The sequence below is a fragment of the Chryseobacterium sp. OSA05B genome, from assembly GCF_019970065.1.
Classification (GTDB): Bacteria; Bacteroidota; Bacteroidia; order Flavobacteriales; family Weeksellaceae; genus Chryseobacterium.
In genome coordinates this window covers 403700-519042 of sequence record NZ_JAHXYH010000003.1, presented here as the reverse complement: position 1 = coordinate 519042, position 115343 = coordinate 403700, and the positions used below count along the sequence as shown (strand labels likewise).

Here is a 115343-nt window from a genome sequence, read left to right as displayed (position 1 = left end):
GGTGATAATTTGATCGATGATGCTGAAAAGTTCCGGCTGCTGGGATCTTGTAATCTCTACCAGATGCCGGGTGGTAGAGGTGCTTTTTTTAAAAATGAATTTAATCATGAAATAAAAGACAAAAATACCGATGCTGGCAAGTCCTGCGGCAGCTATAAGCGTGTAGTAGCTAATTTTGAATGCAAGAATAGAAACTGCTCCATATCCTAAAAGCACAATCAGAAAGAGTGAAATGGCGATAAGGATAAGATAGACGATGAAAAATATGGAAATGGATATAATGGCAGAAGTCAGCTTAGATCTGTAAGCTGCCGACATTTTAGGAAGGTTATTCATTTTTGTGTTTTTTATACTTTTAATATTTTTCTATCAGATAATGATATGCTTTCAGGTATTTGTTGAATCTTTTAATATCCTTGGGAGTAAGCTCTCTGTTGACTCTTCTGAGATCCATATTGTCACGGAGATCGTTTAGTTTTACAGCGACAGCCAAAGGAGACCTTTCCGTTCTTTTAACGAATTCATCGTAGTCTTCCTCGGGATCAAATTTGGTAAGGCAGCTGATGGCAAAAATAATGTATTCGGGAAAGCCTTCAGTTCTTAAATACTCAAGGCTGAACTCTTCCGGGTGGTCTTCCACTACGTCATGAAGGACCCCAACGATCTTTTCGTCCAGTGTTTTGCCGTATTCCATGACACGCATCACATGAGCGATGTAGGGAGCGTGGTATTTGTCGGTTTGTCCTTTGTGTGCTTTATCAGCTATCTTTATGGCTCTGTTGAGCATTTCTTCTTTTGTCATTTCAAATAGAAAATAGAATACAAAAATAAAAAATGCCTTAAAAAATAAGACATTTTTATTGAGATTATTTTAAGGAATATTAAATAAGGGTTTCATCCTCTACAGAAGCGCCTGGAGCGTTGTTTTTTACGGATTCTATCCCGTTTTCCATTCCGTTTTCAGATTCGTACATCTGGCTGGTTCCTATGATCTGTCCGTTGCCGGCTTTTAAATTGAAGTAGCACCGGTCATCTTTTGCTGTATTTCTTTCAAATTTAGAATCGTCCTGCGAGTTGGTACGTACGGATTCTATTCCTTTTTCACATGATGATTTTGAGCCGTATCCCTGGCTGGTTAAGATCACTTGTCCGTTTCCGGCTTTCAGATTGAATTTGAAGTCACTGTCTGTTCTCTGCGAGATAATGAATTTTCCCATAGTAATTGGTTTTGTGGTTTGATTAGTTTTTTTAATTATTTGGAAGGCTGTGCCTTTGTAGTGTCTGGTATTGTTTTTTCAGGTGGGGTATTGTTGAATATTCTGTATTTCGAGTCATCCCTTTTGGCTTCTTTTAAAGCGATATATAATGAGGTGTCTTTTGGGATGGAAACAAGCATTTTATATTGTTGTTTCTGATCGGTATTGATCTTTGCCTGCATTTCTTCTTTAGAGCCTTTAAAATTTAGGATCTTAGCAGTATCTACCTTTGGGAAGATTTGTTTTCTGTTTTCTTTCTGCTGGGCGAAAGCCATTGTGCAAAACAGCAATAATGAGCATGACAATAATAACTTCATTTCTATGTCTTTTTTTACCATATTGAAAAAAGTACTGATCTCTGATCAAGTTTAATTATTAAAAATAGTAAAAAAAATGAAAAACGGCAAAAAAACCTACGCGAAGTCGAAGACTTCGCGTAGATTCTGAACATATATTAAAGAATATTGAATGGGTGTATTTGCAGTCTTTATATTTTCACTGAATGTACTAAGATAGCTGATACACTTTAATGATTAGTTTTTCAGGGAACGAAATATTTAGTTGTGCCGAATAAAAATAAAAAATGTTTGAGAATCTGAAAAAAATCTTTACTTTTGGCTGCTATTAAAAAAAACTAAAACTATGAAATGGTACTTAAAAGTATTGAGACAGTATGCTGATTTTTCAGGGAGAGCCAGAAGAACCGAATACTGGATGTACATATTGTTTAATATGATCTTCGCAATTGTAGCGGCAGTATTAGACAATCTGTTAGGATTGAAATTTAACCAGGAAATCCCTTACGGATTTATTTACCTGATGTACGGATTGGCTACTTTTATTCCTGGATTAGCGGTTATGGTGAGAAGATTACATGACGTTGATAAAAGCGGGTGGTGGTTCTTTATCTCTTTGATCCCAATTGTTGGAACGATTTGGTTACTTGTACTTTTGGCAACAGACGGAACTCCGGGAGCTAATCAGTATGGCGTAAACCCTAAAGAAAATTTCAATGAAATCAATGAAATCGGACAAAAACAGATGTAATTCCAAAAAAAATTACAATTTATATTAATATAATAAACGCTCCAAAATCTTGGAGCGTTTACTATTATATTCAAAATAATATTTAGTAATTACCTTTAGCGATATAATGGGCTGCCACTTTTTCAGTTAAAGCCACTATATTCGGATGGTTCGTATACTTCGTGAATCTTCTCAGGCCAGAAAGCATCATCCTCTGCTCATCCCCTTCTGCAAAAGAGATAATCCCTTCTTTAGCAGCTGCGATAACCTTTTCAACGGCTTTATAAAGGTTAAGCTGTGCCATTGCTGCTTCTACAGAATCAGGGGAGAAATGCTTTTCAGCTCTTAGTACAGCAGATTCTGCCATATAAAGCTGGTTAAGGATCTCAGATGCATTTAACAGTAAGTGTTGTTGTTTTTCAATATCCATCATGAATTTTTGAAGAGCGGCTCCGGAAACCATAAGGAATACTTTCTTAAGGTTAGCGATAATCGCCTTTTCTTCACTCATGAATGCTGAATAATCAGGAACATCAAATGATGGAATTCCCATTAATTCTTTGCTGATCGCCATTGCAGGAGAAAGCAAGTCTAATTCTCCTTTCATCGCTCTCTTAATTAACATTCCTACTGCTAATAATCTGTTGATCTCATTGGTTCCTTCATAGATTCTTGCGATTCTTGAATCTCTCCATGCAGCTTCCATTGGCATATCTTCAGAGAATCCCATTCCTCCGTATACCTGGATTCCTTCGTCAGCAGTATGTTGTGTCAAATCTGAAACGAAAACCTTCAAAATAGAAGCTTCCACAGCAAATTCTTCAACGCCTTTCAATTCAGCCTGCTGATGATTCATTCCACCGGCAACCAATTCATTGATTTTATCTTCAACGTCTTTTGCAGCTCTGTAAGAACCGGCCTCAGCAACGAAAATTCCTGTTGCCATTTCTGCAAGCTTCTTTCTGATCGCTCCGAAAGTTGAAATCGAAACACCAAACTGTTTTCTTTCGTTAGAATATTGAATAGAGTGGTTTAAAATTCTTCTCTGTCCGTCAAGGTTGGCAGCTGCCAGTTTAATTCTTCCTACATTCAAAGCATTCAGAGCGATTTTGAAACCGTTGTTTCTTTCGCCCAAAAGGTTCTCAGCAGGAACTTTCATATCATTAAAGAAAACCTGTCTTGTAGAAGACGAACGGATTCCTAATTTATGCTCTTCTTCACCGAAAGTAAGTCCTTCAGTTCCTTCTTTTTCTACGATGAAACCGGTGATGTTTTTATCATCGTCAATTTTAGCAAACACAATGAAGATTTCTGCAAAACCTGCATTGGAGATCCACATTTTTTGTCCGTTGATCACATAATGTTTTCCATCTTCAGAAAGTTTAGCTCTTGTTTTTCCTGAGTTGGCATCAGAACCTGCATCAGGCTCAGTCAGACAGTATGCTCCGAATTTGGTCCCTGTAGCAAGATCCGGAAGGTATTTTTTCTTTTGCTCTTCTGTACCATATAAAAGGATAGGAAGGGTTCCGATTCCCGTGTGCGCGCCATAAGCTGTAGCCAATGAACCATTCGCTCCCGAGCAGTAGTCACAAGCCAGCATGGTATTCACGAAGCCCATTCCAAGACCACCGTATTCTTCAGGAACAGCCACTCCTAAAAGTCCCATTTCACCCAACTGGCGCATCTTTTCTTCAGTTAAAGCATAATCTTTTTTCTCAAATCTTTCTTTTTGAGGAATTACTTCTCTGTCGATAAATTCTTTCGCAGAATCGCGAAGCATTTTTTGTTCTTCACTCAGTTCTTCAAGAGTGAAAATATCATTTGCAGGAATTTCCTTGATCAGGAATTCACCTCCTTTTAATGTAGCCATATGTTTTTTTGTTTTTTAAGATTAGGAGAATAAAGAGAAAAGAATAAAGACTTTACAGCTGTAAGTTTTTCTGAAAGCCCGAAATCATTCTCTGTAATTCTGTGATTTTATTTTCTATAATTTCATTTTTAGATGACTCAAAATACTGTCTGTTATTTGAAATTATTACCTGAGTCTGTAATTCATAAAGAGAACCAAGACTTATTTCTAAAAAACGATTAAAATCTTTATTAGAACTTCTGCTTGAGCCTTCTGCAATATTTGAAGCAACAGAAACTGCACATCTTCTAAGCTGGGACTTCAATCCGAATTCTTCGCTTTTGGGAAAACTGTCAGTAACTGTATAAATTTCATCGGCCAGTTCAATAGATAGTTTCCAAATATTGAGGTTTTTGAAATTATGCTTCATCCTGGTCTTTTCTCTTTATTCTTTACTCTTTTATTTAGTCTATTTAACTAAAGAAGCTCGAATATACTTGCCGCTCCCTGTCCCGTTCCAACGCACATCGAAACCATTCCGTATTTGTTTCCGCGTCTTCTCATTTCGTCAAGAAGCTGAACGGTTAATTTGGTTCCGGTACAGCCAAGCGGGTGGCCAAGAGCGATCGCACCTCCGTTGACGTTAAGGATATCAGGGTTTAATCCTAATTCCTTTTTGATCGCCACAGACTGTGAGGCAAAGGCTTCGTTCAATTCAATTAATTCAATATCTTTTAATTCAAGACCGGCTTGCTTTAAAGCTTTTGGAATCGCGTAAATTGGTCCCATACCCATAATTCTAGGCTCTAGACCTGCTGCAGCATAAGCTACCAATCTCGCTTCCGGCTCTAGACCTAATTCTTTCACCATTTCTTCACTCATCACCATTACGAAAGCAGCTCCGTCACTCATCTGAGATGAATTTCCGGCTGTTACACTTCCTCCGTTGGCGAATACAGGTCTCAATTTCGCAAGACCTTCCAGAGAAGTATCTTTTCTAGGACCTTCATCGATAGAGAAGTCGAATTTTTTAGACTGCATTTTCTGGTTTTCATCCAGGAAATTATATTCTACGGGAATAGAAACGATCTGACTGGCAAATTTTCCTTCAGCATTAGCTTTTAAAGCTTTCATATGCGATTCAAAAGCAAACTGATCCTGTTCTTCTCTTGTGATATTATATTGTTTGGCTACTTCTTCAGCGGTGTAACCCATTCCCCAGTAATAATCAGGGTTTGTTTTTGCGATATCCGTTTCCGGAACCGGCTTGTAACCACCCATCGGGATATAAGACATAGATTCTGTACCTCCTGCGATGATACAGTCTGCCATTCCTGCCTGAATTTTTGCAGAAGCAATAGCAATCGCTTCACTTCCTGATGCACAATATCTGTTTACGGTAACTCCCGGAACTTTATCGGTATTCAATCCCATTAAAGAGATCAAACGAGCAACGTTTAAGCCTTGTTCTGCTTCCGGCATGGCGTTTCCTACGATAAGGTCGTCAATTCTGTTCTTATCTAATTGTGGTAGCTCAGCCATTAATTTTTCAATCACTGTAGCGGCCATTACGTCGGGACGAGTAAAGCGAAGGGAGCCTTTAGGTGCTTTTCCTACAGCTGTTCTAAATCCTTTTACTATATATGCTTGTTTCATATTTTTTATTTAATTTATTTTTTTGAGAATTTGCCTCGTAGAGGTAAACTGCTCATAGCATGTTTTTTTTTGATTGGTTATTTACAGAGCTCCGTAGGAGCGACCTGTTAATTTTCAATCCATTCAAATAAATATTTTGAATCATATTCAATTTCAAATTTTTCCATGAAATTCAAATATTCTTCTTTAAATGTTTTCTTTTTATGATGTTCTTCCTGATTTAAAATATATTTTACAACCGGATTAACACTGCTTTTAGAATAAGAGAAAGCTCCATATCCTTCCTGCCAATTGAATTTTCCATTGATCCATCTTTTTTCATTAATGAATTTTGACGATCCGGCTTTAATGTCTCTTACTAAGTCTGAAATGGAAATAGAAGGACTGATACTTATCAGAATATGAACATGATCAGGCATTGCAAATACAGCTAATAATTTTTGATTTCTGTTGCTAACAATACCTGTAATAAATTTGTGAAGCTCCTCTCTGTTTTCTTTTGAAATCAGGTTTTGTCGTCCTTGAACTGCAAAAACAATTTGAATATAAATTTGTGTATATGTGTTTGCCATAACATGAACAGTTCGCTCCTACGGAGCTTCTATTAATTTCTCAACGGTTTCCCATTCTGCAACATATACTGAATTCTCTCCAGGGTTTTTCTTTCCCCACAAAGCTGTAAGAATGTTTCTCTTTCAAGATTCAATAAATATTGTTCGGTAACTACGGTTGGTTCAGAAAGATTTCCACCGACCATTACGTTGGCTAGTTTGTCAGCAATTTTTTTGTCGTGTGCAGAGATGAAATTTCCGGTAAGCATCTGGTCTGTTCCTACGTAGAACATTCCTAAAGCATCTTTTCCTAAAACTTTTACACTTTGTTCGATAGGTTGAGTATATCCCTGTTCGGCCAATAATTTTGCCACTTTTTTAGCTTCAGCGATCTGTCTGTTTTTGCTTACGGATACAATGTCTTTTCCTTTTTCAAGAATTCCCATATCGTAGGCTTCATAAGCAGAAGTTGCTACTTTACCCATGGCGATATTCATGAATGCTTCACGAAGTCTGTTGTTTTTAACATCATCACTATGGAATTCTCTGGAAGTCCTTAAAGTAAGTTCTTTGGTACCACCACCGCCAGGAATTACCCCAACTCCGGTTTCTACCAATCCGATGTAAGTTTCTGCCGCTGCAACAACTCGGTCTGCGTGCATGGTCATTTCGCAACCACCACCAAGTGTCATTCCGTGAGGAGCAACGACTACAGGAATAGAAGAGTAACGTACTCTCATCATGGATTTTTGGAAATAAGCGATGGCCATATTCAGATCATCCCAGTCCTGTTCGATAGCCATCATCAGGATCATGGCAAGGTTGGCACCTACAGAGAAATTGGTTCCCTGGTTTCCAACAACCAATCCGTCGTATTCTTTTTCTGCTAAATCGATAGCTCTGTTTAATCCGTCAAGAACTTCGCCTCCGAGAGAATTCATTTTTGAGCGGATCTCAAAGTTGATGATACCGTCACCTAGATATTCAATGGCTGCCCCTGAATTGCTCCAAAGTGTTTTGTTCTTTCTGATATTGTCTAAGATAATAAACGCATCCTGTCCAGGAATTTTGTTATATTCTCCTGAATTTTTATCCACGAAGATACTTTGACCTTCATCATTTACTTTATAGAAAGCTTCTACATTTTTTACCCAGTCTGAAACTTCGTAACCTGCATCTTTAGCTAATTCAATACCTTTTTGAACTCCTACGGCATCCCAGATTTCAAACGGACCGTTCTCCCATCCGAAACCAGCTCTCATAGCGTCGTCTATTTTGTAAACTTCATCTGAGATTTCAGGAACTTTATGAGAAACGTAAGCGAACAGAGCTCCTAAAGATTTTCTGTATAATTCGCCGGCTTTATCTTTTCCACCAATTAAAACTTTAAATCTGTCAATTGGCTTGTCTATATTTTTCGTTAATTCTAACGTTGGGAAAGAAGATTTTCCCTGTAGTTCATATTCTAATGTATCAAGGTTCAATCCGTGGATTTCAGATTTTCCTTCTGCACTTTTTACTTTTTTGTAGAAACCTTGCTCAGTCTTAGAACCTAACCACTTATTATCCATCATTTTCTGGATATAGCCAGGAAGGGCAAAAACATCATTAAAGTTATTGGCTTCAGCACCGCTCTGACGAACGCCGTTGGCTACCATAACCAAGGTATCAAGACCTACCACATCAGCCGTTCTGAATGTTGCTGATTTTGGACGTCCGATAACAGGACCTGTTAATTTATCAACTTCAGAAACAGTCAATCCTAATTTCTGTACGTTGTGAAGAAGATCCATCATAGAGAAAACCCCAATTCTGTTGGCGATAAAGGCTGGAGTATCTTTGGCTAAAACAGTAGTTTTCCCTAAGAATTTCGCCCCATAGTTCATATAGAAATCTACCACTTCCGGAAGGGTTTCAGGGGTAGGGATGATCTCTAAAAGAGGAAGGTATCTTACCGGGTTGAAGAAGTGTGTTCCCGCAAAGTACTGTTTGAAATCATCGCTTCTTCCTTCAATTAGAAAATGAATAGGAATTCCCGATGTATTAGAAGAAATTAATGTTCCCGGTTTTCTGAACTGTTCAATTTTTTCATAAACAGATTTCTTAATATCAAGTCTTTCAACGACTACTTCAATGATCCAGTCTGTATTTTTGATCTTAGGAAGATCATCATCGAAGTTTCCTACTTTTATTCTATCCGCAAATTTTGGAGAATAGAGAAGGGAAGGACTTGCTTTTTTCAGTTTTTCAAAGTTTTCAGAAGCAATTCTGTTTCTTACCACTTTGTCATCTTTGGTCAAACCTTTTTTCTGCTCAGCTTCTGTCAGTTCAAAAGGAACGATATCTAAAAGGGACACTTCCACGCCGATGTTGGCGAAATGTGCCGCAATACCGCTACCCATAATTCCTGAACCAAGAACCGTGACATGTTTGATTCTTCTTTTCATATGTAAATTTTTATTATTTGCTAAAACCATAGGTTACCATATGGATTTCCTACAATTTATTTTCTGTTATTTAGTAATTCGTTTGCAATTTTCATGATTTCGGACATGACCTCCTTGAAGGTTTCAATTTTCTCAGGGGCAATCTTCTCCATCACTTTCTTGTTAAAATTGACAACCACTTCTTTTGACATATTCCTTGAATTCAAACCTTTATCCGTAAGTTTAATAATCACTTCCCTTTTATCGGCAGTGGTCTTTTCCTTATAGATGTATCCGTTGTCTTCAAGAAGCTTGATGATTCTTGTCAGCGAGGTGGGCTCGATCGCCATTTTAGGACCTAAGTTGGTACTTCGGGTGCCTTCCTTGGGATCAATTTTAAGAAGAGTGAGGGCCTGTACAGCGGTAGAATCATGCTCTTGAGCAAGTTCTGTGTACATTTTAGAAACAGCCAGCCAGGTCTGTTTTAAAACTAAATCTACGTTTTCTATTTTTTCTTTATTATTATCCATCATTTATGTACGAATGGTGTTACCCAAATTTAGTAAATATTATGCATGCATAGTATTTATTAACGTTAAATTTTGTTAATAAGCTGATAGTAAACGGGTTAAATTGTATGATTAGCATAATACTATGCATGCATAGTATGTGAAATATTTAACGGAAACGTAGTATTAGTGAATGTTTTTAACGGAATTCACTATTTCTTCGAAAGATTCATATTGCTGCTTGGTGGTGTTGGTGAGAATATCCCAAAAACCGTCCTTATACTCAAAATGCAGGCCTGAAAGGTCTTTTTCGAAATTTTTCTGCAACAGAGAATAGAGCATTTCTTTGTGAACCTGCGGGGCCTGAATGGAAGGCGGAACAAAATGATCATTCACCTGAAATAATGATACATTGGTCAATTCGTCATGCTGAAGCAATACATCTTCTACAAGTCCTGTGAAAAGCTGGTTATCCTTTACATACCAGATTTTGTCAGCAAACTCTTTGGCCAGTCGCCAGTCGTGGGAAGAAAACAAGATGATTTTATCCTGTTCTTTAGCCAGCCTGCGGAGTGTTTTTAAGATGATAAGCTTGTTTTTCTCATCCAGATGGGTGGTGGGCTCATCCAGAATAATAACCGGAGAATTCTGGGTAATAGCACGTCCGATGAATGCTTTCTGAAGATTTCCGTCCGACAGGTTTTTAAGAAGAGTATATTTGTGTTGTCTGAGGTCCAACTCATCGATGATGTCAGAAACTTCTTCTCGGTCTTCTTTCTTAAGTTCAAAATAAAAAGGATAATAAATGTATTTCCCTAATGAAATCAGGTCTTCAACGGTATAATGCTGTGGAACATTTGATTTAGAAAAAACAACGGCAATATTTTCAGCAATTTCTTTTACGGAAAGATCTTTTATATTTTTCTGATGAATTAAAATGTCTCCGCTTAGAAGAGATATCTGATGCAAAATAGATTTGATCAGCGTAGTTTTTCCAACCCCATTATTTCCAATCAGAAGGCATACGTCACCCAGTTTCAGATCTGCATGAGCATTTGAAATTAAGGTTTTGTCGTAGCCTATGTTGGCTTGTCTGATTTCTAGATGCATATTAAGTGACAAAAAAGATAATTATTAAATACAGTAAAAGAGGAAAAAGACTGAAAAACAGGTATGGGATTTTATTTGTTTTAATTTTCCATAGGGTGTAGCCTCCTAAAATGAGTGATCCCCAAAAGAATGAGGGTAAAGATGCCATCAGGTACCAGCAGTGTCCAAATGTATAAATCCAGTGGAGGTCTTTATCCAAACGAAATATGTCAGAAAGTCTCATGAATGCAAAGCTTATTACAAACTGGAGTATATTTGCAATAATTAACTGTTTCTGGTTTATCTTAATATTCGTTATATTCATTCAATCACAAATTTAGAACAGTCTATTTGATCAAGCATATAAATTATAAATTTTCTCTAAATCTGCTTCATCAGCAAAATCAGCGAACAAATAAAAAATTCCCGCAGATTTTTTTAGATTACACAGATCTTATTTGCGGTTTAAAAAATACACCATTCACTATTCACTCATTCACCTTTTACACCTTATTCTGCTTCAAAAGCATCAACAAAATCACCGGGATTCCAAATACAGAGCTTATCACATTTAAAGGAATCTGTGTTTTTTCTGCAACTACCGAGAAGAGCATCATCATGAGCATGCCAAGAAACATATTCAGAATCCATTGCTGCCATAGTTTGGACGGATTGTAGATCAATCTGCAAAAATGCGGAACAATGATCCCAATAAATAGAATAGGCCCCAAAAATGCCGTAATGGAAGCCGAAAGCAGGGAAGAGGCTGCGATAATCAGGATCTTCAGCTGATTGAGATTAACTCCCAAACTCTGTGCGTAGGATGTTCCCAGTGAATTTCCGATCAATGGTTTTATGGTTTTAAAACAGAAAAACATTCCGACAAAAACCAGGATAGATAATACATAAATCTGGTTTCTGGTCACCATATTATTAGCCCCGAAAGACCATAAAATATAATTCTTAAGACTTTGATTCTCTGCATAGAACTGTAATAAAGAAACTACGGCTCCGGCAAATGCAGAAACAAGAAATCCGAATATAATGAGATAAGACTTGTCCTGAAATTTATTCGACATGGAAAGAAGAACCAGCATCAGTACAAGACTTCCTGAGATGGCTGAAAGACTGAGGAAGCTGTTCTGCAGAAATTCCGGAATCAGAAAATCCTGGGAAAAGAAAATGTAAAAGGCTACGGATAAACTGGCTACAGAGGTAATTCCAAGAATATCCGGACCGGCCAGCGGATTTTGAAAATATTCCTGCATCAGAAAACCTGAAGTTGGAATTGAAATTCCGGCTAGCAACATAACCAAAACCCGGTTGATACGGATCTCAGCAATCTGGCTTTGGTCAGAATCCTGAAAAAAATCCTGAAGGTTTAAACTTAAAAATCCTGTGTTCAGATTGATGACCGCAGCAAGAATAATGGCGGTCGTCAGCAGTAAACACAGGATCTTAAATTTTTTTGACATTATTCAGAAAGCATCTGGATGTTTTATTTTAAAAGTGCTTCGACTTTGGAATTCAATACTTCTTCGGTCATCATACCCAGATATTCATCGGTTTTATCACCTTTTCTCAAGTAGGTAAAAGGAATTGAACCGCCGTCCCACTGCTTGAAATTCGTGGTAAAGAAGGTCTGATCCAGTTTCTGGCCATCTAAAAGAATAATATGGGGCGCAAGGTTATTTTCCATGGCAAATCTTTTTACAGAGCTGTTCCACTCAGATTTGTCATCAAGGTTAATGAACGTAAATTTTACCGGCTTTCCTTTTAACTCCTCCATTTTGTTTTTAAAATGAGGAATTTCTCTCATACACGGTCCACACCAGGTTGCAAAGAAGTTGGTAACGTATAAAGTGTCATTTTTTTGAGCTAAATATTTTCCAAGATTCTCAGGAGATAGTTCTTTTGATGTATATGAGGCATCCCCTGCAGAAGCCGTATGGTCTGTTATGGAAACTGAATCTGCCACAGCTGTATCCTCCATTTTCTGGCCTTCTTTTTTGCAACTGTAAAGAGCAGTAAGAATAAGCGTGGATAAAATTATCTTCTTCATAAATTATTTTTTGACTATTTTTGAATTGAAGTATGGAACAACAAATCTATAAAGGGAAACTGATACAGTTTCATCCGTTAAAAATAGCGAAAAAGGTACAACTTACCAAAAATACTTTTTCTCTGGAATTCGATATTACAGAGAATTTACAGGAGAATTTCAAGTTTGAAGCGGGGCAGTTTGTCAGTATCAAATTTATGGCCCGTGGAGAGGAAGTGATTAACGATTATTCCATGACATCAGCGCCATATGAAAAGAAAATCTGTCTTGGAATCAAGGTGAATTCTTCTGAAGGAGCTACTTCAGAGCTGTTCAGGAATTATAATGTCGGAGATAAACTGATGGTAGGAGAGCCTTCCGGAAGATTTACGCTGGTCTCCAAACCAAGCGAGTTCAGGACGATTGTCGCATTTGCTGCGGGTATTGGAATTACTCCGGTCCTGAGCCATTTTAAAAACATTCTCCATACAGAACCGCGCACCAGATTATTTTTGTTTTTTGGAAACAAAAGCTCGGAAGAAGTTATTTACAGAGAACAATTGGATCATCTTGCCAGAATGCATGGTGACAGACTTCAGATTTTTTACTTTTTTTCAAAGGAGAAAACAGCCGACCAGTTTTTCTATGGAAGACTGGATGAAAAAAAGCTGAATTTAATCATCAATCAGATTCTCCATCTGGATGATACAGACGAAGAATCTACCATCTGGGATGCAGTAGATGAAGTACTTATTTGTGGTAAAGGAGAAATGATAAAATCGCTGGCTAATGCGTGCTATCACCATGGAATTCCAAAAAAGAATATCCATTTTGAGCTTTTTGAAGAATATAATGACGATATTTATCCTTTAGAAAAGGAGTTTCCTCTGATTGAAAACGTGGAAGTAGCGTTCAAAATGCTTGGAAAAGAGTATGAAACTCATCTTCCGGACAACAAAGAGAAGATTCTTCAACAGCTTTTAATTCAGAATTTTCCGGTGCCTTATTCATGTAAGTCCGGGATCTGTGGAAGCTGTGAATGCTACCTTGAAGAAGGGGAAGTGGAACTTCTTGAAAATGAATATCTGACGGAAAAAGAAGAGGCCCAGGGAAAAATATTAGCGTGTATGTCTATTATAAAAAGTAAGAAAATAAAGCTTAACTTTGACCTTAGTTGAGAGTTATCAGGAACATATTTAACTTAAGTTTTATATCAGTAGAAATAGGAATTCTGGTGATATGTCTGTGTAATGCCTGGGTTTTCGGGCTTACCAATGGCCGTACCTATACCAAAATCTCAAAAATTCCGCCTCGTGAAATCGCTTTGGTGCTGGGAACTTCTCCCAAGATGAGATCCGGTCTTTCCAATCCGTATTTTACAAAAAGAATGGATGCTGCCGCACTTTTATATCATCATGGAAAAATCAAAAAGATCATTGTAAGCGGCGAAAAAAGTAAAGGGTATAATGAGCCGGCTGCCATGAAGAACTATCTGGTCAATCAGGAAGGGGTTCCGGGAGATATTATTGTCGAAGATCCGAAAGGATTTAATACCTATAAAAGCATTCTGCGCTGTAAAGACGTCTATAAAAAGAAAGACGTGATCATTGTATCACAGGGATTTCATAATCTTCGGGCCTTATTTTTTGCAAGGAATAATAATATGAATGCACTGGGATTTGATGCTCAGGATGTTTCCAAGCCTGAAAGCTACTACAGAAATCAGTTCCGTGAGATCCTCGCCAGAGTGATTGCTGTAGTCTATTTCATATTGGGAATTTCTCCGGATTAGAAAGGGTATCCGAATGCGATATTCAGGGTAGGTTTGAAGGGTTGGAAATTATTAAATCTCCATCGTTCTCCTTCAGGTTTATTCGGATCATAGATTTTGTAGGCAAGATCAACTCTGAGTGTGATATAAGCCACATTTACCCTTAATCCAAATCCACTTCCTATTCCCATCTGTCCTAAGAATTTATTGAATTTAAACTCATCTCCATAACTATTATCCCCGCCGGGTTTTCTAATGCTCCAGGTGTTTCCTATATCGGTAAATACAGCACCTTCATACATTTCATTAAACGGAACCCTGTATTCAATATTCGTTGTTAGTTTTAGGTTATTGGTCATGTAGGTACGCACTCTTTCGTCAACCTGAGAGTCTGATGGGCCCAGTCCTCCAAATGCAACCCACGCTCTGATGTCATTGGATCCACCGTTGAAATAAGACTTGATAACAGGCATGTCCTTAGAATTCCCATAAGGAACACCCACACCCACAAACTGACGTAAAACCAGCGTCTGGTTCCCATTGAATTTAAAGTATTTTCTGGTATCGATATCAAATTTTACAAACTGAGCATAAGGAATTCCGAAGATTGTTCTCTGAGGACTTGCCACAACACCTCCTGCATCTCTTTTTTGGTTGAATATGCTTAAGATATTTCCGGCAAGTTCTACTTTTCCGTTAAAATAAAAGGCGTTCGGATAATCTTTCTTACCAATCTCACTATATACGAAATTATAGATCATAGAAGAAATGATGATATCCTGTGTCTGTCTGTCTTTATTTACAACAGTTCCCTTGAATGCGGTCAGAAGGTCCAGTCCTTTCTGATCAAGTGTCCCCGGATAACTGGTATCATTAATGATTTGTCTCGAAATATAATCGATGGTTAACTGACCGGAATTATACTGGTCTTCAAGTTGTGATGATGGCTGAGTGTCAAAGTAGCTTCTGAATACATCTTTTCTTATAATTTCATCATTGGCAAAATAATCGTAATAGGCATCTTTGTTTTTTGTAAGACTGATCTGGGTATTGAAAAGGGTCAATCTGTGTGATACCTGATCATTGACATTGGCCTGATAATTCAGTCCCGTATTAAAGTTCACCCTTCCTAAACCGATATTATTCTGTACCGATGCTCCCAAAAGAATAGAAGAAGTAGGTGTATATCTTTTCGGAAGAAGCTTATAATAATCGAACGGAAGAAGAAGTCTCGGGAAATTAAGGGAAGCCTGCGCTGAAATTTCGTAAGCGAGCTCTTTTTTATCAATGTTTTTCGTACTTCTTATGGAACCGAATGTCCCGGAAATGCTGGTCGAAAGGTTTTCTGCTCCTTTGAAAACATTTCTGGTTGTAAGATCCACAGAAGGAGATATCCCAAGATTTAAAAGCTGAGAGTAGTTGATATCCGTTCCCACTTTGAGTTCATATTTCGGAAGGGGTTTCAATAAATAAAGAACGTCTACAATACTGTCATTAGGAGAAGTTCCTCCGCCTCTTCTTAAAGAATCTCTGGCCTTCAGAATACTGAAGTTGTTCATCGCAATGAAATTTCTTTTCGTAAGGTCAAGATTTTTCTGGTCGTAGACTTTCTTGCTGTCCACGATCACTGCTCTCCAAAGGGAAGACGTTTTATAGCTGTTGTCCATCTTATGGAACCTGATTCTTCTTAAACTGTCCTTAATGGTATGTTTGGGAAAATCACTCGCCTCATTCACAATGGCAACATCTATATTGCCTATGGTGGCCACTTTATAAGGATGATCTGCAGAATCTTTATGAATCTCCAGCGTAAGAGGAACCTGTTTTCTGCTTTTCAGAGAATCTGCCACGAAATAAACCTCTTCATTGGAACTGTTAAATCTGTAATATCCGTTTTCACGCATCAGATCAGTAATTCTTGTTACTTCTTTCTCAAGGACGGTCTGATCAAGTCTCTGTCCGGATCTTACCAGACTCTTATCCAGTTTTTGCCAGTAAAGACCTTTTACGGTAGGATCGGTAATATTATAGTAGTAATCCTTGATAAAGGTAGGATCATTATGTTTGACGAAATAATTAACGGCTGCTTTTTTTGACGCTGAATCAATAGAATGTTTAACGTGCACGTCAGCATCCCAAAAACCTCTGTATACAAGCCTTTTTTCAATAGATTCCGTACTTTTTTCACTTCTGGTCTGATCCAGAATCACCGGTGGCGTTCCCCAGCTGTGAAGCAGACGGTCCAGAAACAGCGTTTTTCCTACACTGCTTTTCATATTGTATTTAAGGAAAAGTGAATCTCGCAGTTTCTGATTTCTCATTTCATCAGGATACGTCATGTATTCGTTTAGTAGCGTATCATATTTAGGATTGGCCATATTATAAAACCCCAGAGTCAGCGGAACGAACAGAAGCTGCTTTTTATTGGGCTTCTGCTGAACATAATCCTTCAGTTCTTCATCGATGGATTCTTTCTTGTCTTCAAACTCAAAAGTGTTCTTAGTAAGCAGATATTCACCGTCCGGAACTTTTTTTGTTGTACTGCAGGCATAAAGGAGACCAACAAATGTTGCAAATGAGATAATTTTATAATATTTTTGAGGAGAATTCTTATAATGCTTACAGCTCATACAATAAAAATTTTACAGTCTTTAGATAAAAAGAAGTTCAGACAAAAATACAATTTGTTTTTGGTTGAAGGTAATAAAATCATTTGTGAACTTCCTCAATCTAATTTTAAAGTTAAAGAAATATTTTCTACCGATCCGCAAAAACTGGACCGTACTGATGTGCCCATTATTCAGATCACTGAAAATGAGCTGAAAAAAATCAGCTTCCTTAAAACGCCTAAAGATTCTGTAGCAGTCTGTTATCTGCCTGAAGATGAAAAAATGGAAGATAGGGATGTTCAATTGGTACTGGACGGTATTCAGGATCCCGGTAATCTGGGAACCATTATCCGACTGGCCGACTGGTTTGGAATAGAACAGATTATCTGCAGCGAAGATACAGTGGCTGTTTATAATCCCAAAGTGATTCAGGCCACGATGGGCTCTTTTATAAGGGTAAATGTCATGTATACAGATCTTGTTGAATATCTTTCGAAAACGGAGAATATGAATATCGGAACCGATATGGAAGGAGAAAATATTTATACTTTCGAAAAACCGAAAAAATTGAATCTTATTCTCGGAAATGAAGGAAACGGAATGCGGCCGGAAACAGAGAAGCTCCTTAACCAATGCATCACCATTCCAAGATTCGGAAAATCTCAGTCCACAGAAAGCTTAAATGTTTCTATGGCGGCGGGAATTATTTTGGGGCAGTTGTTTTCTAAATAGATATCAGATTTCAGACTTTAAATATTATGTGATATATTGATTACTGACTTATATATCTGAAATCTGGTATCTGAAATGTGATATCTTATTGATTTCTATATCAACTGTTCCAGACTCGAAACACTTTTATTCTTTTGATAGACTTCCAGTTTCTTTCTGACATATTTCAGGGCAATAGGTGCGAGATAGATCATGGCGGCGCCGAGAAGTTTTTTCTTCCAGTTTGGGCTTTTCATGTTTTTTTTGGCATAGTTTCCTACAACAGCGGTAATGCCCAGCTTGATCAGGCTGTCTGTCACATTACCGCCTAAGGCTGTACTCGCAATGCCTACTGCCGTATTCTTATTGATGAACATATCTTTGACTTCTGAAGTCAGCTGTCTGGCAATAACATCTTTTCGCAGAACTACTTTTTCATCACCGTCTTCGTCTACTTTCTCTTGTAAATACTGGTCTGTAAGGCCATTGGTGAATGCACTCAGGCTCTCTTTTGTGTTTTTAAAGGTGAGTAAGTTTTCAAGATCACTGATTTCACCCTGGAGCAGTTTTTTCTTTCTTCTCAGTTCTTCGATGCTTTCGTATTTTCTGCCCATAGCTTAATGATTTAAAAATTTAATAACCTGATCTGCGACCATATTGACAAGCTTATTTTTAAAAGCAATAATAAATGCCATTACTATAACATAGAATCCAGCAACAATCAGGAATCCGTAAGATGTATTATCCAACGCTTTACCGATAAGAAATGCAATTCCGAAATTAAAAAGGATAATAAAAAAAGTAAAAGCAACTAGCAGCACTACAAAGTAGGTAATGAGCCCTGCAGAAAGAGATGATTTTTCAGTAGCTTCAATTTTCAGAAGATCTATTCTCTTTGATGCATATTCTTTAATAGTCTCTATCATTGTTTTTTTTTAAAGTTACAAAAAAAGGAACTTTCACACAAAAAGTTCCTTCCCATAATTTACTCAAAAAATAAACTATTTATTTTTTAAGATCATTCAGTTCTGCTTCTACATCCTTTACTACATCTGCAGTTTTTGAAACAATCTGATCTTTGTATTTATCATATCCGTCTTTTACCGTATGGGCTACACTGTTAGCTGTTTCTTTGAAAGTAGAAGAGATATTGCTATACTGATCTTTTACTTTTTCAGAAACCTCGCCGTATTTGTTTTTAGCCTGGTCCTTTAGGTCACCTGCTTTATCTTTGATTTTTTTTCTTGTTTCTTTGCCTTCTTCAGGCGCATAAAGCATTCCTAAGATTACACCTGCTGCAGCACCTGCTAGAAGTCCTGCCAATATACCTGCTGTATTTTTTCCGTTTTTAGACATTTTTAAGCTTTTTTAATAGTTAATAAATATTAGTTTTTACTGGGTCAAAATGTACAATTTGTATACCAAAGGGGGTAGGGTGCCTATTAAAAATTGTTAAATCTTTTTAATGTGAGATAGAATCAGATCTATGGTTTCCTCTTTTGTAAGCGCTGTATTGTCGATAACGATGGCATCTTCAGCCTGCTTTAATGGGGCGATTTCCCTTTCACTGTCGATCTTGTCGCGATCTATAAGGTTTTGTTTTACCTGCTCTCTGTCCGCCTGAATTCCCAAGCCTGCCAATTCAAAATACCTTCTGTTGGTTCTTTCGTCGATACTGGCAGTAAGAAAGAATTTATAGTCCGCATTTGGCAGAACTACTGTCCCTATGTCACGTCCGTCCATAATAATGCCGCCTTTTTCTGCCAGGGAGCGTTGTGAATGGAGCAGGAAATCTCTTACTTCCTTCTGTTTGGCCACAATACTTACATTGTCGGAAACTTCGTTGGTACGGATCTGCTTGGAAATATCAATATGGTTGAGATAAAGAATCAGTTCGCCGTCATCGTTCCTGAATTCAAGTTCGATCTGGTCTAAGGAAGAGAAGAGTTCCTGAAGATTTATGGAGTCACTTCCGTGCATACAGTTCTGTAGGGCAAACCACGTAACTCCCCTGTAAAGCGCGCCGGTATCCAGATGTATAAGACCCAGTTTATCGGCAATAACTTTAGAGATTGAACTTTTTCCGGTAGACGAGTACCCATCGATAGCTATTACAGGTTTTTTCATACCGCAAATTTCAAGAATTTTTTTAAAAAATCAAGAGAACGCAGAAAAAAATTCTTTATTATTCTTAAAGATTCTTTTTGGAATTACTCTCCTGCATGGCTGCTAAGGTCCATAGAAACTCCTATCTGGTTCACATTGGAAGAGTTGTGGTAACGGATATGAGCGTAGTCTATACGGAATCTTCTTAATTTAATTCCGAATCCTCCTGAAAGCCCTGAAAAGTTTCTCTGATCTGCCACGGCAAGTTCATTTCCTCTTTTCGCATTATATCCGAGCCTTATATTAAAGCCTTTTTCAGGGAAAAGTTCTGCTCCCACCGAAAAGTGGTCTGCCAGTTTTCTTCCGAAGCCTACTTCCTGCCCGTTTACGTTATATTCCTGCGAAATGTCAAACTGCTGAAGATCATGAGCGGTAATGGTAATGGCAAGCGGTATGGCTTTTAGAATTCTGGTATAGCCCATATCTACCCTGAACGGAAGATTTTCTCTGGTTCCGTTAAAAGATTTCAGCTGAAAACCGAAATTTCTCAGGACAAGGGAAAGAACTTCTTTGTTCTTTTTGTTATGGTAGGTGATTCCTGCGGTTCCGGAGACTGCAGAAGAAGTATAGTTGTCAATTTTTGAAGTGATGAAATTGATGCCTCCACCAATGGTCCAGTCTTCTTCAAACTGGTATGCATAGCCTGCACCGATAGCGACGTCAGAAGCTTTGAAATCCCCGTTTTGCTCACCGCTTTCGTCGGTTCTGGGAATACTTCCGTAGGTCATATATCTGGCATTCACAGTGGCCATGTGCCCGTTGTCGAAATCTCTGGCATAGCCAATGGTACCATATTTAGAGTCGGCAAGATAAGTGGCGGCATTCACTGAAAGCTGCTTGTCTGAATCTCTGTTTAAGAGGGACGGGTTTGCAATAGCAAAGGAAACATCATGGTCTCTGATGGAAATTGCATCGCCACCTAAGGCAGCCTGTCGGGCAGATACAGGAATGTTTAAGAAAGTATAAACATTTGTTCCTGTTTGCGCATAAGAAACAATTCCTGACAGAAATAATGAAAAAATGACAATTTTCTTCAATTCAATTTATAATTAATGCAAAAATAATCCTTTTTCGTACTTATCAAAATATTTCTGACATTATTTCTACGTAAATATTTTTCTTTTTTCAATATTTTTAATGATTATATTTGCAAAATCAAATTTCGGAGAAAATTACTCCGGTAAAGCTTATTAAAAATTAAAGATGAAATATAAAAGAATCCTTCTGAAACTGAGTGGTGAGGCCTTAATGGGGAACAGACAATATGGTATAGACAATGAAAGACTGCAGGAATATGCAGCTGAAATCAAAACCGTTGTAGAAAAAGGCTGCGAAGTAGCAATCGTTATTGGAGGAGGAAACATTTTCCGTGGAGTAGCAGGGGCTGCAAAAGGAATGGACAGAGTGCAGGGAGATTATATGGGAATGCTGGCAACAGTAATCAACGGAATGGCGCTTCAGGGAGCCCTTGAAGATGCTGGAATCAAAACCAGACTCCAGTCTGCCATTGAAATGGATAAGGTAGCTGAGCCTTTCATCAAAAGAAGAGCTGTAAGACACCTTGAAAAAGGAAGAGTAGTAATCTTTGGGGCCGGAACCGGAAACCCATATTTTACAACGGATACGGCAGCTACTTTGAGAGCTATAGAAATCGGGGCAGATGTGATCTTAAAAGGAACCAGAGTAGACGGAATCTACGACAGCGATCCTGAAAAAAATGCAGATGCTGTAAAATACAACTCATTATCATTCGACGAGGTATATGCTAAAAACCTTAAAGTAATGGATATGACTGCCTTTACATTAAGCCACGAAAATAAATTGCCGATCATCGTATTCGACATGAATAAAGACGGAAATTTACTGAAGATTGTGGAAGGAGAAAATGTAGGCACTTTAGTGGATTTATAGGGAGCAGGTAGTAGATTTTAAGTGTAGTAATCTGAAGATTTAAAGATTCAGAGATTACTCATTGCTTATTATTCATTACCCATTATTTATCAATCATCATTTATAAAAATGTGTAACTTATCAAATTTTAAATATATAATGGAAGAATTAGATCTTATATTAGAATCTGTAAAGCAGGACATGGATGGCGCTATAAAGCACTTGGATCATGCGTTTCAAAGAATTAGAGCAGGGCGTGCTTCTGCGTCAATGGTTCAGGATGTAATGGTAGAATATTACGGAGCAGCCACTCCTATTAACCAGGTTGCGAATGTTTCTGTACCGGATGCCATGACCATCTCTATTCAACCTTGGGACAGAACGGCTATCGGTGCTATTGAAAAAGCGATCATCAATTCAAACCTTGGTTTTGCACCTTCTAATAACGGGGAAAATATCATTCTTAACGTTCCGCCTTTAACAGAGGAGAGAAGAAGGGAATTGGCGAAACAGGCTAAAGTAGAAGCTGAAAATACAAAAATAACAGTAAGAAATGCAAGACAGGACGGTTTGAAAGAGCTTAAAAAACTGGAAGGTGTTTCTGAAGATGTAGTAAAAGGCGTGGAAGATGAAATCCAGGGCTTTACTGACAAATATGTAAAGCTTTGCGATGAGCACCTTAAGACGAAAGAGGCTGAAATTATGAAAGTATAATTTTCAGATTTAAATATAAAAAAGAGGTTTCACAGGAAACCTCTTTTTGTTTTACAGACATTTTATTTCTCCCTTTTTATCCTCGTTTCTCAGCAAAGACTCGTAGGTTTTCATCAGTTCATTCGTATTGCATTGGGTTTCCTTACTTGAAATTTTGTCAGGAGAAGGTTTCTCAGTCGCATTGGACCTTATGGAATACTGTTTTTCAAGACACTTGATAGGTTTGTTATTTTGGAAATAGATGCGGCTTTCCGTGATATCGTCTTTTGTGATGGGTTTTTCCGGGGTACCTCCGTCAAAATTCCATCCTGTATCTTCTTTGAAAATGAAGAAAATATTTCCATCTTTGATAAAAAACTGTTCCGTTGAGCCGAAATGACTGTATTCATCGTAGGAATGCTCAATGATTCTGATTTCTTTCTGATCAGAATAGTAAGTCACTTTCCCCGATCTTTCGTCGTTGCAGTTGTAGGTAAAACCTTTGGATGTCAGTTTTTTAGATTCAAGCTGTTTCCGGAGACTGCTGTATTCACTTTTAATCTCTTCTATAGGATCCTTTGTGGCTTTAAGCTGTCCGGAATCCTTTTTTGCGATAAGGGTGTCTTTGGGAACCGGCGTCTGAAGAGTCGTTTTGTCCTTGTCATTTTTACATGAAACAATCAAAGCCAGTCCGGCGGCGAGGAACACGGTTCTCATATCATAGTTTTTGGTGAGCTATAAAATTACAAAATTATCTGCACAATCTTTTTTTGAATACCATTCTCTGTCCGAGATTTGAATAAAGCGACAGATAACAGATTGGTGTTTTCCTATGATACAATATAAAATTATTTGGTGTTAAATACAAAAAAGATCCAGAAACTCTGAACCTTTTTGTATCGTATAAATGGAGATTTTATTTACAGTTTTCGTTGTAATCCGTGATCACCTCTTCTACAATTTGCGGAACATTGGACATCACATCATCGATCTGGCTTTTGATCAGTCTTCCAAGTCCTGATCTTTTCTTTTCGTCATTTTTAAGAGAAGCGTAAGAACCGCTGGTCAGCTTACCCTTTGCATAGCTGCAGTCTGCAATGATGATTTTTGCTTTGGCCAAAGTAAGTTCCTCTATTTTTCCTCCTTTTTTGGAATAAATATAAGATGGAGAATTTCTCATTCTTTCCGTTTCCTTTTCAGCCACCGCGATCTGACCGCCGGCAGAGAAAGTAGTAGGGTAGCCGTACAGTTTGTAAACCTTGATCTTGCCATCCGTTACCACCTCTGCAAACTGGGTGCTTTTGGTAAGGTTGTTAAAGGCTTTGATATTACCGCTTAAACCTCCGGTTGCTGTGTTGAAACCTTCTTTGGTATTGGTGTATTTGATCATCTCAAAACGTCTTTCCTCATTGTTCTCATCAATGGCTACATATTCCTTGATGTCATCCGGATCAAGAGTTTTGAATTTCTGTTTCTTTTTAGATTTGTCTATGTCAGCTACGGCAACGAATTTTACCTTTTTCTGGTTGCTCCATGGGTTCATGGCATCTCCGTTCAGTCGTACGATTCCTTCGATCTTTTTTCCGCCTTTGTCAATGATATAACCGTATTTTTCATCGGTTCTCAATTCGTAATCAGTGTTGTCTTCCTGTGCATAAGCGTTGAAAGAAATCAATGTGAACAAGCTCAATAGTAATACTTTCTTCATGTAATTATCGTTTTTAACAATTTTTTGTAAATATAGCTTTTTATCACTGAGTACAAAACGCCATAACATACCACAACTTCAAATAAAAAGACCCGGAAAACTCCGGGTCTGATCATCTTTAAATCTTTAAATACAAGAATTACTGATATCTCTTATGTTCCTTATTCTTTGAGAACCTCTTAACGATTGGTTTAAACAAAGCTTTGTACTTCTCAGCATCAAACAGCTGTGAGTCGGTAAGGGCTTTATACGTCATCCATATTCCAAACGGAAGAAGGATCAGGTTCGGAAGCCATGCCGCTAAATAAGGACTCATTCCGCCTCCCCATGCAACATTCTCAATACCCAGATTCATCACGTAGAAAACAATGAAAATGATAATCGCAATGATCACCGGAAGTCCCATTCCTCCTTTTCTGATGATGGATCCCAAACTAGCCCCAATCAGGAAGAAGATGATACACGTTACAGAATATGATATAATTCTCTGCTGGTAAATCACTACTTTACTGAAGTATTTTATATTGGAGCTGAATTCATTCTTTTTTCCTTCGGCCGTTGTTTTCAGATTTTCCAGTCTACTATAGGAGTTATAGATGATCTGCAGTTTCTTTTCCCCTTTTACCGTATCCAGTTTTACCTGCTGTTTGGCCACTGCCTTAGATTTGTTCTTGTCCATATAGGTCACCACAGAATTGGTCTGGCTTAGTACATCGGAGCTTATGGAGGTGAAAAAGTCATTATTGTCTTTCTTACTTTTAGCAACGGTGGCATTAAGCTGACCATATGTTTGAAAACGGTAGTCATCCGTGATCTGTTCCTTTTCAATAGCTTTGTTGATGATCTCACTGATGTCAAAGTGTGAAACCAAAGTGTCAAATTTGATGGCCTGATCCGGCTGTTTCAGCCTTACATTTTCATTTTTACCGGCGAAATTGTCTTCAAATACATACCCATTATACAACTCCAGCTTCAGGAAGTTCTTGTTGGCGGCAGGAACGAATTTTCCTTTTTCCGCTACAATAGACTGCTGGTTTTCATAAGTGCTGGCTTTTCTGTGTACAAAAACCCCTTCGATACTTTCTCCATTCTCTCCGTAAATCTTGTCAAATTTCACCATATAACCCGGAATCTGGTCGATGAACTGTCCCGGCGTAAAATTTAGGGCAGGCTTGGTCTGTGCAATATTGAAAAGCATATTCTTGGCTTTTTTCTGGAAATCCGGAATGATGTTATTGGAGAAAAAGAAGAGCATGACTGCCAGTACGGTAGCTACTCCCATCAAAGGTGCCATGACTCTTGTTAGAGAAATTCCTGCCGCCTTCATCGCTGCGAGCTCATACCGTTCTCCGAATTCACCGAAGGACATGATACTCGCCAAAAGAATCGTAAGCGGAAGTACCATACTGATCACACTTACCCCAAGGTAAAAAAGAAGTTTCAGGATCTGCCAGTAGCTTAATCCTTTTCCCATGAACTGCCCCAGCTGAACCCAGATAATGTTTACAATAAAGATGAAAAACAAAACGCTGAATATAAAGAAAAACGGTCCAAAGAAGGTTTTTATGATATATCGGTCTAGTATTTTTAACATGCGCCAAAATTAATCAAAAAGCCACAAAGTTTACTTGTGGCTTGTATAATTTTTATTACTTTTTATTTAACAGCAAAAAGATGAAAGGTGAATATGCGAATTTGTCCATCAACCCTTTCTCTATTTCACTTTTTTAAAGTTCGGTGATTACGTAATTTTTGAACTTATTTTTGTCAAAAACAAACATATTAGGGTCCAGTTCCTGGTTTTCCTTATATTCTTTGATGGCAATTACGGCTACATCTTTGTTGTTTCCGTGCTGCTCAAGTTTTACCATTTGTTTCTTGGCTGAATCTACAAAAATGTATACGTATTGAATTCCATTGGATTTTACAGGAGTCAGTTTAATGAAATCTGCATTCACGCCGTTTACATTTTTCTTTCCGTTGTAGGTTACATTGTAATCATTTCTGTATGTAGAAAGATAGTTGATAGGGGAGAACATGCTGCTGCTTCCGTTAGGTTTTGCAACGGTTACTTCCATATCATCTGCATTGATGTTGTAGATTTTGCTTCCGTCGAAGATCTGTTCTGTATCCATAATCTTCAGTTTATATTTATCTCCTGCAGAATAATAAATACCCGGTTCTGTTTTCGTCACCTGTCCGTTCAGGCCGGTCCCGAAAGAAAACTTGAAATAAGAATTCTTTTTAGACTTGTAGTTGGCCGTGATGTCATCCAGAATCTTTTTAGCTTTCGCATCAATTTTCTGTGCCGGGACGAATCCTACAGCTCCGATAACAAAACTTCCGACTATAACTTTTGAAATAATATTTTTCATTTTTTTATTTAATATACTTTAAACATTCTAATGCTTCGCGATTCACTCTGTAAAGCATTTTTCCCTTTGACTCTGCAAATCTTCCAAAAACTGTTCCATTAATAAAGTTCGGTTCCCAACCTTTCTTTTGTTACTATGTACAGACCACAGTTTTTCAATTATTTTCTGTCCGCTCGGTAGACATACTTTTCGAAGTTGTTCGGAAGGGTATTCGTAACGGTTAATCTATTTGAAGTGATGGTAGGTTCAATATTGATTACTTTTGTATTTTCGTCAATTTCCACCTGATGTTTGCTTCTCATATTCACCATGTCTATATGCAGTGCTGTGAATTCATATTTTCCTTTGGCTAAATCAATGATCAGATACTCTTTGGGTCTGATCTGTCCCAGTGATTTATTGTCGATCCATATGTTCAGCCTTGCCGTATTGTCTATTGAATGCAGAATTCCCGCACCATTATAAATAAGTACTTTACCGTTTCCAAGAGTGCTGGTGTCCACAGTCTCTAATTTTACAGTGCTGTAATCACTGGGAATTGATTTTAAGGCACATGAGGATAAGGTAAGTACTGAGGCAAAAAGACCTATTTTAATGATGTTTTTTGTAGTTATTTTCATGGTGGTATTTGTTTTTGTGATGTATTAGTTTCTTAAATCTTCTAAGAATTGCTCCAGAGAATGAAGATCACTGATGATTACTTCTCTAGCTTTTGCTCCGTTAAATCCACCTACAATACCGGTTGCCTCAAGTTGGTCCATGATTCTCCCTGCTCTGTTGTAACCTAATTTCAGCTGTCTCTGTAGCATCGAAGTAGAACCCTGTTGTGTAGAAACGATAATTCTTGCCGCTTCTTCAAATAAGGCATCTTTTTCATTCGGGTCAAAAGCACCCACTGTACTTGTGGAATCTTCAGAAACAAATTCAGGAAGTAAGAATGCAGATGAATATCCTTTTTGTTCACCGATATATTCTGCCAGTCTTTCCACTTCCGGTGTATCTACGAAAGCACATTGAAGTCTTAAAATCTCGTTTCCATTGAAATAAAGCATATCTCCTTTACCAATCAACTGATCTGCACCCGGAGAATCCAGGATCGTTCTTGAATCCACGCTGGAAATTACTCTGAAGGCAGCCCTTGCCGGGAAGTTGGCTTTGATCATCCCTGTAATTACATTGACGGAAGGTCTCTGTGTAGCCACAATCAGGTGAATTCCTACGGCTCTTGCAAGCTGTGCAAGTCTGGCGATTGGAAGTTCAACCTCTTTTCCTGCCGTCATGATAAGGTCTGCAAACTCGTCTACAACCAATACGATATAAGGAAGAAAACGGTGTCCGTTCTCAGGATTTAGTTTTCGCTCTGTGAATTTCTTGTTGTATTCTTTTAAGTTTTTACAGAATGCATTTTTAAGAAGATCATATCTCGTGTCCATCTCTATACAAAGAGAGTTCAGGGTATTGATCACTTTATTGGTATCTGTGATGATGGCCTCTTCGGCATCCGGAAGTTTAGCCAGATAATGCCTTTCAATTTTTGAATACAGTGATAGTTCTACCTTCTTAGGATCCACCATGACGAATTTCAGTTCGCTCGGATGTTTTTTGTAAAGAAGGGAAGTAAGAATTGCATTGATCCCGACAGATTTACCCTGTCCCGTAGCACCAGCCATCAGTAAGTGAGGCATTTTCGCAAGATCGGCCATAAAGACTTCGTTGGAAATCGTTTTTCCGAAAACCACCGGAAGATCCATATCCGTATTCTGAAACTTATGAGAAGCGATCACAGAACGCATAGAAACCATGGTGGGATTTTTTCTCGGAACCTCAATCCCGATGGTTCCTTTTCCAGGCATCGGGGCGATAATTCTGATCCCAAGAGCAGACAGATTCAGCGCGATGTCATCCTGAAGCTTTTTAATGGCAGATACCCTGATTCCAGCTTCCGGAACAATTTCGTATAGAGTAACGGTTGGCCCTATCGTGGCTTTGATCTCGGAAATACCTACGTTGAAGTTCTTTAAAAGGCCTACAATTTTATTTTTGTTTTCTTCTAATTCCTCTTTATTGATCGAGATTTCTTCATTACCATAATCCTTCAGTAGTTCTACGGTTGGCATCTGGAATCCGGCCAGATCAAGCTTGTGATCATACAGACCGTGTTTTTCTATCAGTTCCTGTGATTTTTTATCCGAATCATCAAGCACATCAATGACTGGAGCTACTTCTACATTGAATTTAATATTATCCTGAGCAGGCATTGAAGCAGGAGGAACCGGACTGATAGCCGGACTTACCGGTGTTATATCAAATGCCTGTTCCGGAGTTGATGTTGGAACAGAAGGTTTGGTGTTCAGATTTAAACTGACAGGTTTTTCCTCTTCCTCAAAAGAAGTATGGTTAGGCGTTACAATAGTTTCTATATCCGTTGAAGGCTGAACTTCAGGAAATCCTTTCGGGACACTTACGGGTTCCTGTTCTTTCGCTTTCGTTTTATTGGAAAGATCTGTAACGGTAACATTGGAAACGGTCTCCGGAGCTTCCTCTTCAAGTTCTTCATCAGCCTCAAAGTTTTCCTCCGAGCTTGGCATCATAGATTTTACTCTGCCGATTGTATTGTCATTGATCTTGTCCAGTTTAGATTTAATAGAGCTTGGACGAAGATTGAATTCCAGAATAAAATATAAAAGAATGCTGGCAGCCAAAACTACCCAAAGTCCTACAGATCCGATAATGGCGTTAAGATAATCCATAATCTGGTATCCGTACACACCTCCCAAAACGCCCTGTCCTTTAGTGACTGCTCCCATAAAGATAGGCAGCCAGCAGATAAAAAACAGAGAATGGCCGATGGTTTTCCATGGTTTGAAGGTTCTTTTTTTAAGAATTAAAGTACCCACCACCAAAAATAAGAAGGCGATAATAAATGAGGCTATTCCTATGCTTTCGAATATAAAAATATTCCCCAGCCAGTCGCCTACTTTCCCAAAGACATTTGAAGATTGTATTGTTTTGTCTGTCATAGTTCCTGCCTGGCTCTGGTCCGCTTTCCAGTTCATCAGATAAGAGACGAACGAAAGGGTCAGAACGACGGAAAAAAGGATGAAGGTAAGCCCGAAAAATATGCGGGGTTTAGATAAGATTTTGCCTTTATCAGGCGATTCAGTCGGTTTTGTCTGTGTCTTTTTATCCATAATATCAATGTGGGCAAATTTAATGTTTTTTCAACATTAATAGAATCTTTTTTTGTTCAAAAGATAGCGTAATTTAGGTTTATTTTTTAAAATTACACAGCGTTTTTGAGATATTTTTTTTCATTAAAATCTAATACCTCAGGTGTTTTTTGAACTAGTTCAAATGCCAGCAATTACAGCTCAACTAATTTTGTTCCATAAATTTTTAAAACAACAAAAACATGAAAAATTTGTTCAAAAGTACGCTGGCATTATGTCTTACTTTATTTTCATTATTATCTATTAATGCTCAACAAAAAAGAAACATGGAAAACACAGCCTTATTAATCATCGATATACAGAATGATTATTTCCCGGCAGGAAAAATGGAACTGGCCGGAGCAGCACCGGCTGCAAACAATGCAAAGAAGATATTGGACTATTTCAGAAAAAACAATCTTCCGGTCATTCACATCAAACATATAGCAACGAATGACGGTGCCGGATTTTTTCTTCCAGATACTTCAGGTGCTGAAATTAATTCACTGGTTTCCCCTAAAAGCAATGAGAAAATAATCATCAAACATTTTCCAAATAGCTTCAGAGAGACAGGTCTTTCAGAGTATTTAGAGAAAAGCGGAATCAAAAACCTTGTCATCACTGGAATGATGACAGATGTCTGTGTGGATTCTACTGTCAGAGCAGCCTTTGATTTTGGTTTGAAGAATACCGTTATCGGAGATGCGACGGCCACCAGAGACAGAGAACTGAACGGTGAGGTCATAAAAGCACCTGAAGTACAAAAATCTTTTCTTGCCGGAATGTCGGCATTAGGAAATCTATACGCTGAGATTGTTAATACCGCAGCCTTTTTGAGTGGGAAATAATTGTAAATCCATACATCTATTCATAAAGATATCTGTAAATATGGGTATCTTTATGTTGAATAAGAATAACAGAGCATGTTGCATCTCCTTTTAGAAAATATCAGCAGACATATTCATCTCTCAGATGAAGAATTTGAGCAGTTCAGCAGACCGTTCGTGCTTCAGAAGTTTAAAAGAAAAGAAACGGTTCTCAAAGAAGGGGATTGTTGTCTTTTTGAGGGGTTTGTCTTGAAGGGATGTTTTAAAGTGTATTATCTGAATGAAAGCGGATCTGAGCAGACCCTTTATTTTGCAGTAGAAGGGTGGTGGATCACGGATATAGACAGTCTTATCAATCATGTTCCGAGCATTCTGAATATAGAAGCTCTTGAAGACAGTGAAGTTTTAATGATTTCAAAGAAGGATAAAGAAAGGCTTTATGAAGATATGCCTCAGATAGAAAAACTTTTCAGGATCATGAACCAGCAGTCGTCAGTAGCTTTGCAGAGAAGAATTCTTTCTTTAACCGGAAAGACTGCAGATAAGCGGTATCTTGAATTTCTAGAAAAATATCCCGGTCTGGAGCAGAGGCTAACCCAGCAACAGGTTGCTTCTTACCTGGGAATAACGCATGAGTTTTTAAGTAAGATTAGAAAGAAAACCTCTTTGAAAAAGTAGTTTATTGATTGCCATTGGTTTAAGTCAAAAATGGGCGTTGTTGGGAATAGAAGATTTCAATAACATATATAGGTTTAATATATCCGGAATTTTATGATATTAAAAATTGAATTTTCCTTAATAAATTTCACCTTATTAAGAATGGTTCAAAATAACCGAAATAGGCTTCAAAGTGACAAAAAACAGCTTTTTTTAGCCCCTTTGTTGTTTATCATTCTTATTTTTGCATGTCAAGTAAAATAAATCATGAAGAAGCTCCAAGATATTCTTATCTCAACCAGAACAATGGCTGTGCTGTTACTGGTGTATGCATTTGCGATGGCTTATGCAACGTTCTTAGAAAACGACTACGGAACTCCTACAGCCAAGGCTCTAATTTATGAAGCAAAATGGTTTGAATTAATCATGTTTCTGCTCATTCTTAACTTCGTAGGAAATATCGCCAGATACCGACTGTGGAGAAGAGAAAAATGGCCGGTTCTGGTCTTTCACCTTGCCTTTATTCTTATTTTTATAGGGGGGGCTATCACAAGATACATCAGTTTTGAAGGCACCATGCACATCAGAGAAGGTGAAACTTCTAACGAGATTGTGACCGACAAAAATTTCTTTAAAATCCAGATCGAGGATAAAGGAGATGTTCTGAATTACCAGGATGTTCCTTACCTGATGTCTCCTCTGCACAAAGACTTTAAAGCAACCTACGATTTTCACGGAAAAGAAGTAAAAGTTTTTACAAAAGACTATATCCAGAGAAAAAAAGACAGCTTAATTGCTGAACCCAATGGTACAGAATATCTTCACCTGGTTTCTACAGGAACTACCGGAAGACAGAATATCTATATCAAACCGGGAGAAACAAAATCGATTAACGGAACTTTGGTAACGTTCAACAGAGCGATCGAAGGGGCTGTAGAATTTAAAAAAGAAGACGGAAAAATATTCATCAAAACTCCTGTTGATGCAGCCTTTATGACCATGGCAACGCAGGCTACGGGAAGCACCAAGAAAGATGAATTCCAGCCTTTGGTATTGAGAAGTTTATATACCATTAACGAATTGAAATTGGTTGTTCCTGAAGGTCTTAAAAAAGGAAGACTGATGGCTTTTGAAGGGGATAAAAAGAAAGATGCCATGGTACCTGATGTGCTTAGAATAGAGCTTCAGGGGCCAAAAACAAAACAATTGGTTGATCTTTCTGTGGAAAAAGGAAATCCAAATGCATTCAAGCAGGTGACTATGGACGGGCTTAATATTATGGTAGGTTTCGGGCCTAAAGTTTATAATACGCCTTTCGCACTGAAACTGGATGATTTCGTGATGGAAACTTACCCGGGAAGTACATCTCCAAGTGCTTATGAAAGTCACGTAAAGATCATTGATGAAGGAAAAGAAACCCCTTATAAAATCTACATGAACCACGTTCTGAATCATAAAGGATACCGTTTCTTCCAGTCAAGCTTTGACCCGGACAGAATGGGAACCGTACTTTCTGTGAACCACGATTTCTGGGGAACCATTATCTCTTACATCGGATACGGACTTCTGTTCTTAGGAATGTTTGTGATCTTCTTCTGGAAAGGAACTCACTTCTGGAAACTGAACAAAATGCTGACTGATATCAACAAAAAGAAAAGCGCTGCAGTTCTTTTAGTGTTGTTAAGTTTTGGCTTAAATGCACAAAAAATTGAAACACACGGTACCACTGATGGAAGCAGGGAACATGTACATGTAGAAGGGGATAATCATTCTCACGCTCCGGCTCCGGGTGCTCAACCGCTTGATGGTGCTGCTCCAAAACAGAACTCTCTGGCAGCTCCTCTTAGCAGAATGAAGAGAATATCTCCGGATGAAATCATTGCAAGAAACAGAATCAGCAAAGAACACGCAGATAAATTCGGATACCTTTTGGTTCAGAATTTCGACGGAAGAATTGTTCCAATCAATACAGAAGCGCTGGATGTTTTAAGAAAACTATACAAGAAAGACGAATTCAAGGGAACAGATGGAAAGTCTCTTACGGCTAACCAATGGTTCCTGTCAATCAATACAGACACTCCAAGCTGGACTATGGTTCCTATGATCAAAGTAGGAACAAAAGGAGGCGATGAGTTGAAAAATAAAACAAAGGCTGACGAAGAAGGATACACTTCACTGATGAACCTTTTCCCAGCAGATGCCAACGGTAACCTGACCTACATCCTGGAACATGATTACAATACAGCATTCCGTAAAAAACCTGCTGATCAAACCAATTATGATAAAGAAGTAATTTCTGTAAACGAAAGAGTACAGATCTTCAACGAGTTTTTCAGTGGCCAGTTTATGAGAATTGTTCCTGTAAAAAATGATGCAAACCACACTTGGCATTCATGGCTTGACCAGAAATTCGAACCGGATATGGAATCGCAGCAGGTAATGGGACCTTATTTTGCAGAAGCTCTTACCGCTCAGAAAACAGGAAACTGGAGCAAGGCAGATACTGAATTGGCAAAACTTTCAGACTATCAGCAGAAATGGGGTAAGGCAGTAGTTCCTGCAAAATCAAAAGTAGATCTTGAGGTTTTCATGAACGAAGTGAATATCAACTTTAAATTATTAATTTTCTATACCATAATAGGTGGTTTATTGTTGATTTTTGGTTTTGTTGAATTGTTTAAATCAAGTAAAGTTCTAAATAGAATTATCAGAATAATTATCTATGTGGGACTTGTAGGATATATTCTCCATTTCCTTGGTCTTGTTGCGAGATGGTATATTTCCGGACACGCACCTTGGAGTAACGGTTACGAAGCCATTATCTTTATTTCTTGGGTAGGTATTTCCGCAGGATTAATGTTCTATTTTGGTTTCGGAAGACTTTCTTTGGCAGATAAAGCTATATTAGCTGCAAAGCAATTAATCACTAAAAATAAATCTAACGCATTAATTCCTGCATCAGGATTTATGGTGGCCGTTATCATGATGGGATTTGCGCACGGTGGTTCAGCACTTGATCCGCAGATCACACCGCTTGTTCCGGTATTGAAATCTTACTGGCTGATTGTTCACGTAGCAATCATTACCTCAAGTTACGGTTTCTTTGCCCTGTCTATGATTATTGCTGTGATTTCTCTTGTATTTTATATCATTTCAAATAAAGATACCTATAAACTTCACCACGATACGACGTTGAAAGAACTGGTTATTGTTTCTGAAATGTCTCTTACTATTGGTCTTTTCGCCTTAACGGTAGGGAACTTCTTAGGAGGGATCTGGGCGAATGAATCATGGGGAAGATACTGGAGCTGGGACCCTAAAGAAACATGGGCTTTCATCTCCATCATGGTATATGCTTTTGTATTACACATGAGATTGGTTCCCGGATTGAGAAGCAGATGGGCATTCCACGTAGCAACGATGTTTGCATTCTGTTCTATGGTAATGACTTACTTCGGAGTTAATTATTACCTGAGCGGGCTACACTCTTACGCAGCGGGAGATCCGGTTCCGGTTCCAGCCTGGGTATACATCGGATTAGGAACGATGCTACTTCTATCAGTAGTTTCTTACTTCAAATTTAAAACTTTAACGAAGAAATAAAACTTTAACAATATAACAATTGAAATCCTGGAATTTATTTTCCGGGATTTTTTTTGTGTGGGTTTCGGGTTGGAGTTATAAATGATATGTTATGAGTTTGTTCCTAGATTTAAGTTAATAGGGTAAAAGGATGTTATCTGCAATTTATTTTATAGAACCACCAATTGATCTTGACCCAAAAGATGGGGTAGTTTAAAACATTACAAAACCAATCACAGCTTTCAGACCCCTCCACCAATCAACCCCAGACCTCGCATCCCGCATCAAAAAAACTCATCACTCATCACTCAAAACTCAAAACTATTCCATATCTTTATGATATCAAAATAATATCAAATTAAAAATTGCAATCATGGAAAAAGTATTAAAGCCCATGTCGGGTTATCTGGCATTAGTCTTCTGTTTAATTTTATTCGCAGGAGCAGTCTATTTTTTTATTTCCGGAGTTGAGCAGAGCATCACCTATGTGATCATTGCCATGCTTTGTTTTTTGCTGTTCTGTTTCTTTTTGAAAGGACTGATGATCATTCAGCCGAACCATTCAAGAGTATTGAACTTCTTTGGAAAGTATGTGGGAACGGTAAAAGACAACGGATTATTTTTTATCAATCCTTTGTATTCTTCACAGAAAATGTCTTTGCGTTCGGAAAACCTGCAGGGGCAGACTTTGAAAGTAAACGACAAAATGGGTAACCCTATTGAAATCGGGGTAGTGATGGTTTGGAAAGTAGGAGATACGTATAAAGCGGCGTTCGATGTTGAGCGGTATTCAGACTTTGTCAAAATGCAGAGCGAAGCGGCGGTACGTCATTTGGCGATGAGTTTTCCTTATGATAATTTAGAGGATGATCATGCACCGATTACTTTGAGAGAAGGAGGAGATAAGATCAATTCTATTTTGGAGCAGGAGCTTACAGACCGTCTTTCAAAAGCGGGAATCATCATTCAGGAGGCTAGAATTTCTCATCTTGCGTATGCGTCAGAAATTGCAGGCGCGATGCTTCAGAGACAGCAGGCGACAGCCATTGTAGCAGCAAGAACCAAGATTGTGGAAGGTGCCGTAGGAATGGTAGATCTGGCATTGAAAAAACTTTCAGAAGAAAATATCGTAGAGCTTGATGATGAAAGAAAAGCAGCCATGGTAAGCAATTTAATGGTGGTACTTTGCGGTGAAAAAGCTGCGCAGCCAATTTTAAATGCAGGAACTCTTTACTAAATAAAAATGTAAAGCGAAGAATGAAAAATGAATTTTTAGATTGTATGACATCTCAGGCATAAAGTTTATGTAAACGATGTCTTTGCACCTTATACATTCTTGAAAAGAACTATTAAACAGGCAAAGAGAAAAAATGAAACCGGAAAAAACTTCAAAACCTTCAGAATCCAAAGGCAAGAAATCCTTCGTCATAAGAATCGATGAATCTACCTATAAAATGGTGGAGAAGTGGGCGAATGACGAGTTCAGAAGTGTGAACGGGCAGATCGAGTATCTGCTTCATCAAAGCCTGGTGAATTCGGGAAGGAAAAAGAAAGATGAGGAAGGTTAAACCTACGGATGTAATTTCCATAAATCACATTAATAATCCAATTAACCTTATACCATAAAAAAGCAGAGAAATTTTCTCTGCTTTTTTTATTTTTAATAGATCGAATTTATTCAAATAAAGTACTGAAATAATTGCTGATCACAGTCCAGAAATTTTTACCCAGAAAATAGATCAGGGTAGAAGTGATAATTCCTTTTACCGTGAAGAATATAATCCCGCCTATCCCAAATTTTTTCACCAGACTTTTCCATTTGGAAGTCTTCTTTTCCTCTGCTGTATGAGTATCCTCTACGGTCTTATTATTTTCCATTCCTGAAATTCAAAAGATTACGCTGCAAAGATAAGCATGTTTATAATTAGTCCAAATAAAAAGCGGCCTAAAAATTAAAATTTTGAGGTTCGCATAATATTTCTATCTTTAGAGGAAACGAAAAGTAAACATTTTATGTCTAAAAAAGTAAAGGATTTCGGAATCGAAAAAACACTCAAAAACCTTGGTATTAAAGAAGAAAATAAGGGGACTTCAGTGGGCGGAAAATATTTTGCTTCGGGGAAAACGATAGAAAGTTTTTCTCCCGTAGACGGCAGATTAATCGCCAAAATTAAGACTTCCGGAGAAAGTGATTATGACAAAGTAATTGAGACGGCTCAGAAGGCGTATCAGGAGTTTAGATCCATCCCTGCTCCTAAAAGAGGTGAGATCGTTAGGCAGCTTGGCCAGAAATTAAGAACATATAAAGACGACCTTGGAAAACTGGTTTCTTATGAAATGGGTAAATCCCTTCAGGAAGGTCTTGGAGAAGTTCAGGAAATGATTGATATCTGTGACTTCGCAGTTGGGGTTTCAAGACAGCTTCACGGTTATACGATGCATTCGGAAAGACCAGGTCACAGAATGTACGAGCAGTATCATCCACTAGGTGTGGTGGGAATTATCACCGCATTCAACTTTCCGGTTGCTGTATGGGCGTGGAATACCGCTCTAGCATGGATCTGCGGAAACGTGACGATCTGGAAACCATCAGAAAAAACACCATTGTGTGCCATCGCATGTCAGAACATTATGGCTGAAGTCGTAAAGGAGAACAATCTTCCTGAAGGTATTTCAAGCGTATTGGTAGCTGACCATGAGATCGGGCAGAAACTGGTAGACGATAAAAGAGTTTCATTGGTATCTTTCACAGGTTCTACAAGAGTAGGAAGAATGGTTTCTTCCAAAGTAGCTGAAAGATTCGGGAAATCTATCCTTGAATTAGGTGGAAACAACGCGATTATCATCACCAAAGATGCAGATATTGACATGTCTATCATCGGAGCTGTTTTCGGAGCTGTTGGTACGGCCGGACAGAGATGTACGTCTACAAGAAGACTGATTATCCACGAAAACGTATACAACGAAGTAAAAACCAGATTGGTAAAAGCTTATGGACAGCTGAAAATCGGTAATCCGTTGGATGAAAATAACCATGTAGGGCCACTTATCGATGTAGATGCTGTCAATCAATACGAAGAGGCGATCAAAAAATGTAAAAAAGAAGGCGGGAAATTCGCGGTTGAAGGTGGAGTACTAAGCGGAAAAGAATACGAATCAGGATGCTATGTAAAACCATGTATCGCAGAAGTTAAAAACTCTTATGAGATCGTTCAGCACGAAACTTTCGCGCCGATCTTATATCTGATCAAATACAAAACATTGGAGGAAGCTATTGCGATCCAGAACGATGTTCCTCAGGGATTGTCATCTGCTATCATGACTCAGAATCTTAGAGAAGCAGAATTATTCCTTTCTCATGCAGGTTCAGACTGCGGTATTGCGAATGTAAACATCGGAACTTCAGGTGCTGAAATCGGAGGTGCTTTTGGTGGTGAAAAAGAAACCGGAGGCGGAAGAGAATCCGGATCTGACGTTTGGAAATACTATATGAGAAGACAAACCAACACAATAAACTATACAGCTCAGCTTCCTTTAGCACAAGGGATTAAATTTGACCTGTAACCATTCTAATTTAAATCATTTAACGATTTAAAAATTTAAAAATTAATAACCTGGAATGTTTAATCTTTTTAAGCATTCAATTTTTAAATCAAACACAGTTAATTATGGAACAAACAATTGATATAAAAGCAAATAAAGTAAAAGAAACAGTAGGAAGACACGTTTTGGCAGATGGCTTTGATTTTGTGATGGATATTGAAAAATCCCACGGTTCATGGCTATATGACAAGCTTACAGACAAAGAGTATCTGGATATGTTCTCAATGTTTGCATCAGCTTCTGTAGGGTACAATCACCCGTATCTTGTAGAAAGATCAGAATGGCTGGGAAGAATGGCGGTTAACAAGCCTACTTTGGCAGACGTGTACTCAGAAGAATATGCTCACTTTCTGGAAGTTTTTGAAAGAGTAGTGATTCCTGAGGAACTGCAGTATGCTTTCTTTATTGAAGGTGGAAGTTTAGGGGTAGAAAATGCAATGAAGGCGTGCTTCGACTGGAAAACGCGTAAGAATTTTGAAAAAGGACTTCAGACGGAAGCCGGGATCTGTATTCATTTCAGACAGGCATTCCACGGAAGAAGCGGCTATACATTGAGCTTAACCAATACTTCTGACCCAAGAAAATATCAGTATTTCCCGATGTTTGAATGGCCAAGAATCTTAAATCCTAAATTATCTTTCCCTATCACGGAAGAGAATTTAGAGGAAACGATTAAGAATGAAAGATTAGCTCTTCTTCAGATTGAGGAAGCTATTCTGATGAATCCTGATAAAGTGGCATGTATCATTATTGAGCCTATCCAGGCTGAAGGTGGTGACAATCACTTCAGAGATGAGTTCTTAATGGGATTGAGAAAACTGTGTGATCAGAATGAGATCTTACTGATCTTTGATGAAGTTCAGACAGGTATTGCCATTACAGGGAAAATGTGGGCGTTCCAGCATTTCACAGCAAAACCGGATATTATTTCTTTCGGGAAAAAAGCTCAGGTTTGTGGGGTTTTAGCAAATAAAGAAAAATTTGATCAGATCCCGAACAATGTGTTCAGAGAAAGTTCAAGAATTAACTCTACTTTCGGAGGGAACTTTATCGACATGCTTCGTTTCCAGCTGGTGATGGAAGTGATCGAAAAAGAAAACCTTGTGGAAAACGCAAGAGTGGTTGGAGATTATCTGTTGGAAAGATTAAAAGAACTGGCTCAGAAATATCCTTCGAAAATTTCAAATGCAAGAGGAAGAGGCCTGATGTGTGCTATAGATCTTCCTTCAGCAGAAGACCGAAATCATCTGATGAACGAGCTTTTCAAGGATGGATTGATCATTCTTCCATGTGGAGATCAGTCACTTCGTTTCAGACCACATCTTAATGTTACACAGGAAGAAATTCAGTTGGCTTTAGATAAAATCGAGAACAATCTTAACAAAATTTAAAATCAAAGATTTGTAATTTTAAAAAAAACATTGTACATTTAGATACTCAAACGATATAGAATATGGAAAGAAGTACGAGAGTATCGGTTTTTGAAAGTGATAAGCCTTCAGAAATCCAGTTAATAAAGTCTAAATTGGATGATGCAAAAATTACAAACAGCGTCGAAAACAGTTATCTTACATTCACGACTACGCCTACCGCAACGTCGCTGAAAGTGATGGTAGATCTGGAAGACGAGAAGAATGCATTCGAAATTATAGATGCTTATCTTCAACAAAGTGAAAATCAATAAAACAATTTCATAATTTTAAATTTTACTACTTCGAACCGAAAATTAATTTTAATTAGTTTTCGGTTTTTTGATTCAAATAATGACAGCATTTAAAAATTCAAATATTTAAGAATTTAATCATTTAAAAAGATTAAAGGATTAAGGAATTTTGGACTTTTTATTTTGTGAATAGAATTTCAATAGAGGTGGGCTTTAAACCCGCCTGCCTTCACCATAAAACTACTAAAATCCGATTTTAACCAAAATATAAAACAACGAATCTCTTAATTCTCAATATAAAATAAACAACAATGAATGTAGAAACTAAGCTGAGAAAAGCTGAAATTGAAGACAGAAATGCCATTTGGGCTATTATCCAGCAATCCATTGAAAGAAGAAAGCAGGACGGAAGTACCCAATGGCAGAATGGTTATCCTAATATGGGAACGGTAGAAAGTGACATCGCAAAAGGCTTTGGATATGTGATGACAGTAGACGGAGAAATTGCTGTATATGCAGCTTTAATCTTAAATGATGAACCGGCTTACAGTACTATTGAAGGAGCTTGGCTGAGTGATGGAGAGTTCGTTGTGGTACATAGAGTCGCTGTTGATGGAAAATTTGCCGGTCAGGGAATGGTGAAGAAATTATTTGACCATATTGAAGATTTTACAAGATCCCATGAAATCCAGAGTATAAAAGTAGATACAAATTATGATAATATTGCCATGCTGAAGATCCTTGAAAGCAAGGGATATTCCTATTGTGGTGAAGTAGTTTTGGCTGACGGACTGAGAAAGGCCTATGAGAAGATTATAATTTAAGCCAAAAGTTAAATCAACTTTCATTGAATTTTTAAAAGAAGTTGTATTTATAAACTCTATCATGTTTGTTCGTTTAGTTCTGAACTAATTTCTACTTTTGTCAAAATTTTTATATTATGCACCAAAGTATAGAAATTGATGAAAAAATTTTTCAAGATGCCGTAAAGTTTTATGGCACCGTTTTCAACCTACCGCCTTTAGCGTCAAAAATCTATGCCTACCTGCTTTTCGATTACGAGAAAGTAGGTATTACTTTTGACGAATTTGTCGAAGTGCTTTCTGCAAGCAAAAGCTCTGTTTCCACCAGTATTTCACTACTGCTGAATGCACAGCTCATCATCGACCATAATAAAATGGATGAGCGAAAACGGTATTTTTTCATCAATGATGAATACAAGAAGATCAGATTTGAAAAAATTGTTCAAAAAATGGAGGACGAACTCAAACTGCTGGATGACCTAAACAACTTTAAAAAAAATCATGACAATGAATACAACGAACGTGTAGAAGCCTACAAAGCACTCTTACATAAAAACATAGAAAATATTCAGGAATCTCTTAATAAACTTTAAAATGAATAATAAGCTAGTTATACTTTCTATTGCAGCGTTTTCACTGACAGCCTGCAAAAAAGAAGCTCCGAAACAGGACGGCCCAAAACCTTATCCTGTGATCAATGTGGAGTCCAAAAATATAGTGGGCTATCAGACCTTCCCGGCTACCATCCAGGGAAGGGTCAACAATGATGTCCGCGCAAAAATACAGGGATACATCACTCAGGTTTTAGTAGACGAAGGACAGTATGTTACAAAAGGACAGCCGTTGTTCCGTCTGGAAACCAATATCCTGACTGAAAATGCTGCTGCTTCCAAAGCCGGTATCGGTGCAGCCGAATCTACCATTGCAGCGGCACAGGCTTCTGTAAATGCGGCCCAGGTAGAAGTCAACAAACTGAAACCTCTTGTTCAGAAAAATATCATCAGCAATGTACAGCTGCAGACGGCTCAGGCAAATCTTGCTCAGGCTCAGGCTCAGTTACAGCAAGCTAATGCAGCCAAAAGACAGGCCGTTGCCAATTATAAAGGAGTAGAAGCCAATATCGAGTATTCCGTTATTCGCGCACCTATTTCAGGAGTTATTGGAAGACTTCCTTTAAAAGTGGGAAGTTTAGTAGGTCCGACAGATCAGACGGCCTTAACGACTATTTCGGATACTTCTGAATTGTTTGCTTATTTTTCTATGAATGAAAAAGAATACTTTGATTTCCTTGAAAAATCTCCGGGCTCCAGTATGTCAGAGAAGATCAAAAATCTTCCGATGGTTGAGCTACAATTGGCGAACGGAAGTATTTATTCTGAAAAAGGTAGAATTGAAGCGATTACTGGACAAATAGATGCAACTACAGGGACTATTCAGTTCAGGGTTGCCTTTGCCAATCCACAGAAATTGCTGAGCAATGGAAACAGTGGATCTATCAGACTTCCAAAAGCATATGATAATGTATTGGTCGTTCCTGAAAGTGCAACTTACGAACAGCAGGGTATCGTTTACGTTTATAAAATTGATAAAGGAGATACTGCAAGAAATGTGGTGATCAATGTGATCGACAGAATCGACAATATGGCCTTAATAAAATCAGGCATCAATAAAGGTGAAATGATTGTTGCTGCAGGTATCGGAGGACTGAAAACAGGAACTGCCGTGAAGCCGAAACCCGTAAAAATGGATAGCCTTGTACAATCTATAAAACCGAAATTCTAAAATGATTAAAAATTTTATAAACCGACCGGTTTTATCCACCGTAATCTCAATCCTGATTGTGATTCTCGGGGTTTTGGGGTTGATTGCCCTACCAGTCACACAGTATCCGGATATTGCACCTCCCACAGTAAGCGTTTCAGCAAACTATACGGGAGCCAATGCGGAAACTGTCATGAAAAGTGTTGTAGTACCTCTGGAAGAACAGATCAACGGGGTGGAAGGAATGGATTACATTACTTCCAGTGCCGGAAATGATGGTTCAGCACAAATTCAGGTATTCTTTAAACAGGGAATTGATCCGGATATTGCTGCGGTAAACGTACAGAACCGTGTGACCAGAGCAACACCATTACTTCCAAGTGAAGTGACCCGTTCAGGAGTTGTCACGCAGAAGCAGCAGACCAGTGCATTGATGTATATGTCTTTTTATTCTGAAAATAAGGATCTGGATGATGTATATCTTCAGAACTTTTTGAATATCAACATTATTCCAAACTTAAAAAGAATTAACGGAGTAGGTGATGCTAACGTTTTCGGAGGTAAGAATTATTCCATGAGAGTTTGGCTTGATCCTTCAAAAATGGCAGCTTACGGATTAACTCCTGATGATGTTACGGCTGCAATTAATGAGCAGAGTAGAGAAGCAGCTGCGGGTTCCATTGGACAAAACAGTGGTAGCTCTTTTGAATATATCATTAAATATGTCGGGAAATTCAACGAAAAGGACCAATATGACAACATCATCATTAAAGCGCTTCCGAGTGGACAGAACTTAATGCTGAAAGATGTGGCTAAAGTTGAATTGGCAGGCCAGTCTTATACGGGAGTCGGAGAAAACGGAAACAACCCGTCCATCAGTATGGGGATCTTCCAGACACCGGGTTCCAATGCCCAGGAAATTATTAAAAATATCAAAACCTATCTGAAATCAGCAGAAGGAAGCTTTCCACAAGGGGTAAAATATACGTTTAACTTTGATACCAACGAATTCCTTGAGGCATCGATTGAAAAGGTGGTTCATACCTTAATTGAAGCCTTTATTCTGGTATTTATCGTGGTATATATTTTCTTACAGGACTTCAGATCTACACTAATTCCGGCCATTGCGGTTCCGGTATCAATTGTAGGTGCATTTTTCTTCCTGAACTTATTCGGATATTCATTAAACCTTTTAACCTTATTCGCATTGGTTCTTGCGATTGGTATCGTGGTGGATGACGCTATTGTCGTCGTCGAGGCCGTTCACGCCAAAATGGAACACGGTATTGCCGATGCTAAAAAGGCAACCGTAGAGGCGATGGATGAAATCACAGGAGCTATTATTTCCATTACTTTGGTGATGGCAGCGGTATTCGTTCCGGTGACGTTTATTACAGGTCCAACGGGGGTTTTCTATCAGCAGTTTGGTATTACACTGATCATAGCGATTATCATTTCTGCGATTAATGCATTAACGCTGAGTCCGGTTCTATGTTCATTATTCTTAAAACCTCACTCAGAGCATCACTCAGAATATAAAAACTTAAACCTGTTACAGAAATTTTTCTACAAGTTCAATATTGCTTTCAAAACGGCAACCGATCGTTACGGAAGAGGATTTGTGTTCTTATTAAGACATAAATGGGTTACATTGGTCATCTTTGCGGTTACCGGTGGTATTTTATTCTGGGCAAGCAGCAGCATGAAGAAAGGTTTCGTGCCTACAGAAGACAGAGGGATCATTTTTACAGACGTACAGCTTCCTCCGGGTGCTTCCATGGAAAGAACATACAATGCTTTGAAAACCCTTCAGGCTAATGCTTTAAAAGTTCCCGGGGTACAAAACGTAACGATTTCCACCGGTAGAGGTTTCTTATCCGGAAACGGTAGTAATAACGGTCTTGCGTTTGTTAAGCTGAAACCATTTGACGAAAGGAAAAAAGACGGGCAGACCTCTGAAGATATTACTAAAAAACTTTTTGGTATTTCAGGAAAAGTTCCGGATGCGAAAATTGTATTCTTCCAGCCGCCGAGTGTACCCGGTTTTGGTAACAGTGCCGGTTTTGAAATGGTATTGTTAGACAAATCAGGAGGAGATTATGCTGATCTTGATAACAAAACCAACGAGTTCATCGGAAAGCTGATGCAGAGACCTGAGATTGAATTTGCCCAATCTTCATTTAACACAAAATACCCTCAGTATCAAATGGACATCAATGTTCCTTTGGCCAAGCAGATGGGCGTTTCTGTAAACACTATTTTAAGTACGATGCAGGGATATATCGGAGGAGTTTACACCGCCGACTTTACAAAATACGGAAAACAGTTCAGAGTAATGGTTCAGGCACTTCCTGAAAACAGACAGAACATCAGTAATCTAAATGAACTGTATGTGAGAACAGCTTCCGGAGTGATGTCGCCAATTTCTCAGTTTGTAACGCTGAAAAAAGCATACGGACCACAGTCTGTAAGCCGATATAACCTGTTTACTTCAGTGAAGATTACAGGAGCCAACTCTGCAGGATTCAGTTCTGGAGATGCGATTACCGCTGTACAGGACGTTGCCAAAGAAACTTTAAATCAAAATTACGATGTAGAGTTTACGGGGTTAACAAGAGAAGAATTAAATTCAGGATCTCAGACTCTTTTGATCTTTGGATTAAGTTTAATTTTCGTTTACTTTATTCTTTCTGCTCAGTATGAGAGTTATATTCTCCCGTTGGTGGTGGTGATTTCTCTTCCTCTCGGGGTAATGGGAGCGTATTTCGGACAAAAAATAATGGGATTAGAAAACAATATTTATTTCCAGATCGCTTTGATTATGTTAGTCGGATTGCTCGCGAAAAACGCCATTTTGATCATCGAATTCGCTGTTCAGAGAAGGCATCATGGGGAAACTATTGTCATGTCCGCTATCAATGCAGCAAAAGCCAGATTGAGACCGATCCTGATGACCTCATTTGCATTTATCTTCGGATTACTGCCATTGGTTCTTGCGAGTGGAATCGGAGCGGTAGGTAACCGGTCTATTGCAACAGGTGCAGCGATAGGATTATTAATAGGTACCATTTTAGGACTTTTTGTAATTCCTGTTTTGTATGTAATTTTCCAGACTTTACAAGAAAAAGTGAAGCCGATTAAAAGAGAAGATATCAATTTAGCAGAATAAAATTAATTAGAGAAGTTAGAAGCTAGATATTAGAAATTAGTCTAAAATCCTGTCTAGCTTCTAGCCTCTACCATCTAATTTCTAATTAACAAAAATGAAGAGTTTATTAAACATCATAAAAGGAATAACTTTTTCAGCTGTCATACTGGGAACCATCACGTCATGTATGGCCAGAAAAGAGTATGAGAGACCGAAAAACGTTGTAGACGAAAAGCTTTTCCGTACAGATATGCTTCCTTCGGACAGTGTAAGTGTAGGAACCGTCTCGTGGAAGGAAATTTTTACGGATCCTGTATTGCAGGGGCATATTTCCAAAGCTTTGGAAAACAACCTGGATATCAGGATTGCACTGCAGAGCATTGGTTCGGCAGAAGCTTACCTGAAACAGAGTAAAGCAGCTTATCAGCCAACCCTTTCTGTAGGACCAAACTATACGTTCCAGACTCAGTCTATCAATACACAGTTTGGACAGATCATCGGAGAAAGACGGTATGTCAACCAGTTTGATATTACGGCAACTATCGGATGGGAAGCGGATCTTTGGGGAAAATTAAAAGCTCAGGAAAAAGCACAGCTGGCTACCTATCTGGGAACTGTTGCTGCTCACAAAGCGGTTAAAAGTGATTTGGTAGCTTCTATTGCTTCGGCTTATTACCAGCTTCTGACCTTTGATGCTCAAAAAAGAATCATCAATGAAACCATAGCAGTAAGAGAAAAGAATCTGGAAACTACCAAAGCCTTAAAAATCTCAGGAAATGTTACAGAAGTAGCTGTACAGCAGAGTGAAGCGCTTGTTTTCAATGCCAAGTCACTATTGATCGATATTGAAACACAGACCCAGCTGCTTGAAAATACAATGAGCCTTCTGTTGGGAGAATCTTCGCATTCGATTGCAAGATCCACACTGGAAACACAAAAGCTTCCGATAGATCTTAAATTGGGGTATCCTGCACAGTTACTCGCTAACCGTCCGGATGTGATGAGAGCAGAATATAGTCTGATGAATGCTTTCGAGCTTACAAAATCGGCAAAAGCTCAGTTTTATCCTACGTTAAAACTTACGGGAAGTGGTGGATTGCAGTCAGTGGACCTTGACCATTTGTTCAGTGTGAATTCACTCTTTGCGAATGTGGTAGCCGGTCTGGCTCAGCCGATCTTAAATAAAAGACAGATTCAGACAAACTATGATGTAAGTCTTGCGAATCAGGAAACGGCTTATCTGAACTTCAGAAAAACCGTTCTTACAGCAGGAAAAGAGGTTTCAGACGCAATCAGAGTATTTTCAGTTCAGGATTCATTTATTGAATTAAAACAAAAAGAACTGGATGCGTACAAAAAATCTGTTGATTATTCTCAGGAACTGGTTACCTACGGGATGGCTAATTACCTTGAAGTATTGAATGCAAGTGTGAATTCATTAAACGCAGAGTTGAATATCTCCAATGCGGAATACAATAAAATGAAAGCTGCTGTAGAGCTGTACCAGGCTCTTGGTGGTGGATGGAAATAACCATTTTCATTCAAACAGTAATAAAAACGTACATCAGAAATGATGTACGTTTTTTGTTGTTTATTTTTTGGAAAGACTAAGGCATAAATTTTTTATCTGCGATAAAATTGATGAACACCTGCATTACGAGGAGTATAACGACGAAGCAATCTCACTATCCTCCCTTAGCTGAAAATCTTTGATTTTCTTGCGCCTTTGCTATTTTCCAACAACAAAAATATCCTTATTAAAGGACAATATGGTAGTCTATTAAACTTTAAAAACAATATAAAGAGTAATTTTATTTGTATATATGTAGTAAACTACGTAGTTTTGTATTGTAAAATAATAGAGACATGAAAGTACATATTCAACAACTAGATAATACTTATTCCGATCAGCTTATCGATATGATTCTGAATATCCAGCAAAAAGAATTTAACGTACCAATTACCATTGAAGACCAACCGGACCTTAAGCAGATCGAAAGCTTTTATACGGAAGCGGGTGGAAACTTCTGGGGTGCTTTTATTGACGGCCAACTTGTCGGTTCCATAGCATTGGTTAAATTTGATGAAAGGGCTGGGGCCGTAAGAAAAATGTTTGTCAAAAAAGAATTCAGAGGAAAAGAACTGAATATTGCCCAGGAACTTCTGGAAGTTTTAATTGCTTTCTGCCGCGAAAGAAAAATAGATGCCATCTACCTGGGAACAGTGAATATACTGAAAGCGGCCATACGTTTTTATGAGCGAAACCATTTTTTACAGGTCGAAAAAGAAAATCTGCCGATGCATTTTCCATTGATGAATGCAGATAATGTTTTTTATGCTTTAACGATAAACCAAACGATATGAATATAATAGATGAATCGGGGATTCTTGCAATATCCACCAGACTTCAGCGTCTCAGTGAACAGCTAAGAAAAGATGGAGCTTTGATCTACAAATCCTTCGGGATTGATTTTGAACCAAAATGGTTTCCGGTCATCTTTACATTGCATCACAAAAAGATGCTGAGTGTAGTGGAGATCGCAAACGAGATAGGGTACACCCATCCTTCAACTATAAGTTTACTCAAAGAACTCGAAAAACAGAAACTTATTCAGTCAAAAAAAGATAAGCAGGATGAGCGGAGAAGACTGATTGTACTTTCTCCAAAAGGAATTGAACTGATTGAGAAAATGCAACCGGTTTGGGAATTGGTCTCAAAAGTATTGGGTGAGATTGCCGACAATCAAAATCACCTTCTGAAGGCTATTGATGAAGCTGAAGCGAAAATTGCTGAGCAGTCTTTTTATCAGAGGGCCTTGCAATTAAAGAATTCAAAGTAAAAAGGATCACACTATTTCAGTGTGATCCTTTGTCTTAGTGGAGAATACGGGATTCGAACCCGTGACCTTTTGACTGCCAGTCAAACGCGCTAGCCAACTGCGCCAATCCCCCATTCTTTCTTTAATTTTAAAGCGCTACAAAAGTAAGTATTTAAATGATATGTGCAAATTTTTTGTTGGTTTTTTTCTCTAGAATAAAGGGTTTTTTATAAAAGCATCTGGAAAATAGAGCTATATTAAAAAATGAAGCTTTAAAATCTCTTAAAAAATGTGGCAACGCTTTCCCCTAATATAACATTTACTTTTGAAAATCCTTCAATCCTGTCGTTCGTAATGCTCAGTCAATCATGAAGTACTGAATCTGTTTTTTCGTTGTTCAATAGAAAGAAAAAGTATAGTTTTACGTATTCCTGATTTATGAAAAAAATATATCTCTTTTTTTCTCTCTTGTATAGTACCGCTTTATTTTCTCAAAAGGAAGATTCGGCAACCCTTGTGTCAGAAGTTAAAATTGATGCATACAAGAAACCGTCAGGATTTATGTCTTCGACAAAATCAGTGTCTGTGGTCTCTGAAAATATCCTCAATCAAAATACCCCAGAAAGAATGCTAGAATCCATCAATCAGACGGCTGGTGTCAGGATGGAAGAACGCTCTCCCGGAAGTTACAGGCTTTCTGTTCGCGGAAGCACTTTGAGATCTCCTTTTGGTGTTCGTAATGTAAAAGTGTATCTGGATGACTTTATTCTATCCGATGCTTCCGGAAACACGTATTTGAATGTGATTTCTCCTGAGCTGATCGACAGGATGGAAATTTACAAAGGACCGGAAAGTGGAGACTATGGAGCCGTTACGGGAGGTACAGTTCTTCTTAAAACCAAAGATTCGGAAAATCTTTCTGCCGGTCTTTCCATTGGAAGTTATGGAACTTTTAATGAGAGTTTTAATCTGTCAAAACAACTGCGAAAACATTTTGTTGAAATTTTTCAGAATCATTACCAGACAGATGGGTACAGACAGCAATCGGAAATGATGAGGAAGCAGATTTTCATTAAAGATCATGTTCAGTATTCAGAAAAAGGATGGCTCCGGGCCATGCTTATGTATACTGATCTGGATTACCAGACTCCCGGGGGATTAACGCTTGGACAAATGCAGGTTGATAGAAAACTGGCAAGGCCTGCAACTCCTGCACTACCTGGTGCTGTGGAGCAAAATGCAGGAATCCGCAACAAAATGATTTTGGCAGGTCTCTCAAATGAATATAATTTTGCCCCTGCCTTTTCTCATTTTATTTTAGTTCAGGGATCATATGTTGATTTTAAAAATCCATTTATTACCAATTTTGAGAATCGTTTTGAAAAGAATTTTGCTTTACGGACCCATTTGAATTATGAGAAAAACTGGACAAAAATTTCATTAGCATGGCGATTCGGCTTTGAAGGAGGCATCAACGATATTCTGGTGAAAAACTATGATAATAATAAGGGATATGAAGGCAGTCCTCAAAATTTTGACCGGATCAGAAATACTTCAGGTTTTTATTTCCTATCTCAGAAACTCAATTTTAATTCCAAACTTTTTACTGATATTTCTTTGAGCCTTAATTCAAATTTCTATAAAGGAGAGAGACTTTATCTCCAGCCACAGAGCATCAGGACGCATTTTAAAGACCAATGGCTTCCCAATTTTGGGCTCACCTATATGCTGGCAAAAGGTTTTTCAGTGCGGGGAAAGATAGGTAAGGGAAATTCTGCCCCCACCAATGAAGAAATACGGTCATCTACTCAGGAGTTTAATCTTACCCTAAGCCCTGAATTTGGATGGAATAAAGAGGTTGGCATCAGAAAGCAGTTTGGAAATTCTATTTTTATTGAAGGAAGTTATTTTGACTTCCGCATGAAAGATGCGATTGTGAGAAGACAAAATGAAGCTGGTCAGGAATATTTTGTCAATGCAGGAGAAACGGTTCAGAAAGGTTGGGAAGTTCTTTTGGAAACTAATGATTTTGATTTGAAAAATGATTTTTTCAGTAAAATAAAATTCCGTTTTTCAGGCGCGTTTTACCACTTTAAATTTAAAAATTACATTCAGAATGAAAATGATTTTTCAGGGAATGATCTGACAGGAGTTCCGGGAACGACACTTAACAGCTTACTTAATTTTACTTTTTTCAAAAAACTGTCTATCGATTATTCTCATTTTTACACTTCAAAAATACCGTTGAATGATGCTAATTCTGCGTGGTCAGAGCCGAGTTTAATAGGAAATGTACAATTGAGGTTTCCGTTCAGTTTTGATAAGACAAGATTAAATCTGTCCTTGCAGATTCAGAATATTTACAATGAGAACTATGTCTCCGGTTTTGATAGTAATGCTTTTGGAAACCGGTATTTTAATCCAGCTGCTAAAAGAAATTTTGTACTGGGTGTTAAAGCCAATTTTTAATCTCCAGCACTTAAAAAGGATCTAATATATTCATCAAGATGAACATGTTCGTTACCATTTTTTCAGCAATAGATTTCCTCTAAAGGAGAGAATTAGATACAGTAGCCCAATTTTTGCTAGAATCACTATAGCTTATATTACTTTACTGTTTATATAATATAAAAAAGAGTGATCTGCCAATAAACTATTAAACCACATAGCGAAAAAAACATATATGAAAAAAATTCTTATTCTGCTGTTATCATTTGGATACTTCAGCATTTTTTCACAGTCAAAAGTCATGGTCAGAACTTCCGGAGACCAGTCACCCATTTCTAATGCAACCGTTTCCTGTAACAACAAAATAATAGGCAGAACAGATGCATCAGGCATATCTGTTTTTACAACAAAATGTAAAAAAGTAGAAATTTCTGCAAGCGGATTCCAGAGTGATGATATTGTTGTTGATAAAGTGATGGAAGTCTTTTTAGCTAAGACCGATCCCAATGTCAAAAATATTCAGACTATAGTTTTGGAAAATAAAAGTGATCCCAGGGCATTGGAAATTCTCAGGAAAGTCAACGAAAATTACCAACAGAATTCTCCTAAGAGTTTAGATTCCTATTCATTCAAGTCCTATGAGAAAATTTCGCTGGATTTTGATGAAGACAGTATCAATGCTTATAATGCTTATATCACCAACCGTATTGATTCGCTTAAGAAGCTGCCGCAACGTTCCATGAAAGCAGCGGAGAGAAAAGATTCTCTGGAGTCTGTTAATCTGATGAAGCTGGTAGGCGGAAGTAAAATGTTTTTATGGGAAAGAGCCTCTCAAAATCTGTACTCAAAAAAGTACGGGGAGAAAATTAATATTTTGGATAACAAAGTGGCTGGTCTAAAAGAGCCTATATATGAATTGATGGCTTTCCGCTCCAACAGAAATCAGATCCCAAAGGAAGTGCGTGAGGAAAATAGAAATCTTTATCGTTTCTTTCTGACAGATTCTATCGAAATAGAGGGCCGCGAAAATTATGTTATCCGCTTTCGTCAGGTTGATGACAAACAGTCTGCAAAACAAAGAAAATTCAATGGGTATCTCTATGTGGATAAAGAAACGTATGCGCTGAAAAAAATAGAAAGTAATAGTAAAATTAAGAGTGAAGGCAGTATTACGAGCATCTGGAAACCTGTTGAAAACAAATGGTTCCTGGTCAAAGAAAACTACAAGCTGAAAATGGGTTCTGCCTCTTTTGACAATGAGGATAGTAAGGATAAAGATAAAACCAAAGACGAAAAAGAATCCGCTAAAAAGAACAGAAAAAAGTTTGGTAGTTATGCTTTTGTCACGGCTGATTATTTTGATTTCAAAACCTCTATTGAAGAAAAGCCTGAAGATTTTAAAGGCTATACCATGAGCGTTAAAAATTCAGACGGAAATACCATTGATCAATACCGTACGGAAAATCTGACCAGCCGGGAAGCTGCAACTTATACCAAAATCGATAGCTTAAGCGCCAAATATAAACTCAACCAAAGAGCAAAAGCGCTAACCGGTTTGCTCAAAGGAAAAGTAAGATTGGGAATGTTTGATTTTGACCTGGCTCGCGTAATTGGTTACAATAAATATGAGCACATCCGTCTGGGTGCCGGTGCCAAACTGAATGAAAAGTTCAGCAGGTTTATTTCTCCGGATGCTTATTTTGCGTACGGTATTTATGATCAGGATTTTAAATACGGAGTGGGAGTAGACGTACGGACAACATTGCAGAAAAACTCCTTTTTCCGGGCTGAATATTTTGATGATGTGATGGCAGCCGGCCGTTTTTCTGAAAATTTATGGAATTTCAGAATGAAAATAATGAACTCAGGGGTTGCTCTGAATAATAACGTTTTTTTTGGGTATAAAGGTTTTAAAGTGAGTTACGAAAATGACATTACCAATGCCTTAACGATCAATATTGCAACTAAAAGGACCCAGGAAGAATCGAAATTTAACTATAATTTTAAAGAACTGGGAAGCCGTTTCGATATTGCATCATCAACCATCACACTAAAGTATTCTCCTAATTCTAAAAATATTATGACTCCTACCGGAAAATATACGTACGAACAGAATCTTCCGGAATTCTATCTGAATTATGAGCAGGCCTATAAAGCATTGGGTGGTGATGTTCAGTTCAGTAGATTTGACGCACTATTTGTTCATAATTTTAAGACTAAGCTTGGTTTAACGGGGGTTAGACTGTATGGAGGACTAGTGACCGGTGATGCACCAATATGGAAGAATTTTACGTTGAACGGATTGGGTAACGGAAACGGAGGATTGAATTTCAACCTGACTTCCTATCTGGGTTTTGCAACAATGGAAGGCGGAAAATACTACAATGATAAATTTGTAGGAGCATATCTGACACATAGACTGCCTTGGTATTTTAAAAGTTTTGGAAAAAACGTTTCAAGCTTCGATGTAATTTATAGAGGAACAATCGGCGATATGAAAAATCCGGAATTTCACCAGTTTGAAATTAAAAAATTAGATCACTTGTATAATGAGCTGGGACTGGAGTGGAATAATTTCTTATCCTCTCAATTTAATTTAGGGTTTTTCTACAGGGTAGGGCATTACAATACTCCAAAATTTAAAGACAATTTTGCCATTCAATTTAAGCTTAAACTTTTGGGATTCTAAAAGTTATCTGAAATGCTGTGGTTGTGAAAAATGACGATTAGGATTTAAATCTGGAGAAGATTTATCATCTCCAATTACTTAATGACTCCAGATCGGTTATTATTTCGTTAAAAATAGAAGTAAATAAAGAGTTACATCAACAGGCTAGGACCACCTGTTTTATCTGTTAGAACGTTGCTGGGAGACTGTAACGGTTCTGGTTTTGTCTTATTAAAAATTTATTAAATAGATCGTTTAAGAATATAATACATTAAAAACTAGTGTATTTGATTAATTTTATATATTTTCGAAAAAAAATCACGGTTAATAGAATAATGGGAATGTTATCATTTTAGTCAGATTAAGATTTCATCTGTCAGTCTGAAAAAAAGATAAGATTGCTATAATTTTTTTGATACACACCAAAAACTTTTTAAAAAAATATTATGAAAAAAAAACTATTATTTTGTATGTCTTTACTGGCGACCACGTTGGTATATGCCCAAAATGATGATTGTTCAGGAGCAACATCATTAACTGTAGGTGCCGATTTTGCATCAGCTGCCATTACTTCCACCAATACCAATGCTACTACTGACGGTTCTGTTCCATCGTGTAATTCAGATGCATTGGAGAATGTCTGGTTCAGCGTAGTTGTTCCGGCAAGTGGAAACGTTAAGATAGAAACCCAGGAAGTTTCCGGGTCTTTATTTGATGATTCAGTCCTTACTGTATACAGTGGAACCTGCGGATCTTTAACAGAGATTGACTGTAATGACGATGCTGGGGGACTTTTTTCGCTGATTTCATTAACCGGACAGACCCCGGGAACAACACTTTATGTAAGTGTTTGGAAATATGATTCCGATATAGATAACGGAGAGTTCCAGATTTCGGCGTATGATCCTTTACCACCTTCTAATGACAATTGCTCAGGGGCTACACCATTAACGGTAGGAACCGATTTCGCGTCAGGAACAACCACTTCTAACAATTCAGGAGCTACAACAGATGGGGCTGTGCCTTCGTGTAATTCTGATGCTGTGGAGAATATCTGGTTCAGTGTAGTGGTTCCACAGAGTGGTAATCTTACCATAGAAACCAAAGAAGCTTCCGGGTCTTCATTTGGAGACTCAACCGTTTCTGTTTATAGCGGAACCTGTGGTTCTTTAACAGAAGTGGGCTGTAATGATGATGGGGGTGATGGTCTTTTTTCTCTGATCTCATTAACCGGACAGACTCCTGGAGCTACTTTGTATATAAGTGCATGGAAATATGATGCTGGTGAAGGTAATGGAGAATTCCAGATTTCAGCATACGACAGTACAGCGCTGTCTACCCAGGAAGTAGCTGAAAACACAAAAAAGATCAGCGTATCACCCAATCCGTTCAGTGATCTGCTTATGATTTCAGATGTATCCGATGTAAAATCAGTTAACGTTACAGATGCTTTAGGAAGATGGGTTAAAACTATTGAAAAACCATCTGCATCTATTCATCTTGGCGACTTAAAAGAGGGTATTTATTTTATTACCTTAAAAATGAATGATGGCAGTATCAAAACTTTGAAAACGATCAAAAAATAATCAATTTTTTAGTATTAATAACAACAAAGGCTGCCATTGGCTGCCTTTGTTGTTTACCTCCCTCAGCAATTAGTCAACTCAATTTTATTACCTTTAAAATAAATAGTATTACAATGGATAATAACGATAGCATCAATTTTCCCAATCAAAGAAAGCGCAATACTGTATTGCGTTTCCTGCACTTGTATGTTATTTCTTATGTGTATCTTTTTATATTGACGTCACAGGTTTCGCCTTTACAGGGAATCAATAAAAGCGGAGTGCTGTGGTTGTGTAAAAATATTTTTCAGCAGCAGCAGGTGGAGTATATTAAGATGACCGGCAGCGGCGATACAACATTAGATTATTGGGTAGTGTTGGCCAATATGTGCTTGGCTGCAGTGGCTGCACTCGTTGTACTTCTTACAGATAAAAAGCAGCGTACATTTAAAGATCTTTATTGGTTTACGGTAGTGGTAGCGCGCTATTATGTAGCCATGATCATGCTTTCGTATGGTTTTGCAAAATTGTATAACGGGCAGTTTCCCGCCAACTCAATTGGGCGTCTGGAAGAAAAAGTGGGCGATATGTCTCCTATGGGTATGATATGGTCCATGATGGGAGCATCTGCAGGGTATACATTTGTTTCCGGACTGCTGGAATCTATGGGTGGGGTTTTGCTTCTTTTCAGACGAACCAAAACTTTTGGTGCACTTTTTTCCATGACAGTGATGATCAATGTGGCCCTGCTGAATTTTTTCTATGATGTACCGGTAAAAATATTTTCCTGCCATATTGTTTTGCTTTGCGTATTTATTGCAAGTGGTGATGCCATTGCGCTGTATCGTTTTTTTGTTTTGCATCAGCCATCGCAGTTACGTTTTCAAAAACGGACATCCGACAAAAGATGGAAACGTATTGCCCTAATTGGCGTGAAGTGCCTCGTCATAGCTTTTTTTATATTCAGTTCTTCGTCAATGCTATTCTATACACCTCCAACTGTACAGATGGAGGGCGCATATAGTGTTGAAAAATTAATAATAAACAATCAGGAAGTACCTTCCTGCAGCAAAGATTCTGTTGGCTGGAAAAAACTATTAATCAGTTACTCTGACCGGACAAGCGTAATTCTTAACAATGACAGTACTAAGGCGTTTAAGAGTATTATAGATACAGGAAAAAAGACACTTACGCTTCGTAAAAAGGAACAGGAAAATATATACGCTTATCTGCATTACGATGTTCAAAAAGATAGCATTATGTTTACAGGAACTATTGGCCGCGACTCTGTGAGGATGAAAACAATAAGAAAGAAAAAGGAAGATTATAAGTTAAACAAGCGTGGCTTTCACTGGATCAATGAATATCCGTTTAACAGGTAAGTTTTAAATCATGACGTATACTCATTTTAAGTAATATTTAAAACATTTAAATTATGGCAAAAAGTAAATTACTGCGAATGGACAATGTGGGTATTGTCGTAGAATCATTGGATGAAGCCATTGCTTTTTTCGAAGAAATCGGACTGAAACTGGAAGGACGCGCAACCATTGAGGGAGAATGGGCCGGCCGCGTTACCGGGCTTGGATCGCAAAACGTAGAGATTGCAATGATGGTTACTCCCGATGGGCACAGTAGACTGGAGATTTCTAAATTTATACATCCACCTGTGATTTCAGACCATCGTACTGCTCCTGTGAATTCGCTTGGCTATCTTCGGGTTATGTTTACGGTGGTGGATATTGATGAACTGGTATCGAGACTTCTGAAACATGGTGCGACGTTGGTAGGTGAGTTGGTTCAGTATGAAAATTCTTACAGGTTATGCTATATTCGTGCTAAGGACGGACTGCTGATTGGTTTGGCTGAACAGTTAAATAATAGCTCAAATGATTGATCTTCTTTATTAAGAGAAAATAAATGTTTCTTGCGATGTTAATAAAAAGAAAGAAGATTAATTATTAATCTTCTTTCACTTTTTTAGAATCATATATTAGCTATTGATTGTAATTCCAACTTATCAAAATTACCACTAAAGACTACCTCTCTTATAGGGCCATCCAGCTCTTCATACACTTCCGTATCGAAGACTCTGCTTGATGTGATATAGATATGATCAAAATCTATATGGCCGCTCGGATCGTTCGGTGATGATGATTTTTTAGCTGAACCACCGCCGCCAAAAGATTTTTTAGTGGTTACCGTTGTGGTTGTTTTTCCATCAGGTCCGGTTGTTACGGTAGTTGTTTTCTCGTAATCAATGGCTGAAATTACAGCGGTTGCTACAGAGGCTACCAGGCTTAACACCAATCCGATCCAGTTTGTATGTTGTGAGTTGGGTTGGTTGATTACCGTATATTGATGAACTTCCTGCCCATTCTTGAAGAACTGGACTAAAATTTCTTTTCCTTCCAACAAACTGTTGACTGCCAAAACAGAGTAGTCTTTTCCGGGTTCATAATGATAAGCCCATTGAGCTACTGTTTTTACACGCTTATATTTGTCAAGGATATTCATTGAAGCTCCAAATACAAGTCCGGCATTAATATTAACCGGCTGTAATGAAAGTTCAAATTTATTTTCCCCGTTGGTATCGATGGTAACCCCATCGGTACTTTTTGATAATTCTGTAACCAGGATTTCTCCTGAGTCTTTTTTAGAAATCTTAGCATTTCCTTTTGGATATACTTTGTTTGCGTTGAGTTCGATGTAGTTTAACATAACTTAAAAATTTAGAATGTTTTGATTGATATGAATTGAAGGCTCTTTTTAATAGAGTGTCTTCTGTTGAGCCTTATTTTTTAAGGTGGTTTCTGACTAAAGATGTCCACCCTGATATCTAATGTTCCTTTCCATCTTGATTAATTTTATTAAACAAATATCTATCGGGGGAACGACAGAACTTGACGTGTAATAAAATTTTTGCAATAACAAATGAGAAATCCAATAATCAGATGATGGATATCAAATATTAACAGAAGAGTCTACTTTGCCTGACCTTATATCAATACGAAAAAATTAAACGTATTAAAACTTATATGCATGGTCTGTTTTGAAATTATTTAGTATATAAATATTTTAATTAATCATAAAATAGTATATTTGTATACTATAATAACGATTATAATGAACTATCCCATGATAAAACACCTGCTTACTTTACCGGAAGAATTGATCATGACCGATTTTAATAAATATTCATTTGAAAAAAACTGAAGATGAAAAAGAAAATTGCAGTTATAGGATCAGGTTTTTCAGGACTTTCAGCAGCGGCTTACGCTTCGAAAGACGGACATGAAGTTCATGTTTTCGAAAAAAACAGCAGCGTGGGCGGAAGGGCAAGAGCATTCAGAACCGAAAGTGGTTATACATTTGATATGGGACCAAGCTGGTATTGGATGCCGGATATTATAGAAGCATTCTTTTTGGATTTTGGGAAAAAAGCATCTGATTTTTACGATCTGATCGCTTTGGATCCGCAATTTGAAATGGTTTTTTCCGATGGAATCATGAAAATTCCCAATGATTTTGAGGAAATGAAAGCCCTGTTTGAAAGTTTAGAATCAGGTGCCGGCAAAAAGCTGGATGAATTTATGAATGATGCGCAGTACAAATATGAAGTGGGAATGAAAGATTTTGTTAATAAGCCCTGCCATTCGTGGCTGGAATTTGTTTCTCCTACCATAGCTAAAAGTGCATTGAATTTAGATCTTTTTACCAATTTTAAGCGCTTCGTCAGAAAATATTTTAAAAATCCTAAACTGATTACTTTAATGGAGTTTCCGGTTATTTTTCTGGGAGCAGCCCCGAAGGATATTCCGGCATTATACAGTCTGATGAATTACGGAGGATATAAATTGGGAACCTGGTATCCAATGGGAGGTTTTTCAAAACTGACCGAAGCCATGATGAAGATCGCCGTAGAACAGGGAGCGAGTTTTCACTTTAATTCAAATGTAGAAAAAATTACGGTTGAAAAAGGCCACGCTGATGGCTTAATAGTCAATGGGAAAAGCAGAAAATTTGACTTAGTCATTGCTTCTTCAGACTATCATCATACAGAAAGTGAACTTCTTCCTGAGGAATACCGAAATTATAAACCGTCCTATTGGGAGAAGAAAACATTGGCTCCGTCATGTCTTATTTATTATTTGGGAATTAAAGAAAAAGTACCGAATCTGAAACATCACACCCTTTTCTTTGAGAACGATCTGCAGCTTCACACCCATGAAATTTATGAAGATAAAAAATGGCCTACAAAGCCTTTGTTTTATGTTTGCTGTCCATCACAGACAGATCAGGCTGCCGCTCCGGAAAACTGTGAAAATATATTTCTGCTAATGCCCGTTGCACCCGGAATAGAAGATGATGAGGACATGAGGGAAAAGTATTTTAAAGAGATGATCGGAAGACTGGAAAAACATACCGGAACTTCAGATCTTATTTCAAAAATTGAATATAAAAAAAGTTATTGTATTAACGATTTTAAAGAAGATTATAATGCCTACAAAGGCAACGCGTATGGTCTTGCCAATACCTTATCACAAACCGCTGTCTTGAAACCATCCATCCGGAATAAAAAAATAAAAAATCTCCTGTATACAGGTCAGCTTACTGTTCCAGGTCCGGGCGTTCCTCCTTCCATTATTTCAGGTAAAATAGCAGCTAACGAAGCCAGTAAAATAAATTAATTATGAAAAAATTGTTTGACGATCTTTCCTACCGAGTGAGCCGAGAAACAACAAAACAATACAGTACAAGTTTTTCTCTCGGAATCATGGCGCTTTCCCCGAAACTCAGAAATCCGATCTATGCTGTGTACGGGTATGTCCGTCTGGCTGATGAAATTGTGGACAGCTTTCATGAGTATGATAAGCAGAAACTTCTGTCAAGATACAAAGCCGAGACTTTTGAGGCGCTGGAAGAAAAAATCTCTCTGAATCCGATTTTACAGTCATTTCAGGAGACAGTACACCGATATAACATTGATTATAGTCTTATCCATCAGTTTCTGAAAAGTATGGAAATGGATCTTCAGAAAATTGATTATAATTCAGATTTATATAAAGAATATATCGTAGGATCTGCCGAAGTAGTGGGGCTGATGTGTCTTCATATTTTCACGGAAGGAAACTCCAGAGAATTTGAACGGCTGAAACCTTATGCGATGATACTGGGATCTGCATTCCAGAAAGTCAATTTTCTTCGGGATATGAAAGATGACTATCAGATTCTGGGACGCTGCTACTTCCCGAATGTTGATATTTCTGATTTTGACAATACCGTAAAAGCCCATATTGAAAAAGAGATTGAAGAAGAATTTAAAATGGCTCTGGAAGGGATCAAAAAACTGCCGGGTTCTGCAAGATTTGGGGTCTATCTGGCTTACCGGTATTACATCTCACTTTTCCGGAAAATTAAGCGGACATCTGCCGGTAATATGATCAATCAGAGGATAAGAATATCCAACGGTAAAAAATTATCTTTAATGATGAGCAGCTATCTGCAGTATAAAGTATCGCTTCTTTAAAGATATTCCATTTAAATTAAATATAGAATGATACATAAAATTTACAGGGAACAGCAGCTCAACTGTGATATAGAAACCGCATGGACATTTTTTTCTTCCGCCCATAATCTTTCTGAAATTACCCCGAAGGATATGAACTTTATCGTACTTACGGAAATGGAAGATGATGAAATTTTTAAAGGGATGATTATTGATTATTATGTTTCTCCTGTACTGGGAATAAAAATGAAATGGAAGACGGAAATTACTCAGGTTGATTTTCAAAAAAGTTTTACGGATTTTCAGAAAAAAGGACCTTATACACTATGGAATCACCACCATGAATTTATAGTCAATGAAAAAGGAGTTTTAATGAAAGATACCGTACAGTATGAACTTCCTTTAGGGTTTTTGGGTGAAATTGCCCACAAAGTCTTTGTCAGAAAAAAACTTGAACATGTTTTCAGCTACAGGTACACCGTTTTAGAAGAACGCTTCAATAAAAAAATAAAGTAATGAATTTCCTGATTATAGTAAGTACATTTTTGGTCATGGAAGGGATGACCTGGCTCATCCATAAATATATCATGCATGGGTTTCTATGGATGCTTCATAAGGATCATCATGATCACAGCAATGAGGGAAGTATGGAGAAAAACGATTATTTCTTTCTCATTTTTGCCTTGCCTACGATACTTTTGATGTATTATGGTACAACACAGCATTTTAATGTCTGGTTTTATATAGCGGTAGGAATAGCTTTATACGGAATGGCTTATTTTTTTGTCCACGATATCTTTATACATCAAAGGCTTAAAATCCTTCGCAATACAGAAAATCCATATCTGCTGGCTATCAGACGTGCCCATAAACAGCATCATAAACATACCGGAAAAGAAAAAGGAGAGTGTTTTGGCTTTCTGTGGGTGCCTATCAAATATTTTAAAATGTATTTTAATAAATCTAAAGTCTGACCATGCTGCACTACACCTATCTTTTGATTAATTTTTTTACGGTAATCATCTGTTTTGTTTTTTCATTTCATCCTAAAATAAAATTCAACAGGCATTTTCCTGCTTTTTTTAAGGCAGCATTTATTGTGGCTCTTGTCTTTATTCTTTGGGATATCTGGTTTACCAATAGAGGCGTCTGGTGGTTCAATGATGCCTATCTTTTGGGAATCAGGATCGGTGGGCTTCCTATTGAAGAAATACTGTTTTTTTTCTGCATTCCGTTTTCATGTATTTTCACCTATTTCTGCCTGGACAAATTTTTCCGTCTGGATTGGAAACCGCTTCCTGAAAAAGTATTTGTGATTATTTCCATTATTTCTGCATTGGGAATGGCTGTTTGTTTTCATGATAAAATCTATACCTTGATTACCTTTTTATCCACAGCCATCAGTATGTTCACATTGTATTTTTTGCTGAAAGCAAGATGGATAGGGAAGGCTTCTTTGATTTATTTTTTGCTGATGCCGGGATTCCTCATCGTAAACGGCATACTTACCGGAACAGGTCTGGAATTTCCTGTTGTGAACTACAATCCTGAGAATTTTATAGGGATAAGAATGCTTACCATTCCGGTTGAAGATACGGTATATGGGTATGAAATGATTTTGTGGAATATGTATTTATTTCAAAAATTTAAGAGAAATGAGCCCGATCAATAGCCTTTTTTGAGGAGAAAATTTTATGGTATGATAGTCAGGTGGACTCCAGGGTTTCATGCCTGATTGGGCTGATTTACATTATATTATTTTTAGTTTTTTATATACTTCGTCGCGATAGCTTAATCCTATGGGAATGTTTTTTTTATTAGTCAGTAATATGACATGTTGTTCTACGTAACTGATCTTATTGAGGTTAATAAAAAAAGATTTATGAACCCGGCAAATATAACTGAGGTGTTTTAAGGTTTCTTCAATGCTCGTCAAGGTACCGTGAACGATCACATGAGTGCTTTCAGTATATATACAAATGTAGTTTCGCATCCCCTCGATATAAATCAGTTCGGAAGGATTAATTTTTACCAGCCGCTTATCACTTTTTACATAAAAACTTTCATTATCTTTTTCATTGATTGTGGAAATGAACTGTTGTTTTTGCCTTAAATTCTCATTAGCTTTCTGAACACTTTTAGAAAAACGATCAAGAGAAATAGGTTTTAATAAATAATCTATAGCATTTTGATTAAATGCATCTACGGCGTATTGGTGATATGCTGTGGTGTATATAATGGCAGGAGGATTGTTAAAGATAGAAACAAAATCAGTTCCGTTGATCTCAGGCATTTTGATGTCTAAAAAAATCAGATCAATTTCTTTATTCTTATTTAAAAAACGGATCAACTCAAAAACGTTATTGCAAATACCTTCAAGCTGCAAAATTTCAAATTTTGAAATATGATGGACCAAAACTTCCTGAGCAAGTTTTTCATCATCTACTACTAAACATCTTATTTTCATCATTCTCTACAGTTTTATTTCAAGGGTAGCGCTAAAAGTATTTTTGTCTTTTTTAATTTTGAAAACATGTCTTGAGGGATACAGCAATTGAAGTCGTTTTTGTATGTTTTCAATACCGATCCCTCCAAAATCTTTGGTTGCGGTCTCCTTAAAATTATTGGTACATGTAAATACAAGGCTGTTGTCATTGCAGGATAAGGTAATATGGATGTAAGATACACCAATAGTAGAATCAGTACCATGTTTAAAAGCATTTTCTACTAAAGGTAATAAAAGCATGGGTGCCATTTTAACCGAATCTGTTACTTCTGTGTGATGAAAAGAAATCTGTGCGTTGGCAGGCATTCTTAATCGTTCAATATCAATATAGGTATTTAAAATATGGATCTCGTTGGTGATGGAAATTTCTTTTGGCTGTGATTCGAATAAAGAATACCTGAGAATATCGGACAGCTTTAGGATAACATCGGGTGTTTCTTTTGACATTTTAAGGGATAGAGCATATAAACTATTCAATACATTAAAAAGAAAATGAGGACTGATTTGAGATTTTAAGAGACCTAGCTCAGCAATTCTTTGTTGTGCCTGTATCTGTTCATTCCTTTTAATCTTTACTACATATTCCTGTAGCGAATAGCCCATGGCCATAACAACCATTGTGATGATAATTCCGGGATAAACATCAAAATAAGATTGATACTTTTCTAATGTTGCCGGAGCTGAAGATGTCGCTGCCAATGATGTGAAATCCGATAATTCGTTAGTATTGAATTGGAGATAAAGCCATTGTACATAATAACCTGTTATAATAACTGAAATTAGAAAAACAGTGATCACCGAGATTAAATAGTGTGTGATTTTTTTTGTGCTCCGAAAGTTGGGGAGAAGCCTGAAGTTATTAATCCATGCAGGGACAAAAAGCATAATGTTGTACAATAAAATAAAAACGACGGGAAGATTTTTATCATTATTATGTACACTGGTAAATATAATAAATCCGACAAAAAGTATATTCAGCTGTAATCTGAGAAAATGATACACCTTCAGTGACTTCATATGTTTTGTAATAAAAGGGTAAAGTTAAATATTTTCTTTAGTGGCGCATGCTATTTTACACGAACATGCTTTATTTCCGGACAAACAATAATCGAAAAGCGTACAGATTGTATATCCGGGATTGAGCGCTGTTGGTCAAAAAAAATCAAAAATTCCTTATAAGCCTTCGTTATTTGCACTGAATAAAAATTACTATTTAACAATGAGAAAGATCTGCTTACTATTTATCCTACCTATTTTTGGGGTATTATCAGCCCAAAATCCTGATTTAAAAAAATCAATAGATAGCGTATTGACTAATTTCCAAAGAAATAATGCTTTTTCCGGCAGTATTTTACTTCAAAAAAATGGGGAAACAATTTATAAAGGCGAGTTCAATAAGTTTACTGACGGATCGGCTAAATATAGGATTGGCTCTATAACCAAAGTTTTTACTGCCATTATTACTTTCCAGCTTATTGAAGAAGGCAGGTTATCACTGGACTCCAAACTCAGCCAATATTTCCCCGCCATTAAGAATGCAGAAGTGATCACGATCGGAAATATGCTGAACCATACCAGCGGTATTTACAATTATCTGGAGTGGGAAGATTACTATGACCAAAAAAGTAAGAATTACACAAGAGAGGATATGCTGAAGCTCGTACAACAGGGAAAACCTGATTTTAAGCCGGGAAAGGAAAGTTCTTACAGCAATTCAAATTACTTGCTGCTGGGATATATCATAGAAGATATTACGGGGAAATCTTATGAAGAAAATCTGAAAATGAGGATCTTGGATAGGGTGGGTATGCACGATACCTATTGTGAAAAAGACCAGACACAGTATAGTAAACGAACGCAATCTTACAAGTTTGATGGCGAAAACTGGTCAAAAGAACCCGATACACATCCGAGTTTCACTTTTGCAACAGGTGACATTGTTTCTACAACCGAAGATGTGTCAAAATTAATGCATGAACTTTTTAAAGGGAACCTGCTGTCTCAAAATTCGTTGGAACAAATGACAAAGACCAACGATCAAACCATCATTGGATACGGTTTATTTAAAACTCCATTTTATAATAAAACAGGATACGGGCATACAGGCCGGATAGATGAATTTCATTCAGGCGTAGCATATCTTCCCGAAGACAATTTCAGTATGGCTGTTCTGGCAAACGGAACGAATGTAAAATTAAATGATATTGTAATAGGCGTTGTCTCAAAGTACTACCAAAAAAAATACAAATATCCTGACTTTACAACCTATCATAGTGAAACAGCTCCACCCACAGAAATCTATAAAGGGATCTACAAAGCAAAATTGGCAGGTCTTATTACCGTGGGCACATTTCAAATAACACAGGCAGGAAAAAATCATCTGTTTATTGCCATGTATGAAGATGAAAAAAAGGGTAAAGAGGGAAGAAAAGCATTACTGAAAAGAACAGGAGAAAATGAATTTTATTCTTTTGACAATGGCGCAGAACTTAAGTTTTTACTCAACGAAAAAGGAAAAGTTACAGGGATAAAACTTACACAAGGCAAACAGTCTGTCAATTGCAAGAAGATATAAATCCTTAGTAATATGTAAGTCTGGATATTCATAATAAGACTTCACTTTTATCGTTTTTTTATTTTGCAGAAAATAGCATTTTTTACGGCTTACCAATCTTTACAAGTAGGTGAATGTTATAGGTAATCAGATAATTTACACCTCATCAAATGCCCCAATCTTTTACTTTTTGTAAATTAGCTGCTTAAAGAAAAATCAATGAAATATAATATCTATCAGGTTGATGCCTTTACAGATAGCATATTTGGAGGAAATCCTGCTTGTGTAGTACCTTTGAATGCATGGCTTGATGACGACATTTTGTTAAAAATAGCAAAAGAGAATGCAGTGGCAGAAACGGCTTTCTTTGTAGATAACGGTGAGAAAATACATTTGAGATGGTTCACTCCTGAAATAGAAATGGATTTATGTGGTCATGCTACTCTTGCTACCGCGCATTGCTTAAAAGCGATCTTAAACTATACCGCCAATGAAATTATTTTTGAAACCTTAAGCGGGGATCTAAAGGTTAGTGTTGACGATCAGCTTTATCGGATGGATTTTCCTTCACGGATGCCTGTATCTCATGTTTTGCCAAAAAATATTGAAGAATCACTGAATATTCAGCCTAAGGAAGTTTTAAAGTCAAGAGATTTTGTCCTGGTGTATGAGACTGAAGCTGAAGTAAGAAATATAAAGATAAACAGATTGTTATTTGATGAGGTAAATCTTGATCCCGGTGGAGTAATAGTGACATCACCCGGGGAACATTGTGATTTTGTTTCGAGATTTTTTACTCCGCAAGCTTCCATTTTAGAAGATCCTGTTACCGGCTCTGCTCATTGCTCATTAATTCCTTATTGGGCTGAGAAACTTGATAAGAATGACCTTTATGCAATGCAGGTTTCTGAACGGTTAGGAAAGCTTTTCTGCGAAAACAAAGGAGAAAGAGTAATCATCAGCGGACAGGCTAGAACCTATTCGATAGGAAATTTATGGTTGGATTAGGGAAGTGATGACGGGATGAAAGTTATTTAAAATTTAATATAGCTTTTTATAAAAGAACTGGAAAAATATCGAAATTCGCGCTCAATATTTTAAAATACGTATGACTTTTGATTTTCAGCCTCATTTATTTTCAGATCAGATCATTTTGAAACCTCTGCTACCGAACCATAGAGAAGAGCTTTTTCAGCAGGCAGCCAATCCTCAGGTTTGGGAATTGCACCCTAATAAGGACCGCCATGAAAGAACTTCTTTTGATCATTTCTTTGATCAGGCTTTATCCAGTAATGCAGCACTTGCAATAATTGATGCGTCTTCGGACAAAGTTATAGGGACTACACGATTTTATGATTATAACCATCTTGAGAATAATGTTGCGATAGGATATACTTTTCTGGGAAAGGACTATTGGGGAAATGGTTATAACAAGGCTGTGAAATCACTGATGTTTGATTATGCTTTCACAAAGGTTGATGATGTGGTATTACATATTGGCGCATCCAATATCAGGTCTTGCCGGGCGGCCGAAAAACTTGGGGCCAGACGGGTAGGAGAAGATACCCGTTCATTTAATGGGGAACCGCCGGTAACGAATCTGGTGTACCAGATTAATAAGGCTGACTGGCAGGCTTCAAGTGATGCTAATGGTATGCTTTGATTTAAAAGGAAGTATTTGTTTTAAAGATCAATGAACTGATTTTTAAGCACATTATCAAGAGAATTTATCTGAAACACAAAAAAAACAACCCTTTAATTGTAAGAATTAGAGGGGTTTATATTTTGGTGCTTTGATTAATGGTTTATTTATGTTTTAATATTTTATTAATTAGTATATTTGTATTTAATTATAATAAATGTAATGAACTATCCCATCATAAAAGACGTACTTACTTTACTGGAAGAATTTGAATCGGAAAATACTGCCGGCTCTTATAGTTCAGACATTGAAGGTTTTAAAGCCTGGGTGTTTGCTAAAAACACTTCTCCCGAAATCAATGAACCGTATTGGGAAGGGAAGGAAAACGGAAGAACCCCCGAAAGCGCGATAAGCACTTTGCTGGTTCACCTCAACAGGTATGCAAAAACCTATTCTAAATCCGCTATTTCGGACTCCCATTTTGCCACACAGGAAGATTTTATTTATCTGATCAACTTAAAAGCTTTCGGTAAAATGACCAAAATGGAGCTTATCAAAAAGAATATTCAGGATAAACCCGTAGGAATGCTCATTATCGCTAGATTACTGAAGCAGGGCTGGATAGAGCAGGCAGATTCTGATATTGATAAAAGGAATAAAGTGATTACCATTACTCCGGCCGGGCTTGAAGCTCTGGATCAGCAGATGGATAAGATCCGGAATGCTACGGATATCGTGGCAGGAAATCTTACCTATCAGGATAAAATGGAGCTTATCAGGATTCTTAACAAGCTGGATCGTTTTCACTATCCCATTTTCTGTAGGAATATTGACAGTAAGGACTTGATCAGGACGGTATTTGACGAATATTCATTTGAAAAAAACTGATTGGGGCTTTCAAAAACTTAGAAAATGAGCAAAATTAATGTGTTCTGGTTCAGAAGGGATTTAAGGTTGGAAGATAATGCCGGTCTGCATCATGCTCTTCATTCCGGCTTGAAAGTGATCCCGGTTTTTATATTTGATTCTGAAATTCTGGACCATCTCGAAGACAAGTCTGATAAAAGGGTGGATTATATCCGGCAGGCTTTAGAGAATATCAATAAAGAACTGAAAGATTGTAAAAGCGGCTTGAAAACCTATCATGGAAAACCAATTGATATATTCAAAAAACTCATCAAAGAATTTGAGATTGACACAGTGTTCTGCAACACGGATTATGAGCCGCAGGCCATAAAAAGAGATCGGGAAATATCAGATTTCCTTGGGAAAAGCGGGATCAAATTTTTGGACTTTAAGGATCAGGTAATATTCGAAAAAAGTGATATTCTTAAAAGTGATCAGTCTCCTTATACCGTCTTTACGCCTTATTCAAAAAAGTGGAAAGAAAATGTTGGGAGTATTGAAGCTTTTTCAGCTGATTTCCGCCAATTCGCCCTATTAAAAGAACATAATGACATTCTTAGTCTTGAGAATATTGGTTTTAAAAAGACCGAAATAGAATTTATAAAACCTTCTCTTGACAAAAAAATTATAGCATCTTATCAGCAATACAGAGATTTTCCGGCGATGGATCATACCACACACCTTGGAATAGCTCTGCGTTTCGGAACTATTTCTGTGAGGAAGTGTGTAAAATTTGCTCTTGATCATAGCGAAACATGGCTTAATGAACTGATCTGGAGAGAATTCTTCATGCAGATTCTGTTTCATTTTCCTCACGTCGTGAACCATTGTTTTAAGAAAAAATATGAAGACATTCCGTGGAGAAATAATGAAGAGGAATTCAGAGCGTGGTGCGAAGGTAAAACAGGATATCCCATTGTAGATGCAGGAATGAAGGAACTTAATGCAACCGGTTTTATGCATAATAGAGTGCGGATGATCACGGCAAGCTTCCTTACCAAACATCTTCTGATCGACTGGAGGTGGGGAGAAGCTTACTTTGCCACAAAACTGCTTGATTATGACCTTTCCGCGAACAATGGAAACTGGCAGTGGGCGGCAGGCTGTGGGTGTGATGCAGCACCTTATTTCAGAATATTTAATCCTGAAGAACAGACTAAAAAGTTTGACAGAGATTTGAAATATATAAGAAAATGGCTTCCCGAATCTTATGATCAAAAACCATTGGTTGAACACAAATTCGCCAGGGAGAGAGCATTAGAGACGTATAAAAAAGCATTGGCTTAGGTATTTGACCGGATATTATAAATGATTCATAACTAAAATAAAGAACATTGGCTAAAAAAGGAATTTTATTGGTAAATCTTGGGTCGCCAAGATCCACAGCGGTAAAGGATGTAAGGGAATATCTTGACGAATTCCTGATGGATGAGAGGGTGATAGATTATCGCTGGATTTTCCGTGCCCTTCTTGTTCAGGGTATTATTCTCAATACGAGACCTGCAAAATCTGCGGAAGCCTATAAAACGGTTTGGACGGATAAAGGTTCTCCGCTTATTGTGATCACTGAAAAAGTGCAGGAAAAACTTCAGAAAATTGTAGATATTCCTGTGGAAATAGGGATGAGATATGCTCAGCCCAGCATTGAAAACGGAATCCGGAAACTGGTGGATCAAGGCGTCTCCGAAATCGTACTGTTCCCACTGTATCCGCAATATGCGATGAGTACAACGGAATCTGTCATAGAAAAAGCGGAAGAAGTAAGAAAAAAGAAATTTCCGGAGGTGAAGATCAATTATATCCAGCCGTTTTATAATAGGGATATTTACATCAATTGCCTGGCGGAAAGCATCAGAGAGAAGCTTCCTGAAAATTTTGATGCTTTGCAGTTTTCCTATCACGGCGTTCCCGAAAGGCATATTTTCAAAACAGACCCTACCAAGACCTGTAATCTCAATGACTGCTGCTCAAGAGAAACCAATCCGAGCCATCAGTTTTGCTACCGCCACCAATGTTTTGATACCACTAAAAAAGTGATTGAAAAGCTCGGACTGCCGAGAGAAAAAACAATCGTTTCTTTCCAGTCCAGGCTGGGGAAGGATAAATGGATGGAACCTTATACAGACGAAACTTTAGAAACAATTCCCGCTAAAGGCGTCAAAAACCTCGCTATCGTTTGTCCAGCTTTTGTGTCAGACTGCCTTGAAACCCTGGAAGAAATTTCAGTAGAAGGAAAAGAGCAGTTTTTGCATGCGGGAGGAGAGAACTTCCACTATATTCCCTGTCTGAATGATGAAGACCGGTGGATAGAAGTTGTAAAAGAACTATGTGAGGAAAAACTTAAAGAGTTTTATTTGGTTTAAGTCAAAAGACCTGTTTTTTTTTAATATTAAATTGCACCCCTGTAATACTCTGATAGTACAGGGGATTTATTTTGCATAGGATTTACTGACAGCTCCCCGAATCCGCTACAGCCAACCCATGGAGTCAGTTTACAGGCTTACAGGAATTCATGCAGGAAAGATGCAATCGATTAATGGATAAATAGTAAGAGGTTCAACCCGTAGAAATTCAAAGATTTTCATACAACTTTACATTCGCTTCATGTGGGTAATATATTAACTTAAAAATTGATTAAGCATAAAAAGATAGAGATTCTTTGCGATAGAAAAATTCAGCATTCATCATCCTTTGCCTATACTTTAACTTAAGTTTAACTCTAATTATAATTTCTGCGGCCACCGATATCCTCAGTAATAGCGTACTTTTGCGGTCAATAAAATAATGGAATATGGGATTGTTTGATATGTTTACACGGGAGATTGCGATTGATCTTGGAACTGCTAATACCCTGATCATATACAACAATAAGATTGTCATAGACGAACCCTCTATTGTTGCTATTGATCGGACAACAGGAAAACCTATTGCAGTAGGGACACAGGCGAAGCTTATGCAGGGGAAAACCCACGAAAATATTAAAACGATACGTCCTTTAAAAGACGGGGTTATCGCAGATTTTCATGCATCTGAACATATGATTAAGGAATTTATTAAGCAGATTCCGGATATTGGAGGAAAGTTTATGCAGCCGGCTCTTAGAATTGTCATCTGTATTCCTTCAGGGATTACGGAAGTAGAGAAAAGAGCGGTTAAAGACTCGGCATTGAAGGTAAATGCGAAGGAAGTAAAACTGATCTATGAACCTATGGCTGCTGCTATCGGAGCCGGTATCGATGTTGAAAATCCTGAAGGAAACATGATTGTTGATATAGGTGGAGGAACTACTGAAATTGCCGTCATTGCGCTGGGGGGAATTGTCTGCGACAGATCGTTGAAAATTGCAGGCGATGTTTTCACCAATGATATTGCCTACTTTATCAGATCCCAGTATAATCTGGATATCGGGGAAAGAACGGCGGAAAGAATAAAAATTGAAATAGGTTCGGCACTGGAAGAACTTGATTTTCCTCTTGAAGATATCCCCGTACAGGGTAGAGACCTGATCACGGGTAAGCCAAAAGAAATTATGGTCAGCTACAAGGAAGTGTTCAAAGCCATTGATAAATCTATAATGAGAATAGAAGATGCGATCATGGAAACGCTTGCCATTACGCCGCCGGAATTGGCATCGGATATCTATAAAACGGGTATTTTCCTTGCCGGAGGAGGCGCATTACTGAATGGTCTGGCAGACAGGATTCACCTGAAAACGGGATTGCCGGTTTGTGTGGCAGAAGATCCGTTGAGGGCTGTTGTTCGTGGAACCGGGATTGCGCTTAAAAATATTAATAAGTTCAGATTTCTTATCAAGTAGCATTTCAATGTAGCTACTCGAAGAGATTTGTTGAATAAAGCCCGTCATTATAAAAATCACGGGCTTTATTGTATTATTTTGTGGGATAGAAATATTCATTAGGTCTAATTACCCAGTTCCAGTTGATTTCTGACGAGATTAAAATATTCATTTTTTGTATCCACCAGTTTATAATGATTGCCTACTTCTGCAATCTTTCCGTTTTTCAGAACGATGATCTGGTCTGCATTCTTGACGGTTGACAGCCGGTGTGCTATAACAACAACGGTTCTTCCTTCAAAAAAAGACTGAAGATTATTGTAAATCTGCTTTTCGTTTTCAGCATCGAGTGCTGAAGTAGCTTCGTCCAAAAATAAAAATTCGGGATCTTTATATACTGCTCTGGCAATCAAAATACGCTGTTTCTGCCCGCCGCTTAACTGAATCCCAATATTTCCGACTTTGGTATTGTAACCCATGGGAAGTGATTCTATAAACGAATCAATACATGCAATTCGTGCTGCTTCGGCTAGTCGGTCAGGATCAATTTTATCTTCAGTGAAAGCAATGTTTTCAGCGAGCGTACCACTGAATATATGTCCGTCCTGAAGAACAATACCACATCTTTTCCGCCATTGATCTGCATAGATATCATTAAGATTCATTCCGTTCAACAATACTTTTCCGGAGGTGACAGGGTAGTAGGCCAGTAATATTTTAAGCAAGGTGGTTTTACCGCTTCCACTGGAACCTACGATGGCTGTAACTTTGTTGGGAAGAACTTTGAAATTGATATCATTTAAAACAAAAGGATTGAAATTCCCGGCATATTTGAAAGAAATATTATTGATAGAAAGTGTATTAATCTGTGTCGTAAGATTCACGGTTCTGGCTACGTTTTCCTCCTGTTCATTATAAATTTCACCGATTCTTTTAGAGGCAATTTCGGCATCCTGGGTATCCTTGACCAGACTCACAAGTCTGTTGATAGGAGAAGAGAGCTGCCCGATCACATAGGAAATACTCATCAAAACGCCTAAACTCATTTTCCCATCCATGATCAGAATCGCACAAATACCGATAGCTGTGATCTCTTTAAGTTTGGATAAAAAATTCACACCTACCAGCTGGTACATATTCAGAAACAGGGAGTTCAATTCTATGAAATTAAGTTTCTGCTGGATTGCCAGGATTTTATTGATCGAAAAATTTTGAGCGTTATTTACTTTTATCTCCGGCATATTCATGATGAATTCATAAATATGGTTGCTGTTTTCAGATTGTCTCAGAAATAAAGCATATTCAAGAATGGCCCGTTTTTTAAGAAACAGAAAGATCCATGCAACGCTCATGACAGATAGGATCAGATAAACAATAAATACCCACTGACTGAAATAAAACAGGATCCCTCCAAATAATAAAATGTTCAGGATACTGATTAGAAAGTCAACACCTTTCCACGTAACATAGTTCTGGATTTTCTGCTGGTCATTGATCCGCTGAAGGGTTTCCGTATTTAATCTTGTGTCAAAATACCGGATAGGTAGATTCATCAGTTTTTTCAGGAGATTGCTTTTAAGTGAAATACTTAAATTAAAATTGATTTTAGTCAGTAAAAGGTTACTGAAAAAATCACTTAGAAAGCTTGAAATAAAGAGCACGAGCTGTGATGCCAGCAATAAAAGAATAAGGTTGGAGTTTTTCTGAAGTATACCTTCATCAATAATATTTTTAAAAACAAAAGGAATACAGCTGTTGATCACCAATCCCACAATGATTAAAAGGATGGCCAGAAGATAGCTTCCTTTACGGGCTTTGATATAGTTAATTGCTTCCTGGAAAAACCCGGATTTTAAAAAGCTTTCAGGTTGGTCTACCGGGAGTTTTCCTTCCCAGTCCGGATTTTTTTCAGAATAAATCAGGATGCCTTTTTCTCCGGTTCCGCGCCATTCATTGGAGAAGCCTTCTTCATCCAGCTTAATTCTTCCGTAGGCCGGATCTGCCAGAAAGTAAGTACTTTGATTGTTTTTCTCTGTAATATTTTCAAGTACCACAAAGTGATCCTGTTTCCAGAATAAGATAACGGGCAGCGGAATTTCCTTTAAATTAGAAATAGTTACTTGTACGGGAGTGGAGTTTAGGCCGGCTTTGTTTGAAGCGGCCACCAGATCATCCACGGAAACCCCGATGCGTGTAAATTCAAATAAAGATTTTACAAAAGAAAAGGAATATTTTTTTTTACCATGATAACTAAGAATCATGGCAAGACATGCTGCTGCGCAATCTGTGCTTTGCAGCTGATGGTAAAATGCAAATTTATTTCTAGGCCAACGCATTCACTATTTCTTCTATTTTACTGAGTACTACTTTATCTTTTTCGTTTTCGTCGCCATTGTAAATACAGTATTCGTCACCTATTTCCTGGTGTTCTACTGCATGTTGGCTGCATCCGCCGTTGCATAATGGCAATAATCTGCATTGCAGGCATGGCTTATTTTTAAATTTAGCCTCCATCCGGCGCTCAAGATGATTGTTTTCCCAAACAAGATCTCCGTCCTGAGTAAGATATCCGACTCTGTTTTTAGACAGGAAATCTCTGGCGGTACATTTATATAAATCACCATTATAATTGATGGTTGCGCTGTTTCTTTTGTCAGCATAACAAGGATCCTGAACATTGTTGATGGAGTACATCACTTTGGTATTAAATCCTTTGGTTTGCATTTTTTCGGCATTCTCATCTGCGACTACATTGGTATTATCAGTTTCATCATCCTGCCAGACTCTGTGAAAGTCGAAAAGCAATTTTCTTTTTTTCTCTTCTTCAGTTAAGTAAGAAAACTCATCAACGATTTTAAAGCAGTTGTGGATGTTTTCGTGGGTATAATTAATTCTTGCACGAACGAAAAAGTTATCATATTTGAGAAGGTTTTTGATATTGCTCACAATCTCATGGTAACTGCCTCTGGTCTTATTCACAAAGCGTACTTTATCATGTTCTTCGCCGTAACCGTCAAATGTGATTTGAAGGCCCGCTTCAAGGTTTCTGTCAACAAAATAGTTGATGAATTCATCATTCAGAAGATATCCGTTGGTAGTAAATGCAATATTGAACGTGGTATCATATTTTCTGCATTCCTGTACAAGATGATCAATCATTGGGGTTACGTTCCTGTTAAAATATAACAGAGGCTCACCACCAAAAAAAGACAGGGTAAAGTCCTTGATAGATTCCTGGGAAACTGTTTTTGTGATAAATTTATTGACAGAGTCCAGTACGGTTTCCTCTAACCTTGATTTTTTAATATGGGTTTCATAGCAATACCAGCATTTGAAATTACAATTCATGGTAGGATTTACAATCAAAAAAAACATATTGGGATTGTTGTCAATTTTTTTTGATACCTCCTTCACCTTTTGAACTTCATTAATATGTTCATCGATAAGAAAATACTCTTCTTTCAGATAATCGTAGAAATCAGGATGTATTTCAGAAAGTTCATCGATGCCGTCTCTTTTTCCTGCTTCCAGAAGTTCCTTAAGTTCAGGCTCTAAAAGAATAACTTTTTTCTCAAAGGAATTGAACAGGGCGTACTGATTATTGAACGGTACAATTGAGTTGAATTGGCTGTATTTCATAGTGAGTTAGTTTTTTTTGATTAAAAACTAAAGGGCACTAATGCCCTTTAGTCTACAGAAAGTATTACTTACTATAAAGTTGTAGTTGGAAGCGTCGGATGAGTTGGCTGAGTAGTTCCGCCACATCCTGCTACGCAGTTTCCACTGTTTGTTACGGGGCAGTTTCCAAGGTTTGTTCCGGCATTGGCAAATCCTGCATTAGTACCTCCTAATGCTTTTGAGAAGCCTCCTTTTGCTGTTTCGTTTTCCTGAGTAAATTTTGCAATGTCAAATTTGTTTTCGTTTGTTGATTTCATGATAATAATATTTGTAATTAGTATGCGGTAAATATTTAAAGTCATTAACCGTTTATTGGACTTTGCTTGCAAGCATATTTATAATTCATTCAGGGTATGGCCATTACACTGATGAATGACAAATCAGTTGGTTCTACTTCGCTCTTCCTGATTTCTGAAGCTTCTCTGATTGACATTGAGCTGCCCTCCAAAGGAATAGTTGAGCGATAATCTGAAATATCTTGAATCGTAATATCCGTTTGTATAAGTGGTATTGCCGCTTCGTTCAGAGGTAGAATTAAATTGATATTCTTTAAGTATATTATTAATAGATAATACAAGTCCGAGCTTATTCCAAAGTTTAGCTTTAAAATAAAAATCTAAAAGAGTATTGGTCTTATTTTCAACCAGATCTATAGATTTATTAGGGAATCTATGCAGTAAATTAAAGCCTGTACTGATAGTTTTACTGATTAAAAAGTTTCCGGAAATAGAGATCATGCTGAAAAATCCTTCCATTTCCTTCGGAGTTAAAGGATAGATGTTTGATTTTGCTTTTTGATACCCCAGATACCCTGTGATATAACTTTCCAGCCATTTCTTTTTTTTATAGACGTAGGTTTGTCTGAGTCCATAAGTCTGTCCCTCTGCATAATTAAGCTGCGTGATGCGCTGGGTAACATTGTCATTATTTAATAACACAATACCCCCAAACATATCGTCAATCTTTTCATAATATAAAACACTTTGCAGATAGTCTTTATAGATATAGTTCAGTTCAATATTGTGCGTGTAGGACGGCATTAATGATGGATTCCCCTCCCAATAGCTAAACGGACTGCCGTAGATCCGGAAAGGATTCAGATTGGTAAATGAGGGTCTGGAAATCCTCTTACCGTAATCCAGTGAAATGGTATTATTCTCAGTGGGTTTATACTGAAGGTATGCTGTTGGAAAAAACTTCAGATAGTCGGTATTATTTTTATTCTGAATAAAAACATTTTCAGATTCCAGTTGCGTATTTTCAATTCTCAGGCCTACTTTGGCAGACCAGTTCTTTTTTCTGCCCATTTCCTTTTCACCGGAAAAGAAAAGAGCCTGTGTATTTTCCTGATACGTAAAACGATCCTGCTGTACAAAACCTACCTGCTGCAGATCTGAATAAAGATCATTAACTGTTTTCGAAAAAGAAAATCTTGTGCCGTAGTTCAGTTTGATGAATTTTAGCGGATGATCCATATCAAGATTTACAGAGTAGTTCTCTATATCTTGAAAAGCATTGTTTTGATTTCTGCCCTCAACACTTGCATTATTATTTGAGTATAGATTAAAATTTCGGTCACTGTTGTCTTTATAAGTGAAAAAATCAAAATCTGCATTCAGCTGTTTTCCTAAAGAGTCTATTTTGTACACCGTATGAAAATTGACGGTGTGCAACTGCCTTTTTCTCGCCGTTCTGCCCACAGTATAATACCGGTTGGTTGCAGCAGGCTTTTTTTCCAGAGATGAATCAAAGTCTTCCGTAATAGGCTGGCTGAGGCTTCCGTTGTACATGGCACCGATCTGAAGATGCTTTGAGATATCATAATCAAGAGCAATTCGTCCGGACAGAGCATTTATTTTATATTGATACTGCTTGTCAGAATGCCAGTAGGTTTCAGGATATTTTATCTCCAGTTCTTCCTGCCCATAATACTTTCCATAGCTGTAATTCAAGTTTGAAAATAAAGAAAGCTTGTTCTTTTTATAATTAAGATTGGCCGAGGAAGACTGCTGTGCATATTTTCCCTGCTGGTAACTGGTTGTAAGTGTGGACGACCAATTATCCGTCCTTGATTTTTTTAAAATGATATTAACCAATCCGCTGTTACCTTCAGCACTGTATTTGGATGGGGGATTGGTGATGACTTCAATACTTTTAATGTCGCTGCTGGGAATACTTTTTAAATAACTTATGAGCGCATCTCCTGTCATATTCATGATTCTTCCGTCGATCATTACTCCCATTCCGCTTTTTCCGAGCATGGTGATGGTTTCATTGGTTACCTGAAGGCCAGGGGTTACAGTGATGGCGTCCAGTCCGTTTCCACCAGTGGCAAACGCAGATTTTTCAACATTAAAGATGAGACGGTCTGTTTTTCTTTCAATAAGTTGTTTCTGTCCGTTGAGCACCACACCTTCCAGTAAAATGTCATTGTTGATGGTAATGATACCCAAATCAAGATCCCCGTTCAGCTCAATTGACTTTTCGTAATACTTTTTTCCTAACTGAGTAATCAAAAGGGTGTAGGCTCCTTTATCTAAGCGTATTTTAAATTTACCAGAAGTATCAGTCTGTGCATTGATGATACTTTGATTTCGTTTATTCTTTAACAGTAAATCCGTATTTCGGAGCTGTTCATGAAAACCATTCATTACACTTCCGCTCAGTGTAAATTGTTGCGCAGTTACCGTGCCGGATAGCATACCGAAGGCAAGTGCCGTAAGCAGAAGTTTTGTGTTGGTCATTTCTAGTTTTTTCTCCGACTAAGGAAATAATATTTTTTAAATTTTCAAATAAAAAATAATTTTTATTTAGGGTTAATAGTATAATTTATTAATTATCAATAAGTTAAAATTGAAGTAAAATTTATTTTTATTTACCTCTAAAGTTTTTAATATCACTTCGTGGTGATTTTGTTTTATTGAGATCGGCTTGAAATAAAAAAAATGTCAATGATTGATCTTGTCGGAAATGAAAAACGATTACCATACTCTGACTGAAAATCGAAACCGGAATATTTTTAATGCTGGAGGAGAATCCTTTATGAAGGAAATAAAAAAAAATAATTACTTTTCTTTTAAAATATATTTGAATTTAACATATTTTTAATATATATTAGTCGCTATTAAGTGATTTAATGTAAAGAAATAAACCTAACTATGAAAACAATCAATTATGAATGTCAGACTTCTTTCTCTGATTGAGCGAAGAATGAATAGGGCTGTACAATTATTGTCTGAATTTTTATCCAATCATAAAAACCCGGAAAATTTACCTGAAAAACAGATTACTGATTACACTCAGTTGGTAATGGATACCTATATTGCCCTATTCAAGGCTCTTGAAATTGTGCCCGGTGATTATTTATATACCGTAAGGGAAATACAGGTTCATCATCAGGATGAGGGTGAAATATTCTGTGGTGAACAATTAGACACGGAGACCCGGTCTTATCTTCATGAGATGATAAAATCTGCATCTGATCAGCCTTTGGGTTCCGGATATAGTGTTGTACCGCTGCACCTGAAATATTTTAGGGGTTTTTCAGATTTTTCAGCTCTGTTCGGGCTTTGTGTCATTGATCATTCTACACAGACAGCCCAAAGTTTTTTTCATGAATTCAGAATGGATGTGCGGCAGATGAATTTTTCCGATCACACTTTAAATTATCTGGACGATATCCTTCTGAAATTTAAGGCAGATCCGTCCGTTCACATCAGGGATTTAAGCAAAATAAACAACCTAAGCTATCTGCAGTTTCAAAAAGATTGCAGGCAGTACTTTGGGACTACCTTTTACGATTTTACCATTAAGCTTAAGATGATAGATGTTGTGGATGATTTGATGTTTTCAAATCTGATGGTCAAAGAAATTGTCTACAAATATAAATTTGCCGAGTACAGTAATATGTATAAATTTTTTCATAGAACTTACGATTTCCCATTTAAAAATATCACCAGATTGTATTCAATGGAAAAGGTTTGATGATTCATATTTAAATCAGTTTTCCGGTTAATACCAGATCTGTGATCACGACATCATCTTTATCACAAGAAGTAATGCGTTGTAAATTGATCACCTCAAAATGATGCACCTCAAAGGCTTCCGTTAAATAATCCTCCTGGTGATAGTTCACATACACCTGATCACCGGTACTGGAGGTCTGAAATCTGGATTTTGTATAGTCATCTTCCATCGTGCTCAGATAAAATACGCCTCCTGGTTTTAACAATTTGGATACCTGAGCGATGAGATCAAGCGCTTCTTCACGAACAAGATAGGGCAGGCAAAAACCACAGATGATTCCGTCAAATTGTTTTTCAATCTGCGCGATGTCCCGGCAATCCATAAGTTGAAATGACGCACAGGATTATTAGCCTGAGCGAGATCCAGCATCTTTGGTGACAGGTCGATTCCCAAAACTTTATAATCAGGTTTTCTGTCCAGGATATACTTTGTGATATTTCCCGGACCGCAGGCAATATCCAAAATCTCGGCATCATCGGCTTCTATATGATCACAGAAAAAATTAAATGTATCTGCAAACAAACTTACATCCATAAATTTATCCTGATAGATTTTTGCCGATTTGTCAAATGCCTCAGCAGCCTTTACTATTTTCATGGTATTACCTTTTAGAATGTTACAGAACTTATTAATCAGTATCCAAATATAAAGAAAGGCATAAGATTTTGTGATTAAATCACTGAAAACCTTATGTTCCTGAAAAAAATAGCTGCATCATAACAATGCAGCTATCCTTATATTTGAAAAAGATTGGTTTCTAGTTACTTCTTGAGCGCGAAATGGATAGAAGGTATACCAGGTGGGCAAACATACTTCTCTTTACAGATTCTATCTTAACATCACCGGTGGTCTGGTTAATCGTCGTTACAAGATCAGCATTACATTGACCTGAGAAACTGCCGCTTCCCAAATAGTTGGAAGAATTGGCAGTAGGATAGGAGATTCTTGGATAGTCGGGAGCAATCTGCTCAGCGGCTGTTATGCCTCCTAAATAACCTTTGTGATCAATAAATCTGGGTGCCCATGTTCCTAAAAATTGTCCGTTACCCGTGTTGATAGTTTGTCCTATCACAATCTGGGTATCTACCGCACGGGTAAAACCAACACATGAACTGTAATGATTTACTCTCACTGTACAGGAAGAAGCGTTATCAGTAGGCTGAAAACACTGTCCTTCATATATCGTCAGTCTTTGTTCCGCAGCTGATGTAGAAGTATTCAGTAATGCTTTTGGAGAAAAAATTTCTTCAGGAGAGAGAAGGGTTAAAACGCCCTGTGCATTGGCGGCCACAATTTTATTCTCAGCGTTGGCCAGACCTCTCACTCTTACCAATCCGTTTACATCCAAAGTATGGGAAGGCGTTTCTGTATTAATCCCTACCTGAGATTTCAAGCTGCTGAAAAAAGCGACTGCAACAAAAAAGATTATTCTTGTTTTCATGTTAATTATTGGGTTTTAATGATTTTTTAGATTTTTCACTAAATTAAGAAATATTTGCTACCACGAAAACAAATTTCATTTAAATTACAAATATTAGGATAAAAATAATTTATCATGGAAAATTTATATAAAATAAACGTATTATATTGAAATATTACCAATGTCGATATTGGCATATATTTTTGAAAAGTTGCCGTGTAATTGCTTCTTTCCATTTGGGAAATAATCGTATTTTAGCCAAAATATGAGCCGAATTCATAAAAATATAAACAGCTGATTAAAATTCAGATAATCTGAATAAAAAAATTAGTAGATTTGCACGGAACAAGGCGGAAAAAAATGAATATTAATTCAGTTCTCTGTTTCAGGAACGGAATTTAAACAGATAATAATAAATTTGATTAGGTTATAAAACTATTAGAAACTATGAAGAAACTTTTTTTACTTCTTTTTACAGCTTTTTTATTTATCGGATGCAGTTCTGATGACGACACCATTTATGATTATATAGGAACGTGGGCAGGAAAGTATACGGGAAGCGATGATGGAACCTGGAACCTTGTGGTAGCCAGCGATGGAAAAGTAACCGGAACCATGCATTCTACAGTAAATGATGAAAATTATAATATTTCCGGACACTTAACTGAAACCGGCGATCTTACCGCTGTAATCGGGCTTCCTTCAGATGGAGAATTCAAAGGAACCCTTTCAAGAGAGAAAAAAGGAAACGGAAGCTGGTCAAACGCTGTTCCTACACCGGCAAGATCCGGTACCTGGACAGGAGACAAGAAATAAAACAGAAAGCCTGCAGATCACTCTGCAGGCTTTTTTATTTGTACTGATTCGGGGTCATTAAATTAAAATTGTGAACTTCCTTAACCTTAACCTTAACCTTAACCTTAACCTTAACCTTAACCTTAACCTTAACCTCAGTCTTAGTCTCTACATCCCAACAAACCCCATCTGAATAATTTCTTCCTTATTTCGGATTACTAAAAAGTAGAGCAGGAGCGTTGCCTCTGAAAAATGTTTTTCAAAATAAATCTCTCTCTTTTGCTTCACAAAAACCTTCTCTTCAAAATACTCCGCAGCATAAGCATCAAAATCAGGTTGTATCGTGATAATCATCATTTCATTTCCTGAAATTTGATTTCCCCAATGTAGAACTCTGTGGTCTTTTTCCTCAGAAACATAAACTTCCGGATGAATATTTTCTTTTTCTCCAAACCGGAATCCTTTCAGCAATTTTAATCCTTCTTCCTTCAAAAGTCCATTCTGTACCGTTCTTCTTCCCCGTTCTGAAACCGTATCAAGATCTTTAATAAGAGTCATTAACTTGGCGAATTTCTGATAGAGTAGAGGATCTCCCGCTTCTTTCGTATAGCTTTCAATGCAGCTTCGTATCGTTTTTCCAGCTTTGGAACAATGCCCGAATTCAGAGCTGTTCTGCCTTACTTTCTCATAAGAAGGACTTTTTTTGAAGGCATCTTTATTAAATCCACTTTTTTTCCGCACTACATTTTTCCCGTTCAGGTTGTAAAAAACCAGATCGCCTATACTCCCGTTGATTTTTATTAAACTTTCGTAGGTTGCCATATTGCAAAATTGAATTCAAATATACTAATAAATAAGAGAAATTAAAATTTTAACATATATTTATCATATAGTTGTAGTATAGTTATTTTATAATTTAAATATAAAATGTATATTTGTACATAATTAGTTACTTCATTTAAAATCAGATGACTATGAAACCGGGATTATTTGAAAAAAACTTAAGAATAAAGCAGATTTCTGTTCTGCTGATTGCCTCTGCCATTGTTGTTTCCTGTGGATCTTCGAAAAATGTATCTTCCAAAAAAAATGCAGGAACCAAAACCGTTGCGAAAGCTGAAAATCTGAGAAAACTGGATTCTAAATTTGATGGAAAGATCTCCAGATCCGTCAGCGATATTCTGAAAGATGCTGAAAAATACATCGGAACACCATACAAATTCGGTGGAAATACCTCTTCAGGTTTTGACTGCTCCGGATTTACTGTAAAAGTTTTTGAAGAAAATGATTTTTCACTGCCACGCAGATCTTCAGATCAGGCAGGTGCAGGAATGAAAATCGATATCAAAGAAGTGAAACCTGGAGATTTGTTGTTTTTTGCGACAGCCGGAGGCAGCAGGGTTTCTCATGTGGGAATCGTTCATGATATTGGTGCTGATGGAGAAGTAAGATTCATCCACGCTTCCACCTCAAAAGGAGTCATGATTTCTTCATTGAACGAAAAATACTGGAACAAAGCTTATCTGCACGCCCAGAGAGTTTTATAGGATGTTATTTAAACTGATCATTAATATGGAGAACCGGACCTTTGCGTTTATTAAAACAGATAAAAAACTGGTAAAATTGTTCTTTAAAGATATTACCATTATCAAAGGTTTGGGAAATTATGTGGAAATCAATACCACATCCAATAAAAAATACATTTACTACAAAGCCCTTAAAGATTTGATTGAAAGTCTTCCGGATGAATTCATGAGGATTCACAATTCCTATATTGTCAATTTAACGAATATCGAATATTTCGAAGACAACCAGCTTGTTCTCCAGGATCAGAAAATTACCGTGGCAAAAAGCTATAAAGACTGTCTGGTTACAGCACTCAATAAGATGATGCTCTGAAAAAGAAAACATCAGAAAATCAGCATTCCGCATCATATTTCATTCAGACCAAATAATAAATTGGTTAAACTCCTGTATTCATTTTACATTCGTGAAAAAATAACAATGAATAAAGACAGAGCACTGGATTACATCAACAGCCACAATCTTACTGAAATAAAAGCCGGACCCGACAGAACCACTTTTCTTGAAATATGGATGGTGACGGTTAAGGACAGAATTTTTGCCAGATCATGGGGCCTCGCAGAAAAGAGCTGGTATAATACTTTTTTGGAAGATCAGGAGGGGCAGATCAGATGTGGAGACGAGATTTTCAATATAAAAGCGCTCGTTCCTGATGATCTCAAAGAACTTAGTTCTGACATTAATGTGGCTTATTTAACAAAATATAATACAGCTACCAATCTTAAATATTCGAAAGGGATCGTTGAGCAAAAACACGTTGATAAGACGATGGAGTTCATTATTCTTGAATAATGCAACTTGAAAGAACCGTAAAATAATTCCCAAATAAGACTTGTTTCGGAACTTGTATACTAAAACAATCTTTTGTACTTTTGACCTTCAAAACTGTGGGAAGCTGCAGGCATAATTTATACTAAAATCAAATAAGAAACATGTCGTTACAACAAACAATTGAAAACATTTGGGATCATAGAGATTTATTACAGAACGAAGACAGCCAGAAGGCGATAAGAGAGGTTATTTCTTTATTGGATTCCGGAGAACTTCGTGTTGCTCAGCCTACGGAAAACGGATGGCAGGTGAATGAGTGGGTGAAGAAAGCCGTAGTAATGTATTTCCCGATCCAGAAGATGGAAACTATTGAAGTAGGTCCGTTTGAATTTCATGACAAAATTCCTTTGAAGAGAAATTATGCTGAAAAAGGAGTGAGAGTTGTACCGCATGCGATCGCCAGAGAAGGATCTTTCGTAGCTTCAGGTGTTATTTTGATGCCTTCTTATGTAAATATCGGAGCTTATGTAGATTCTGGAACTATGGTAGACACTTGGGCTACAGTGGGAAGCTGTGCGCAGATCGGTAAAAACGTTCACCTGAGTGGTGGTGTAGGTATTGGTGGTGTATTGGAGCCATTACAGGCAGCTCCTGTGATCATTGAGGACGACTGTTTCATCGGTTCAAGATGTATAGTGGTAGAAGGTGTGCATGTAGAAAAAGAAGCCGTATTAGGTGCGAATGTAGTATTGACAGCTTCTACAAAAATCATTGATGTTACAGGTGACCAGCCTATTGAAATCAAAGGAAGAGTTCCTGCACGTTCAGTAGTAATCCCGGGAAGCTATACCAAACAGTATCCTGCCGGAGAATACCAGGTTCCTTGTGCATTGATCATCGGTCAGAGAAAAGAATCAACAGATAAAAAAACATCTCTTAATGATGCTTTAAGAGAGAATAATGTAGCTGTGTAAGCTCTGTTTTCTCTAAATTTTAAAGATTGATTTTTAAAATTTATATAATAAACCCTGAATAGTCATTTGGGGTTTATTTTATTTATACCTTTAAACCGCTTAAAAAATCTTACTAAAAACATGGATATGAAGATTGCCTTCGACGCAAAACGTTTTTTTCATAATACGTCCGGATTGGGCAATTATTCAAGAGACCTGGTCAGGATTCTTTCTCAGTACTATCCTGAAAATGAATACCTGCTGCTAAACAAAAACCGTTCAGAAAGAGGAAAAGACATCCTCGAAAGACCTGAGGTCCGTTTTGTGGAAACTTCAAAAGGAAATCTTTCCCGACAGCTTAAAATGGGCAAAGATGCCCAAAAACATGGCGCACAGATATTTCACGGTTTATCAGGAGAGTTGCCATTGAAATGGGGTAAAGAACCCATCAAAAAAATAGTGACTATCCATGACTTGATTTTCATGAGATATCCGCAGTATTATTCCTTCTTTGACAGGAAAATACACCTTTGGAAATTTAAAAAAGCGGCTGTTTCCGCAGATAAAATCATCGCCATTTCGGAACAGACCAAAAGAGATATCATTACCTATCTAAAAGTTCCCGAAAACAAAATTGAAGTCATTTATCAGGGCTGCCACAAAGCTTTTAAAGAACAGCAGCCTTACGAGTTTATTCAGCTCACCAAAGAGAAATTCAATCTTCCGGAACGTTTTATCTTAAACGTCGGAACCATTGAAGACCGTAAGAATCTTTTAAACATTGTCAAAGGAATCAGCGGAACAGAAATCCCGTTGGTTGTCGTTGGAAGAAAGACGAATTATTATAAAAAAATAGAAGCATTCATCAGGAAAAAAAAAACGGAAAAGCAGGTACTCTTTCTGGAAGGGGTTTCCATGGATGAACTGGCTGTGATCTATAAACTCGCTGATATTTTTGTCTATCCGAGCTTTTTTGAAGGCTTCGGAATCCCTGTTATAGAAGCGATTTTCTCAAAAACGGCAGTCATTACCAGCAACGTCAGCTGTCTTCCGGAAGCGGGAGGAGAAGACTCCGTTTACGTTGACCCGGGAAGTTATGAAGATATAGGAGCCAAAATAAAATTTTTATGGGAAAATGAATCCGAGAGAAAACGCCGTGCAGAAAAGAGTTTTGCGTTTGTTCAGAAGTTTAATGACGAGCCCATTGCAGCTCAGCTGATGGATCTCTACAAAAAAATTCTGTAAAAAAATTTTGCAGTTTAAAAATAAGTCCTACATTTGTACCACAATTCAAAACAATGAAACCGAATTTTTTAACACTTCATCATTATTATCATCATCTCTGCTAAGACGGAATTGGTTGATATAAACATGTGTTAAAATCAAAAATAATTAAAACCGTCTGAGTAAACAGACGGTTTTTTTGTTTCCGAATTCTTCCGGAAATATCCAACAGATCAGTTTTCATTTACTCAGACCTCAAAACAATACAATGAGTAAATTAAAAATTGCGATCCAGAAAAGCGGCCGGCTCTACGAAGAATCTTTACAGCTCCTCAAAGACTGCGGGATCTTCGTCAACAACGGAAAAGACCAGCTGAAAGTCTCTGTAGACAACTTTCCCATGGAGATCATGTATCTCAGAAATTCAGACATTCCCCAATACCTCGAAGACGGAGTGGTAGATATCGCCATTGTAGGTGAAAATCTTTTAGCCGAAAAACAAAAGAACATCCAGATCGTGGATAAGCTTGGATTCTCAAAATGTAGGGTTTCGCTGGCTGTTCCCAAAGAAGTGGAAACGGATGATCTTTCCTTCTTTCAGGGTAAAAAAATTGCTACTTCTTACCCAAACACCCTTAAAAATTTTCTTGACCGGGAAGGTATCACTTCCGACATTCACATCATTTCAGGCTCCGTTGAGATTGCCCCGAATATTGGCCTAGCAGATGGGATCTGTGATATTGTAAGCTCGGGAAGCACCTTATTTAAAAATGGTTTGAGAGAAACGGTGACCCTTCTGAAATCGGAGGCAGTTTTAGCAAAAACAGCTGTACTCAATCCCGAAAAAGAAGGTATTCTCAATAAATTCCTGTTTCGCATACAATCCGTTTTAAGAGCCAAAAATTCAAAATACATCCTGATGAATGTTCCTGATGACAAGATCAGTGATATCGCCTCCGTCCTTCCTGTACTGAAGAGTCCTACGGTTATTCCGTTGGCGGAAAAGGGATGGAGCAGTATTCATTCGGTGATTGATGAAGAAAGATTCTGGGAAGTCATTGATGAACTGAAAGAAAACGGAGCTCAGGACATTCTTATTATTCCAATTGATAAAATGGTTATTTAATGATGAAAATATACAGATATCCGGAAAGAAAAATCTGGTCAGACTTAGTACAACGGCCGGTAATGGAGCGTGAGGAAATCTCAGGATTGATCACGGAAATATTTGAAACGGTAGAAAAAAACGGTGATAATGCACTCATTGAGTTCAATAAAAAATTCGATAAGGCAGTGACGCCCGAAATTTTAGCATCAGAAGCTGAAGTTGAGAGTGCTGAAAACGAAATTTCTGAAGGTTTAAAGAATGCCATCAGACAGGCCAAAGAAAATATCTCGAAATTCCATGCAGCTCAGATAACGGAAACAGAGAAAATTGAAACGGTAAAAGGCGTAACCTGCTGGAGAGAAAACCGTGCTGTAGAAAAGGTTGGGATCTATATTCCCGGTGGAACAGCCCCTTTATTTTCTACTGTACTTATGCTAGCCGTGCCTGCCAACCTGGCGGGATGTAAGGAGATTATTCTTTGTACTCCTCCTGACAGCAACGGGAATATTAATCCGGCTATTCTTTTCACAGCGAAACTCTGTGGAATTACTAAAATATTCAAAACAGGTGGCGCACAGGCTATTGCTGCCATGACGTTAGGAACAGAAAGTATTCCAAAAGTGTATAAGATTTTCGGACCGGGAAATCAGTTTGTGGTTGCTGCTAAAGAATATGCACAACGTTTTGGGGTAGCTATGGATATGCCGGCAGGTCCCAGCGAAGTTCTGGTGATTGCCGACAGCAAAGCGGTTCCTGAGTTCTGTGCGGCAGATCTCCTTTCCCAGGCAGAACACGGAAGCGACAGTCAGGTAGTTTTTATCACTCCGGATTTTAAAATTTTAGAAAAAACTATTAAAGCCGTAGAAGAGCAGATCAAAATACTTCCGAGAAACGAAATGGCCCAACAGGCTCTTGATCACAGTCTTTTTATCCTGAGTGAATCTATCGGGGAAGCTTTGGAATTCAGCAATCTGTACGCTCCGGAACACCTTATTCTGGCTTTGGAAGATTTTGAGCAGTATATTCCAATGGTCAGCAATGCAGGGTCCGTTTTTCTCGGAAATTACTCCTGTGAAAGTGCCGGCGATTATGCCAGCGGAACCAATCACACGCTTCCCACCAATGCTTATGCAAAGAACTACAGCGGGGTTTCTTTGGACAGTTTTGTGAAGAAAATCACATTCCAGCACCTTTCAAAGGAAGGTCTTAAAAATATAGGAAAAACCATCGAACTTATGGCAGAGGCAGAAGGTCTTATTGCCCACAAAAATGCAGTATCTATCAGATTAAAATAATACAATGAAAGAATTCAATACCAACAGTTTAGTAAGAGAAAATATAGTAAAACTACAGCCTTATATCAGTTTCAGAGATCACAATGAGTTCAATGCTCCGGTATTGCTGGATGCCAATGAATGTCCGTTCGGGGAGTTCAACAGATACCCGGATTCGTCTCAGAAAAAGCTTAAGAGTAAATTAGCAGGCCTTAAAGGTCTTTCACCCGCACAGATCGCCATAGGAAACGGAAGTGATGAACTGATCGACCTGATCATTAAAATCTTCTGTGAACCTAAAAAAGACGCCATTCTGATGATGAATCCTTCTTTTGCAATGTACGGTTTCTACGCCACAGTGAATGAAAATGAAGTTTTGAAGCTGGATCTGGATGAGAATTTTGAAATTATAAAAGACGATTTTCTAAAGATCACCCAAGAGAAAGATATTAAAATTTTCTTTCTGTGCTCTCCAAATAATCCAACCGGGAACAGTGTAGAAGACATTGAATTTTTCATTCAAAATTTTGACGGGATTGTTGTTATCGATGAAGCGTATATTGAATTTTCGGGAAACAGATCAGGGATTGAACTGCTGGACAAGTATCCCAATCTGATTGTGCTTCAGACTTTTTCAAAAGCCTGGGGAACAGCGGGAGCAAGGGTAGGGACAGCTTACGCCTCCGAAGAGATTATCCGTTTTATCAATACGGTAAAAGCGCCTTATAACGTCAATTCTCTAAGCCAGGAGCTTATTCTGAATATTCTGGAAGATGAAAACAGACTTAAAGAAAACGTTGAAAATGTACTTCAGGAAAGAACCTGGCTGGAAGAACAGTTTAAAATCATTGAATGCATTGAAAAAGTATTTCCAACGGATGCCAATTTCTTCCTGATTAAAATGAGAGACGGTAAAAAAGTCTATGAGAAAATGCTTGAAGAAGAAGTTCTGACCAGTCAGAGAGCACCCGCCATTCCGGATTGTATCAGAATTAATGTAGGAAACCGTGAAGAAAATGAAAAATTAATTAACGTTTTAAAAGGAATACCATCATGAAAAAAGTACTGTTCATAGACCGTGATGGAACACTTATCGTGGAACCGCCGGAAGATTTTCAGGTAGATGCTCTGGAGAAGCTGGAATTTTATCCCGGAGTTTTTCAGAACCTTGCGAAAATTGTAAGGGAAATGGATTACGAACTGGTGATGGTGACCAATCAGGATGGCTTGGGAACTGACAGTTTTCCCTTTGAAGATTTTATAAAACCTCACGAAAAAATGTTGAAAGCCTTCGAAAATGAAGGGATTGTTTTCAGCGATATTCTGATCGATAGAAGTTTTGAACATGAAAATCTCCCTACCAGAAAACCTGGAACCGGGATGCTCTCAAAATATATTTATGGAAGCTATGATCTTGAAAATTCATATGTAATTGGTGATCGAGGTACGGATGTTCAACTGGCTGTAAATTTGGGAACTAAATCTATATTTCTCAATGAAAGCTTTAATCAAGAGGCGACGCTCAGTACAGACAGTTGGTCGGGTATTTATTCATTTTTAAAACAGGAATCCAGAAAGGTAAAAGTCTATCGGAAAACCAATGAAACGGAGATTGATATTGAAATCGATCTTAATGGAAAAGGAGTCTCTGAAATTTCAACCGGGCTTCATTTTTTTGATCATATGCTGGATCAGATTGCCAGACACGGGAATTTAGATCTAAAAATTAAAGTGAATGGAGACCTTCAGGTTGACGAGCACCACACGATTGAAGATACAGGAATTGCTTTGGGAGAAGCCTTCTTAAAAGCCCTGGGAAATAAGAAAGGAATCGAGAGGTATGGTTTTCTGCTTCCTATGGATGATTGTCTGGCTCAGGCTGCCATAGATTTCGGAGGCAGGCCGTGGCTGGTTTGGGATCTTGATTTCAAAAGGGAAAAGATAGGAGACGTTCCCACAGAAATGTTTGTTCACTTTTTTAAGTCATTTACAGACTCTTCCCGTTCCAATCTGAATATCAAGGCAGAAGGTGGCAATGAGCACCACAAAATAGAAGCGGTCTTCAAAGCATTTGCAAAAGCTGTTAAGATGGCGGTGAACCAGTCTGATAACAGTTATAATTTACCATCAACCAAAGGAAGTTTATAGATGATTGCATTAATAAAATACAACGGAGGAAACGTTAGTTCAGTCCAGAACGCACTGTCCCGGCTGAACATTGAATCCATAGTGACGGATGATCCGGAACTGATCCTGAAGGCAGATAAAGTGATTTTTCCGGGTGTAGGAGAAGCTTCCTCTACCATGAAGGTGTTAAAAGAAAAAGGCCTTGATACTCTTATTCCTTCTTTGAAACAGCCTGTGCTCGGGATTTGTCTTGGGATGCAGCTGATGTGCGGAGATAATGAAGAAGGAAATGTAAGAGGAATGGGAATTTTTGATGTTGATGTTAAAGGATTTCCACCAAAAGATCTGGTTCCCCACATGGGCTGGAACACGCTTTCGGAACTTAAAAGTCCTTTGTTTTCAGGTATTGAAGAAACTGACGATGTGTATTTTGTACACAGTTTTTACTGCGGACTGGCAGATGCTACGGTTGCGATATGCGATTATATTCTCCCATTCAGTGCAGCGCTGCAAAAGGATAATTTCTATGCGGTACAGTTTCACCCGGAGAAATCAGGAATGGCAGGCAGCAAGATATTAAACCAATTTATAAAACTGTAAATGATGAAAATTATTCCAGCTATTGATATTATCGACGGAAAATGTGTCCGTCTTTCAAAGGGAGATTATTCAACTAAAAAAATATACAACGAAGATCCTGTAGAAACAGCCAAAGAGTTTGAAGGCTATGGAATTCATTTTCTGCATCTTGTAGATCTGGATGGGGCAAGATCTAAACATATTGTCAATCAGAAAGTATTGGAAAATATAGCCAGGGAAACATCGCTTCACATTGATTTTGGAGGCGGATTAAAAACCGGAAATGATATAGAAACGGCTTTTAATTCAGGAGCGAAACAGATCACGCTTGGAAGTATTGCGGTACAGGATCCTGAATTTTGCTTTGAAATGATCCAAAAATACGGCAGTGAAAAAATTATTTTAGGGGCAGACTGTGAAAACAGGAAGATAAAAACTTCCGGATGGGAAGAGGAAAGCAATCTGGATATCATTGATTTTCTGTTGGGTTACAAAGAGAAAGGAATCATTCAGACCATTTGCACGGATATTTCAAAAGATGGAATGCTGGAGGGTCCTTCCACAGAGCTGTATAGAGAAATTCTGGCGAAAAAAGCGATAAAACTTACAGCTAGTGGCGGTATTTCGTGCATAGAAGACGTATACAGCATGAAAGAAATCGGATGTTCGGGAACAATTATCGGAAAGGCGATTTATGAGGGAAAAATAACATTACAACAACTTCAGGACTTTATTGAAAATGCTTAAAAAAAGAATTATTCCATGTCTGGATATCAAAGATGGGACAACGGTAAAAGGCGTCAATTTTGAAGGCTTACGCAATGCGGGAGATCCTATTGAACTCGCTGTGAAATATGAGCAGGAAGGTGCTGATGAATTGGTTTTTCTGGATATTACAGCAACAGTGGAAGGCCGGAAAACATTTGCCGGACTGGTTAAGGATATTGCGGCACAACTGAGCATTCCGTTTACAGTAGGAGGCGGGATTTCTTCCATTGAAGATGTAAGAATACTTTTGGAAGCCGGTGCAGACAAGATCAGCATCAATTCCTCTGCCGTCAAGAATCCAAAACTTATTGAAGAATTATCTAGAGAATTTGGAAGCCAGTGTATCGTTGTAGCTATTGACACGAGACTGAACAATGGATCGGATCTGGTGTATGTGAGAGGTGGACAACTAGCGACAAACTTAAATACTGTAGCGTGGGCAAAAGATGCGGTGTCTTTAGGAGCCGGTGAAATTCTTCTGACCTCTATGGACGGTGACGGGACAAAAAACGGATTTGATATCCGCATTACAAAGCTGGTTTCCGAGGCGGTCAGTGTTCCTGTTATTGCTTCCGGAGGGGCCGGAAATGCAAATGACTTTGTTAAAGTATTTAATGAAACAAAAGCTACAGGTGCATTGGCTGCCAGTATTTTCCACTTCAATGAATTACCCATTCAAGAATTAAAACAACAATTAAAAATTCAAAAAATTCCTGTGCGATGAAAATAGATTTCAATAAAGATAACGGCCTGGTTCCGGTAATCATTCAGGACGGCAGAACCCAACAGGTACTGATGCTGGGCTATATGAATGAAGAGGCTTTTGAAAAAACAGAAAAAGAAGGGATTGTCACTTTTTTCAGCCGATCAAAAAACAGGCTCTGGACCAAAGGTGAAGAATCCGGAAATTTCCTGACCGTAAAAAACATAAGCATCGATTGTGATCAGGATACCATCTTAATTCAGGCAGTCCCAAAAAATACGGTTTGTCACACCGGAAGCTTCAGTTGTTTCGGAGAAAAAGAATCGAGAGGGTTTCTATATGAACTGGAAGCTAAAATAAGTGATAGAATAGACCGTAAGGCCGAAGATTCATACACGTATTTGCTGTATCAGAGAGGAATCAATAAGATGGCCCAGAAAGTAGGGGAAGAGGCTGTAGAGCTCGTTATTGAGGCTAAAGACAACAATGATGATCTTTTTAAAAATGAAGCCGCAGATTTACTGTATCACTTTTTGATTCTTCTTAAGGCGAAAGGGTTTTCTATGGAGGATATTGAGAAAATTCTTCAGAATAGGGATAAATGAAAAAAGCAGGAAGAAATTCTTCCTGCCATATAATCTAAGCCGCGTTAAAGTCTGATGATAAAATCTTGAAAATTAATTATTTCCGGACTTCAATAACTTCCTTCTTTATCTTTCAATCAAAATTTTTCTCACAGCGGTTTGTCCATTAGCTTTAATGACTCCAATGTAAGCGCCGGCAGCCAGTCCTGAAATATTGACTTTCGTTTCATTGTTCTTTTTTAAAAGTACTTTTCCGGACAGTTCTGTAATTTCAAAGCTGAAATCTTTACCGGCCGTGCGCGGAAGTTCAATATTAATGATGTCTTTAGAAGGATTAGGATAAATGGAAACCTCTTCAAGGGAGTTGTTAGAAACAGCCTCATTAGTGCTCATAACAAGCGAACTCGCGGACGTGGCCACTGCAAAATGCTGCAAAGCCCCGACTGTTGCTTTTCCTATTTTGAAAATATAGACAGGATCCGTATTCGCAAATGTATCATTGGAGGTATGCGGATAGGTACTTCTTATCCTTTCAAAAAAGCCGGTAATGATTTCCCCTTTTCTTTCAAAAGGAATGTAATCTGTATCTTCTGCAGGATCTACAGCTGTTTGAAGAGGAGAGTAGAGTGTGGTACAGTTTCTGAGCTGCTGGGTTACTGCAGCGGCAGCGGCATTATTGCTCGTTGGCCCGGCCTGATCCTGATCGCAGTATACCGTATTGTTATTGTTCCCCATAACTCCGCCTACCTGGTCAAGATTAAATACTAACTTGATATCCAGTACGCGTACGCCATTCTGATAAGCTACATTATTAACGTAATGAGTGCTGCCTCTAAGCCCCTGTTCTTCTCCGGAGAAGTGAATGAACTTGATGGAATAGTCGGTAGGGATATTTCTTAAGATCCTTGCTGCCTCCAGGATAATGGAAGTTCCGCTGCCGTTGTCATTTACCCCGGGACCATTAATACTGTCAAAATGCCCGCAAATAATGACATACTTGTTAGGGTATAGTGTTCCCGTTTTGGTAATCACAAGGTTCTTTGAACTTGTACTTCCGAAAGTGAAGGGGTCTTCCACGATTTGGCTGGCAGAATATCCGAAAGAAGTGTACTTATTTTTAAGCCAGGTTAATGCATTGGCATTATTAGTGGAACCGGTGGTTTTGATACCCAGATTGGCAAACTGCTGTAAATTCGTGGTAATATTAGTCTGTGATACCAGATTTGCTCTGTCCTGATAAGCCTGAATAAAGGTCTGAGCCTTACCGCTGAATGTTGCCAAACAAACCGACAGAATAGTAATTGTTTTTTTCATGTTAATTATTTTATGGTGTGGTGATTGGTGATGAATCTAAAGACTAAAAGTCCTGAATTAAAATCAGGACTTAAGCGTTACAGTTATTTTTCAATAATGACTTTTCTGGTAATGCTGGAGCCTTCCGCATTTATCGTGCATAAATAAATTCCTTTTGCTAAACGTGAAATATTAAGCTGAGCCTGATTTTCTTCCTTTAAAAAAGACTGTCCGGACAGATCGGCGATTTCAACCGTAAAGTTTTTCGTGGTTGAATCCGGAAGCTCAATTGTTAAAACATCCTTCGCTGGATTGGGATATATTTTTACAGCTTCTAATGACTTTACCTGTTTTTCTTTAGCAGCAGGAGCGGGTGCAACAGTGGATGCCGTTGCAAAATGCTGCATAGCGCCCACAGCTGCTTTTCCAACTTTAAATACATATACCGGATCTACGTTGGCAAATGTATCATTGACTGTGTGTTCATTATAACTTCTGGTGTATTCATAAAAACCTGTGATCACATATCCTTTCTGTTCAAAAGGCATATAATCTGAGGAATAGGCATTGGAAATACTGGTCTGAAGAGGAGAGTACAGGGTAGTACACGTCGCTAGTTGCTGCGTGATCGTGTTTGAAGCCGCATTGTTTCCTGACTGTCCTCCCGTATCTTTTTCACAGATGATTTTGTTATTCACGTTACCTATCTTGCCGCCTACCTGATCAAGATTGAATACTACCTTGATGTCTAACTTTTTCACGCCGTTTTGAAACGCGACGTTATTAGCATAATGGGAACTTCCATATAACCCCTGTTCCTCTCCGGAGAAATGAATAAACTTGATGGAATATTCCGTAGGAACATTTTTTAAGATTCTTGCTACTTCTAAGATCACCGAAGTTCCACTGCCGTTATCACTGGTACCCGGGCCTGTGACGGTATCATAATGCCCACAGATAATCACATATTTGTCAGGATAAAGTGTTCCTGTTTTGGTAATCACTAAATTCTTCGAACTTGTACTCCCGAAAGTAAAGGGACTTTCTACAATCTGACTGGCAGAATATCCGTAAGAAGTATACTTGTTTTTGATCCATGCCAGAGTATTGGCATTATTAACAGAACCGGTGGTCTTGATCCCAAAATTAGAGAACTCCTGAAGATTGTTGGTAATGTTGGTTTGGGAGACCAGATCGGCTCTGTCTTTATAGGTCTGGATGAGGGTTTGGGCACTGAGGCTCCCCACCGCTAATGCAGTGCATAAAAAGGGTGTTAGTTTTTTCATATTAATTTATATTTTGGATGGGTGTGGTCTACTTTTCAATAATGATTTTTCGGGTGACGCTGTTCTGATCAGATTTTACAGTCACCATATACGTTCCGTTGGTCAGTCCGGAGGTATTCATTTTCTTTGCGTTTTCTGCATTTAAAATCAATCGCCCATTCATATCACTGATCTCTACTTTGAAATCTTTGTGATCCTTCGGAAGCTCAATATGAAGCACATCTTGCGCCGGATTAGGATAGATTTTGATGGTTTCCAATGAATTTTCAGCCTGTACATCATCTGTTGCTAACGTGGTAACGGATGCTACGGCAAAATGCTGCAATGCCCCTAAAGCTGCTTTTCCGGCATTGAAAACATATACGGGATCTACATTCGCGAAAGTATCATTGACCGTATGTTCATTATTACTTCTTGTGGTTTCGTAAAAACCTGTAATAATATCCCCTTTATTTTCAAAGGGTATATAATCGGAGTTATAGGCATGAGACATGCTCGGCTGAAGCGGGGAGTACAAGGTGGTACAAGCCGCTAACTGTTGCGTCATGGCTAATGAGGTAGCGTTATTTCCTGACTGACCGCTCTGATCGCTTTCACAATTAATATTTGTATTTGCATTCCCTATTTTTCCACCTACCTGATCGATATTGAATACCACTTTCAGAGTGAGCTGACGTGTATTGTTTTGGAAAACAACGTTATTGACGTAATGGGAGCTTCCCAGATAACCTTGTTCTTCTCCTGAAAAATGAATGAATTTTACGGAATATTCTGTAGGAACATCTTTCAAAATTCTCGCCGCTTCCAGCAAAATAGAGGTTCCACTGCCGTTATCACTCACGCCGGGACCTACTACTGTATCGTAGTGACCACAAATGATCACATACGTGTTAGGGTAAACGGTTCCTGTTTTGGTTATAATTAAATTTTTGGATGTATTTCCGTTATAGGTAAAGCTGTCTTCGGTAATCTGACCGGCGCTATATCCAAAGGTTTGATATTGTGCTTTAAGCCAGTTCAGGGTATTGGTGTTCTCTGCAGAACCCGTAGTTTTGATGCCGAGATTGGCAAAACTCTGAAGATTTGCTGTAATATTGGTTTGAGATACTTTATCTACTCTGGTTTGATAAGCCTGTATAAAATTCTGGCCCTGAAGACTATAAGCTGATAAAGAAAGGAGTAAAATAGTCGTTATTTTTTTCACTTTTCACTGAAGTTTTAAAGATTTAATAATTCAGCAAATGTAGATAATAAAAACCAATTTTATTTTATGCAAAAAGGAAAATTCACTTATTGAACTTTATTTTTTTTTATAGGTTTAAAATGATGAAATTTAATCTATTATATAGGTTTTTTAATGAAAAATAATAATTATTATTAGTGGGGTGCAAAAAAATCCCGAGCATAGCCCGGGATTATATTGATAACAAAAAATTCTACATTATTTTACTTGATCTACAACTGCTTTGAAAGCTTCAGGGTGATTCATTGCTAAATCTGCTAAAACTTTTCTGTTAAGCTCAACGTTGTTCTTCTTAAGAGCTCCCATAAATTGAGAGTAAGACATTCCATGCTCTCTGGCACCCGCGTTGATACGAGTAATCCAAAGTGATCTGAAGTTTCTCTTTTTCTCTTTTCTTCCACGGTAAGCATATTGCATTGCTTTTTCTACCGCGTTTTTAGCTACAGTCCAAACGTTCTTTCTTCTACCGAAAAAACCTTTAGCTTGCTTAATAATTTTCTTTCTGCGAGCTCTTGAAGCTACTGCATTTACTGATCTTGGCATAATTTAAATTGTTTTTTTGAAATGTGCGGTAATTGTTTCATTACTCTTAGTGGCTCCATTTCAGGGTTAAATTGTTGAATTTGTTTGAATTCTTATAAACCGAATATAGATTTATAAAAACTACTTAATGGCTAATTGACGTAGAACGCTTTTTGTATCCACAGCGGAAACATAAGAAGTTTGCGTAAGATTTCTCTTCTGCTTAGTTTCTTTCTTAGTTAAGATGTGGCTTTTGAAAGCATTTTTTCTTTTAATCTTCCCAGTTCCGGTAAGTTTAAAACGCTTTTTAGCACCTGATTTCGTTTTTAATTTTGGCATTGTTCTGCTTTTTTATTGTTTTGTTATCAATATCTAGTCCTTGATTCCTTTGTAATACTCAGGAATTACAGTTGGCAAAGATACAAAAAAAATTAATCCAAACTTTCATTATCTGTGATTTTATCAGAGATATGAAAAAGCCGTCTCTGGTGAGAAACGGCTGTGGGTAAAAAATTAAGGTTTATAAGAAGTCTTCAACGATGATGTCGTTTCTTTCTTCATTATTTCCACCTAAAATAACTTTAATTCTGAATCCTGATTCAATTGCTGCTCCTGTTCTTGAATAGAGCTGAAGCTTAACATGCGGATTAGCAACATGATAATTAACTGCCGTATTGGAGCTCCAAAGAGGATTTCCGTCCCTGTAAATAACCATATTTCCATCGTTTTGTACAATAAGCCTTGGAGTACCTGAGCTTCTGTATGTATTTGAATGCCAGATTACAGTATTAAGCCCTGGTCTTTCTCTGTATAATACCAGATTATTATCCGTCTGCATAATGAATCGGTAAGTACTGCCGTTATATTCCATGCTGATGGATTGTCCCGCTTCTAATACCTGAGGATGATTGGTGCTTTCCTTTAAAAGCTTATAACGGTTGAGATCCAGAATACCACGGGATGTATTGCTTTTATCAAGAGAAGTATGCTTTTCAGCTTGTGCATTCATATTCGTGCTATCAAGAACATCATCCTGAGCACAAGATGCAAGAAGCATAGGAAGACTTAATAAAGTCAGTAATTTAATTTTCATTAGTATAATTTAACGCTGCAAATATAGAAAATGCAATGTTAAATCACAAATACGAGATTAATATAATTGCAATAAAGCGTTTATTAATGGTATTTAACGATTGTAATTAAGACACCTTTAAGTGTATTTAAATAAAAAACCGCCATTGTTTTAAATGACGGTTTCAAAATTTTATAGTACAAATTTATTATGACTGAAAAAATGATAATAAATCTTTATTAATTGTTTCTGCTTCTGTAGTTGGCATTCCATGCGGAAAACCGGGATAAGAAATTAATTTTCCGTTTTTAAGAAGGGTAGCGGCTATTTTACCGGTAGTTTCAAAAGGAACGATCTGATCATCTTCACCATGAAGAACCAAAACAGGAACTTCGGTGCTCTTAAGGTCTTGTGTGAAATCAGTTTCAGAAAAAGCTTTAACACAGTCATAATGAGCTTTGATGGATCCCATCATTCCCTGTCTCCACCAGTTTCTCTGGATGCCTTCGGAAATTTTAGCACCTTCTCTGTTGTATCCGTAAAAAGGGAAGGTAAGATCGATATAGAATTGCTGTCTGTGATTGGCCGTATTGTTACGGATATCATCGAAAACGGAAATCGGGACACCATTCGGGTTATTTTCGTTTTGAACCATAATTGGAGTAACGGCACTTATCAAAACAGCTTTTGCAACTCTTCCTTTGCCGTGTTGTGCCACATAACGTATCACTTCACCGCCTCCTGTAGAATGTCCTACGTGGATGACGTCTGTAAGGTTCAATGCGGTCACAATTTCGTCAACATCTGATGCGTAAGTATCCATATCGTGTCCTTCAGGCGTCTGTTCAGATCTTCCGTGACCTCTTCTGTCGTGAGCAATTACTCTGTACCCTTTCTCTAAAAAGAATAGCATCTGCGCATCCCAGTCATCGCTGGATAATGGCCATCCGTGGTGAAAAAATACAGGTTGTCCTTTTCCCCAGTCTTTGTAATAAATCTCCGTTCCGTCTTTTAATGTAAGTGTGCTCATTGTTTTTCCTGATTTAAATTATTAATAATATAATAAATATTGTTGTTTGCTAATTACACTACAAATGTATACTTATATCTTTCATTGGATATTGATATAGGTTAATATTTAATAATAACTTAATAATTTTAAAAAAATAAAAAACCTCAAAGTAATTTGAGGTTTTATATATAGGAAACAGACTTTACGCCTATTAAAACTATTTAGCTGGTTTTTTAGGACTCATCATCATGATCATTCTCTTTCCTTCAAGCTTAGGCAGCTGATCTACTTTTCCAACGTGCTCGAGTTCCTGAGCAAGTTTTAGAAGCAAAATTTCTCCCTGGTCTTTAAAGATAATTGAACGTCCCTTAAAAAATACGTAGGTTTTCAATTTTGACCCTTCTTCAAGGAATTTTTCAGCATGTTTCTTCTTAAATTCATAATCGTGATCATCTGTCTGAGGTCCGAAACGGATCTCCTTTACAACCACTTTTATTTGCTTAGCTTTTAGTTCCTTCTGCTTTTTCTTTTGCTCGTATAAAAACTTTTTATAGTCTAATATCCTTGCAATGAAAGGTTCAGCCTTATCCGAAATTACCACTAAATCCAATTCTTGTTCCGTAGCAAGTTGTCTTGCTTTGTCGATTGGAAAAATTCCCGGCTCTACGTTATCGCCCACTAAACGAAGCTCTCTCACACGAATTTTATCGTTGATCAAGTGTAAGTCCTCCTGTACAGGACGTCTCTGTGGGCCCCTGTTGTTAAATCTTTGTGCTATTGTATTATAATTTTATTGGTTAATTACTTATCTATCTTTCTAAATTTAAGGATTAAAAAATTTAAATCATTTTTAAAGATGAATCTAAACTCAATAATCTTTAAGCTTTTTTAATTTTTAAATCTTTTAATAATTTAGATTTTATATCGCTGCTTCTTTCTTAAAGTAAGAAACAAAATCCTCCATATTCATCACTCCTAAATCTCCTTCTCCACGTCTTCTTACAGAAATTGTGCCGTCATTCTCTTCATTTTCACCTACAACGAGCATGAATGGGATTTTCTTCAATTCCGCATCACGGATCTTTTTCCCTGTTTTCTCATTTCTGTCGTCAATCAAACCGCTAATATCGTGATTTTCCAAAAATTGTGAAACTTTTTTTGCATAATCTACGTATTTTTCACTGATCGGAAGAATAATGAACTGATCCGGGCTCAGCCATAACGGGAAGTCACCAGCAGTATTCTCCAGCAGGATCGCGATAAAACGCTCCATAGATCCGAATGGTGCTCTGTGGATCATCACCGGTCTATGCTTCTCATTATCGTTTCCGATATAGTGAAGATCAAATCTTTCCGGTAAGTTATAATCTACCTGGATCGTTCCTAACTGCCATTTTCTTCCCAAAGCATCTTTCACCATGAAATCCAGTTTAGGACCGTAGAATGCAGCTTCACCATATTCCACGATAGTCTTCAGTCCTTTTTTCTCTGCCGCATTGATGATGGCATTTTCGGCTTTTTCCCAATTTTCATCAGAACCGATATATTTTTCTCTGTTATCAGGATCTCTCAACGAAACCTGGGTAACAAAATCTTCAAAACCTAATGATTTGAACACATAAAGCGTTAAATCGATTACTTTTTCAAATTCCTCTGAAAGTTGATCTGGAGTACAGAAAAGGTGAGCATCATCCTGAGTAAATCCACGCACTCTTGTCAGCCCGTGAAGCTCTCCACTTTGCTCATATCTGTAAACCGTACCGAATTCTGCATATCTCTTCGGAAGGTCTCTGTAGCTCCATTGTGAAGTTTTGTAGATTTCACAGTGGTGAGGGCAGTTCATAGGCTTCAGCATGAATTCTTCGCCTTCATTTGGTGTTTTGATCGGCTGGAAGCTGTCTGCACCGTATTTATCCCAGTGTCCTGAAGTTACATAGAGTTCTTTTGACCCGATATGCGGAGACATTACAAATTCATAACCTCCTTTTTTCTGAGCATCAGAAAGGAAATTTTCTAACTTTCTTCTTAAAGCGGTTCCTTTTGGCAACCATAATGGAAGGCCTGCACCCACTTTTTCAGAGAACGCAAAAATTCCAAGTTCTTTACCCAGTTTTCTGTGATCTCTTCTTTTAGCTTCTTCAAGTCTTTCAAGATATTCAGTAAGTTCTTTCTGTTTAGGGAAAGAAATACCGTAAACTCTTGTCAGCTGAGGATTTTTTTCATTTCCTCTCCAGTACGCTCCGGCTGCATTTAAAATTTTAACCGCTTTCACGATTCCTGTATTAGGAATATGTCCTCCACGACATAAATCGGTGAAGTTGTCATGAGTTACAAAAGTGATCTCTCCGTCATTAAGATTAGAGATAAGCTCTACTTTGTAAGGGTTGTCTGCATATGTTTTTAATGCTTCTTCTTTAGATACAGGGTATAGAGAGAATGTTGAACCTTTCTTGGCATTTTCCAAAACTTTCTTTTCAATCTTCTCAAAATCCTTTTCAGATAAACTCTCGTCCCCGAAATCTACATCATAATAGAAACCACTTTCAATCGCAGGTCCGATGGTTAGCTTAGCATCAGGATAAAATTCAAGGATAGCCTGCGCCAGTAAGTGGGCAGAAGAATGCCAGAACGCTTTCTTTCCAAGATCATCATTCCATGTTAACAATTGTACCGTTGAATCCGTGGTTATAGGTGTGGTCGTTTCTACTTGTTTGCCGTTTACAACTGCAGAAATGGTATTTCTAGCCAATCCCTCACTGATAGATTTTGCCACATCTAGAGGAGTAACTTCTCCCTCGAATTCTTTGACACTATTGTCTGGAAGTGTAATTTTTATCATTGTTTACTAAGAAATTTTAAGATGCAAAAATACGCATTTTTTAAATAATATGCTATTTTTAAAGTATATTTGAAATAAGAATTACGGTTGAATCTCCAAATTTCGATTCATGATTTTAAATGTATTCCTCCCCAATCTAAATTTTCCGTAGAAAAACACCCTCGAATTTTCGGTATTTTGCAGCAGTAAGGCTGTGGAAATGAGGTGGTTATGCTTTAAAGTGAGGTGTGAATTTGAGAGATAGAACTGATAAAATGAACGATGATATGAAAAACTTTAATATTGATCTGCACTGCGATCTGTTATGCCATTTATTAAGCCAAGGCGCTACAATTGATGATAAAGAGCTGGGATGTTCGCTTCCTTATTTAAAAGAAGGCCATGTAAAACTCCAGGTGATGGCTATTTATTCAGCAACCGGAGCCGGTAGTACAGCTTATGGATCCAGACAGGCTGAACTATTTTCTGACCTATTGAAAAACGAAAATTTCTTCTTATTCGAAGGCGAAAACTATAAAAATCCTGAGAATGAAAACAAGGTGGGAGTGATCGCTTCTATTGAAAATGCTTCTGGATTTTGTGGGGAAGACGATTCCTTGGATTCCGGGTTTAAAAACCTGGATGCAATGATTGAAAAAACACAGAAAATTATCTATCTGGGAATTACCCATCACACTGAAAACCGTTTTGGCGGCGGAAACAATACCGATGCCGGATTGAAAGAGGACGGAAAAATCCTGATCGACTATATTTCAGACAAGAGAATTCCTATCGATCTTGCGCATACAAGCGATCAGCTGGCTTATGGCATTCTTAATTATATAGACCAGAAAAATTACAATATTCCTATTCTGGCCAGCCATTCCAATTACCGTGTAGTTCATGACAAAAACAGAAACCTTCCTGATGAGCTGGCGAAAGAAGTGATTAAAAGAAAAGGTCTGATTGGTCTGAATTTTATTCGAAACTGTGTGGATGAAACCAACCCTGAGGTGTTGTATGAACATGTTCAGTACGGACTGGATCTTGGAGCAGAAGATGCCATTGCCTACGGTGCCGATTTCTTCTTTTGCAAAAACCATCCTGATAAATCACGTTTTCCGATTTTCTTTGAAGGATATGATGATGCTTCTGCTTTTAATTCAATCAATGCGAGACTTGAAAAAGACTTCTCTACAGAATTAATGGAAAAGATCAGCTATAAAAATGCTTTGAATTTTATTGAAAGGATATAGAATATTAGGAGATGGTGGCTTCGAGTTCTTTAGCCACCATTATTCTGTAATTTTAATTGAATATTCCAACGGAATAACTGGCATTCCGATTGGTGGCTGAGGCACTCGAAGCAAGCATGACACTTCGGTAAAGCTCGTTTTTTAACTCTTCCTCTTATACTTTACTTTCTGCTTGATAATCTCAATCACATCCACATTTTTCACTTTAGACTGCACCCATCCATGGATATCAATATAAAATAGTGATCTCCTGTAATATTCATTTTTGGAAAAGCCATCAAGCACTTGATCAAAAGCCTCAAAAGCTTTCTGGTGCTGATCTAATACCAGATTGTTGATGTTTTTGAAAAACTGAATGCTTTCAAAATGAAAGGCTTCCGGTTTTTTCATTTTTCGGGCAAACTTCAGGGTAGAATTAATGAATTCATCGTAGTCTTCATCATTCCCGGATTCGTATTTTGCCATTAAAATCAAGATCCTTGTATGGAATAGAAGATCTTCCTGAACGTTGCCTTTACACTCAACAACCTTCATGGAATATTCGATGGATTTTTTAAACTTTTTGCTTCCGAAAAACATGGCTGCCATTTTCAGATAAAGGATCATAAAATGGTGCTCGTCAATTTTTTCCCGAAGCCTTTCCATTTTCAGTTCTATCTCAGGAATAAGTTTTGTCCCTGTAAAAAATTCACCTTTTACAAAATGAATGTTCATTAAAGTATTGTAATGGGTAAGAAAGATCAGTGCCTGCAGATTTTCATTCTGTGCAAAATTCTGGGAATTCACCATGGTATTGAAATTCTCAAAATGTTCTTCCAGAATATCAATATTCCCATACATGAAAAGGATTTTCAACAGATAAGTGTTTCCTTTGATGTACCAAACCGGATGACTGATGATCATCTCCGGTTTTTTATGGAACAGATCTACCCACTGATAGGCATATTTCAGCGTGTATTTGTAATCCTGCAGTAACTGGTTTTTCCAGACATGAGCTTTGAAATACCAAAGTTTTTCCGTGAAATTCAGTTGATCTAGTTTAATTTTCTTAATCTGATCATTGAACAGGTTCAATACTTTTTCCCGGTCTGTATCATTTTTTACATAGCCATACGTCAGCATTTCACTGTATAATTTCAGAGAAAGATTGGAAAGTTCCGTCGCATAATGATTCTGTCGGCTGATCTCGGTAGACTGCTCGATCAGTTCTTCGGCACGGCCTTCAATGCTTCTCGTAATAAACTGTGACTCAATGACTTTTTCAAGATTGATGATCTCTGAAGCAATGCTTTTTTCATCCAGCTCCAAGGCAGACTGTTTGGTTTTATCCAGTATTTTTAAAGCCTGTTTATAAAGCCCTTTCTGGTAAAGAATATTCGCAAAGTCAAGCTGCTCACGAAGCTGTATCCTGTAGTTCTGATGACTTGGGTTCATTCGTAGGCTCACAAGAATCTGTTTGTACAAATGGGCTTTCAGGTTGGAAAGCTGCTGTTTGGTGGAAATTTTTTTCTCTATGATGATCTGCTCATCATATTCCTTCATCTTATCCAGTTCTGAAAAAAGGAGCAGAAATTTGGCATCCACATTAATTCCGAGACGGTTCACGTACAGTCTGAACTGACGTTTTTCAGATGTAGTTAATGACTTAATCAGGACAAACAAAAAATCTTTCTGCAATTCTGCCATTGTAAATTTATAAAATGTAATAAATTGATTATTAAATGAATGTGGTTGTTTTGTCAGCTGTTGAATATTGTAATTTTCAGAAAAGATGAAAACGTAAAAATATTGTAAGCGGTAGTTTTGATCAAAATTAAGTAAAAAACTTCATTATGAATTCCGAAAAAATCGAAATTTTTGATACTACGCTGAGGGATGGGGAACAGGTTCCCGGATGTAAACTGAATACAAAGCAAAAACTGATTATAGCAGAAAGGCTCGATAAGCTAGGGATTGATGTAATAGAAGCTGGTTTCCCGATTTCAAGTCCGGGTGATTTTGAATCGGTGTCAGAAATTTCAAAGCTCGTTAAAAATGCCAAAGTCTGCGGATTGACAAGAGCCAACAAAAAAGACATAGATGTAGCCGCAGAAGCATTAAGATATGCTAAAAGGCCACGAATTCATACAGGAATCGGGACTTCTGATTCTCACATTCAGTATAAATTCAATTCAACCCGTGAAAATATTCTGGAACGTGCTGTTGAAGCTGTAAAATACGCTAAAAGCTACGTAGAAGATGTGGAATTTTATGCAGAAGATGCCGGAAGAACCGACAATGCCTATCTCGCAAGAGTTTGTGAGGAAGTGATCAAAGCAGGAGCCACTGTTTTAAATATTCCGGATACTACAGGATATTGTCTCCCGGAAGAATATGGTCAGAAAATCAAATACCTGAAAGAAAATGTAAAAGGCATTGAAAAAGCAATCATTTCGTGCCATTGCCATAATGATCTGGGACTTGCGACAGCCAATTCCATCGCAGGAGCAGTCAATGGAGCCCGTCAGATCGAATGCACCATCAACGGGTTGGGAGAGAGAGCTGGAAACACAGCTTTGGAAGAAGTAGTGATGATCTTAAAACAGCATAAGGATTTAAACTTTCACACCGATATCAATTCAAAAATGCTGAATGAGATGAGTGTCATGGTCTCCGATCTGATGGGAATGCCGGTACAGCCTAATAAAGCTATTGTCGGAGCCAATGCTTTTGCCCACAGTTCTGGAATTCATCAGGATGGAGTGATTAAAAACAGGGAAACTTATGAAATCATAGATCCTGCAGAAGTGGGAGTGAATGCTTCGTCGATTATTCTTACCGCGAGAAGCGGTCGTTCAGCATTAGCGTATCGTTTTAAACATATTGGCTTCGATATCACTAAAAACGAACTTGATTTCTTGTATCAGGAGTTTTTAAAGGTTGCTGATCTTAAAAAAGAAGTGAAAAACGATGATCTGTACATGATCATGGAAGTCTGCAGCCGTAAAATAGTATAGGGATTGATTTTAATATTGAATATGGATAATAATAGAAAGACACTTTTTGATAAAGTTTGGGATGCTCACGTTGTAGAAACGGTCCCCGACGGACCTCAAATCATTTATATAGACAAACATCTGATCCATGAGGTAACCAGCCCTCAGGCTTTTGCAGAACTGGAAGCTAGAAATCTTGAAGTTTTCAGACCCAAACAGATCGTAGCTACGGCAGATCACAATGTTCCGACTCTGAATCAGGAGCAGCCTATCCGGGATGAATTATCCAGAAACCAGGTAGAGCAACTTACAGAGAATTGTAAAAAAAATAATGTTGAATTATTCGGACTGGGGCACCAGTATCAGGGAATCGTACACATTATCGCTCCTGAGCTGGGCATTACTCAACCCGGAATGAGTATCGTTTGCGGAGACAGTCATACTTCTACGCACGGTGCATTTGGCGCGATTGCTTTCGGTATCGGAACCAGCCAGGTGGCGCAGGTTTTTGCCAGCCAATGTCTGTTGCTCAATAAGCCTAAATCTATGAGAATCACAGTCAATGGAAAACTGAATGATCATGTTCAGCCAAAAGATGTGATTCTGTATATTATCTCTAAAATCGGAACCGACGGCGGGACAGGATATTTCTGTGAATATGCCGGAAATGTTTTCGAAGAAATGTCGATGGAAGGAAGAATGACCGTCTGTAATATGAGCATTGAAATGGGAGCCAGAGGCGGAATGATTGCTCCAGATGAAACAACATTTGAATACGTAAAAGGAAGAACATTTGCGCCGAAAGGTGAGGAATGGACTGATAAACTTGGCTATTGGAAAACGCTGAAAACCGATGAAGGAGCCGTTTTTGATAAAGAATTAACCTTTGATGCCTCAGATATATTTCCGATGATCACTTACGGAACCAACCCAGGAATGGGAATTTCAGTACATGAAGTTATTCCGGTGCCACAGAATGAATCTGAAGAAAAAGCACTTCAGTATATGGGACTGAAAGCCGGACAGGAAGTTTCAGGGATTAAAGTACATCATGTATTTATCGGAAGCTGTACCAATGCCAGGATAGAAGATTTCCGCTCTGCCGCTCAGTATATTAAAGGAAAAAATAAATCAGAAAGTGTAAAAGCCCTGATCGTTCCGGGTTCTCAGCAGGTTGTTAAGCAGATCTATGATGAAGGTTTGGATAAAATTTTCAATGATGCAGGATTCCAGATCCGTCAACCGGGATGTTCAGCGTGTTTGGCCATGAATGATGATAAGATTCCGGAAGGTGAATATTGTGTTTCTACTTCCAACCGGAATTTCGAAGGCAGACAGGGACAGGGAGCAAGAACGATCCTCGCCAGCCCGCTTACGGCAGCCAAAGCAGCGATAGAAGGTAGAATTTCAGCTTTTGAGAGCTTAAACTAAAAGATTTGACAGACTAATGCAAAAATTAAAACGTATAAAATCCCGCGCGGTACCCTTACCGGCAGAAAATATAGATACAGATCAGATTATTCCTGCAAGATTCCTGAAAAGCATTGACAGAAAGGGCTTTGGAGAAAATCTTTTCAGAGACTGGAGGCTTAATATGCATACAGGAGAACCGAATCCTGATTTTGTATTAAACAACACCAAATACAGTGGAGAAATCCTGGTTGCCGGAAATAATTTCGGTTGTGGAAGCAGCAGGGAGCATGCCGCCTGGTCTTTGACAGATTATGGCTTCAAAGTCATTGTATCAAGTTATTTTGCGGATATTTTTAAAGGAAATGCCTTAAATAACGGACTTCTTCCTGTAAAAGTTTCAGAAGAATTTTTAAAGGAAATTTTAAAAAATACTACAGAAAACCCTGAATCCGAAATTGATGTAAACGTAGAACAGCAGACCATCAGCTTTAACGGAAAGACAGAAACTTTTGAACTTGATTCCTATAAAAAAATATGCCTTCTCAACGGCTATGACGATATTGATTTTTTAATCAGCAAAAAACAGGCGATAAAACAGTTTGAACTAAAAACACAAAAGTATGAGCAACAGTTATTTTAAAATTGCGGTCCTTCCCGGAGACGGGATCGGTCCGGAAGTAGTCGGTGAAAGCATTAAAATACTGGATGCTGTAGCGGAGGTTTTTAAATGTAATTTTCAGTTTTCCTATGGATTAATGGGTGCTGAGGCCATTTTTAAAACAGGTAACCCGCTGCCTGATGAAACATTGAAGATCTGTAAAGATTCTGATGCAGTGCTGTTTGGAGCTATCGGAGATCCGCTTTTCGACAATAATCCTGAAGCTAAAGTAAGGCCTGAACAGGGTTTGTTGAAACTCCGTAAAGAACTGGGATTGTATGCGAACATTAGACCTTTGAAAACCTATGCTTCACTGATTGACAAGAGCCCTTTAAAAAGAGAGATCATTGAAGGAACGGATATTCAGATTTTCAGAGAGCTGGTGAGCGGAATTTATTTCGGTGAAAAATTTACAGATCCCGATGGCAAATATGCCTACGATGTCTGTAAATACAGCACGGAAGATATTATTCCTATTGCACATATGGCTTTCAAGGAGGCAGAAAAAAGAAAGAAAAAACTGACATTGATTGACAAAGCCAATGTTTTGGATACTTCCAGACTTTGGAGAAAGATCTGTCAGAAAATAGCGTCACAATATCCTGATGTGGAGCTGAATTATATGTTTGTAGATAATGCAGCGATGCAGCTGGTTCTTAATCCGAAACAGTTTGACGTGATTCTGACAGAAAATATGTTCGGGGATATTATTTCTGATGAAGCAAGTGTTATCGGGGGTTCTATCGGGCTTCTTCCTTCTGCATCAATAGGTGAGGAGAATGCACTGTTTGAACCTATTCACGGTTCTTATCCACAAGCGAAAGGAAAAGGTATTGCCAATCCCGTAGCTTCTATTTTAAGCACAGCCATGTTGCTTGATTATCTTGAGCTTCCAGAAGCAGCAGAAAAATTGAGAAGAGCGGTAGAGCATGCTATTGAAAATAGGTATGTGACAGTAGATCTTAATTCGGAGCAGCATTATTCCACGAGTGAAGTGGGAAGTTTTATTGCAGATTATATCAAGTACTCTGAGAAATCCTATTATAATTTCGAGAATATTAAAATCGGAAAATCCACCATCGTATGATCATTTAAGTCCATATAATAATAGATTAGAAAGAGAGGTTCTGTTCATTCATTTGAGCGGAATCTTTCTGTTTCTGACTGCTTACTATTTATTTTTTTAACCACAAAAGTCACAAAAGTTGTAAGGTCAGTTAAGAAAAAATCAAATGATTTTTTAATCTGGACATCTTAAAGCGAAGTTAAACCTTAAGATTCTTACAACCTTAATAAGGCTTAATGGTTAAAAATTTTCAATAGCTAAGGGGTTTAATTACTAATAAAAAAGGTTCCACTCAAGCGAGCAGAACCTTTTGGTTTATTTTTTAGTATTATCCGTTTTTCCCGATTTGTTTTTGGAGGATTTCTGAACATCTTCTTTGTCAATATCAGGTGGATTGCTTTTCTCTGAGGAAGCAGGAATATTTTGAAAATCCTCATTCTGTTTTTTCGTTTCTGCTGAATTGGCAGATTCCTTCTTTTTGTTGTCTTCTGAATTCATAGCTTTAAATTTTTAGAGTCCTAAAACACCGAGCTTGCCGGTTTCATCTTCTATAGTATAATTCAAAGCTTTTGCCAAAACGAAAATATTATTAAGATTTTCCATTAATTGTTTGCGCCCTTCAGTTCTCAGCTGGTTCTGATTAACAGAATTAATGGCGGTTTCCTTTGCTTTCTGGGTCACATTTTTAATGTCCTTTTCCGAAATTCTGTTGAAGAAAGAATCATCCAGCGACTGAATCTCAACGCTTGGCGTAATTCTGATGTCTGCATCAGGAAGTGCCGTAATCACCAGTTTCTTGTTGATGGAATCTACTTCGATCTTCATTTTATTAAGATCATAAGAAACCTGCGCATTGGTTTTGGTGTACGTAATAATGCTGTTGTTTGAAACTTCTTTTCCAAACACTTCATAGCCCATTTTCGTTTTCTGCATGCTGGAGATATCCTGCTCCATGACGACCATTTTATTCATCTTGGAAATCTGGTTGGTCAGGATATAGTAATCTGACTTCTCCGTCTTTTCGCTTAGATTAAAACATGATTTAAGCCCGAAGAACAGGATCAGCATAACGAGAATTCCCGCTGCGAATGATATAATTATTTTGTAATTTCTCAACACTATTTGCCAAAGATTTCTTTGATTACAGAACTGTCGTCTTTTTTCACAATTTCAACCAGGTCTCTTTCGATATATCCGGAGGTAGGCATTTCTATGATTCTTCCGATCTCCTTACCATATTTTTCTACGATAATAGTCGGAACCTTCTGAATATTGTAACGTACTTCATCTCCGGTGGGAGATTCTTTTTTACGGTTCACCGCAATGATTGTGACTTTATTATCAGGATATTTCAATTCTTCCAGGATTTTCATCAGTCTTGGGAAATCTCTGTGGCTGTCCTCACACCAGGTTCCCATGAAAACAACCAGTGAATAGCTATTGAATTTGGCTTTTCTAAGTTGATCCACAGCTTTCTGGTCGATAGCATATTCGTCATGCTCTTTCACATACCAGTCTGCATAGGGAGCTTTTAAGAACTGTTCTTTAAATTGGTTTCCTAAAAGCATTTTACCGTCATTCTGAGTCTCTACTTCACGGTTCATCACCACTTTTTGGGCGCTGAACTGCTGCGAAGCCAGAAAAAGACCTGAAACGGCAACAATATGGGCAATAAATTTTTTCATATTATTTTTCGATAATTGTTTTTAAATCTGCAGGGGAGTAGTACTTATTCTTAAGAACTTTATGATCTGCTTTTCTGTAGACATTAAATTTCTCTCCTGATTTTTCATAAAAAGATTCTACTCCTTTTTCTTTATAGAATGCTACAGTTTCCTCTGCCTGTTCTTCATTATCGCAAGCTTTAGACATATTGGAACGCTGTACTTCGTTGAATAGCTCTACAAATTTACTGCCAAGTCCGAATTCAAGGACAGCACCGCTTAATACATACTGAAGATCACACAGGGCATCAGCAATTTCTACGATATCATTGTCAGCAATAGCCTGCTTCAGTTCATTTAATTCTTCCTGCAAAAGTTCAACTCTGAGGTTACATCTTTCCTGAGAAGGGATCTGTGGTGTATCTAAAATAGGGGCTTTAAAAGTGGTGTGGAATTCTGCAACTTGGTTCAGACTGTCAATTTTATCCATGAATTTTATTATTTACAGCAAAGATAGAAAACGATTTTGGAAAATTTGTAATGGAGACTGCATATTGTGGTTCATAGGTCCATGAAAAATCCACAGCCTGAAAACTGTGGATTTGTTATGAATGATTTTCTGAATTAAAGTATTCAAGAAGAAAGTTTATGTACTGTATTCAAATAAATTATTCCGAATCCTCATATTTCCAGACCCCTGAGATATTTAATAGGGTCAGCCCCGGTTGCTTTTCCCCGTAGCTGAATACGCAAATGTACTTTGAGTGGCATGATTCACATTGAGTTCCGAAATATAAGGTCGGCAAATCAGCTACCGTTAATTCTCCAAAATGAATCATTCTTTCTGAAGTTTTCGTTACTATTTTATTTTCGAATAATTCTGTTTTAGATAGCACTTTATCCTCATTATAAATCTGAAAGATCGGAAATCCTGATTCGTAAGGCTTTATTGTAATGGTATTGGCATTGCCGCATTGACAACAGGTGAATGTCGTTACGGCAGCCGGAATAATTTCATCATTGCTGAAAAAATTCTTTGCGATAAGGGCCTGCTGGCCAATTGTTATTTTTTTTGATATTGAATACATGTAATTTATTTATTGCTGGATTACTGTACCTGCTAAGTTATTATATTTTCCGCTTGGACTTCTTTTGATTGTAATTTTTATGTATCCTTCCTGGGCAAGTTTGTTCCAGGTTTTCTGATAACCCGTGGTGATATCGATCGGAATTTTCCACATGGTCTGTTTGCCGCCTCCAGCTTGATTAAACCATGGAATCACATCTGCTACCTGAGATTTGAAAGGCAGTAAATTATTCAGAACATCTATTTCATAATAGAAATCATATTTGTTTTCAGGCTGATTTAATGCTCTTTGCGTAAAAGTATAAACATACCCGTTGATGATAGGACTGGTAAAACTGCCTCCCAAAGTAGGAATTCCGTTTCCGTCATAGTTGCCGACAGCGCCACTGTATCTGTCGAATTTTTGCCCGGCCAGGAAAGGAACATCATCGTAGATATTATATCCGCCGTTAGCAGGCGGCCAGCCACCATTCAGATTATTGGCATTAAAAAGCGCTTCCAGTTCGGTCCATTTACCAAGCTTGTACAGATCAAAGGCCTGATTTCTGATGGCTGGGGTTACAGTTCCGGCTGCATCATAAGTCAAAGCAAACTCATCTGCATTTTTATAAAATACATGCGTAACGGCTCCCGGATCAATGATGATCTCTTCATCGTTATCGGAGCTACAGGCAATTGAAAAAGAAGCAATTGCAAAAAAGAAAATGTACTTAAATAAGTGTTTCATAATAAAAGTTTTAATGGTTTTAGTTTTTTGAATAATTGTAATGTTGATCCTTCCTGTGGTCAAAATAGTTATCAAAGGCCGACGTTGGAAGGTGAAAATTACTGGTTTTCGAAAATACAACTTGAAAAGCTGCCTTATCGAATTTTATAATAACTGTCAGAAATGGAAGGTCCAATACCTGCAGAAAATTCAGTTTCAGAACTTACTTTTATAAAGCGGGTTCGGCGGTACAACAAGAGAATGATTTTGCGGGATAAATTTAAATCAAAAAATCAAATTGTGGTGAATATTTTTAAAATAAAATATTATTGATACATGAAATTTGTTAATTGATTCTTTTTTAACAATAATTATCTATCTGTTGATACTTCATGAATCGGAAGATGAAATGATATCATTCATCAATGATCATTTATCATTCATGAAAAAAGACCGCTCATTACTGAACGGCCTTTGACATTATATTAGAGTGGTGTTAATCTTTTATAAATCTTTTCACAGTTTCTCCAACCTGAATCACATAAGCCCCTTGAGTCAGTTCGCTTACATTCACGCTGCCTCTTTCAAGTTTCCCTGAAAGGATAAGCTTTCCGGTCATATCAAAGATTTTATAATCTTCAGACGTAGTGTTGGAAATATTCAGAACATCTTTTACAGGATTAGGATATACTTTAACATCAGTAAGTACCTCTTTAGTTTCCTGAATTGCTTTTCCGGCACTTGCATTCACTTTAATGTTCGCGTTGTTGATATCAAAGAAAATATGATTGGAACCTTTTACCATAATTCTCCCCGTTGTAGTGGCTGAATTAGGAATTGTTACAGCCTGAGACCCATCATTTGGCGTTGCAGCAAGCAGAGTAGTCCATGTGTTTCCGCTGTCTGTTGACCAGAGGATATCTACATTGGCAGCATTCACTCCATTGGCTGTTGTTCCTGCCACATTCCAGCTTACCGTTTGAGAACTTCCGCCAGTATAGGTGGCTGCTGAGTTTTGGGAAGAAATAGTGAACGGCCCGGCAGTTTTGTTTACTGTAATTTTTGCATCATCGGAATTGTTTCCCGAGCCTCCGGCTCTGTTGTCACGAACTGTAAATCTGAAATTTAATGATCTTGATACATTAGATAAGGATTCTACTGTAATCTCTGAACCTGCAGTAGTAGTAGCTCCAGCTAATATAGAGGCCATTCTAGGGAAATATCGTAGAGGGGTAGTCGTTGGAGTCCATGATCTGAAAGTAGGACCCGTCGTTTTTGTCGCGTTTGCTGCAGAACTTGCTCCTCTCTGTGTAGTTGGAGCTATATCCATTTGTTCCCAAATATAGGTTAGAGAATCTCCATCTGCATCTGTTCCTGTTCCTGTTAACATGAATGGTGTTCCTTTTGGAATGGTGTAATCTATTCCTGCGTTAGCTGTAGGAATTGTGTTTCCTGTAGAAGTGCTTACCGGACATGTTTTAGCTTTAATATTATTGGTAATTTGTTGTATACTTATCGCGTGGAAGAAAGAATCGGCATGAGGCTGGACATCTTGGGCTGTAATTCCAGCGTAGCTCATAATGGTAGATCCTGAGCCCGGTTCCACATTTACGGCTTCTCCTGTATTTGTATGTGAAAACGTGTGATTTCCACCGAACTGATGGCCTATTTCATGAGCGACAAAAT

The 115343-nt window shown here is 37.7% G+C and carries 111 protein-coding genes, 1 tRNA gene and 1 pseudogene (2 of these 113 running past the window's edge); 58 read left to right on the top strand and 55 right to left on the bottom strand.

The features are described from left to right. From LC419_RS14580 to LC419_RS14565, 4 genes are all read right to left on the bottom strand, one after another. A protein-coding gene (locus LC419_RS14580; RefSeq protein WP_223608049.1) for a M48 family metalloprotease crosses the window boundary here: on the bottom strand, positions 1–336 show its beginning. It extends 1713 nt beyond the left edge of the window; only the first 336 of its 2049 coding nucleotides appear in the window; it begins with the start codon at positions 334–336; its stop codon lies off the left edge, out of view. Positions 337–355: 19 nt separating this feature from the next. Then, entirely contained in the window at positions 356–802 is a 447-nt protein-coding gene (locus LC419_RS14575; RefSeq protein ID WP_081873957.1) for a phosphohydrolase, read from the bottom strand. A 79-nt stretch (positions 803–881) separates the two neighbouring features. Next, entirely contained in the window at positions 882–1217 is a 336-nt protein-coding gene (locus tag LC419_RS14570; protein ID WP_223608048.1) for a YegP family protein, read from the bottom strand. A gap of 35 nt (positions 1218–1252) precedes the next feature. Next, positions 1253–1573, bottom strand: coding sequence for a hypothetical protein (locus LC419_RS14565; RefSeq protein ID WP_223608047.1), 321 nt, complete (start codon positions 1571–1573; stop codon positions 1253–1255). A gap of 325 nt (positions 1574–1898) precedes the next feature. Here LC419_RS14565 and LC419_RS14560 point away from each other — a divergent pair, with 325 nt between their 5' ends. Beyond that, positions 1899–2303: a DUF805 domain-containing protein gene (locus LC419_RS14560; RefSeq protein WP_223608046.1), complete on the top strand. Its 405-nt coding sequence runs from the start codon at positions 1899–1901 to the stop codon at positions 2301–2303. A gap of 82 nt (positions 2304–2385) precedes the next feature. Here LC419_RS14560 and LC419_RS14555 read toward each other — a convergent pair whose 3' ends face one another. The 9 genes from LC419_RS14555 to LC419_RS14515 all read right to left on the bottom strand — a co-directional run bounded on the left by LC419_RS14555 (position 2386) and on the right by LC419_RS14515 (position 12424). Then, entirely contained in the window at positions 2386–4152 is a 1767-nt protein-coding gene (locus tag LC419_RS14555) for an acyl-CoA dehydrogenase family protein (RefSeq protein ID WP_223608045.1), read from the bottom strand. A 52-nt stretch (positions 4153–4204) separates the two neighbouring features. Next, positions 4205–4561 (bottom strand): four helix bundle protein, encoded by a 357-nt coding sequence (locus tag LC419_RS14550; protein ID WP_223608044.1) that lies wholly within the window; start codon positions 4559–4561, stop codon positions 4205–4207. Between the two features lie 47 nt (positions 4562–4608). After that, on the bottom strand, positions 4609–5787 hold the full coding sequence (locus LC419_RS14545) for an acetyl-CoA C-acyltransferase (RefSeq protein WP_223608043.1): 1179 nt from the start codon (positions 5785–5787) through the stop codon (positions 4609–4611). Between the two features lie 107 nt (positions 5788–5894). Beyond that, positions 5895–6359 (bottom strand): IS200/IS605 family transposase, encoded by a 465-nt coding sequence (gene tnpA, locus LC419_RS14540; protein ID WP_223608042.1) that lies wholly within the window; start codon positions 6357–6359, stop codon positions 5895–5897. A gap of 32 nt (positions 6360–6391) precedes the next feature. Next, entirely contained in the window at positions 6392–8785 is a 2394-nt protein-coding gene (locus LC419_RS14535; RefSeq protein WP_223608041.1) for a 3-hydroxyacyl-CoA dehydrogenase/enoyl-CoA hydratase family protein, read from the bottom strand. Between the two features lie 56 nt (positions 8786–8841). After that, a complete protein-coding gene (locus tag LC419_RS14530) occupies positions 8842–9294 on the bottom strand; it encodes a MarR family winged helix-turn-helix transcriptional regulator (RefSeq protein ID WP_034727924.1) in 453 nt (150 codons plus the stop codon). Positions 9295–9459: 165 nt separating this feature from the next. Continuing rightward, the gene (locus LC419_RS14525; RefSeq protein WP_223608040.1) at positions 9460–10383 is read right to left on the bottom strand and encodes an ABC transporter ATP-binding protein; all 924 of its coding nucleotides are present in this window, start codon (positions 10381–10383) and stop codon (positions 9460–9462) included. A gap of 482 nt (positions 10384–10865) precedes the next feature. Then, entirely contained in the window at positions 10866–11837 is a 972-nt protein-coding gene (locus tag LC419_RS14520) for an iron ABC transporter permease (RefSeq protein ID WP_223608039.1), read from the bottom strand. Between the two features lie 23 nt (positions 11838–11860). Continuing rightward, positions 11861–12424, bottom strand: coding sequence for a TlpA disulfide reductase family protein (locus LC419_RS14515; protein ID WP_223608038.1), 564 nt, complete (start codon positions 12422–12424; stop codon positions 11861–11863). Between the two features lie 32 nt (positions 12425–12456). Between LC419_RS14515 and LC419_RS14510 the strand changes: the two genes are divergently transcribed. Together LC419_RS14510 and LC419_RS14505 are read left to right on the top strand one after the other, a co-directional pair. Further along, positions 12457–13581 (top strand): ferredoxin--NADP reductase, encoded by a 1125-nt coding sequence (locus tag LC419_RS14510; RefSeq protein ID WP_223608037.1) that lies wholly within the window; start codon positions 12457–12459, stop codon positions 13579–13581. Further along, entirely contained in the window at positions 13578–14195 is a 618-nt protein-coding gene (locus LC419_RS14505; protein WP_223608036.1) for a vancomycin high temperature exclusion protein, read from the top strand. Before LC419_RS14510 ends, LC419_RS14505 begins: the two co-directional genes overlap by 4 nt. Here the strand turns inward: LC419_RS14505 and LC419_RS14500 are convergent. Next, positions 14192–16804: a BamA/TamA family outer membrane protein gene (locus LC419_RS14500; protein ID WP_223608035.1), complete on the bottom strand. Its 2613-nt coding sequence runs from the start codon at positions 16802–16804 to the stop codon at positions 14192–14194. The two genes, LC419_RS14505 and LC419_RS14500, sit on opposite strands and share 4 nt — an antisense overlap. Between LC419_RS14500 and LC419_RS14495 the strand changes: the two genes are divergently transcribed. Further along, complete coding sequence (locus LC419_RS14495) at positions 16790–17515, top strand: RNA methyltransferase (protein WP_223608034.1); 726 nt, start codon at positions 16790–16792, stop codon at positions 17513–17515. The genes LC419_RS14500 and LC419_RS14495 overlap by 15 nt on opposite strands. A gap of 95 nt (positions 17516–17610) precedes the next feature. Here the strand turns inward: LC419_RS14495 and LC419_RS14490 are convergent, their stop codons facing one another. The 5 genes from LC419_RS14490 to porQ form a co-directional block, all read right to left on the bottom strand. After that, entirely contained in the window at positions 17611–18108 is a 498-nt protein-coding gene (locus LC419_RS14490) for a phosphoribosyl-ATP pyrophosphatase (protein WP_223608033.1), read from the bottom strand. A 3-nt stretch (positions 18109–18111) separates the two neighbouring features. Then, positions 18112–18420 carry a phage holin family protein gene (locus LC419_RS14485; protein ID WP_034727818.1) on the bottom strand — a complete coding sequence of 103 codons (309 nt, stop codon included), beginning with the start codon at positions 18418–18420 and terminating at the stop codon, positions 18112–18114. Positions 18421–18499: 79 nt separating this feature from the next. Beyond that, the gene (locus tag LC419_RS14480) at positions 18500–18850 is read right to left on the bottom strand and encodes a YtxH domain-containing protein (RefSeq protein WP_034707904.1); all 351 of its coding nucleotides are present in this window, start codon (positions 18848–18850) and stop codon (positions 18500–18502) included. A gap of 96 nt (positions 18851–18946) precedes the next feature. Further along, positions 18947–19621, bottom strand: a complete 675-nt coding sequence (gene cmk, locus LC419_RS14475; RefSeq protein ID WP_223608032.1) for a (d)CMP kinase — start codon at positions 19619–19621, stop codon at positions 18947–18949. 83 nt (positions 19622–19704) lie between these two features. Beyond that, entirely contained in the window at positions 19705–20697 is a 993-nt protein-coding gene (gene porQ, locus LC419_RS14470) for a type IX secretion system protein PorQ (RefSeq protein WP_223608031.1), read from the bottom strand. A 166-nt stretch (positions 20698–20863) separates the two neighbouring features. Here porQ and pyrH point away from each other — a divergent pair, with 166 nt between their 5' ends. Continuing rightward, positions 20864–21571: a UMP kinase gene (gene pyrH, locus LC419_RS14465; protein ID WP_047453289.1), complete on the top strand. Its 708-nt coding sequence runs from the start codon at positions 20864–20866 to the stop codon at positions 21569–21571. A gap of 138 nt (positions 21572–21709) precedes the next feature. Next, the gene (gene frr, locus LC419_RS14460; protein WP_223608030.1) at positions 21710–22264 is read left to right on the top strand and encodes a ribosome recycling factor; all 555 of its coding nucleotides are present in this window, start codon (positions 21710–21712) and stop codon (positions 22262–22264) included. A 51-nt stretch (positions 22265–22315) separates the two neighbouring features. Here the strand turns inward: frr and LC419_RS14455 are convergent, their stop codons facing one another. From LC419_RS14455 to LC419_RS14430, 6 genes are all read right to left on the bottom strand, one after another. Further along, positions 22316–22960: a hypothetical protein gene (locus LC419_RS14455; protein WP_223608029.1), complete on the bottom strand. Its 645-nt coding sequence runs from the start codon at positions 22958–22960 to the stop codon at positions 22316–22318. 199 nt (positions 22961–23159) lie between these two features. Next, positions 23160–23951 (bottom strand): hypothetical protein, encoded by a 792-nt coding sequence (locus LC419_RS14450; RefSeq protein ID WP_223608028.1) that lies wholly within the window; start codon positions 23949–23951, stop codon positions 23160–23162. Positions 23952–24090: 139 nt separating this feature from the next. Further along, positions 24091–25545: an LptF/LptG family permease gene (locus LC419_RS14445; RefSeq protein ID WP_223608027.1), complete on the bottom strand. Its 1455-nt coding sequence runs from the start codon at positions 25543–25545 to the stop codon at positions 24091–24093. Between the two features lie 133 nt (positions 25546–25678). Further along, positions 25679–26326, bottom strand: a complete 648-nt coding sequence (locus LC419_RS14440; RefSeq protein ID WP_223608026.1) for an outer membrane lipoprotein carrier protein LolA — start codon at positions 26324–26326, stop codon at positions 25679–25681. A 158-nt stretch (positions 26327–26484) separates the two neighbouring features. Continuing rightward, a complete protein-coding gene (locus tag LC419_RS14435; protein WP_223608025.1) occupies positions 26485–26946 on the bottom strand; it encodes a hypothetical protein in 462 nt (153 codons plus the stop codon). 24 nt (positions 26947–26970) lie between these two features. After that, entirely contained in the window at positions 26971–29517 is a 2547-nt protein-coding gene (locus LC419_RS14430; protein ID WP_223608024.1) for a DNA translocase FtsK, read from the bottom strand. Between the two features lie 221 nt (positions 29518–29738). On the opposite strand from LC419_RS14430, the gene LC419_RS14425 reads away from it, so the two are divergent. The 5 genes from LC419_RS14425 (at position 29739) to LC419_RS14405 (ending at position 36169) form a co-directional block, all read left to right on the top strand. Further along, entirely contained in the window at positions 29739–30383 is a 645-nt protein-coding gene (locus tag LC419_RS14425; protein ID WP_223608023.1) for a cysteine hydrolase family protein, read from the top strand. Between the two features lie 75 nt (positions 30384–30458). Beyond that, positions 30459–31040: a Crp/Fnr family transcriptional regulator gene (locus LC419_RS14420; protein ID WP_223608022.1), complete on the top strand. Its 582-nt coding sequence runs from the start codon at positions 30459–30461 to the stop codon at positions 31038–31040. Positions 31041–31286: 246 nt separating this feature from the next. Next, a complete protein-coding gene (gene ccsA / locus LC419_RS14415) occupies positions 31287–34622 on the top strand; it encodes a cytochrome c biogenesis protein CcsA (RefSeq protein WP_223608021.1) in 3336 nt (1111 codons plus the stop codon). Between the two features lie 352 nt (positions 34623–34974). Next, positions 34975–35838 (top strand): SPFH domain-containing protein, encoded by an 864-nt coding sequence (locus LC419_RS14410; RefSeq protein WP_223608020.1) that lies wholly within the window; start codon positions 34975–34977, stop codon positions 35836–35838. A gap of 133 nt (positions 35839–35971) precedes the next feature. Further along, positions 35972–36169 (top strand): Arc family DNA binding domain-containing protein, encoded by a 198-nt coding sequence (locus tag LC419_RS14405; protein ID WP_223608019.1) that lies wholly within the window; start codon positions 35972–35974, stop codon positions 36167–36169. Positions 36170–36275: 106 nt separating this feature from the next. Here the strand turns inward: LC419_RS14405 and LC419_RS14400 are convergent, their stop codons facing one another. Continuing rightward, positions 36276–36479 carry a hypothetical protein gene (locus LC419_RS14400; RefSeq protein WP_076510279.1) on the bottom strand — a complete coding sequence of 68 codons (204 nt, stop codon included), beginning with the start codon at positions 36477–36479 and terminating at the stop codon, positions 36276–36278. 135 nt (positions 36480–36614) lie between these two features. Here LC419_RS14400 and LC419_RS14395 point away from each other — a divergent pair, with 135 nt between their 5' ends. From LC419_RS14395 to LC419_RS14350, 10 genes are all read left to right on the top strand, one after another. Next, on the top strand, positions 36615–38165 hold the full coding sequence (locus tag LC419_RS14395; RefSeq protein WP_223608018.1) for an aldehyde dehydrogenase family protein: 1551 nt from the start codon (positions 36615–36617) through the stop codon (positions 38163–38165). Positions 38166–38269: 104 nt separating this feature from the next. Next, positions 38270–39595: an L-lysine 6-transaminase gene (gene lat, locus LC419_RS14390; protein WP_223608017.1), complete on the top strand. Its 1326-nt coding sequence runs from the start codon at positions 38270–38272 to the stop codon at positions 39593–39595. A gap of 62 nt (positions 39596–39657) precedes the next feature. Beyond that, positions 39658–39888: a DUF2007 domain-containing protein gene (locus tag LC419_RS14385; protein WP_223608016.1), complete on the top strand. Its 231-nt coding sequence runs from the start codon at positions 39658–39660 to the stop codon at positions 39886–39888. A gap of 290 nt (positions 39889–40178) precedes the next feature. Beyond that, entirely contained in the window at positions 40179–40691 is a 513-nt protein-coding gene (locus LC419_RS14380) for a GNAT family N-acetyltransferase (protein ID WP_223608015.1), read from the top strand. Between the two features lie 116 nt (positions 40692–40807). After that, complete coding sequence (locus tag LC419_RS14375) at positions 40808–41263, top strand: transcriptional regulator (protein ID WP_223608014.1); 456 nt, start codon at positions 40808–40810, stop codon at positions 41261–41263. Position 41264: 1 nt separating this feature from the next. Continuing rightward, positions 41265–42452: an efflux RND transporter periplasmic adaptor subunit gene (locus tag LC419_RS14370; RefSeq protein ID WP_223608013.1), complete on the top strand. Its 1188-nt coding sequence runs from the start codon at positions 41265–41267 to the stop codon at positions 42450–42452. 1 nt (position 42453) lies between these two features. After that, positions 42454–45600 (top strand): efflux RND transporter permease subunit, encoded by a 3147-nt coding sequence (locus LC419_RS14365; protein ID WP_223608012.1) that lies wholly within the window; start codon positions 42454–42456, stop codon positions 45598–45600. A gap of 94 nt (positions 45601–45694) precedes the next feature. Next, a complete protein-coding gene (locus tag LC419_RS14360) occupies positions 45695–47110 on the top strand; it encodes an efflux transporter outer membrane subunit (RefSeq protein WP_223608011.1) in 1416 nt (471 codons plus the stop codon). 335 nt (positions 47111–47445) lie between these two features. Further along, positions 47446–47943 carry a GNAT family N-acetyltransferase gene (locus LC419_RS14355; RefSeq protein ID WP_223608010.1) on the top strand — a complete coding sequence of 166 codons (498 nt, stop codon included), beginning with the start codon at positions 47446–47448 and terminating at the stop codon, positions 47941–47943. Then, the gene (locus tag LC419_RS14350) at positions 47940–48419 is read left to right on the top strand and encodes a MarR family winged helix-turn-helix transcriptional regulator (RefSeq protein ID WP_223608009.1); all 480 of its coding nucleotides are present in this window, start codon (positions 47940–47942) and stop codon (positions 48417–48419) included. The genes LC419_RS14355 and LC419_RS14350 overlap by 4 nt, the downstream gene beginning before the upstream one ends. 38 nt (positions 48420–48457) lie before the next feature. On the opposite strand, the gene LC419_RS14345 is transcribed toward LC419_RS14350, so the two are convergent. Beyond that, positions 48458–48531: transfer RNA gene (locus LC419_RS14345), tRNA-Ala, on the bottom strand. 428 nt (positions 48532–48959) lie between these two features. Between LC419_RS14345 and LC419_RS14340 the strand changes: the two genes are divergently transcribed. The 5 genes from LC419_RS14340 to LC419_RS14320 all read left to right on the top strand — a co-directional run bounded on the left by LC419_RS14340 (position 48960) and on the right by LC419_RS14320 (position 56976). Then, entirely contained in the window at positions 48960–50867 is a 1908-nt protein-coding gene (locus tag LC419_RS14340; protein ID WP_223608008.1) for a TonB-dependent receptor, read from the top strand. A 214-nt stretch (positions 50868–51081) separates the two neighbouring features. Next, positions 51082–53535 carry a hypothetical protein gene (locus LC419_RS14335; protein WP_223608007.1) on the top strand — a complete coding sequence of 818 codons (2454 nt, stop codon included), beginning with the start codon at positions 51082–51084 and terminating at the stop codon, positions 53533–53535. 425 nt (positions 53536–53960) lie between these two features. Further along, entirely contained in the window at positions 53961–55100 is a 1140-nt protein-coding gene (locus LC419_RS14330; RefSeq protein WP_223608006.1) for a T9SS type A sorting domain-containing protein, read from the top strand. Between the two features lie 113 nt (positions 55101–55213). After that, complete coding sequence (locus LC419_RS14325) at positions 55214–56461, top strand: hypothetical protein (RefSeq protein WP_223608005.1); 1248 nt, start codon at positions 55214–55216, stop codon at positions 56459–56461. Positions 56462–56514: 53 nt separating this feature from the next. Beyond that, positions 56515–56976: a VOC family protein gene (locus LC419_RS14320; protein WP_223608004.1), complete on the top strand. Its 462-nt coding sequence runs from the start codon at positions 56515–56517 to the stop codon at positions 56974–56976. A gap of 89 nt (positions 56977–57065) precedes the next feature. On the opposite strand, the gene LC419_RS14315 is transcribed toward LC419_RS14320, so the two are convergent. Then, positions 57066–57800 carry a hypothetical protein gene (locus tag LC419_RS14315; RefSeq protein WP_223608003.1) on the bottom strand — a complete coding sequence of 245 codons (735 nt, stop codon included), beginning with the start codon at positions 57798–57800 and terminating at the stop codon, positions 57066–57068. Positions 57801–58297: 497 nt separating this feature from the next. On the opposite strand from LC419_RS14315, the gene LC419_RS14310 reads away from it, so the two are divergent. The 5 genes from LC419_RS14310 to LC419_RS14290 are packed head-to-tail and all read left to right on the top strand — an operon-like array spanning position 58298 to position 62260. Beyond that, complete coding sequence (locus LC419_RS14310; protein WP_223608002.1) at positions 58298–59770, top strand: NAD(P)/FAD-dependent oxidoreductase; 1473 nt, start codon at positions 58298–58300, stop codon at positions 59768–59770. A gap of 2 nt (positions 59771–59772) precedes the next feature. After that, positions 59773–60609: a phytoene/squalene synthase family protein gene (locus LC419_RS14305; protein WP_223608001.1), complete on the top strand. Its 837-nt coding sequence runs from the start codon at positions 59773–59775 to the stop codon at positions 60607–60609. Positions 60610–60636: 27 nt separating this feature from the next. Next, positions 60637–61104, top strand: coding sequence for an SRPBCC family protein (locus LC419_RS14300; RefSeq protein ID WP_223608000.1), 468 nt, complete (start codon positions 60637–60639; stop codon positions 61102–61104). Further along, positions 61104–61562: a sterol desaturase family protein gene (locus LC419_RS14295; RefSeq protein WP_223607999.1), complete on the top strand. Its 459-nt coding sequence runs from the start codon at positions 61104–61106 to the stop codon at positions 61560–61562. Before LC419_RS14300 ends, LC419_RS14295 begins: the two co-directional genes overlap by 1 nt. A gap of 2 nt (positions 61563–61564) precedes the next feature. Then, positions 61565–62260, top strand: coding sequence for a lycopene cyclase domain-containing protein (locus LC419_RS14290; RefSeq protein ID WP_223607998.1), 696 nt, complete (start codon positions 61565–61567; stop codon positions 62258–62260). A gap of 78 nt (positions 62261–62338) precedes the next feature. On the opposite strand, the gene LC419_RS14285 is transcribed toward LC419_RS14290, so the two are convergent. Together LC419_RS14285 and LC419_RS14280 are read right to left on the bottom strand one after the other, a co-directional pair. Continuing rightward, positions 62339–63058: a LytTR family DNA-binding domain-containing protein gene (locus LC419_RS14285; protein WP_223607997.1), complete on the bottom strand. Its 720-nt coding sequence runs from the start codon at positions 63056–63058 to the stop codon at positions 62339–62341. A 3-nt stretch (positions 63059–63061) separates the two neighbouring features. Further along, positions 63062–64111 carry a sensor histidine kinase gene (locus LC419_RS14280; protein WP_223607996.1) on the bottom strand — a complete coding sequence of 350 codons (1050 nt, stop codon included), beginning with the start codon at positions 64109–64111 and terminating at the stop codon, positions 63062–63064. Positions 64112–64313: 202 nt separating this feature from the next. Between LC419_RS14280 and LC419_RS14275 the strand changes: the two genes are divergently transcribed. The 7 genes from LC419_RS14275 (at position 64314) to LC419_RS14245 (ending at position 72013) form a co-directional block, all read left to right on the top strand. Continuing rightward, entirely contained in the window at positions 64314–65669 is a 1356-nt protein-coding gene (locus tag LC419_RS14275; protein ID WP_223607995.1) for a serine hydrolase, read from the top strand. Positions 65670–65867: 198 nt separating this feature from the next. Next, positions 65868–66656, top strand: a complete 789-nt coding sequence (locus LC419_RS14270) for a PhzF family phenazine biosynthesis protein (protein ID WP_223607994.1) — start codon at positions 65868–65870, stop codon at positions 66654–66656. A 100-nt stretch (positions 66657–66756) separates the two neighbouring features. Then, entirely contained in the window at positions 66757–67311 is a 555-nt protein-coding gene (locus LC419_RS14265) for a GNAT family N-acetyltransferase (protein WP_223607993.1), read from the top strand. A 201-nt stretch (positions 67312–67512) separates the two neighbouring features. Further along, entirely contained in the window at positions 67513–68178 is a 666-nt protein-coding gene (locus tag LC419_RS14260; protein WP_223607992.1) for a MarR family winged helix-turn-helix transcriptional regulator, read from the top strand. 24 nt (positions 68179–68202) lie between these two features. Then, on the top strand, positions 68203–69483 hold the full coding sequence (locus LC419_RS14255; RefSeq protein WP_223607991.1) for a deoxyribodipyrimidine photo-lyase: 1281 nt from the start codon (positions 68203–68205) through the stop codon (positions 69481–69483). Positions 69484–69530: 47 nt separating this feature from the next. Then, positions 69531–70559 carry a ferrochelatase gene (gene hemH / locus LC419_RS14250; RefSeq protein WP_223607990.1) on the top strand — a complete coding sequence of 343 codons (1029 nt, stop codon included), beginning with the start codon at positions 69531–69533 and terminating at the stop codon, positions 70557–70559. A gap of 428 nt (positions 70560–70987) precedes the next feature. Beyond that, entirely contained in the window at positions 70988–72013 is a 1026-nt protein-coding gene (locus LC419_RS14245; RefSeq protein WP_223607989.1) for a rod shape-determining protein, read from the top strand. A gap of 104 nt (positions 72014–72117) precedes the next feature. On the opposite strand, the gene LC419_RS14240 is transcribed toward LC419_RS14245, so the two are convergent. The 4 genes from LC419_RS14240 to LC419_RS14225 form a co-directional block, all read right to left on the bottom strand. Further along, complete coding sequence (locus LC419_RS14240) at positions 72118–74328, bottom strand: peptidase domain-containing ABC transporter (RefSeq protein ID WP_223607988.1); 2211 nt, start codon at positions 74326–74328, stop codon at positions 72118–72120. Next, a complete protein-coding gene (locus LC419_RS14235) occupies positions 74315–75631 on the bottom strand; it encodes a radical SAM protein (protein WP_223607987.1) in 1317 nt (438 codons plus the stop codon). Before LC419_RS14235 ends, LC419_RS14240 begins: the two co-directional genes overlap by 14 nt. 71 nt (positions 75632–75702) lie before the next feature. Next, positions 75703–75927 (bottom strand): hypothetical protein, encoded by a 225-nt coding sequence (locus LC419_RS14230; RefSeq protein ID WP_223607986.1) that lies wholly within the window; start codon positions 75925–75927, stop codon positions 75703–75705. A gap of 123 nt (positions 75928–76050) precedes the next feature. Next, positions 76051–78414 carry an outer membrane beta-barrel family protein gene (locus tag LC419_RS14225; RefSeq protein ID WP_223607985.1) on the bottom strand — a complete coding sequence of 788 codons (2364 nt, stop codon included), beginning with the start codon at positions 78412–78414 and terminating at the stop codon, positions 76051–76053. A 430-nt stretch (positions 78415–78844) separates the two neighbouring features. Between LC419_RS14225 and LC419_RS14220 the strand changes: the two genes are divergently transcribed. Continuing rightward, a complete protein-coding gene (locus tag LC419_RS14220) occupies positions 78845–79654 on the top strand; it encodes a helix-turn-helix domain-containing protein (protein ID WP_223607984.1) in 810 nt (269 codons plus the stop codon). A gap of 10 nt (positions 79655–79664) precedes the next feature. Here LC419_RS14220 and LC419_RS24145 read toward each other — a convergent pair whose 3' ends face one another. The 3 genes and pseudogenes from LC419_RS24145 to LC419_RS14210 all read right to left on the bottom strand — a co-directional run bounded on the left by LC419_RS24145 (position 79665) and on the right by LC419_RS14210 (position 81137). Next, complete coding sequence (locus LC419_RS24145) at positions 79665–79901, bottom strand: hypothetical protein (protein WP_262901714.1); 237 nt, start codon at positions 79899–79901, stop codon at positions 79665–79667. Positions 79902–79931: 30 nt separating this feature from the next. Next, positions 79932–80230 (bottom strand): annotated as a pseudogene (locus LC419_RS24140) (trans-aconitate 2-methyltransferase); the annotation flags it as partial. Between the two features lie 223 nt (positions 80231–80453). Then, entirely contained in the window at positions 80454–81137 is a 684-nt protein-coding gene (locus LC419_RS14210) for a hypothetical protein (protein ID WP_223607983.1), read from the bottom strand. 426 nt (positions 81138–81563) lie between these two features. Between LC419_RS14210 and LC419_RS14205 the strand changes: the two genes are divergently transcribed. Further along, positions 81564–81932 carry a hypothetical protein gene (locus tag LC419_RS14205; RefSeq protein WP_223607982.1) on the top strand — a complete coding sequence of 123 codons (369 nt, stop codon included), beginning with the start codon at positions 81564–81566 and terminating at the stop codon, positions 81930–81932. Between the two features lie 147 nt (positions 81933–82079). On the opposite strand, the gene LC419_RS14200 is transcribed toward LC419_RS14205, so the two are convergent. Then, the gene (locus tag LC419_RS14200) at positions 82080–82733 is read right to left on the bottom strand and encodes a hypothetical protein (RefSeq protein ID WP_223607981.1); all 654 of its coding nucleotides are present in this window, start codon (positions 82731–82733) and stop codon (positions 82080–82082) included. Between the two features lie 152 nt (positions 82734–82885). On the opposite strand from LC419_RS14200, the gene LC419_RS14195 reads away from it, so the two are divergent. The 13 genes from LC419_RS14195 to hisIE all read left to right on the top strand — a co-directional run bounded on the left by LC419_RS14195 (position 82886) and on the right by hisIE (position 93607). Then, a complete protein-coding gene (locus LC419_RS14195) occupies positions 82886–83458 on the top strand; it encodes a C40 family peptidase (RefSeq protein WP_223607980.1) in 573 nt (190 codons plus the stop codon). Between the two features lie 25 nt (positions 83459–83483). Beyond that, positions 83484–83810 (top strand): LytTR family DNA-binding domain-containing protein, encoded by a 327-nt coding sequence (locus tag LC419_RS14190; protein WP_223607979.1) that lies wholly within the window; start codon positions 83484–83486, stop codon positions 83808–83810. 105 nt (positions 83811–83915) lie between these two features. Further along, positions 83916–84287, top strand: coding sequence for a DUF2255 family protein (locus LC419_RS14185; RefSeq protein ID WP_223607978.1), 372 nt, complete (start codon positions 83916–83918; stop codon positions 84285–84287). Between the two features lie 140 nt (positions 84288–84427). Further along, positions 84428–85240, top strand: coding sequence for a 2,3,4,5-tetrahydropyridine-2,6-dicarboxylate N-succinyltransferase (locus tag LC419_RS14180; RefSeq protein ID WP_223607977.1), 813 nt, complete (start codon positions 84428–84430; stop codon positions 85238–85240). Positions 85241–85366: 126 nt separating this feature from the next. Continuing rightward, positions 85367–86464 (top strand): glycosyltransferase family 1 protein, encoded by a 1098-nt coding sequence (locus tag LC419_RS14175; protein ID WP_223607976.1) that lies wholly within the window; start codon positions 85367–85369, stop codon positions 86462–86464. Between the two features lie 247 nt (positions 86465–86711). Continuing rightward, positions 86712–87569 (top strand): ATP phosphoribosyltransferase, encoded by an 858-nt coding sequence (gene hisG / locus LC419_RS14170; protein ID WP_223607975.1) that lies wholly within the window; start codon positions 86712–86714, stop codon positions 87567–87569. A 2-nt stretch (positions 87570–87571) separates the two neighbouring features. Next, entirely contained in the window at positions 87572–88846 is a 1275-nt protein-coding gene (gene hisD, locus LC419_RS14165) for a histidinol dehydrogenase (RefSeq protein ID WP_223608245.1), read from the top strand. 4 nt (positions 88847–88850) lie between these two features. Then, complete coding sequence (gene hisC, locus LC419_RS14160; protein ID WP_223607974.1) at positions 88851–89882, top strand: histidinol-phosphate transaminase; 1032 nt, start codon at positions 88851–88853, stop codon at positions 89880–89882. Beyond that, positions 89879–90973 (top strand): bifunctional histidinol-phosphatase/imidazoleglycerol-phosphate dehydratase HisB, encoded by a 1095-nt coding sequence (gene hisB, locus LC419_RS14155; protein ID WP_223607973.1) that lies wholly within the window; start codon positions 89879–89881, stop codon positions 90971–90973. Before hisC ends, hisB begins: the two co-directional genes overlap by 4 nt. Continuing rightward, the gene (hisH, locus tag LC419_RS14150; RefSeq protein ID WP_223607972.1) at positions 90974–91552 is read left to right on the top strand and encodes an imidazole glycerol phosphate synthase subunit HisH; all 579 of its coding nucleotides are present in this window, start codon (positions 90974–90976) and stop codon (positions 91550–91552) included. A gap of 3 nt (positions 91553–91555) precedes the next feature. Next, positions 91556–92278 carry a 1-(5-phosphoribosyl)-5-[(5-phosphoribosylamino)methylideneamino]imidazole-4-carboxamide isomerase gene (gene hisA / locus LC419_RS14145; protein WP_223607971.1) on the top strand — a complete coding sequence of 241 codons (723 nt, stop codon included), beginning with the start codon at positions 91556–91558 and terminating at the stop codon, positions 92276–92278. After that, entirely contained in the window at positions 92271–93023 is a 753-nt protein-coding gene (gene hisF, locus LC419_RS14140; protein WP_223607970.1) for an imidazole glycerol phosphate synthase subunit HisF, read from the top strand. The genes hisA and hisF overlap by 8 nt, the downstream gene beginning before the upstream one ends. Then, on the top strand, positions 93020–93607 hold the full coding sequence (hisIE, locus tag LC419_RS14135; protein WP_262901712.1) for a bifunctional phosphoribosyl-AMP cyclohydrolase/phosphoribosyl-ATP diphosphatase HisIE: 588 nt from the start codon (positions 93020–93022) through the stop codon (positions 93605–93607). The genes hisF and hisIE overlap by 4 nt, the downstream gene beginning before the upstream one ends. 105 nt (positions 93608–93712) lie before the next feature. Here the strand turns inward: hisIE and LC419_RS14130 are convergent, their stop codons facing one another. The 9 genes from LC419_RS14130 to thrS all read right to left on the bottom strand — a co-directional run bounded on the left by LC419_RS14130 (position 93713) and on the right by thrS (position 102853). After that, positions 93713–94900 (bottom strand): M28 family peptidase, encoded by a 1188-nt coding sequence (locus tag LC419_RS14130; protein WP_223607969.1) that lies wholly within the window; start codon positions 94898–94900, stop codon positions 93713–93715. Positions 94901–94983: 83 nt separating this feature from the next. Then, entirely contained in the window at positions 94984–96165 is a 1182-nt protein-coding gene (locus tag LC419_RS14125; protein WP_223607968.1) for a M28 family peptidase, read from the bottom strand. Between the two features lie 28 nt (positions 96166–96193). Beyond that, complete coding sequence (locus LC419_RS14120) at positions 96194–97369, bottom strand: M28 family peptidase (protein ID WP_223607967.1); 1176 nt, start codon at positions 97367–97369, stop codon at positions 96194–96196. 237 nt (positions 97370–97606) lie between these two features. Then, entirely contained in the window at positions 97607–97951 is a 345-nt protein-coding gene (gene rplT / locus LC419_RS14115) for a 50S ribosomal protein L20 (RefSeq protein WP_034705993.1), read from the bottom strand. A gap of 120 nt (positions 97952–98071) precedes the next feature. Continuing rightward, positions 98072–98269 carry a 50S ribosomal protein L35 gene (gene rpmI, locus LC419_RS14110; protein ID WP_034705991.1) on the bottom strand — a complete coding sequence of 66 codons (198 nt, stop codon included), beginning with the start codon at positions 98267–98269 and terminating at the stop codon, positions 98072–98074. A 181-nt stretch (positions 98270–98450) separates the two neighbouring features. Further along, complete coding sequence (locus LC419_RS14105; RefSeq protein WP_223607966.1) at positions 98451–99023, bottom strand: hypothetical protein; 573 nt, start codon at positions 99021–99023, stop codon at positions 98451–98453. A gap of 187 nt (positions 99024–99210) precedes the next feature. After that, a complete protein-coding gene (locus LC419_RS14100) occupies positions 99211–100032 on the bottom strand; it encodes an alpha/beta fold hydrolase (RefSeq protein WP_223607965.1) in 822 nt (273 codons plus the stop codon). 199 nt (positions 100033–100231) lie between these two features. Then, positions 100232–100732 carry a translation initiation factor IF-3 gene (gene infC / locus LC419_RS14095; RefSeq protein WP_175548907.1) on the bottom strand — a complete coding sequence of 167 codons (501 nt, stop codon included), beginning with the start codon at positions 100730–100732 and terminating at the stop codon, positions 100232–100234. A gap of 201 nt (positions 100733–100933) precedes the next feature. Then, entirely contained in the window at positions 100934–102853 is a 1920-nt protein-coding gene (gene thrS, locus LC419_RS14090; RefSeq protein WP_223607964.1) for a threonine--tRNA ligase, read from the bottom strand. A 266-nt stretch (positions 102854–103119) separates the two neighbouring features. Between thrS and LC419_RS14085 the strand changes: the two genes are divergently transcribed. Next, positions 103120–104088 carry a dipeptidase gene (locus LC419_RS14085; RefSeq protein WP_223607963.1) on the top strand — a complete coding sequence of 323 codons (969 nt, stop codon included), beginning with the start codon at positions 103120–103122 and terminating at the stop codon, positions 104086–104088. Between the two features lie 141 nt (positions 104089–104229). Here LC419_RS14085 and LC419_RS14080 read toward each other — a convergent pair whose 3' ends face one another. Continuing rightward, positions 104230–105774, bottom strand: a complete 1545-nt coding sequence (locus LC419_RS14080) for a hypothetical protein (RefSeq protein WP_223607962.1) — start codon at positions 105772–105774, stop codon at positions 104230–104232. Positions 105775–105920: 146 nt separating this feature from the next. Between LC419_RS14080 and LC419_RS14075 the strand changes: the two genes are divergently transcribed. The 4 genes from LC419_RS14075 to leuB are packed head-to-tail and all read left to right on the top strand — an operon-like array spanning position 105921 to position 110221. Next, a complete protein-coding gene (locus tag LC419_RS14075) occupies positions 105921–107084 on the top strand; it encodes a 2-isopropylmalate synthase (RefSeq protein WP_223607961.1) in 1164 nt (387 codons plus the stop codon). A 21-nt stretch (positions 107085–107105) separates the two neighbouring features. Beyond that, positions 107106–108494, top strand: coding sequence for a 3-isopropylmalate dehydratase large subunit (leuC, locus tag LC419_RS14070; RefSeq protein WP_223607960.1), 1389 nt, complete (start codon positions 107106–107108; stop codon positions 108492–108494). A 16-nt stretch (positions 108495–108510) separates the two neighbouring features. Beyond that, positions 108511–109116, top strand: a complete 606-nt coding sequence (gene leuD / locus LC419_RS14065; RefSeq protein WP_223607959.1) for a 3-isopropylmalate dehydratase small subunit — start codon at positions 108511–108513, stop codon at positions 109114–109116. Next, positions 109097–110221, top strand: coding sequence for a 3-isopropylmalate dehydrogenase (leuB, locus tag LC419_RS14060; RefSeq protein ID WP_223607958.1), 1125 nt, complete (start codon positions 109097–109099; stop codon positions 110219–110221). Before leuD ends, leuB begins: the two co-directional genes overlap by 20 nt. Before the next feature lie 294 nt (positions 110222–110515). On the opposite strand, the gene LC419_RS14055 is transcribed toward leuB, so the two are convergent. The 7 genes from LC419_RS14055 to LC419_RS14025 form a co-directional block, all read right to left on the bottom strand. Then, positions 110516–110698, bottom strand: a complete 183-nt coding sequence (locus LC419_RS14055; RefSeq protein WP_047455765.1) for a hypothetical protein — start codon at positions 110696–110698, stop codon at positions 110516–110518. A gap of 12 nt (positions 110699–110710) precedes the next feature. Beyond that, positions 110711–111316 carry a DUF4230 domain-containing protein gene (locus LC419_RS14050; RefSeq protein ID WP_223608243.1) on the bottom strand — a complete coding sequence of 202 codons (606 nt, stop codon included), beginning with the start codon at positions 111314–111316 and terminating at the stop codon, positions 110711–110713. A 2-nt stretch (positions 111317–111318) separates the two neighbouring features. Further along, positions 111319–111885 (bottom strand): thioredoxin family protein, encoded by a 567-nt coding sequence (locus LC419_RS14045; protein ID WP_223607957.1) that lies wholly within the window; start codon positions 111883–111885, stop codon positions 111319–111321. A gap of 1 nt (position 111886) precedes the next feature. Then, on the bottom strand, positions 111887–112354 hold the full coding sequence (locus LC419_RS14040; RefSeq protein ID WP_034730168.1) for a nucleoside triphosphate pyrophosphohydrolase family protein: 468 nt from the start codon (positions 112352–112354) through the stop codon (positions 111887–111889). 178 nt (positions 112355–112532) lie between these two features. Continuing rightward, positions 112533–112952 (bottom strand): hypothetical protein, encoded by a 420-nt coding sequence (locus LC419_RS14035; RefSeq protein ID WP_223607956.1) that lies wholly within the window; start codon positions 112950–112952, stop codon positions 112533–112535. A gap of 9 nt (positions 112953–112961) precedes the next feature. Next, positions 112962–113678, bottom strand: a complete 717-nt coding sequence (locus LC419_RS14030; protein WP_223607955.1) for a glycohydrolase toxin TNT-related protein — start codon at positions 113676–113678, stop codon at positions 112962–112964. Between the two features lie 475 nt (positions 113679–114153). Beyond that, positions 114154–115343, bottom strand: partial view of a zinc-dependent metalloprotease gene (locus LC419_RS14025; RefSeq protein WP_223607954.1) — the 3' portion only. 1009 nt of this gene lie beyond the right edge of the window; only the last 1190 of its 2199 coding nucleotides appear in the window; the start codon falls outside the window, past its right edge; its stop codon occupies positions 114154–114156.

What these genes read in the sequence shown, in the direction of transcription:
- LC419_RS14305 (WP_223608001.1), top strand. Translation starts at nt 59,773, where the DNA reads ATGAAAAAATTGTTTGACGATCTTTCCTACCGAGTGAGCCGAGAAACA.
- LC419_RS14545 (WP_223608043.1), bottom strand. Translation starts at nt 5,787, where the DNA reads ATGAAACAAGCATATATAGTAAAAGGATTTAGAACAGCTGTAGGAAAA.
- LC419_RS14385 (WP_223608016.1), top strand. Translation starts at nt 39,658, where the DNA reads ATGGAAAGAAGTACGAGAGTATCGGTTTTTGAAAGTGATAAGCCTTCA.
- hisB (WP_223607973.1), top strand. Translation starts at nt 89,879, where the DNA reads ATGAAAAAAGTACTGTTCATAGACCGTGATGGAACACTTATCGTGGAA.
- LC419_RS14435 (WP_223608025.1), bottom strand. Translation starts at nt 26,946, where the DNA reads ATGAAAATAACTACAAAAAACATCATTAAAATAGGTCTTTTTGCCTCA.
- rplT (WP_034705993.1), bottom strand. Translation starts at nt 97,951, where the DNA reads ATGCCAAGATCAGTAAATGCAGTAGCTTCAAGAGCTCGCAGAAAGAAA.
- LC419_RS14500 (WP_223608035.1), bottom strand. Translation starts at nt 16,804, where the DNA reads ATGAGCTGTAAGCATTATAAGAATTCTCCTCAAAAATATTATAAAATT.
- hisH (WP_223607972.1), top strand. Translation starts at nt 90,974, where the DNA reads ATGATTGCATTAATAAAATACAACGGAGGAAACGTTAGTTCAGTCCAG.
- hisG (WP_223607975.1), top strand. Translation starts at nt 86,712, where the DNA reads ATGAGTAAATTAAAAATTGCGATCCAGAAAAGCGGCCGGCTCTACGAA.
- LC419_RS14035 (WP_223607956.1), bottom strand. Translation starts at nt 112,952, where the DNA reads ATGTATTCAATATCAAAAAAAATAACAATTGGCCAGCAGGCCCTTATC.
- LC419_RS14285 (WP_223607997.1), bottom strand. Translation starts at nt 63,058, where the DNA reads ATGATGAAAATAAGATGTTTAGTAGTAGATGATGAAAAACTTGCTCAG.
- LC419_RS14045 (WP_223607957.1), bottom strand. Translation starts at nt 111,885, where the DNA reads ATGAAAAAATTTATTGCCCATATTGTTGCCGTTTCAGGTCTTTTTCTG.
- LC419_RS14450 (WP_223608028.1), bottom strand. Translation starts at nt 23,951, where the DNA reads ATGAAGAAAGTATTACTATTGAGCTTGTTCACATTGATTTCTTTCAAC.
- LC419_RS14565 (WP_223608047.1), bottom strand. Translation starts at nt 1,573, where the DNA reads ATGAAGTTATTATTGTCATGCTCATTATTGCTGTTTTGCACAATGGCT.
- LC419_RS14075 (WP_223607961.1), top strand. Translation starts at nt 105,921, where the DNA reads ATGAATTCCGAAAAAATCGAAATTTTTGATACTACGCTGAGGGATGGG.
- LC419_RS14495 (WP_223608034.1), top strand. Translation starts at nt 16,790, where the DNA reads ATGCTTACAGCTCATACAATAAAAATTTTACAGTCTTTAGATAAAAAG.
- LC419_RS14440 (WP_223608026.1), bottom strand. Translation starts at nt 26,326, where the DNA reads ATGAAAAATATTATTTCAAAAGTTATAGTCGGAAGTTTTGTTATCGGA.
- LC419_RS14535 (WP_223608041.1), bottom strand. Translation starts at nt 8,785, where the DNA reads ATGAAAAGAAGAATCAAACATGTCACGGTTCTTGGTTCAGGAATTATG.
- LC419_RS14575 (WP_081873957.1), bottom strand. Translation starts at nt 802, where the DNA reads ATGACAAAAGAAGAAATGCTCAACAGAGCCATAAAGATAGCTGATAAA.
- LC419_RS14235 (WP_223607987.1), bottom strand. Translation starts at nt 75,631, where the DNA reads ATGAAATACAGCCAATTCAACTCAATTGTACCGTTCAATAATCAGTAC.
- LC419_RS14220 (WP_223607984.1), top strand. Translation starts at nt 78,845, where the DNA reads ATGAATGTCAGACTTCTTTCTCTGATTGAGCGAAGAATGAATAGGGCT.
- LC419_RS14040 (WP_034730168.1), bottom strand. Translation starts at nt 112,354, where the DNA reads ATGGATAAAATTGACAGTCTGAACCAAGTTGCAGAATTCCACACCACT.
- LC419_RS14365 (WP_223608012.1), top strand. Translation starts at nt 42,454, where the DNA reads ATGATTAAAAATTTTATAAACCGACCGGTTTTATCCACCGTAATCTCA.
- LC419_RS14125 (WP_223607968.1), bottom strand. Translation starts at nt 96,165, where the DNA reads ATGAAAAAACTAACACCCTTTTTATGCACTGCATTAGCGGTGGGGAGC.
- LC419_RS14190 (WP_223607979.1), top strand. Translation starts at nt 83,484, where the DNA reads ATGGAGAACCGGACCTTTGCGTTTATTAAAACAGATAAAAAACTGGTA.
- LC419_RS14570 (WP_223608048.1), bottom strand. Translation starts at nt 1,217, where the DNA reads ATGGGAAAATTCATTATCTCGCAGAGAACAGACAGTGACTTCAAATTC.
- LC419_RS14425 (WP_223608023.1), top strand. Translation starts at nt 29,739, where the DNA reads ATGAAAAATTTGTTCAAAAGTACGCTGGCATTATGTCTTACTTTATTT.
- pyrH (WP_047453289.1), top strand. Translation starts at nt 20,864, where the DNA reads ATGAAATATAAAAGAATCCTTCTGAAACTGAGTGGTGAGGCCTTAATG.
- LC419_RS14245 (WP_223607989.1), top strand. Translation starts at nt 70,988, where the DNA reads ATGGGATTGTTTGATATGTTTACACGGGAGATTGCGATTGATCTTGGA.
- frr (WP_223608030.1), top strand. Translation starts at nt 21,710, where the DNA reads ATGGAAGAATTAGATCTTATATTAGAATCTGTAAAGCAGGACATGGAT.
- LC419_RS14405 (WP_223608019.1), top strand. Translation starts at nt 35,972, where the DNA reads ATGAAACCGGAAAAAACTTCAAAACCTTCAGAATCCAAAGGCAAGAAA.
- LC419_RS14395 (WP_223608018.1), top strand. Translation starts at nt 36,615, where the DNA reads ATGTCTAAAAAAGTAAAGGATTTCGGAATCGAAAAAACACTCAAAAAC.
- LC419_RS14550 (WP_223608044.1), bottom strand. Translation starts at nt 4,561, where the DNA reads ATGAAGCATAATTTCAAAAACCTCAATATTTGGAAACTATCTATTGAA.
- LC419_RS14360 (WP_223608011.1), top strand. Translation starts at nt 45,695, where the DNA reads ATGAAGAGTTTATTAAACATCATAAAAGGAATAACTTTTTCAGCTGTC.
- lat (WP_223608017.1), top strand. Translation starts at nt 38,270, where the DNA reads ATGGAACAAACAATTGATATAAAAGCAAATAAAGTAAAAGAAACAGTA.
- LC419_RS14205 (WP_223607982.1), top strand. Translation starts at nt 81,564, where the DNA reads ATGAAGAAACTTTTTTTACTTCTTTTTACAGCTTTTTTATTTATCGGA.
- leuD (WP_223607959.1), top strand. Translation starts at nt 108,511, where the DNA reads ATGCAAAAATTAAAACGTATAAAATCCCGCGCGGTACCCTTACCGGCA.
- LC419_RS14270 (WP_223607994.1), top strand. Translation starts at nt 65,868, where the DNA reads ATGAAATATAATATCTATCAGGTTGATGCCTTTACAGATAGCATATTT.
- LC419_RS14340 (WP_223608008.1), top strand. Translation starts at nt 48,960, where the DNA reads ATGTCTTCGACAAAATCAGTGTCTGTGGTCTCTGAAAATATCCTCAAT.
- LC419_RS14130 (WP_223607969.1), bottom strand. Translation starts at nt 94,900, where the DNA reads ATGAAAAAAACAATTACTATTCTGTCGGTTTGTTTGGCAACATTCAGC.
- LC419_RS14445 (WP_223608027.1), bottom strand. Translation starts at nt 25,545, where the DNA reads ATGTTAAAAATACTAGACCGATATATCATAAAAACCTTCTTTGGACCG.
- LC419_RS14260 (WP_223607992.1), top strand. Translation starts at nt 67,513, where the DNA reads ATGAACTATCCCATCATAAAAGACGTACTTACTTTACTGGAAGAATTT.
- ccsA (WP_223608021.1), top strand. Translation starts at nt 31,287, where the DNA reads ATGAAGAAGCTCCAAGATATTCTTATCTCAACCAGAACAATGGCTGTG.
- LC419_RS14370 (WP_223608013.1), top strand. Translation starts at nt 41,265, where the DNA reads ATGAATAATAAGCTAGTTATACTTTCTATTGCAGCGTTTTCACTGACA.
- LC419_RS14485 (WP_034727818.1), bottom strand. Translation starts at nt 18,420, where the DNA reads ATGATAGAGACTATTAAAGAATATGCATCAAAGAGAATAGATCTTCTG.
- LC419_RS14325 (WP_223608005.1), top strand. Translation starts at nt 55,214, where the DNA reads ATGGATAATAACGATAGCATCAATTTTCCCAATCAAAGAAAGCGCAAT.
- LC419_RS14200 (WP_223607981.1), bottom strand. Translation starts at nt 82,733, where the DNA reads ATGGCAACCTACGAAAGTTTAATAAAAATCAACGGGAGTATAGGCGAT.
- leuC (WP_223607960.1), top strand. Translation starts at nt 107,106, where the DNA reads ATGGATAATAATAGAAAGACACTTTTTGATAAAGTTTGGGATGCTCAC.
- LC419_RS14300 (WP_223608000.1), top strand. Translation starts at nt 60,637, where the DNA reads ATGATACATAAAATTTACAGGGAACAGCAGCTCAACTGTGATATAGAA.
- LC419_RS14295 (WP_223607999.1), top strand. Translation starts at nt 61,104, where the DNA reads ATGAATTTCCTGATTATAGTAAGTACATTTTTGGTCATGGAAGGGATG.
- LC419_RS14400 (WP_076510279.1), bottom strand. Translation starts at nt 36,479, where the DNA reads ATGGAAAATAATAAGACCGTAGAGGATACTCATACAGCAGAGGAAAAG.
- LC419_RS14380 (WP_223608015.1), top strand. Translation starts at nt 40,179, where the DNA reads ATGAATGTAGAAACTAAGCTGAGAAAAGCTGAAATTGAAGACAGAAAT.
- LC419_RS14085 (WP_223607963.1), top strand. Translation starts at nt 103,120, where the DNA reads ATGAAAAACTTTAATATTGATCTGCACTGCGATCTGTTATGCCATTTA.
- LC419_RS14320 (WP_223608004.1), top strand. Translation starts at nt 56,515, where the DNA reads ATGGCAAAAAGTAAATTACTGCGAATGGACAATGTGGGTATTGTCGTA.
- LC419_RS14185 (WP_223607978.1), top strand. Translation starts at nt 83,916, where the DNA reads ATGAATAAAGACAGAGCACTGGATTACATCAACAGCCACAATCTTACT.
- hisD (WP_223608245.1), top strand. Translation starts at nt 87,572, where the DNA reads ATGAAAATATACAGATATCCGGAAAGAAAAATCTGGTCAGACTTAGTA.
- tnpA (WP_223608042.1), bottom strand. Translation starts at nt 6,359, where the DNA reads ATGGCAAACACATATACACAAATTTATATTCAAATTGTTTTTGCAGTT.
- hisIE (WP_262901712.1), top strand. Translation starts at nt 93,020, where the DNA reads ATGAAAATAGATTTCAATAAAGATAACGGCCTGGTTCCGGTAATCATT.
- LC419_RS14510 (WP_223608037.1), top strand. Translation starts at nt 12,457, where the DNA reads ATGGAACAACAAATCTATAAAGGGAAACTGATACAGTTTCATCCGTTA.
- LC419_RS14230 (WP_223607986.1), bottom strand. Translation starts at nt 75,927, where the DNA reads ATGAAATCAACAAACGAAAACAAATTTGACATTGCAAAATTTACTCAG.
- hisC (WP_223607974.1), top strand. Translation starts at nt 88,851, where the DNA reads ATGAAAGAATTCAATACCAACAGTTTAGTAAGAGAAAATATAGTAAAA.
- LC419_RS14455 (WP_223608029.1), bottom strand. Translation starts at nt 22,960, where the DNA reads ATGAGAACCGTGTTCCTCGCCGCCGGACTGGCTTTGATTGTTTCATGT.
- LC419_RS14210 (WP_223607983.1), bottom strand. Translation starts at nt 81,137, where the DNA reads ATGAAAACAAGAATAATCTTTTTTGTTGCAGTCGCTTTTTTCAGCAGC.
- LC419_RS14310 (WP_223608002.1), top strand. Translation starts at nt 58,298, where the DNA reads ATGAAAAAGAAAATTGCAGTTATAGGATCAGGTTTTTCAGGACTTTCA.
- LC419_RS14520 (WP_223608039.1), bottom strand. Translation starts at nt 11,837, where the DNA reads ATGTCAAAAAAATTTAAGATCCTGTGTTTACTGCTGACGACCGCCATT.
- thrS (WP_223607964.1), bottom strand. Translation starts at nt 102,853, where the DNA reads ATGATAAAAATTACACTTCCAGACAATAGTGTCAAAGAATTCGAGGGA.
- hisF (WP_223607970.1), top strand. Translation starts at nt 92,271, where the DNA reads ATGCTTAAAAAAAGAATTATTCCATGTCTGGATATCAAAGATGGGACA.
- LC419_RS14100 (WP_223607965.1), bottom strand. Translation starts at nt 100,032, where the DNA reads ATGAGCACACTTACATTAAAAGACGGAACGGAGATTTATTACAAAGAC.
- LC419_RS14555 (WP_223608045.1), bottom strand. Translation starts at nt 4,152, where the DNA reads ATGGCTACATTAAAAGGAGGTGAATTCCTGATCAAGGAAATTCCTGCA.
- LC419_RS14490 (WP_223608033.1), bottom strand. Translation starts at nt 18,108, where the DNA reads ATGGGCAGAAAATACGAAAGCATCGAAGAACTGAGAAGAAAGAAAAAA.
- LC419_RS14030 (WP_223607955.1), bottom strand. Translation starts at nt 113,678, where the DNA reads ATGAAACACTTATTTAAGTACATTTTCTTTTTTGCAATTGCTTCTTTT.
- LC419_RS14275 (WP_223607995.1), top strand. Translation starts at nt 64,314, where the DNA reads ATGAGAAAGATCTGCTTACTATTTATCCTACCTATTTTTGGGGTATTA.
- LC419_RS14290 (WP_223607998.1), top strand. Translation starts at nt 61,565, where the DNA reads ATGCTGCACTACACCTATCTTTTGATTAATTTTTTTACGGTAATCATC.
- leuB (WP_223607958.1), top strand. Translation starts at nt 109,097, where the DNA reads ATGAGCAACAGTTATTTTAAAATTGCGGTCCTTCCCGGAGACGGGATC.
- LC419_RS14240 (WP_223607988.1), bottom strand. Translation starts at nt 74,328, where the DNA reads ATGCGTTGGCCTAGAAATAAATTTGCATTTTACCATCAGCTGCAAAGC.
- LC419_RS14080 (WP_223607962.1), bottom strand. Translation starts at nt 105,774, where the DNA reads ATGGCAGAATTGCAGAAAGATTTTTTGTTTGTCCTGATTAAGTCATTA.
- LC419_RS14105 (WP_223607966.1), bottom strand. Translation starts at nt 99,023, where the DNA reads ATGAAAATTAAATTACTGACTTTATTAAGTCTTCCTATGCTTCTTGCA.
- LC419_RS14330 (WP_223608006.1), top strand. Translation starts at nt 53,961, where the DNA reads ATGAAAAAAAAACTATTATTTTGTATGTCTTTACTGGCGACCACGTTG.
- LC419_RS14315 (WP_223608003.1), bottom strand. Translation starts at nt 57,800, where the DNA reads ATGTTAAACTACATCGAACTCAACGCAAACAAAGTATATCCAAAAGGA.
- LC419_RS14055 (WP_047455765.1), bottom strand. Translation starts at nt 110,698, where the DNA reads ATGAATTCAGAAGACAACAAAAAGAAGGAATCTGCCAATTCAGCAGAA.
- LC419_RS14180 (WP_223607977.1), top strand. Translation starts at nt 84,428, where the DNA reads ATGTCGTTACAACAAACAATTGAAAACATTTGGGATCATAGAGATTTA.
- LC419_RS14255 (WP_223607991.1), top strand. Translation starts at nt 68,203, where the DNA reads ATGAGCAAAATTAATGTGTTCTGGTTCAGAAGGGATTTAAGGTTGGAA.
- LC419_RS14525 (WP_223608040.1), bottom strand. Translation starts at nt 10,383, where the DNA reads ATGCATCTAGAAATCAGACAAGCCAACATAGGCTACGACAAAACCTTA.
- LC419_RS14335 (WP_223608007.1), top strand. Translation starts at nt 51,082, where the DNA reads ATGAAAAAAATTCTTATTCTGCTGTTATCATTTGGATACTTCAGCATT.
- LC419_RS14430 (WP_223608024.1), bottom strand. Translation starts at nt 29,517, where the DNA reads ATGGATAAAAAGACACAGACAAAACCGACTGAATCGCCTGATAAAGGC.
- LC419_RS14375 (WP_223608014.1), top strand. Translation starts at nt 40,808, where the DNA reads ATGCACCAAAGTATAGAAATTGATGAAAAAATTTTTCAAGATGCCGTA.
- cmk (WP_223608032.1), bottom strand. Translation starts at nt 19,621, where the DNA reads ATGAAAAAACCTGTAATAGCTATCGATGGGTACTCGTCTACCGGAAAA.
- LC419_RS14420 (WP_223608022.1), top strand. Translation starts at nt 30,459, where the DNA reads ATGTTGCATCTCCTTTTAGAAAATATCAGCAGACATATTCATCTCTCA.
- rpmI (WP_034705991.1), bottom strand. Translation starts at nt 98,269, where the DNA reads ATGCCAAAATTAAAAACGAAATCAGGTGCTAAAAAGCGTTTTAAACTT.
- LC419_RS14480 (WP_034707904.1), bottom strand. Translation starts at nt 18,850, where the DNA reads ATGTCTAAAAACGGAAAAAATACAGCAGGTATATTGGCAGGACTTCTA.
- LC419_RS14225 (WP_223607985.1), bottom strand. Translation starts at nt 78,414, where the DNA reads ATGACCAACACAAAACTTCTGCTTACGGCACTTGCCTTCGGTATGCTA.
- LC419_RS14195 (WP_223607980.1), top strand. Translation starts at nt 82,886, where the DNA reads ATGAAACCGGGATTATTTGAAAAAAACTTAAGAATAAAGCAGATTTCT.
- LC419_RS14175 (WP_223607976.1), top strand. Translation starts at nt 85,367, where the DNA reads ATGAAGATTGCCTTCGACGCAAAACGTTTTTTTCATAATACGTCCGGA.
- LC419_RS14265 (WP_223607993.1), top strand. Translation starts at nt 66,757, where the DNA reads ATGACTTTTGATTTTCAGCCTCATTTATTTTCAGATCAGATCATTTTG.
- LC419_RS14560 (WP_223608046.1), top strand. Translation starts at nt 1,899, where the DNA reads ATGAAATGGTACTTAAAAGTATTGAGACAGTATGCTGATTTTTCAGGG.
- LC419_RS14515 (WP_223608038.1), bottom strand. Translation starts at nt 12,424, where the DNA reads ATGAAGAAGATAATTTTATCCACGCTTATTCTTACTGCTCTTTACAGT.
- LC419_RS14280 (WP_223607996.1), bottom strand. Translation starts at nt 64,111, where the DNA reads ATGAAGTCACTGAAGGTGTATCATTTTCTCAGATTACAGCTGAATATA.
- hisA (WP_223607971.1), top strand. Translation starts at nt 91,556, where the DNA reads ATGAAAATTATTCCAGCTATTGATATTATCGACGGAAAATGTGTCCGT.
- LC419_RS14355 (WP_223608010.1), top strand. Translation starts at nt 47,446, where the DNA reads ATGAAAGTACATATTCAACAACTAGATAATACTTATTCCGATCAGCTT.
- LC419_RS14350 (WP_223608009.1), top strand. Translation starts at nt 47,940, where the DNA reads ATGAATATAATAGATGAATCGGGGATTCTTGCAATATCCACCAGACTT.
- LC419_RS14410 (WP_223608020.1), top strand. Translation starts at nt 34,975, where the DNA reads ATGGAAAAAGTATTAAAGCCCATGTCGGGTTATCTGGCATTAGTCTTC.
- LC419_RS14530 (WP_034727924.1), bottom strand. Translation starts at nt 9,294, where the DNA reads ATGGATAATAATAAAGAAAAAATAGAAAACGTAGATTTAGTTTTAAAA.